The sequence below is a fragment of the Rhodococcus sp. MT28 genome, assembly GCF_058792695.1.
In genome coordinates this window covers 1-84,515 of the sequence record NZ_JBXAFD010000003.1, presented here as the reverse complement: position 1 = coordinate 84,515, position 84,515 = coordinate 1, and the positions used below count along the sequence as shown (strand labels likewise).

Annotated in this window: 80 protein-coding genes; 20 read left to right on the top strand and 60 right to left on the bottom strand. The window is 62.8% G+C overall.

All coding sequences use genetic code 11. The features are described from left to right. Window positions 1–44: 44 nt before the first annotated feature. A complete protein-coding gene (locus tag AC1Q6C_RS13120; RefSeq protein WP_007734891.1) occupies window positions 45–1,667 on the bottom strand; it encodes an AMP-binding protein in 1,623 nt (540 codons plus the stop codon). Window positions 1,668–1,845: 178 nt separating this feature from the next. Here AC1Q6C_RS13120 and AC1Q6C_RS13115 point away from each other — a divergent pair, with 178 nt between their 5' ends. Further along, the gene (locus tag AC1Q6C_RS13115) at window positions 1,846–2,655 is read left to right on the top strand and encodes a LuxR C-terminal-related transcriptional regulator (RefSeq protein ID WP_042450799.1); all 810 of its coding nucleotides are present in this window, start codon (window positions 1,846–1,848) and stop codon (window positions 2,653–2,655) included. A 4-nt stretch (window positions 2,656–2,659) separates the two neighbouring features. On the opposite strand, the gene AC1Q6C_RS13110 is transcribed toward AC1Q6C_RS13115, so the two are convergent. From AC1Q6C_RS13110 to dxr, 5 genes are all read right to left on the bottom strand, one after another. Further along, entirely contained in the window at window positions 2,660–4,474 is a 1,815-nt protein-coding gene (locus AC1Q6C_RS13110; protein WP_042450801.1) for a penicillin-binding transpeptidase domain-containing protein, read from the bottom strand. A 69-nt stretch (window positions 4,475–4,543) separates the two neighbouring features. Then, a complete protein-coding gene (locus AC1Q6C_RS13105) occupies window positions 4,544–5,380 on the bottom strand; it encodes a GNAT family N-acetyltransferase (protein ID WP_003942692.1) in 837 nt (278 codons plus the stop codon). A gap of 111 nt (window positions 5,381–5,491) precedes the next feature. Continuing rightward, the gene (ispG, locus tag AC1Q6C_RS13100) at window positions 5,492–6,649 is read right to left on the bottom strand and encodes a flavodoxin-dependent (E)-4-hydroxy-3-methylbut-2-enyl-diphosphate synthase (RefSeq protein ID WP_007734888.1); all 1,158 of its coding nucleotides are present in this window, start codon (window positions 6,647–6,649) and stop codon (window positions 5,492–5,494) included. An 87-nt stretch (window positions 6,650–6,736) separates the two neighbouring features. Then, window positions 6,737–7,954, bottom strand: a complete 1,218-nt coding sequence (locus tag AC1Q6C_RS13095; protein ID WP_007734886.1) for a M50 family metallopeptidase — start codon at window positions 7,952–7,954, stop codon at window positions 6,737–6,739. 7 nt (window positions 7,955–7,961) lie between these two features. Next, window positions 7,962–9,119 carry a 1-deoxy-D-xylulose-5-phosphate reductoisomerase gene (dxr, locus tag AC1Q6C_RS13090; RefSeq protein ID WP_054187754.1) on the bottom strand — a complete coding sequence of 386 codons (1,158 nt, stop codon included), beginning with the start codon at window positions 9,117–9,119 and terminating at the stop codon, window positions 7,962–7,964. Window positions 9,120–9,239: 120 nt separating this feature from the next. On the opposite strand from dxr, the gene AC1Q6C_RS13085 reads away from it, so the two are divergent. Then, window positions 9,240–9,509 carry a DUF2631 domain-containing protein gene (locus tag AC1Q6C_RS13085; RefSeq protein WP_003942762.1) on the top strand — a complete coding sequence of 90 codons (270 nt, stop codon included), beginning with the start codon at window positions 9,240–9,242 and terminating at the stop codon, window positions 9,507–9,509. Between the two features lie 78 nt (window positions 9,510–9,587). Here the strand turns inward: AC1Q6C_RS13085 and rlmN are convergent, their stop codons facing one another. Continuing rightward, window positions 9,588–10,697, bottom strand: coding sequence for a dual-specificity RNA methyltransferase RlmN (rlmN, locus tag AC1Q6C_RS13080; RefSeq protein ID WP_003942816.1), 1,110 nt, complete (start codon window positions 10,695–10,697; stop codon window positions 9,588–9,590). A 102-nt stretch (window positions 10,698–10,799) separates the two neighbouring features. Here rlmN and AC1Q6C_RS13075 point away from each other — a divergent pair, with 102 nt between their 5' ends. Both AC1Q6C_RS13075 and AC1Q6C_RS13070 read left to right on the top strand, forming a co-directional pair. Further along, a complete protein-coding gene (locus AC1Q6C_RS13075; protein ID WP_073512295.1) occupies window positions 10,800–11,210 on the top strand; it encodes a LapA family protein in 411 nt (136 codons plus the stop codon). Between the two features lie 95 nt (window positions 11,211–11,305). Then, complete coding sequence (locus AC1Q6C_RS13070) at window positions 11,306–12,148, top strand: HpcH/HpaI aldolase/citrate lyase family protein (RefSeq protein ID WP_030535660.1); 843 nt, start codon at window positions 11,306–11,308, stop codon at window positions 12,146–12,148. Window positions 12,149–12,227: 79 nt separating this feature from the next. On the opposite strand, the gene AC1Q6C_RS13065 is transcribed toward AC1Q6C_RS13070, so the two are convergent. The 6 genes from AC1Q6C_RS13065 to rpsB all read right to left on the bottom strand — a co-directional run bounded on the left by AC1Q6C_RS13065 (window position 12,228) and on the right by rpsB (window position 17,275). Beyond that, complete coding sequence (locus AC1Q6C_RS13065; protein WP_058038631.1) at window positions 12,228–12,956, bottom strand: class I SAM-dependent methyltransferase; 729 nt, start codon at window positions 12,954–12,956, stop codon at window positions 12,228–12,230. A 6-nt stretch (window positions 12,957–12,962) separates the two neighbouring features. After that, entirely contained in the window at window positions 12,963–13,859 is an 897-nt protein-coding gene (locus AC1Q6C_RS13060) for a phosphatidate cytidylyltransferase (RefSeq protein WP_003942673.1), read from the bottom strand. A 48-nt stretch (window positions 13,860–13,907) separates the two neighbouring features. After that, entirely contained in the window at window positions 13,908–14,465 is a 558-nt protein-coding gene (gene frr / locus AC1Q6C_RS13055) for a ribosome recycling factor (protein WP_003942777.1), read from the bottom strand. Between the two features lie 43 nt (window positions 14,466–14,508). Then, a complete protein-coding gene (gene pyrH, locus AC1Q6C_RS13050; protein WP_003942722.1) occupies window positions 14,509–15,237 on the bottom strand; it encodes a UMP kinase in 729 nt (242 codons plus the stop codon). Window positions 15,238–15,437: 200 nt separating this feature from the next. Beyond that, window positions 15,438–16,265, bottom strand: coding sequence for a translation elongation factor Ts (gene tsf, locus AC1Q6C_RS13045; RefSeq protein WP_007734877.1), 828 nt, complete (start codon window positions 16,263–16,265; stop codon window positions 15,438–15,440). Between the two features lie 152 nt (window positions 16,266–16,417). Next, entirely contained in the window at window positions 16,418–17,275 is an 858-nt protein-coding gene (rpsB, locus tag AC1Q6C_RS13040; protein WP_003942709.1) for a 30S ribosomal protein S2, read from the bottom strand. A 307-nt stretch (window positions 17,276–17,582) separates the two neighbouring features. Here rpsB and AC1Q6C_RS13035 point away from each other — a divergent pair, with 307 nt between their 5' ends. Continuing rightward, a complete protein-coding gene (locus tag AC1Q6C_RS13035; protein ID WP_047271297.1) occupies window positions 17,583–18,083 on the top strand; it encodes a M23 family metallopeptidase in 501 nt (166 codons plus the stop codon). Between the two features lie 25 nt (window positions 18,084–18,108). Here the strand turns inward: AC1Q6C_RS13035 and AC1Q6C_RS13030 are convergent, their stop codons facing one another. Together AC1Q6C_RS13030 and AC1Q6C_RS13025 are read right to left on the bottom strand one after the other, a co-directional pair. Further along, window positions 18,109–19,218, bottom strand: coding sequence for a MinD/ParA family ATP-binding protein (locus AC1Q6C_RS13030; protein WP_003942711.1), 1,110 nt, complete (start codon window positions 19,216–19,218; stop codon window positions 18,109–18,111). 123 nt (window positions 19,219–19,341) lie between these two features. Beyond that, on the bottom strand, window positions 19,342–20,268 hold the full coding sequence (locus AC1Q6C_RS13025) for a tyrosine recombinase XerC (RefSeq protein ID WP_003942767.1): 927 nt from the start codon (window positions 20,266–20,268) through the stop codon (window positions 19,342–19,344). Window positions 20,269–20,352: 84 nt separating this feature from the next. On the opposite strand from AC1Q6C_RS13025, the gene AC1Q6C_RS13020 reads away from it, so the two are divergent. Then, complete coding sequence (locus AC1Q6C_RS13020; RefSeq protein WP_492666708.1) at window positions 20,353–21,525, top strand: multidrug effflux MFS transporter; 1,173 nt, start codon at window positions 20,353–20,355, stop codon at window positions 21,523–21,525. Here AC1Q6C_RS13020 and AC1Q6C_RS13015 read toward each other — a convergent pair. The 5 genes from AC1Q6C_RS13015 to AC1Q6C_RS12995 form a co-directional block, all read right to left on the bottom strand. Then, entirely contained in the window at window positions 21,522–22,292 is a 771-nt protein-coding gene (locus AC1Q6C_RS13015) for a siderophore-interacting protein (protein WP_007734868.1), read from the bottom strand. The two genes, AC1Q6C_RS13020 and AC1Q6C_RS13015, sit on opposite strands and share 4 nt — an antisense overlap. Before the next feature lie 293 nt (window positions 22,293–22,585). Continuing rightward, entirely contained in the window at window positions 22,586–22,945 is a 360-nt protein-coding gene (locus AC1Q6C_RS13010; RefSeq protein ID WP_003942721.1) for a histone-like nucleoid-structuring protein Lsr2, read from the bottom strand. A gap of 460 nt (window positions 22,946–23,405) precedes the next feature. Next, window positions 23,406–24,533 (bottom strand): DNA-processing protein DprA, encoded by a 1,128-nt coding sequence (gene dprA / locus AC1Q6C_RS13005; RefSeq protein WP_007734867.1) that lies wholly within the window; start codon window positions 24,531–24,533, stop codon window positions 23,406–23,408. Continuing rightward, window positions 24,530–26,038, bottom strand: a complete 1,509-nt coding sequence (locus AC1Q6C_RS13000) for a YifB family Mg chelatase-like AAA ATPase (protein WP_007734866.1) — start codon at window positions 26,036–26,038, stop codon at window positions 24,530–24,532. The genes dprA and AC1Q6C_RS13000 overlap by 4 nt, the downstream gene beginning before the upstream one ends. After that, on the bottom strand, window positions 26,038–26,394 hold the full coding sequence (locus AC1Q6C_RS12995; RefSeq protein ID WP_039973464.1) for a YraN family protein: 357 nt from the start codon (window positions 26,392–26,394) through the stop codon (window positions 26,038–26,040). The genes AC1Q6C_RS13000 and AC1Q6C_RS12995 overlap by 1 nt, the downstream gene beginning before the upstream one ends. A 262-nt stretch (window positions 26,395–26,656) precedes the next feature. On the opposite strand from AC1Q6C_RS12995, the gene AC1Q6C_RS12990 reads away from it, so the two are divergent. After that, window positions 26,657–27,391 carry a hypothetical protein gene (locus AC1Q6C_RS12990; RefSeq protein ID WP_007734864.1) on the top strand — a complete coding sequence of 245 codons (735 nt, stop codon included), beginning with the start codon at window positions 26,657–26,659 and terminating at the stop codon, window positions 27,389–27,391. A gap of 114 nt (window positions 27,392–27,505) precedes the next feature. On the opposite strand, the gene AC1Q6C_RS12985 is transcribed toward AC1Q6C_RS12990, so the two are convergent. Further along, window positions 27,506–28,312 carry a helix-turn-helix transcriptional regulator gene (locus AC1Q6C_RS12985; RefSeq protein ID WP_007734863.1) on the bottom strand — a complete coding sequence of 269 codons (807 nt, stop codon included), beginning with the start codon at window positions 28,310–28,312 and terminating at the stop codon, window positions 27,506–27,508. A 144-nt stretch (window positions 28,313–28,456) separates the two neighbouring features. On the opposite strand from AC1Q6C_RS12985, the gene AC1Q6C_RS12980 reads away from it, so the two are divergent. From AC1Q6C_RS12980 to AC1Q6C_RS12970, 3 genes are all read left to right on the top strand, one after another. Continuing rightward, window positions 28,457–29,464, top strand: a complete 1,008-nt coding sequence (locus AC1Q6C_RS12980; RefSeq protein WP_030535438.1) for an iron-siderophore ABC transporter substrate-binding protein — start codon at window positions 28,457–28,459, stop codon at window positions 29,462–29,464. 81 nt (window positions 29,465–29,545) lie between these two features. After that, window positions 29,546–29,764: a hypothetical protein gene (locus tag AC1Q6C_RS12975; protein WP_492666648.1), complete on the top strand. Its 219-nt coding sequence runs from the start codon at window positions 29,546–29,548 to the stop codon at window positions 29,762–29,764. Window positions 29,765–29,861: 97 nt separating this feature from the next. Continuing rightward, complete coding sequence (locus tag AC1Q6C_RS12970) at window positions 29,862–31,043, top strand: RtcB family protein (protein WP_007734861.1); 1,182 nt, start codon at window positions 29,862–29,864, stop codon at window positions 31,041–31,043. 84 nt (window positions 31,044–31,127) lie between these two features. On the opposite strand, the gene AC1Q6C_RS12965 is transcribed toward AC1Q6C_RS12970, so the two are convergent. From AC1Q6C_RS12965 to AC1Q6C_RS12940, 6 genes are all read right to left on the bottom strand, one after another. Next, the gene (locus tag AC1Q6C_RS12965; protein WP_003942715.1) at window positions 31,128–31,433 is read right to left on the bottom strand and encodes a DUF2469 domain-containing protein; all 306 of its coding nucleotides are present in this window, start codon (window positions 31,431–31,433) and stop codon (window positions 31,128–31,130) included. Between the two features lie 37 nt (window positions 31,434–31,470). Then, on the bottom strand, window positions 31,471–32,151 hold the full coding sequence (locus tag AC1Q6C_RS12960) for a ribonuclease HII (protein ID WP_024487346.1): 681 nt from the start codon (window positions 32,149–32,151) through the stop codon (window positions 31,471–31,473). Between the two features lie 50 nt (window positions 32,152–32,201). Further along, window positions 32,202–33,005: a signal peptidase I gene (gene lepB / locus AC1Q6C_RS12955; RefSeq protein ID WP_003942787.1), complete on the bottom strand. Its 804-nt coding sequence runs from the start codon at window positions 33,003–33,005 to the stop codon at window positions 32,202–32,204. Between the two features lie 55 nt (window positions 33,006–33,060). Next, window positions 33,061–33,402 (bottom strand): 50S ribosomal protein L19, encoded by a 342-nt coding sequence (gene rplS, locus AC1Q6C_RS12950; RefSeq protein ID WP_003942791.1) that lies wholly within the window; start codon window positions 33,400–33,402, stop codon window positions 33,061–33,063. Between the two features lie 89 nt (window positions 33,403–33,491). Further along, window positions 33,492–34,379: a hypothetical protein gene (locus AC1Q6C_RS12945; RefSeq protein WP_003942742.1), complete on the bottom strand. Its 888-nt coding sequence runs from the start codon at window positions 34,377–34,379 to the stop codon at window positions 33,492–33,494. A gap of 104 nt (window positions 34,380–34,483) precedes the next feature. Then, a complete protein-coding gene (locus AC1Q6C_RS12940) occupies window positions 34,484–36,823 on the bottom strand; it encodes a Tex family protein (protein WP_007729297.1) in 2,340 nt (779 codons plus the stop codon). 75 nt (window positions 36,824–36,898) lie between these two features. Here AC1Q6C_RS12940 and AC1Q6C_RS12935 point away from each other — a divergent pair, with 75 nt between their 5' ends. Next, the gene (locus tag AC1Q6C_RS12935) at window positions 36,899–37,885 is read left to right on the top strand and encodes a serine hydrolase (protein ID WP_007729299.1); all 987 of its coding nucleotides are present in this window, start codon (window positions 36,899–36,901) and stop codon (window positions 37,883–37,885) included. A 26-nt stretch (window positions 37,886–37,911) separates the two neighbouring features. Here the strand turns inward: AC1Q6C_RS12935 and rffA are convergent, their stop codons facing one another. Both rffA and AC1Q6C_RS12925 read right to left on the bottom strand, forming a co-directional pair. Next, the gene (gene rffA, locus AC1Q6C_RS12930) at window positions 37,912–39,054 is read right to left on the bottom strand and encodes a dTDP-4-amino-4,6-dideoxygalactose transaminase (protein ID WP_003942806.1); all 1,143 of its coding nucleotides are present in this window, start codon (window positions 39,052–39,054) and stop codon (window positions 37,912–37,914) included. Then, window positions 39,044–40,030 carry a glycosyltransferase gene (locus AC1Q6C_RS12925; RefSeq protein ID WP_003942691.1) on the bottom strand — a complete coding sequence of 329 codons (987 nt, stop codon included), beginning with the start codon at window positions 40,028–40,030 and terminating at the stop codon, window positions 39,044–39,046. The genes rffA and AC1Q6C_RS12925 overlap by 11 nt, the downstream gene beginning before the upstream one ends. Before the next feature lie 172 nt (window positions 40,031–40,202). Here AC1Q6C_RS12925 and AC1Q6C_RS12920 point away from each other — a divergent pair, with 172 nt between their 5' ends. Continuing rightward, a complete protein-coding gene (locus AC1Q6C_RS12920) occupies window positions 40,203–42,401 on the top strand; it encodes a hypothetical protein (protein ID WP_007729300.1) in 2,199 nt (732 codons plus the stop codon). Continuing rightward, window positions 42,398–42,844, top strand: coding sequence for a GtrA family protein (locus AC1Q6C_RS12915; RefSeq protein ID WP_007729301.1), 447 nt, complete (start codon window positions 42,398–42,400; stop codon window positions 42,842–42,844). Before AC1Q6C_RS12920 ends, AC1Q6C_RS12915 begins: the two co-directional genes overlap by 4 nt. 4 nt (window positions 42,845–42,848) lie before the next feature. Here AC1Q6C_RS12915 and AC1Q6C_RS12910 read toward each other — a convergent pair whose 3' ends face one another. Continuing rightward, window positions 42,849–43,427: a TetR/AcrR family transcriptional regulator gene (locus AC1Q6C_RS12910; RefSeq protein WP_003942695.1), complete on the bottom strand. Its 579-nt coding sequence runs from the start codon at window positions 43,425–43,427 to the stop codon at window positions 42,849–42,851. 68 nt (window positions 43,428–43,495) lie between these two features. Here AC1Q6C_RS12910 and AC1Q6C_RS12905 point away from each other — a divergent pair, with 68 nt between their 5' ends. Then, window positions 43,496–44,071 carry a dihydrofolate reductase family protein gene (locus AC1Q6C_RS12905; protein WP_230359761.1) on the top strand — a complete coding sequence of 192 codons (576 nt, stop codon included), beginning with the start codon at window positions 43,496–43,498 and terminating at the stop codon, window positions 44,069–44,071. On the opposite strand, the gene trmD is transcribed toward AC1Q6C_RS12905, so the two are convergent. From trmD to AC1Q6C_RS12785, 24 genes are all read right to left on the bottom strand, one after another. Further along, window positions 44,068–44,772 carry a tRNA (guanosine(37)-N1)-methyltransferase TrmD gene (gene trmD, locus AC1Q6C_RS12900; protein ID WP_003942745.1) on the bottom strand — a complete coding sequence of 235 codons (705 nt, stop codon included), beginning with the start codon at window positions 44,770–44,772 and terminating at the stop codon, window positions 44,068–44,070. The two genes, AC1Q6C_RS12905 and trmD, sit on opposite strands and share 4 nt — an antisense overlap. A gap of 9 nt (window positions 44,773–44,781) precedes the next feature. Further along, on the bottom strand, window positions 44,782–45,354 hold the full coding sequence (rimM, locus tag AC1Q6C_RS12895; protein WP_007729303.1) for a ribosome maturation factor RimM: 573 nt from the start codon (window positions 45,352–45,354) through the stop codon (window positions 44,782–44,784). Window positions 45,355–45,368: 14 nt separating this feature from the next. Continuing rightward, entirely contained in the window at window positions 45,369–45,611 is a 243-nt protein-coding gene (locus AC1Q6C_RS12890; RefSeq protein ID WP_003939023.1) for an RNA-binding protein, read from the bottom strand. Beyond that, a complete protein-coding gene (gene rpsP / locus AC1Q6C_RS12885) occupies window positions 45,608–46,078 on the bottom strand; it encodes a 30S ribosomal protein S16 (protein WP_003942818.1) in 471 nt (156 codons plus the stop codon). The genes AC1Q6C_RS12890 and rpsP overlap by 4 nt, the downstream gene beginning before the upstream one ends. Before the next feature lie 209 nt (window positions 46,079–46,287). Then, the gene (locus tag AC1Q6C_RS12880; protein WP_007729305.1) at window positions 46,288–47,370 is read right to left on the bottom strand and encodes an amidohydrolase family protein; all 1,083 of its coding nucleotides are present in this window, start codon (window positions 47,368–47,370) and stop codon (window positions 46,288–46,290) included. 3 nt (window positions 47,371–47,373) lie between these two features. Then, window positions 47,374–48,951, bottom strand: coding sequence for a signal recognition particle protein (gene ffh, locus AC1Q6C_RS12875; protein ID WP_003942713.1), 1,578 nt, complete (start codon window positions 48,949–48,951; stop codon window positions 47,374–47,376). A 115-nt stretch (window positions 48,952–49,066) separates the two neighbouring features. After that, complete coding sequence (locus AC1Q6C_RS12870; protein ID WP_003942689.1) at window positions 49,067–51,574, bottom strand: [protein-PII] uridylyltransferase; 2,508 nt, start codon at window positions 51,572–51,574, stop codon at window positions 49,067–49,069. Then, complete coding sequence (locus AC1Q6C_RS12865) at window positions 51,564–51,902, bottom strand: P-II family nitrogen regulator (protein WP_003942772.1); 339 nt, start codon at window positions 51,900–51,902, stop codon at window positions 51,564–51,566. Before AC1Q6C_RS12865 ends, AC1Q6C_RS12870 begins: the two co-directional genes overlap by 11 nt. Before the next feature lie 56 nt (window positions 51,903–51,958). Continuing rightward, window positions 51,959–53,218 (bottom strand): ammonium transporter, encoded by a 1,260-nt coding sequence (locus tag AC1Q6C_RS12860; protein ID WP_042450902.1) that lies wholly within the window; start codon window positions 53,216–53,218, stop codon window positions 51,959–51,961. A gap of 247 nt (window positions 53,219–53,465) precedes the next feature. Next, window positions 53,466–54,893 (bottom strand): signal recognition particle-docking protein FtsY, encoded by a 1,428-nt coding sequence (gene ftsY, locus AC1Q6C_RS12855; RefSeq protein ID WP_230359760.1) that lies wholly within the window; start codon window positions 54,891–54,893, stop codon window positions 53,466–53,468. Window positions 54,894–54,935: 42 nt separating this feature from the next. Next, window positions 54,936–58,523 carry a chromosome segregation protein SMC gene (smc, locus tag AC1Q6C_RS12850; protein ID WP_230359759.1) on the bottom strand — a complete coding sequence of 1,196 codons (3,588 nt, stop codon included), beginning with the start codon at window positions 58,521–58,523 and terminating at the stop codon, window positions 54,936–54,938. Window positions 58,524–58,549: 26 nt separating this feature from the next. Beyond that, window positions 58,550–58,834, bottom strand: a complete 285-nt coding sequence (locus AC1Q6C_RS12845) for an acylphosphatase (RefSeq protein ID WP_037130369.1) — start codon at window positions 58,832–58,834, stop codon at window positions 58,550–58,552. Between the two features lie 5 nt (window positions 58,835–58,839). After that, window positions 58,840–59,763 (bottom strand): SMP-30/gluconolactonase/LRE family protein, encoded by a 924-nt coding sequence (locus AC1Q6C_RS12840; RefSeq protein ID WP_230359758.1) that lies wholly within the window; start codon window positions 59,761–59,763, stop codon window positions 58,840–58,842. Next, on the bottom strand, window positions 59,763–60,215 hold the full coding sequence (locus tag AC1Q6C_RS12835) for an OsmC family protein (RefSeq protein WP_003942740.1): 453 nt from the start codon (window positions 60,213–60,215) through the stop codon (window positions 59,763–59,765). The genes AC1Q6C_RS12840 and AC1Q6C_RS12835 overlap by 1 nt, the downstream gene beginning before the upstream one ends. 42 nt (window positions 60,216–60,257) lie before the next feature. Beyond that, entirely contained in the window at window positions 60,258–61,127 is an 870-nt protein-coding gene (gene mutM, locus AC1Q6C_RS12830) for a bifunctional DNA-formamidopyrimidine glycosylase/DNA-(apurinic or apyrimidinic site) lyase (RefSeq protein WP_003942752.1), read from the bottom strand. Window positions 61,128–61,135: 8 nt separating this feature from the next. Then, window positions 61,136–61,909: a ribonuclease III gene (gene rnc, locus AC1Q6C_RS12825; protein WP_003942759.1), complete on the bottom strand. Its 774-nt coding sequence runs from the start codon at window positions 61,907–61,909 to the stop codon at window positions 61,136–61,138. A gap of 19 nt (window positions 61,910–61,928) precedes the next feature. After that, window positions 61,929–62,111 (bottom strand): 50S ribosomal protein L32, encoded by a 183-nt coding sequence (gene rpmF, locus AC1Q6C_RS12820; protein ID WP_007729318.1) that lies wholly within the window; start codon window positions 62,109–62,111, stop codon window positions 61,929–61,931. A gap of 2 nt (window positions 62,112–62,113) precedes the next feature. Beyond that, entirely contained in the window at window positions 62,114–62,674 is a 561-nt protein-coding gene (locus AC1Q6C_RS12815; RefSeq protein WP_007729319.1) for a YceD family protein, read from the bottom strand. Between the two features lie 189 nt (window positions 62,675–62,863). After that, window positions 62,864–63,625, bottom strand: coding sequence for a DivIVA domain-containing protein (locus AC1Q6C_RS12810; protein ID WP_003942696.1), 762 nt, complete (start codon window positions 63,623–63,625; stop codon window positions 62,864–62,866). 131 nt (window positions 63,626–63,756) lie between these two features. Next, complete coding sequence (coaD, locus tag AC1Q6C_RS12805) at window positions 63,757–64,251, bottom strand: pantetheine-phosphate adenylyltransferase (RefSeq protein ID WP_070162241.1); 495 nt, start codon at window positions 64,249–64,251, stop codon at window positions 63,757–63,759. Further along, entirely contained in the window at window positions 64,248–64,814 is a 567-nt protein-coding gene (rsmD, locus tag AC1Q6C_RS12800; RefSeq protein WP_030535425.1) for a 16S rRNA (guanine(966)-N(2))-methyltransferase RsmD, read from the bottom strand. The genes coaD and rsmD overlap by 4 nt, the downstream gene beginning before the upstream one ends. Next, window positions 64,811–68,215, bottom strand: coding sequence for a pyruvate carboxylase (locus AC1Q6C_RS12795; protein ID WP_003942675.1), 3,405 nt, complete (start codon window positions 68,213–68,215; stop codon window positions 64,811–64,813). Before AC1Q6C_RS12795 ends, rsmD begins: the two co-directional genes overlap by 4 nt. Before the next feature lie 120 nt (window positions 68,216–68,335). Then, a complete protein-coding gene (gene recG, locus AC1Q6C_RS12790; RefSeq protein WP_003942757.1) occupies window positions 68,336–70,597 on the bottom strand; it encodes an ATP-dependent DNA helicase RecG in 2,262 nt (753 codons plus the stop codon). 73 nt (window positions 70,598–70,670) lie between these two features. Continuing rightward, entirely contained in the window at window positions 70,671–72,380 is a 1,710-nt protein-coding gene (locus AC1Q6C_RS12785) for a DAK2 domain-containing protein (protein ID WP_003942755.1), read from the bottom strand. Window positions 72,381–72,713: 333 nt separating this feature from the next. On the opposite strand from AC1Q6C_RS12785, the gene rpmB reads away from it, so the two are divergent. Together rpmB and AC1Q6C_RS12775 are read left to right on the top strand one after the other, a co-directional pair. Further along, window positions 72,714–72,905 carry a 50S ribosomal protein L28 gene (rpmB, locus tag AC1Q6C_RS12780; protein WP_003942669.1) on the top strand — a complete coding sequence of 64 codons (192 nt, stop codon included), beginning with the start codon at window positions 72,714–72,716 and terminating at the stop codon, window positions 72,903–72,905. A 131-nt stretch (window positions 72,906–73,036) separates the two neighbouring features. Beyond that, on the top strand, window positions 73,037–73,831 hold the full coding sequence (locus AC1Q6C_RS12775) for an enoyl-CoA hydratase-related protein (RefSeq protein ID WP_019747947.1): 795 nt from the start codon (window positions 73,037–73,039) through the stop codon (window positions 73,829–73,831). Between the two features lie 66 nt (window positions 73,832–73,897). Here AC1Q6C_RS12775 and AC1Q6C_RS12770 read toward each other — a convergent pair whose 3' ends face one another. The 3 genes from AC1Q6C_RS12770 to AC1Q6C_RS12760 are packed head-to-tail and all read right to left on the bottom strand — an operon-like array spanning window position 73,898 to window position 76,131. Next, entirely contained in the window at window positions 73,898–74,569 is a 672-nt protein-coding gene (locus AC1Q6C_RS12770) for a uracil-DNA glycosylase (protein ID WP_042450832.1), read from the bottom strand. After that, complete coding sequence (locus AC1Q6C_RS12765; protein WP_003942761.1) at window positions 74,569–75,090, bottom strand: gamma carbonic anhydrase family protein; 522 nt, start codon at window positions 75,088–75,090, stop codon at window positions 74,569–74,571. The genes AC1Q6C_RS12770 and AC1Q6C_RS12765 overlap by 1 nt, the downstream gene beginning before the upstream one ends. A gap of 9 nt (window positions 75,091–75,099) precedes the next feature. Beyond that, entirely contained in the window at window positions 75,100–76,131 is a 1,032-nt protein-coding gene (locus AC1Q6C_RS12760; protein ID WP_080726669.1) for a thiamine-phosphate kinase, read from the bottom strand. Between the two features lie 77 nt (window positions 76,132–76,208). On the opposite strand from AC1Q6C_RS12760, the gene AC1Q6C_RS12755 reads away from it, so the two are divergent. After that, window positions 76,209–76,901 (top strand): DUF3515 domain-containing protein, encoded by a 693-nt coding sequence (locus tag AC1Q6C_RS12755; RefSeq protein WP_230359756.1) that lies wholly within the window; start codon window positions 76,209–76,211, stop codon window positions 76,899–76,901. On the opposite strand, the gene AC1Q6C_RS12750 is transcribed toward AC1Q6C_RS12755, so the two are convergent. The 3 genes from AC1Q6C_RS12750 to AC1Q6C_RS12740 all read right to left on the bottom strand — a co-directional run bounded on the left by AC1Q6C_RS12750 (window position 76,902) and on the right by AC1Q6C_RS12740 (window position 80,226). After that, the gene (locus tag AC1Q6C_RS12750; RefSeq protein WP_039973089.1) at window positions 76,902–78,008 is read right to left on the bottom strand and encodes a D-alanine--D-alanine ligase family protein; all 1,107 of its coding nucleotides are present in this window, start codon (window positions 78,006–78,008) and stop codon (window positions 76,902–76,904) included. Window positions 78,009–78,079: 71 nt separating this feature from the next. Beyond that, entirely contained in the window at window positions 78,080–79,231 is a 1,152-nt protein-coding gene (locus AC1Q6C_RS12745; RefSeq protein WP_050656648.1) for a cystathionine gamma-lyase, read from the bottom strand. Beyond that, complete coding sequence (locus AC1Q6C_RS12740; protein WP_116056874.1) at window positions 79,228–80,226, bottom strand: NAD(P)H-dependent glycerol-3-phosphate dehydrogenase; 999 nt, start codon at window positions 80,224–80,226, stop codon at window positions 79,228–79,230. Before AC1Q6C_RS12740 ends, AC1Q6C_RS12745 begins: the two co-directional genes overlap by 4 nt. A 126-nt stretch (window positions 80,227–80,352) precedes the next feature. Here AC1Q6C_RS12740 and cofC point away from each other — a divergent pair, with 126 nt between their 5' ends. From cofC to AC1Q6C_RS12725, 3 genes are read left to right on the top strand one after another with little or no spacing between them, the layout of a single operon-like run. Next, window positions 80,353–81,102 carry a 2-phospho-L-lactate guanylyltransferase gene (gene cofC, locus AC1Q6C_RS12735; RefSeq protein WP_080552786.1) on the top strand — a complete coding sequence of 250 codons (750 nt, stop codon included), beginning with the start codon at window positions 80,353–80,355 and terminating at the stop codon, window positions 81,100–81,102. A gap of 51 nt (window positions 81,103–81,153) precedes the next feature. Then, window positions 81,154–83,397: an RNA degradosome polyphosphate kinase gene (locus AC1Q6C_RS12730; protein WP_003942685.1), complete on the top strand. Its 2,244-nt coding sequence runs from the start codon at window positions 81,154–81,156 to the stop codon at window positions 83,395–83,397. A gap of 17 nt (window positions 83,398–83,414) precedes the next feature. Further along, a complete protein-coding gene (locus tag AC1Q6C_RS12725) occupies window positions 83,415–84,341 on the top strand; it encodes a bifunctional NUDIX hydrolase/histidine phosphatase family protein (RefSeq protein WP_230359755.1) in 927 nt (308 codons plus the stop codon). Window positions 84,342–84,515 lie beyond the last annotated feature (174 nt).

The following is an 84,515-nucleotide window of genomic DNA, read 5'->3' as shown; positions in this document are numbered from 1 at the left end:
GCTTTTATCAACCGCGGGGGGGGAAGAAAGGCCCACAGCAGGGTTTATCCCTTCCTCAAGATGTACCGCTGAACCTTGCCACTCGGGGTCTTGGGCAGGTTCGGAACAAAGTGCACTGTGCGCGGGTATGCGTGCGCTGCAAACTTCTTCTTCACCAGGGTTTGCAGTTCCTTCTCGAGTTCGTCGTCGCCGTCGACGCCTTCGCGAAGTACGACGAACGCTTCGAGGACCTCACCGCGCAACTCGTCGGGCATGCCCACCACGGCGGCCTCGATGACGTGCTCGTGCATGACCAGCACGCTCTCGACGTCGAAGGGACCGATGCGGTAGCCCGCCATGATGATGACGTCGTCGTCGCGCGAGGAGAAGAAGAAGAATCCGTCCTCGTCCGTCATTCCCGCATCACCGGTGATGTACCAGCGGCCGTCTTCGCTGAATCGCTGCTTCGTCTTCTCCGGCGCATCGACGTACCCGGTGAACCACATCAACGGGCTGTTGTGAGTATCGATCGCCACGCGGCCCTGAGTGCGGGCCGGTGCAATGTCATCCGAATTGTCTTCCAGCACAGCGGCAGACCAACCCGGCAACGGACGGCCCATGGATCCGGGACGGACATCGTCGCGAAGTCCGTCGGCCCAGGCGTTGACGATGAACATGCCGTGCTCGGTCTGGCCGTAGTGATCACGGACCTCGACGCCCAACGAGTTCTTCGACCACGCAACAACATCCGGAGTCAAGGGCTCACCGGCCGAGGAAGCGCGGCGCAGCGAGATGCCTTCCGGAACGGGAGCCTTGTCGGCACGCAGACTGCGGTAGACGGTCGGAGCGGCGGCAAAATTGGTGACACCGAACTTCTCGATGATCTGCCACGTCAGCGGCGCGGAGAATCCGGCGTGCAGCAGAAGGCTTCGCGTGCCGGCGGCAAGCGGGCCGAGCAACGCGTAGTACAGCCCGTACGCCCAGCCCGGATCTGCGGCGTTCCAGAACACGTCGTCCTCTCGGACGTCGAGGCCGAACTCCTGGTATGCGTGGAACGAGGCGAGCGCGCGCACCGGAACCGGCACGCCCTTGGGTGTTCCCGTGGTGCCACTGGTGAACAACTGCACCATCGGTGCGTTACCGCCGACTGCCTGAGCAGCGCCCTTCGGGTCTTCGGCATCCTGAGCTGCGACAAGTGCGTCGAAGTCCAACTCGTCACCGGCCGCGCCGCCCGCGACGATGACCTGCCACGCTGCGTCGGCGGGGATGTCCTCTCCCGGCGCGAGCTTCTCGAGCTGATTGGCGTCGGAAATGACCACCTTCGCGCCGCTGGCGGTCAAGCGGAAAGCGATGGCCGGCGAAGCGAACGCCGTGAACAAGGGCACGTGGACTGCTCCTAGGCGCCAGATTCCGAGGAGCGCGACCACCAGGTCCGCAGACTTACCCATCAAGGTCGCGACGTTGTCACCCGGCTCGACTCCGAGGTCGGCCAGAGCTGCCGCGAAACGCGCCGACTGCTCACGTAGATGACCGTAAGTGAGGTCCACCGAGCTAAGGTCTGCCTCGACGACGGTGAATGCAACGCCATCCGCGGGATGCCGATCGCAGAGCAATTCTGCGGCGCTGGCATGCGGGGTGTCGTACTGGTCCAGCAGCTCGCGCACCCGTGCGGTGGGATCGGTGCTCATCAACTTGCTCCTTATCGATCGTCGTATGGTTGGCCCGACCGGTTACGTTGGCGGCTCGTCATACGTACTGTTCACCCCCTATGATCTAGCTCACAAGAGAACTTCACTACCCCCAGAAAGGGGTACCTGCGTGAACCGACATGCTTCGTCACTTCTGCGCCCCCGCGACGGGGACGCAATGCGAGGTGAACTCCGAACAATCGCAGCTCAGGGCGTTGTTCCCGTGCTGTTCGGAGGCGAGGTCCAGGACGGAACCCTGCACCTGAGCGAATTCGTCGGCACCCGCACCAACAACCTCAAGGGCTTGGCCATCCCGCCGCGCTCGGGCATGGGCGGACGCGTCGTAGCCCAGGGTTCACCGATCACCGTCAACGATTACGGCAATTCGCAGTCCATCACTCATCACTTCGACCGTCCTGTTCTCAGCGAGGGCCTGCATTCGATCATCGCCGTTCCGGTCATGGTTTCGGGAAAATCGCGCGCTGTGCTCTACGCCGCGATCCGCGATTCCGCTCCCTTGGGTGACCGAACAGCAGACGTCATGGTCGGCGCATCCCGGCGTCTCGGGATGGAGTTCGCCATCCGCGACGAAGTCGATCGTCGCCTGCAACTACTGCAGGCCGCCGCCGCGACTACCGCCGACGGTATGTCTTCGGAAGAGATCCGCGGAGTCCACGCCGAACTACGCAGTGTCGCCCAGACCGTCACCGACACCGACTTGCAGACCAAACTCCGCGGACTCTCCCAGCGTTTGGCCAACCTGCTGCGTCCTACCGCCGACGCCGAATCCGACGTCACGCTCACCCCGCGTGAAGTGGACGTTCTCTCTCAGGTCGCACTCGGCTGCACCAACATCGAAGCCGGCCAACGGCTTTCCCTTCGCCCGGAAACAGTCAAGAGCTATCTGCGAAGCGCGATGGGAAAGCTGGACGCGAGCTCACGCCACGAAGCCGTGGTGACCGCCCGGAGGTTGGGACTGCTCCCCTGACGGGTCAGTAGCCTTCAGGCAGGGCGGTGAGCATGTCGCGGGTGACTGCGACGGCGTTGTCCGAACTTCCGCCCCGCACAACCAGAGTCGCGAATGCCAGGTTCCCGCGATAGCCGACGAACCACGCGTGCGATCCCCCTTCGACCTCGGCTTCACCGGTCTTGCCGTACACCTCACCCTGATCTTCGACGCGTTCTGCAGTACCGCTGGTGACCACGAGTCGCATCATGCCGCGCAGGCCGTCGACCATGGCGGGCGAGATCGCCGGGCGCTCACCGTCGATGGTGGTTTCGCGCCCTGAAATCAGTTGCGGCACCGGAGTCGAACCGTTCGCGACCGTCGCCGCTGCCATCGCCATTCCGAACGGACTGACCACGACCTTTCCCTGACCGAACCCGTCTTCGGTCCGCTGCACCAGGTCCGACGCCGGCGGCACCGAACCGGAATCGATGGGCAATCCCACCACGTTGTAGTCCTGGCCGATGCCGAACTGCGCTGCGGCAGTGGTCAACGTGTCTGGTTGCATCTCGCTGGCCAGCTTGGCGAAGGACGTGTTGCACGAACGCGCGAAGGCCGTTGCCATCGGCACCGTGCCGAGTGAGAACTCGTTGTAGTTGGGGACGCTGCGCTCACCGATCTCGATCCGGCCCGGGCATGGCACCATCGTGTCGGGGGTCGCCTGACCGGTCGAAATTGCGGCGCCTGCCGTGATGATCTTGAACGTCGAACCGGGCGGGTACTGACCCATCGTCGCGACCGGTCCGTCGCGGTCTGCTGCCTTGTTCTGTGCGACAGCCAGGATCGCCCCACTCGACGGTTCGATGACCACCATCATCGCCTGATCCTTGTTCACGTTCACGGCACGCTGAGCAGCGATCTGAATGTTGCGATCCAAACTGATACTGAACGACGGAACAGGTTGCGGCGCAGTCTCGGTCAGCACATCGGTGTCGACGCCGTTCTGGTTGACCGTGACGACACTCCAGCCGGCTTTGCCGTCGACCTCGTCGATGATCGTCTTCTTGATCTGCCCGAGAAGGTCGGGCGCGAACTCCGGGTCCGTCGAGACGAGATCCGATTCGTCCGAGACAGATACTCCCGAAATGGCTCCCAGTTGCGCCGATACCTGGTCGTAGTCGTCACTGCGCAGGCGGGTCACCAGATAGTCGCCCTTGACGGCCGTCGAAGATTCGGCGATCGATTGACCCGTCAGCGAAGAATCGAAGCGACCGAGAACACTTGCGAGATTGTTTGCGGAACCGATGATGTCGTTGCTCTTGGAGCGATCGAACTTCACTCGGTAGACGATTCCCGGCACCAGGACGTCGGTCCCCGAATGCTCGTTGACCCGCGCTCGCGGCGCCGCGGTTGCCCGCAACGACATCGTCTGCTTGTCACCGAGACGCGGATGAACGTCCGTCGAACTCCACCGCACGGACCAGTCGCCGTCCTTGCGTCCCATCTGCAGCTCGCCGTCGTACGTCCACACGCGGTCCTTCGGAAGGTGCCACTCGTAGGTGTAGCCGACCGTCGCAGTGTCACCGTTCATCTTCACCGACGTGGTCTCGGCAGTCATCGACTCGGCCTGGAGCGCATCCCAGGTGTCACTCAATACAGGACCCGCGGAGTCAGGCCGGTCCGTCAGTTTTGCTGCCTCGTCGATATCCCTGTCACCGAACGCACTCAGGAACTGCTGCGCGACGGGCTCGGGGCCGGCGGGTTTCGGAGTACACGAACTGATCCCCACCGCCAAGAAAATCACGGTGCAGGAGGCCAACAGTTGGGCCGAGCGACTACGAGAGAAATGCCGAGTGTTCATCGAGCCCCATAGTAGGGCGACAAATGCTCCACCCAGCGTAGGCGCGACCATTGCACGCAGCTTGTACGGTCAGTCGAGCAGCACCGTCGAGAAGGTCGCGACCTGTCGGAACCCCACCCGCGAATAGGTCGACCGCGCAATCGTATTGAAGCTGTTGACGTACAGGCTCGCAATGCGACCGGTCGCCATGATCGACTCCGCTACAGCCGCTGTACCGGTCACGCCGAAGCCCTGCCCACGAAATTCCGGGTTGACCCACACACCCTGGATCTGGCCACAGCGAGCAGACATCGAACCGACCTCCGCCTTGAAAACGACCTGGCCGTCCTCGATGTGCGCCCACGCTCGACCAGCGGCGATCAGGCTAGCGACACGGTGCCGGTATCCGCGCCCACCGTCGTTGGCACGCGGGTCGACTCCGACCTCTTCGATGAACATCGCGATCGCGGCAGGCAGATAGATCTCGAGTTCGTCCGAGCGAACCTGCCGGACCAGCGGATCCGACGGACACGCCAACGGCTCGGAAACCGCGAGCAACGGCTGTTCGGGGCGCACCTCCCGCGCAGTTCCCCAGTCGAGCTCGAGCATCTCCCACAGCGGCAACGCCAATTCGGCGCGGCCGACCACCGACGAGCACATGCGCGGAATCCGACAGGCACGGTCGGCGAATGCCCGAATGTCATCCGGATCGCCTCGAAGCGGAACCAGATTCGCCCCGGCAAAGCACAGTGAGGACAACGGCCCACCTCGACTCCACAGCTCGCCGTGAATCATTCGTGGGTCGACGCCGCATTCTTCGACGCGCGCGGCAATCATGCAGGCCGCCACCGGATCGGCGTCGAGTACCCGTCGGACGTCTTCGAGATCTCGACTTCCGACCTGCTTGGCTCCGAGGAGTTTGAGCATCCGTCAACCCCCTCGACTCGACTGCGCGTCCACGAATATCACTACCCGATCATGATGCACTCAGATTGCCACGAACCTGACACCGACGGGGAAGATTCATCCGGCAATCACTCAACTCACGGTGACGACCGGCGCACCCTCCGAAGCGTCACCCTCCATGCTTTCGGCAATTTTCATCGCCTCTTCGATCAACGTCTCGACGATCTGCGCCTCGGGCACCGTCTTGATGACCTTGCCCTTGACGAATATCTGGCCCTTGCCGTTGCCGGACGCCACACCGAGGTCGGCCTCACGCGCTTCACCCGGTCCGTTCACGACGCAACCCATGACTGCCACGCGCAGCGGGATCTCCATGCCTTCGAGGCCGGCGGAGACCTCGTCGGCGAGTGTGTAGACATCGACCTGTGCACGGCCGCACGAGGGGCAAGAGACGATCTCGAGCTTGCGGGGACGCAGGTTCAGAGACTGCAGAATCTGGTTACCGACCTTGATTTCCTCGGCCGGCGGGGCCGAGAGCGAAACCCGGATGGTGTCGCCGATACCCTCCGCGAGCAGCGCACCGAAGGCGACCGCGGACTTGATCGTGCCCTGAAACGCCGGCCCTGCCTCCGTGACGCCGAGGTGCAACGGATAATCGCATTTGGCGGCGAGTTGGCGGTAAGCCTCGACCATGATCACCGGATCGTTGTGCTTGACGGAGATCTTGATGTCACCGAAGCCGTGCTCTTCGAACAACCCGGCCTCCCACAGCGCGGACTCGACCAACGCTTCGGGCGTCGCCTTGCCGTACTTCTCCATCAACCGAGGATCAAGCGATCCCGCGTTGACACCGATACGAATCGGAATGCCTGCATCACCGGCAGCCTTGGCTACCTCTTTGACACGGCCGTCGAATTCCTTGATGTTGCCCGGATTGACGCGCACCGCAGCGCATCCCGCATCGATTGCCGCGAAGATGTAGCGCGGCTGGAAGTGGATGTCGGCGATAACCGGGATCTGGCTCTTCTTCGCAATGATCGACAACGCGTCCGCGTCTTCCTGACGCGGGCAGGCGACACGGACGATGTCGCAACCGGACGCGGTCAGTTCCGCGATCTGCTGGAGCGTTGCATTGACGTCGTGCGTCTTCGTGGTGCACATGGACTGCACCGAGATGGGGAAATCGCTGCCCACACCTACCGTGCCGACCTGCAGCTGCCGTGTCTTGCGTCGAGGAGCAAGGATCGCTGCGGGTGCCGAGGGCATTCCCAGTCCGATAGGGATGGTCACGTCTGTGCCTTCTTTCATAGCTTCACTGCAAGTTTAGCCGGGCGATCGCCGCACTACCGCGCGGCAACCGTCACCCTTCTCACACGGTCAGAAGATCTTGATCGGATTAACGATGTCAGCCGTGAGTGTCAGCAACATGAACGCGCCACCGATCACGATGAATACGTAAGTAATCGGAAGGAGTCGCGTGTAGTCGACCGGGCCGCCGGGAATCAAGCCTCGGCGGGCGCGGAACCAATCACGGATCTTCTCGTAGAAGACCACCGCGATGTGACCGCCGTCGAGCGGCAACAGCGGCAGGATGTTGAAAACACCGAGGAAGAAGTTGATCGATGCGAGCAGTCCGACGAACGTCGCCCACTGTGCACGGTCCGCCGCTTCACCGCCGATAACGCTGGCACCAACCACGCTGATCGGTGTGTCCTGGGCGCGTTCGCCGCCCGTGATCGACTCCCACAGAGCCCCCACCTTCGACGGAATGTCAGCCAACGCCTTTACCGAGTCGACCATGATCTGGCCGGTGAAGTCGAAGGCCGCCGGAACAGCAGTGAGCGCGTTGTACTCGATCAGATTGCTGACACCCTCAATTCCGACAGCGCCTACCTTTGCCAGTTCCGGCGTTGTGCTGCCGTCTTTGGCTACGTAACGCTCAACCGGCGATACGTCGACCGGAACTTGAACAGTCTCGTCGCCGCGCTCGACTGTGAGCGTGACTGTCCCGGACTTGTCGCGGATCGCCGCGGAAACCTTGGCGAAAGTGTCCGTCGGTTGACCGTCCACCGCGACGATCCGATCGCCGGCAGCAATTCCGGCTGCCTCCGCCGGGCCGGTACCGGTGCAATCCGCGAGTTTCCACCCCTGATCCTGTCCGAGCTGCGTCGGAGCAACACACGTCACGCCCTTGACAACAGGCGGTGCCGGCTCCGTACTGGTTCGACCCCAACCGAGGAGCAATGCGTAGATCAGGAGGAACCCGAGAATGAAGTTCATCGCGATACCGCCGGACATGACGACGACGCGCTTCCACGCCGCCTTCTTGTACATCGCGTGCGGCTCTTCTTCAGGCGTCATCTCGTCGAGGGCCGTCATGCCCGCGATGTCGCAGAATCCGCCCAGCGGCAGCGCCTTGAGGCCGTACTCGGTCTCACCTCGACGGAACGAGAAGATCTTCGGTCCGAAGCCGATGTAGTAGCGGCGAACCTTCATTCCCAAAGCCTTGGCCGTCCACATGTGACCGGCTTCGTGCAGGGCGATGGACACGCCGATGCCGAGGGCAAACAGCACTACGCCCAGTGCAAAAACCATGAAAGCTCTAGCCCTCCTGCTTCACGAGCTGACGCGCTCGTGTGCGTGCCCAGCCGTCTGCGGCCAGAACGTCGTCCACGGTAACCGGTTCTGCGGACCATTGACCTGCATCGTCGAGAACAGCAGCCACCGTGCGGACGATCGCCGGGAAGGAAATGACACCGTCGAGGAATGCCTGAGCCGCCACTTCGTTGGCCGCGTTGTAGATCGCGGTGAAGCAACCTCCGGATTTGCCTGCGCTTCGCGCCAGATCGACGGCGGGGAACACCGACGAATCGAGCGGCTCGAATTCCCAGGTGGAGGCGGTGGTGAAGTCGCATGCCGACGCCGCACCTTCGATGCGGTCCGGCCAGCCGAGAGCGAGAGCAATCGGGAGCTTCATGTCCGGTGGACTCGCCTGTGCCAGCGTCGATCCGTCGAAGAAGGTCACCATGGAATGCACGATCGACTGCGGATGCACGGTGACGTCGATGCGGTCGTAGTCGATCCCGAACAGCAGGTTCGTCTCGATCAACTCGAGGCCCTTGTTGACCAGAGTTGCCGAGTTGAGGGTGTTCATGGGGCCCATCGACCAGGTGGGGTGCGCTTTTGCCTGAGCCGGATTCACACTTTCGAGATCCTCGGCGCTCCAGCCACGGAACGGCCCACCCGAAGCGGTGAGAACCAACCGGGCCACCTCGTCGCCTGTTCCACCACGTAGGCACTGGGCAAGCGCCGAATGCTCCGAGTCGACCGGCACGATCTGACCCGGGGCGGCGGCTTTCGTCACCAGCGCTCCGCCGGCGACAAGCGATTCCTTGTTCGCCAGCGCCAGGCGCGCTCCCGAGTTCAAAGCCGCCAGTGTCGGTTCGAGTCCCAAAGAACCGACGAGCGCATTGAGGACAACATCGGCACCGCTGTCCCGAACCAGTTCCGTCACGGCGCTCGGTCCCGAACGGGCGGTTACCGATTCCAGCGCCGATGCCGCTGCAGGATCGGCGACGGCGACGTCCGTGACGCCGGTTGCACGAATCTGTTCGGCCAACAACTCGACGTTGTTGCCGCCCGCTGCAAGACCGACTACTTCGAAACGGTCGGGGTTGGCAGCGATGACCTCCAGCGCTTGGGTACCGATCGAACCGGTACTGCCGAGGAGGAGGACGCGGGTACGTGTGGTTTCCTGCACTCGCCCATTGTTCCTGATAACACCTGAGAACAACCTTATCGACGCCCAACTACGTACGACAGGCAGTCGTATGTCACCATATTGGGCAGTAGTGCAACCGAATGAGCAGGAGGATCGACCGTGGCCGATACCCAGTTGGACGTCAAGTCCAGCGCCCCCGTCGTGGTCTCGCACGTCGATGAGGCCGAGGTTCCCTCTGCCGCATGGGGGTGGAGTGGTGAAGGACTCAAGTTTTTCCGTTTCCTCGGATGGTTCTTCGCAATATTCCTGCTTCTGATGATGATCGGAAACCATCACGGCAAGGTCGAGGATCTGTGGCTCATCGGCACCGCCGGATTGATGATCTTCATTCTGGTCCGCGACATCGTCATCCGTCGCCGCCCGCGCTAGAAACCTGACAAAGAGAAGGCCTCCACCAACGAAAGTTCGTGGAGGCCTTCTCTTTACGTGTTTCAGGCCTGGAACGCTTCAGTTCTCGGCTGCCAGCTGGCCACAGGCTGCGGCGATTTCCTGACCGCGCGTATCGCGCACCGTGCACGAGACGCCCTGGGCGATGACCCGACGCACGAACTCACGCTCGACGTCCTTGGGGCTCGCGTCCCACTCGCTGCCCGGAGTGGGGTTGAGCGGAATCAGGTTGACGTGCACCAACCCGCCGAGTGCTTTCTTCAGCTTCTTGCCCAGCATGTCCGCGCGCCACGGCTGATCGTTGACGTTCTTGATCATCGCGTACTCGATGGACACACGGCGACCGGTCTTGTCTGCGTAGTACCGGGCAGCCTGAAGTACCTCCGACACTGACCAGCGATTGTTGACCGGGACAAGAGTGTCGCGCAGTTCGTCGTCCGGTGTGTGCAGCGATACCGCCAGCGTGACGCTCAGGCCTTCGTCAGCGAGCTTGCGGATAGCGGGAGCTAGGCCGACGGTCGAGACCGTGACGGACCGCTGAGACAGGCCGAGGCCGTCGGGTGCAGGCGAGGTGATCCGTCGTACCGCTGCCACCACGCGCTTGTAGTTCGCCAAAGGCTCGCCCATACCCATGAACACGACGTTCGAGAGGCGTCCGGGGCCGCCGGCAACTTCACCGTCGCGCATGGCAGCCGCTGCCTCGCGAACCTGATCGACGATCTCGGCGGTCGAGAGGTTGCGGTCGAGGCCGCCCTGACCCGTCGCACAGAACGGGCAGGCCATTCCGCAGCCTGCCTGACTCGAGATGCAAAGTGTTGCCCGGTCGGGATAGCGCATCAAGACGCTTTCGAGCAGCGTTCCGTCATGTGCCTTCCACAGGGTCTTGCGAGTGTCGCCCGAATCGCACGCGAGGTGCTTGATCGGGGTCAACAAGGTCGGGAACAGCGACTCCCCAACCTTCTCGCGCACCGATGCGGGGAGATCGGTCATCTTCTCCGGATCGGCTTCCAGCCGCGCGTAGTACTGACGCGCCAGCTGATCGGCCCGGAAAGCCGGAAGGCCGAGCTCCTTCACCGCTTCTTTGCGCTCGGCGGAATCGAGATCGGCGAGGTGCCGTGGAGGCATTCCGCGCTTGGGTGCAGTGAAAACGAGGGGAAGAGAGGCAGCCATAGTTACACCATTGTCCCATTGTTTTGGGGTGCTACACCACTGCCACCCGATTGTGGCCGGATTACCCGTGCAACTTCGCGCAGGTTGAGTGATGATCATGTCATGTCAACCACACCAGAGGATCCGTCGAATTCCCCCGTGTACGGCCCAGCCGACGGTTTCGGCCCCGATCCGGAACTTCCGAAGGTGGACGAGAACAAGGCAGTGGAAAAACACGATCCGGAACCGACACCGACGCCTGAACCGGTGCCGACCGGAACGTCGGTCACCGACCGAACCAGGGCTGCGACGACCTGGGTTGGCCTGGTCATAGGCGCAATTGTGCTGATCTTACTGCTGGTGTTCATCCTGCAGAACCTCGAGAGCGTCTCCGTCAAGATCCTCGCCTGGCAGATCGACTTTCCGCTCGGAATCACGATCCTGCTTTCCGCCATCGCGGGCGCGTTGATCATGGCGTTGGCAGGTGGCGTTCGCATCATTCAGATCCGGCGCGCAGCGAAGCGGCAGATGTGACTGAAATCTAGTTACGCAATTGGGTCGATCGATGGGCCAGCAGGCATCATTGATGTCGTGGAAATCACCGGAAAGGCCCTGATGTGACTACTCACATGGAGAGACCTGTGACCTCGCGAATTGCCCCGCAGCAGGCAAGATCCTGGCTCCTCGTCCCCGCGTCCAAACCGGACACCTTCGACGCCGCACTCGCGAGTGCGGCCGACGCCGTCATTCTCGACCTCGAGGATGCCGTCACCGCACCCAACAAACCAGCTGCCCGCCGCGATGTCGCCGCATTCCTGAGCGAACACAATCACGCCTGGGTTCGGATCAACGACGCCACGACACCGTTCTGGGAAGAGGATCTGGCCGTACTCGCGGGCCTCCCCGGACTCGAGGGTGTCATGCTCGCAAAGACCGAAAGCGGTCAGCAGGCCGACGCCACGGCCGAGCGACTTCCCGACGGCACCAAGATTCTTGCTCTCGTCGAATCCGCGGTGGGACTCGAGGCTGCGCCCGAGATCGCACGCACTGACGGCATCTTCCGTCTCGCATTCGGCAGCGGCGACTTCCGGCGCGACACTGGGATGGACGACTCCCCCACGTCGATGTCGTACCCGCGTTCGCGGCTCACCATCGCCAGCCGCGCGGCACGCATCGCTCCGCCGATCGACGGTCCCACGCTCGGCCCCGATCTGGATCTGCTCGCCCGAGACTGTGCGATCACCTTGTCACTCGGCATGGCCGGCAAACTCTGCATGACCACCGCGCAGACTGCCCCCGTCAACGCGGGACTGAGTCCCTCCGTGGCCGACGCGATCTGGGCTCAGAATGTCATCGACGATCTCGGCGAAGATGGCTCACGCGTGCGCGACGGCAGCGACTTGCCCAAGCTCGCCAAGGCGAAGAAGATTCACAAGCTCGCCACCCTGTTCCACATCCCCACCGATCACTGATTTTTTTACTACTGAATCGGTGCAGAAAACGTCAGGCGCTCAAGTCGGAGCGCCTGACGTTCGTCTTTTGAGCCCGCCTTCACGCAAGTTCGAGTGATCGTGGTTTGGACCGAACATGGATCCGGTATCGCACCGTGAAGCCCAATCCCGTTACTTGCGAGAACGCACGCTCGGCAGTCTTCTCGGTGAACTCGATTCCGAGTACCCGCCGCATATCGTCTCGATTCTCGAACTCCCACCGGGTCTCGACGCGCGTGAGCGAGAATCCTTGAGCCTCGAAGAACGCTTCGACCGCCGCGGGATCGTATTTGGGCAGATCCGCCCTCATCCACTCCCCGTACGGGCCGGCGCTCACATCGAGATCCACGATCAGCAGGGCTCCCCCGGGCCTCAGGATGCGCATTGCTTCACGAATTCCCGGGCCGCAGCCTTTTCCGAAGAAGTACGCCGTACGGGCATGGACGAGATCGACTGAAGCATCCACCAGACCCGTGGACTCTGCTGAACCCTGGACTACGTCGATCGACGCCGAATCGCGGGTTCGTTCCCGCGCGGCCTTCACCAGCGGTGCGTGCGGCTCCACTCCGACAACACGACGGGCAGTACGAGCGAACTCCGGTAGATGGAACCCCGCCCCACAGCCGACATCGACGACATCGCGTCCAGTCCAGTCGACCCGGGCTCGCATCGCCGCCCAGAGGGAACCGTCGACGTCCTGCGCGCGGTTCTCGATTTCGTACACGTCCGGCCAATGCCAGATGTTCGGACTGGGAATGGGCTTGGATCGGCCGGAGAAGAAATCACGCACGAGAAATCAGACGAGTGCGTACAGAATCAGCCAGGTGACAAATGCCGACGGCAGGAGTGAATCCAGGCGGTCCATGATTCCGCCGTGGCCGGGAAGCAAGGTTCCCATGTCCTTGATGCCGAGTTCACGCTTGATCTGCGATTCGATCAGGTCGCCGACCGTCGCGACTACCACCAGGACGACACCGAGCAGGACGCCGATCATCGAATTCGCGTCGAGTATCAACGTCACCGAAAGCAAACTGCCGATGACGCAGAAAATGAGGGAGCCGACGAATCCCTCCCAGGACTTCTTCGGGCTCACAGCGGGCACCATCGGATGCTTCCCGAACAGCACTCCAGCCGCGTAGCCGCCGATGTCGGAGCACACGACACCGATCATCAGGACGAAGACGCGACCGGGGCCGTCGTCTTCGAGCACCATCAACGCACCGAATGACGCCAACAGCGGGATCCACGCCAGAACGAACACCGTGATGGAGGTGTCTCTCAGGAAGTTCTTCGGGGTCGCCTTGAGGCCGTGGTCGAACAACCGCCACACCATGCATACCAGGACGGTCGCGGTGAATCCGCTGAGCACCCCGACCGGTCCCCACGGCCAGCCGAGCCAGATCGTGGCTTGCCCGCCGACGAGAAGCGGAATTCGCGGCACCTCGATGTCGGCTTCACGAAGCCGCGTGGTGACCTCCCACGTCGCGATGAACATCGCGATCGCAACGACGGCGATCCATCCGGGGGGCAGGAAGATCAAAGTGCCGATGACCAAGGCGCCGAGGCCAGCTCCGACGCCGATGGCGGCAGGTAGGTTCCTGCCCGCCTTCGACTTCGGCGGTTGCGCGCCCTCAGCGCCGCCCGTAGGCCCGTCCGTGACGGGACCACCGGCGGTTCCCTCTTGTGCGTGCACCCAAACTCCCTGATCTACTCCCGACGACAAACACTGCAAATGAGGAGGCTATACCTCCATCAACTCTGCTTCCTTGTGCTTGACGAGTTCCTCGACCGTGTGCACGTACTTCGCCGTGGTCTTGTCGAGTTCTTTCTCTGCGCGACCGACCTCGTCCTCGCCGGCTTCACCGTCCTTCTGGATCCGGCCGAGTTCGTCCATCGCCTTGCGGCGGATGTTGCGCAGCGTGACCTTCGAATCCTCGCCCTTGGACTTGGCCTGCTTCACCAGTTCACGTCGACGCTCTTCCGTGAGCTGCGGAACCGAAATGCGGATGATGCTGCCGTCGTTGGACGGGTTCACACCGAGATCCGAGTTGCGGATCGCCGTCTCGATCGCGTTGAGCTGCGAAGCCTCGTACGGCTTGACGATGACCATGCGGGCCTCGGGGACGTTGATGCTCGCGAGCTGCGTGATCGGCGTGATCGAACCGTAGTAGTCGATCACGATGCGCGAGAACATACCGGGGTTCGCGCGTCCGGTGCGAACCGAGCCGAGATCGTCCTTGGCTACCGTGACAGCCTTTTCCATCTTCTCTTCTGCCTCGAAGAGCGCTTCATCGATCACGGCTGTTCCTCCATGTTGTTCTGCATCATTTTTTGGGTGTCACTCACGACTTGATCAGGGTGCCGATCTTCTCACCGGACACCGCGCGAGCGATGTTTCCTTCGGTGAGGAGGTTGAACACCATCATCGGCATCGAGTTGTCCATGCACAGGCTGAATGCCGTCGCGTCCGCGACCTTGAGCTCACGTTCGATGACCTCACGGTGCGTGATCTGTTCGTACATCGTCGCGTCCGGGTCGAGACGCGGGTCGGCCGAGTAGACGCCGTCGACAGCCTTGGCCATCAGCACTACCTCGGCACCGATCTCCAGCGCGCGCTGCGCAGCAGTGGTGTCGGTGGAGAAGTAGGGCATACCCATCCCGGCACCGAAGATGACTACGCGCCCCTTCTCGAGGTGCCTGCGTGCGCGAAGGGGGAGGTACGGCTCGGCGACCTGGCCCATGGTGATGGCCGTCTGCACGCGAGAATCGACGCCCGCCTTCTCCAGGAAATCCTGCAGAGCGAGGCAGTTCATGACGGTGCCTAGCATGCCCATGTAGTCGGAGCGCGCGCGATCGAGGCCACGCTGCTGCAGTTCCGCCCCGCGGAAGAAGTTTCCGCCGCCGATGACCACTGCAACCTGTACGCCCGATCGAACGACCTCTGCGATCTGCTCAGCCACCTTGGTGACCACGTCGGGATCGAGACCGACTTTGCCGCCTCCGAACATTTCGCCGCCGAGTTTGAGCAGGACCCGCTTGAATCCTGGACGTTCGTTGGCTGGTTCGGACATTGTTCTCCTCAGTTCGATACAAGACCTTGTAGGTCCTTCATTCTTCTTCTGCCGCCGAATCGGACACCGCGGCATAGGAAAGCCCCCGGGACTCGTCCCGAGGCACTCTCATCCTGCCTCATCGGAGGCCCCAGGTACACGTAGACCCCGCCGGTAGAGCAAATGCTCTTCAGGCGGGGTCCATGTGTGCGGGCTCCGAATTAAGCGGAGGCGCCGACCTCGAAACGCACGAAGCGCTTGATGGTCACGCCTGCCTCGTCGAGGATCGCCTTGACGGTCTTCTTGGAGTCCGTGACCGAAGACTGCTCGGTCAGAACGACGTCCTTGAAGTAACCGTTGACGCGGCCTTCGATGATCTTCGGCAGTGCCTGCTCGGGCTTGCCTTCTGCGCGGGCGGTCTCTTCGGCGATGTGACGCTCGGAAGCGACGATCTCCTCGGGAACCTCGTCACGCGTGACGTACTTCGCCTTGAGTGCTGCGACCTGCATTGCAGCGCCGCGAGCGGCCTCAGCAGCAGCATCGCCTTCACCGGTGTACTCGACGAGAACGCCGACAGCGGGCGGCAAGTCGGAGCTGCGCTTGTGCAGGTAAACGGCAACGGGGCCGTCGAAGGAAGCGACGCGGCTCAGTTCGAGCTTCTCACCGATCTTCGCGGACTGCTCCGCAATGACGGTGTCGATGGTCTTGCCGTCGAGCTCGAGCGCCTTGAGAGCGTCGAGGTCAGCAGGCTTACCAGCAGCAGCGACGGTCACGATCTCGTCGGCCAGCTTGATGAACTCGTCGTTCTTGGCGACGAAGTCGGTCTCGCAGTTGATCTCGATCATGACGCCGTCCTTGGCGACGACGAGACCCTCAGCGGTGGTGCGCTCTGCGCGCTTTCCGACATCCTTCGCGCCCTTGATGCGCAGCTGCTCGACGGCCTTGTCGAAATCGCCGTCTGCATCTGCGAGTGCGTTCTTACATGCCATCATTCCGGAGCCGGTGAGCTCACGGAGCCGCTTGACGTCAGCGGCGGTGTAGTTCGCCATGATTAGCGAGCCTCCTCATGTGTCTGTTTCGGACCTAGGACTAACGGTGAAGCACGGCCTAACGGTGAAGCACGGCCTGACGGTGGTGCTCGGGCCTAACGGTGAAACGGCCCTGACCAAAAGAACTCTTGGTCAGGGCCGGTTTCAACGAATCAGGCCTCGGTGGCCGGTGCCTCTGCGGCGGGGGCTGCCTCAGCCTCTGCAGCCGGAGCTGCCTCAGCCTCTGCGGCCGGAGCTGCCTGCGAGAGCAGTTCCTGCTCCCACTCGGCGAGGGGCTCGCCTGCGCCGGCTTCGGGCTTCGCGTCCTTGTCGGCGCTCAGTCCTGCACGTGCCTGCACACCTTCGGCAACCGCGGAAGCGACAACCTTGGTCAGCAGTGCTGCGGAACGGATGGCGTCGTCGTTGCCCGGGATCGGGTAGTCGACGAGGTCGGGGTCGCAGTTGGTGTCCAGGATCGCGATGACCGGGATGTTCAGCTTGCGAGCCTCGGCAACTGCCAGGTGCTCCTTGTTGGTGTCGACGATCCACACCGCGGAAGGAACCTTGGCCATGTCGCGGATACCACCAAGGGTGCGATCCAGCTTGGTCATCTCACGCGTGAGCATGAGGATTTCCTTCTTGGTGCGACCTTCGAATCCACCGGTCTGCTCCATTGCCTCGAGCTCCTTGAGGCGAAGCAGACGCTTGTGAACGGTGGTGAAGTTGGTGAGCATGCCGCCGAGCCAACGCTGGTTGACGTAGGGCATTCCGACGCGAGTCGCTTCGGAAGCGATGGACTCCTGCGCCTGCTTCTTGGTACCGACGAAGAGAACGGTGCCGCCGTGGGCAACGGTCTCCTTGACGAACTCGTACGCCTTGTCGATGTACGTCAGCGTCTGCTGGAGGTCGATGATGTAGATGCCGTTGCGGTCGGTCAAGATGAATCGCTTCATCTTCGGGTTCCAGCGACGGGTCTGATGTCCGAAGTGGGTTCCACTATCGAGCATCTGCTTCATGGTTACGACAGCCATGGCTGTGTACCTCAAACTTTCAATCCGGTTGATGCAGGCGATCGGGTGATCCCTGCCCTGGCACCCGCACGGCCGTCGGACCTGTTTCGTGAGAACCAGGACCAGCCGAGGCCGGAAAACGTGCGCGGGCGCGCGAAGTCGGACTGTGCGAGCACAGACCGCTCGACAAGTGTACGTCCTCGTCCCCCGATGCCATAACCACCCCGGAAGCAACAGACCGAACCGGCGGTTGTGGATCGGCGGTTACCTTGTGGATTACCCGTCTGATCTGCATTGAAGCGTGCGCTACTCCACGCAAGATCAAGGAATGACGATGTTGCGCGGAGCTCGACGAGGCGTGGCCTTCGCCGTGATCTCCTGCTGTGTCGCCGTAGGCACGGCGTCAGCAGACACGCGATTCGACTGGCCGCTCGCTCCTCGGCCGCACGTGGAACGCGCTTTCGACAAACCGGCCGAGAACTGGCTGCCGGGTCATCGCGGGGTCGATCTCGGCGGCAGCGCCGGCCAATCCGTCCTCGCGGCCGGTGACGGCATCGTGGTGTTCGCGGGAGTGGTCGCCGGAAAGCCGACGGTGTCGATCGATCATTCCGGCGGCCTACGCACGACCTACGAACCCGTCACCGCAGTCGTTCGCACAGGTGAACGCGTCGCAGCCAGGTCAGTGATCGGAACCCTCGAAACCGGGCACGAAGGGTGCGCTGTCGAAGCATGTTTGCACTGGGGCTTGCGCAGAGGACGCGAGTATCTCGATCCACTCGGACTGGTTCGGTCGCAACCGCTCAGGCTCAAGCCATTGAAAGGAGGCTGATCGGTCGCAGAAATCGGTCGCAGAATCAGTGCCACTCGGAAACGGCGTGCCGACCCACAGCGTCCGCGAAGTCGTCGGCCACCATCGCTGCCAGTTCCATGAACGCTCGTCTGGTGGCCGGTCGCATCAATTCGAGGTCCATCACCGACCCCTCCGCGAGATGCTCGTCGAAAGGAATGACCTCGACGGCGCGGCATCGACGCATGAAATAGTCCACCAACGCGTCCATGTCGATGACGCTCGACCCTGGTCTGGCGGCGCTGATGACGACGACGGTCCGCTCGACCAGATGGCCGTATCCGTGCAACTGAAGCCAGTCGAGCGTTGCCGCTGCACTGCGCGCTCCGTCGATTGCCGGCGAACTGACCAGAACCAACGAATTGGCAAGATCGAGAACGCCGTTCATCGCCGAGTGCATGATCCCGGTACCGCAATCAGTGAGGATGATGTTGTAGTAGACCTGCAAGATGTCGATGACCTGGCGATAGTCGGCCTCGCTGAATGCCTCCGAAATCGCCGGATCCTGCTCACTCGCCAGCACCTCGAGACGACTCGACGACTGGGATGTGTGCACTCGAACGTCCGAATAGCTCTTTATGTCCGGTCTAGCAGCAATCAGATCGCGCACTGTCGAATTGGTCTGCAGCGGAACACGTTGTGCCAAGGTCCCGAAATCGGGATTGGCGTCAACCGCCACGACGCAGTCACCACGCAGCGAAGCAAACGTCGCACCGAGTCCGACCGTGACCGTCGTCTTGCCCACTCCCCCTTTGAGCGAGAGCAGAGCGACTCGGTAGTCGTTGCGGATCGGCTGCTCGATTCGGGCGGCCAGTGCACGGTTGCGCTGTTCGTTGGTCGAATCCCCCAGATTGACCACACCTCCGGTCGCACGATGCAATCCCCTACGCCAGCCGCCACGCGGCGTCCGTTTCGGGCGTTTCAGTAAAGCTTCGGCAACCAGATCCTGGTTTGTCACCTGCTGTTGGCTCGACGGTGGCGGTGGCGTGGACCAGACCTCTTGCAGTCGCGCCACAGGCTCCGGCGTCGGCGCCGGCTCGGGAGCCGGTTGCGGCGATTCGGACAGCCAGGCTGGTTGGCCGCTGTTCGGCAGGTGCTTCACATCTTGGCGGTTCACGAATCCCCCGGATATCGCATGTAATCGAGTGTCTCGACACGACGATCGAACTTTGCCGATTGTTCACTCTTCTGAGCTGCGACGCTACCAAATACCAGCCGAGAACTCGCGTCGCTCCACAAATCAGGCGCGCGGATGGGCCTGATCGTGGACGGATCGAAGCCGTTCGACCGACACGTGCGTGTACAGCTGAGTGGTCGCCAAACTCGCATGACCGAGGAGTTCTTGGACCACACGAAGGTCCGCACCACCCTCCAGCAAATGTGTCGCAGCCGAGTGCCGAAGCCCGTGCGGACCCATGTCGGGAGCCCCTGGAATTGCAGCCATGGTTTCGTGGACCACCGAACGCGCCTGACGCTGATCGAGCCGGCCGCCTCGAACTCCGAGGAGCAACGCTCGCCCGGATCGATCCGAACACAGCGCGGGTCGTCCGTGCTCCAGCCAGCCGTTCAGTGCCGATTCTGCGGGCAGGCCGTATGGCACCGACCGCTCCTTGTTCCCCTTGCCGAGAACACGAAGCAATCGTCGATCGGCATCGACCGACTCGACGTCCAGTCCACACAACTCGCCGACGCGAATTCCGGTGGAGTACAACAATTCCACGATGAGTCGGTCTCGCAGGGCGAGCGGCTCTTGTTGCTGCGCACCGCTTTCCGCCGCATCCATTGCGTCGAGGGCCTGGCTCTGACGCAGCACCGTCGGCAGCGTCCGGCGAGCTGGTGGAGCCGCCAGACGTGTGCCCGGGTCGACGGAAATGCGTCCGGTCTGCGCGAGCCACGCAGTGAACCCACGCGCCGAAGAAGCCCGTCGAGCTACCGTCGTACGGGCTGTTCCTACGGCATTCTGGGCGGCCAACCACGAACGCATGACACTTAGGTCGAGGCGGTCGAGATCTGCATTCTCCGAACCCGCGGAGAAATGGGTCAGCAATGCCCGCGCGTCACCGACGTAGGCGCGGATCGTGTGTTCCGACCGGCCTCGGCTCAGTCGGAGGTGCTCGGCATACGCATCGAGGTGAACGCTCAAGCTCGCCGGCAATGCGTCAGTCATGAACACACGCTCGCTCGCCGCGATTGAAACTGCAAGCTCCCTCGCCGATAGGGTTGATCGGTGAATCGAGCAATTCCTCTGAAGATGTTGTGCGTACTGGCACTGATTTCCGCAATCGCTCCACTGTCCATCGACATGTACCTGCCCGGCCTACCGTTGATGGCGGATGCACTCGACACTACTGCGGCCAGCGTTCAGCTCACGCTGACCACCTTCATGGCAGGCCTCGGAATCGGCCAGCTGATCATCGGTCCGATCTCCGACGGACTTGGCAGGCGACGAATACTGCTGGCCGCGACAATCATCACGGCACTGAGCGGCGCGGCATGCGCGGTGGCGCCGAACATCGAGTTTCTCATCGGTGCACGACTCGTCCAGGGCTTGAGTGGAGGCGCTGCCATCGTTCTTGCCCGCGCTTGTATTGCCGACCGAGCGCGCGGCGACGACGCAGCGAAGCTCTTCAGCATCATGATGATCATCGGCGGTATCGCTCCCGTCGTCGCGCCACTGATCGGCGGCGCACTTCTCGGCCCCGTCGGGTGGCGCGGGATCTTCTGGGTCCTGGCGGTCGCGGGCGCTGTAATGGTGGCTGGTGTCGTTTTGCTCGTTCCCGAGACACTTCCGCCCGAGCAACGCCACGGCGGCGGATTGAAGGCCCTGATCTCGAATCTGCGATACGTGGTCCGCAATCGGCACTACCTCGGATATGCGCTCGCATTCGTCTTCGGATTCGGCGCCTTGTTCGCGTACATCTCCGCGTCACCGTTCGTCGTTCAGAACGTTCTCGGGCTGAGTCCGTCACAATTCTCGATCGCGTTCGCAGTGAACGCCACCGGAATGGTCACGGCAGCGATGATCACCACTCGCCTGCTCGGTCGCGTCGGAGCACGCACGCTGCTGCGTTTCGGGGTGTGCCTACTCCTCATGGGCGGCGCCGTATTGTTCTGCACCAGCGTGGTTTTCAGTTCCACGAATACCTGGTTGATCTTGGTCCCACTGTTCGTGGCAATTTCGAGCATCGGGTTCATCATGGGCAATGCGACCGCTCTCGCCCAAGGAGAGGTCACCAACGCGGCCGGGACCGGTTCAGCGCTGATGGGAGCGGGCCAGTTCGGCTTGGCGGCGCTGGTTTCGCCGTTGGTGGGAATTGCGGGAGAAGACACGGCAGTTCCGATGGCAATCGCAATTCCCACCTTCGGAGTTCTCGCGGCCGTTGCGCTCGTGTTGCTGACTCGCGGCACGGCCGCCGCGAGTTAGTTTTCGGCCGCAGCGAGTTCGGACTTCCAGACCCGGAAGCCCTCTTCGGTGCGACCACGACGCCAATAGCCGGAAATAGAAGCAGCCGACGCTGGGACATTTCGTTCCTTGCGAATGTACGGCCGGAGGTTGTGCATGACGGCTTGCGCTTCACCGTGAATGAACACGTGCGGTTCGCCCGGCAACCACTCGAGCGCCTTGACCGCGGCGACAACCGGAGCGTTGTCGCCCGCCAATTCTTCGCCGACCGCGTCGGACGATGCCCCGCGATGCAGCCAGGTCACGGCAATACCTTCTGGGGCATCGAGCGCGATTTCGTCTTCCGGTCCCCCGACCTCGACGACGGCGTAGCCGACCGCATTCGGCGCCAATCGCGCTATCGACGCGGAAATAGCGGGTATTGCGGTCTCGTCTCCGACGAAGAGATACCAATCAGCGGTTGGTGACGGCGAAAACGCGCCACCGGGTCCCCGCAGAGTAATCTCAGCGCCCGGCTGAACTGACGCGGCCCACGGACCTGCGACACCCATGTCGCCGTGGACGACAAAATCGATTGCAATCTCTTTGGCATCAAGATCGTACGAACGAATCGTGTAGGTGCGCAGTGTCGGCTGATCAGGAGTGCCGAATTCGATCTTTACATAGGAATCGCTGTATTCGCTGGGAGTGAACGACTCGAAGCCTGGTCCCCCGAGAAACACTCGTACCATATGGGGGGTCAATTGTTCGGTCCGCAGAACCGTCAATGCAGTTGTCGGCTTGGCCACAGAAAGATCCTTCCGAAAGTTAGTGTTACCTAACTAATGTACACGACAATTGCAGCACGAGGGCGAAATACCTCGCCGGCGACTCCACATAGCGCTCTGTCGACCTTTGTGCAGAGCGAAAGAAACCGACCAATCTGCTGGGTAAATTCGGTGCTGTTTAGACGAATTATCTGATCAGCTTCACACGGACGACCTGTCGGACAAAGCTGTCCGAGAACTCGGCAAAGCAACAGTAAAATACACCTCTGGCTCCCGGCGAGTTCGCCGAGAGCCAGAGGTGTATTTAATTCAATCTAGTGTGCAGCGTCGAAAGCGTCGATGATTTCCGCTTTGATACGCCCACGCGGAGCAACTTCGTAACCGTTCTTACCTGCCCAGTCACGGATGGCCTGGAGCGTCTCCTTGGAGCGTCCGGAACCTGATGTGGCCTGCGGAGATGCAGCCTGAGCCTTCTTGCCGCGCTTCCCGCTCACCTTCGCAGCAGCCTCCACGAACGGCTTCACCGCAGCGTCGAACTTCTCTGCATTGGTGGCGCGCAGATCGATCACGTAATCCGTTCCCTGGTAAGAGAACTCAATTCGATCACCGAATCCATCGTCAATCGGCTTACCATCAAGGTCGTCGATGAGTTGCCGAATCAGCTTCTCAGCCATTGCACTCCTCTTTCAATGATCGATTCAATTCTCCTTCACAATACACAGATAGAGCGTTGATGAACAAAAGAAGTTCGAAAGCCTTCACCGTTTCCGAACAGACTCAATGGTCCGAATTAGCAGCGGGTTAGCGGCATTGCCTCGACCGAACACGACCCTGAAAATTCTGCACATTCATCCCTCGGATGCCGGGTGTCAATCAATGCCCGCCGTCATCGTGATCCAGACTAATCGGACTTCCACGCACATTGACCTGAGGCTTTCCTGAGACCCGTCGAACTTGCAGGTCGGGTCGGCGAAAGCATCGAGAATTACATTGCACACAGTCGAGCAAATTCGTGAAAGATAGCCCTGACGTGCCATTTTCGATGCGCTGCGGGTATTGACGATTCACGGTCTTCACAAACGATTAGTGAGCATCGCCACGCATGGTCTGACGGGCGCAGAAGTAGTTCACGTACTACCGCGTCCGAAACCAACCACTGGAATCAGAACTTGCAAATCCCTCCAGTTCGAGCAGAGGAAGAGTGGCACGAACCTGAGCTATGAGCAATCCCGATTCCTCGGACAACTCACGCGTACTGCGAGACCCCGTTCCCGGCAATGCTTCGTATACCAATCGAGAATTGCCTCGCAATGCGTCGATGTCACGCGTCGCGGCCGCATCCTCCGCGGAATCCCCGACACCAAATGGGCCTGACGCTTCGACTACATCCACGGCATTGGAAACGAGTTGCGCTTCACCTTCGCGGATCATCCGGTGACATCCGGTCGACGATGCCGAGGTAACCGGTCCGGGCACCGCCATCACGGGACGGCCTAACTTCCGAGCCCAATTGGCGGTATTGCGTGCACCACTGCGCCAACCCGCCTCGACCACCACTACTCCGTCCGACAACGCAGCTACCAGTCGATTCCTTGCCAGAAACCGGAACTTTGCAGGTGTTGTGCCCGGTGGATATTCACTTATCACTGCACCCGAACTCGCTATCTGTTTGAGTAGTCGCGCATGCCCTGACGGATACGCTCGATCCACGCCACAGGCCAAGACAGCCAGTGTGGTTCCACCTACGCCCAATGCAGCGCGGTGCGCGGCCCCGTCGATACCGAAGGCCGCCCCGGAAATCACGGTCCATCCGTCGACAGCCAGGTCACCGGCAATCTCTGCCGTCACGTGTTCGCCGTACGCAGTAGATGCTCGCGTGCCGACAATCCCAACCGACCTCTCGGTCAGATCAACCAAATCCCCGGACCCCAACACCCACAACACAAATGGCGCCGTCTCACCCCCGGAGGCATCGAGTCCGTCGAAGGAAAGCATTCGCCACGCCGGCCAATCGGCGCAGTTCGGTGTTACGAGCCTGCCACCCATCGCCTCCATCAGGTCGAGGTCTCGTTGGGCTGTGTCGATGTGAGCGCGGGCTCGTGTCTTCTCCTCGATCGCGGGTGGCAGATCGCCGTTGCGGACCGCCCTCGCAGTTTCTTCGACCCCGAGCTCGTCGATCAACATGGACATATACGCGCTTGGGCCCTGCACGACGCGGGACAGATATGCCCAAGCGAGTAGTCGCGGATCGTGCGCAGTCATTGGAATCCCCTGTCTCGGAAGTCGAGTGCGGTGACAACTTGGTCTGGTCCGGGCATCGCCTCACCTGCCAGATCGGCGACACTCCAGGCAACCCGCAACGCTCGGTCCGCCCCACGAGCAGTGATGACACCTTTACGCAGCGCCCGTTCCACCGGCGCCAGCGCTGCACGCGAGAGTCTGAACTTCTGTCTCAACGCCGGCCCTGGCACCTCCGCGTTGGTCCGCCACCCGTACTCACTCCACCGCTGGGCTGCAGTGTCTCGAGCTGCCGCCACGCGCGCACGAACATCGCTGGTGCTTTCCCCCACTTCGTCGATCAGCGCTCCGGTTGCTACCGCCTGCATCCGGACCCTGATGTCGACTCGGTCCAACAACGGGCCAGACAATTTCCCCAGGTAACGGCGACGCGCCGCGGGTGCGCAGACGCAGTCCGCGTCTCGCGGCGGCGCGCATGGGCACGGATTCGCGGCCAGGATCAGCTGGAACCGCGCCGGGTACCGAGCAACTCCGTCCCGCCGGGCGATTCGCACTTCCCCGTCTTCGAGTGGTGTGCGTAGCGCTTCGAGCACCTTCACCCCGATCTCGGCACATTCGTCGAGAAACAGCACGCCGCGATGGGCGCGGCTGACCGCACCAGGACGAGCCATCCCACTACCACCACCCACCAGCGAACTGACCGACGAACTGTGATGCGGCGCAATGAAAGGCGGCATATCGATCAACGGCCGATCCTCCGGCAACACCCCCGCCACCGAATGAATCGCCGTCACCTCCAACGACTCCCCCTCCGTCAACGGCGGAAGAATCCCCGGAAGCCTCTGCGCCAACATCGTTTTCCCGATCCCCGGCGGACCCGTCAACATCAAATGATGCGCACCCGCCGCAGCAACCTCGATCGCCCACCGAGCATCCGTCTGCCCGACAACCTCACTCAAATCCCGCACCGCCACCACACCAGCACGCTCGAAAACATCAGGAACAGCAAGCGCCAACTCCCCACGCAACCACCCGATCACCGCGGACAGATCGTCAGCGCCCAGCACCTCGATCCCCTTCACCAAGCCCGCCTCAGCCAACGCCCGAGCCGGAACCACCACAGTCCCCCACCCCGCCCGCTTCGCCGCAAGCACCGCAGGCAACACACCACGCACCGTCCGCAAACGACCGTCGAGCGCCAACTCCCCCAAAAACACAGTCTCCCGCAACAACTTCCGCGGCAACTTCTTCGCCGCATCGAGAACTGACAACGACAAAGCCAAATCGTAAACACTGCCCACCTTCGGCAACGTCGCCGGCGACAACGCCAAAATCACCTTGCTGTCCGGCCACTCCTCACCAGAATTGGTCACCGCCGCTCGAATCCGATCACGCGACTCGTGCAACGCCGTATCAGGCAGCCCCACCAAATGCACCGCAGGCAACCCGCGCCCGATATCCGCCTCGATCTCCACTATCTGCCCGTCCACACCACTGACCGCAACAGAATGCGCCCGCCCCAACGCCATCAGAACGCATCCACAAAATGCTCGACCGAAGGCACGCCGTCCCGGCCGATCAACACCGCCACCACATCGAAACGGACCCTCGACCACGACCGGCCCGAATCAGTGAGCCAGTGCATCGCCAACACCCGAATCCGACGCTGCTTCGCGAACGTCACCGACTCCGCCGGACTCCCGTACCCGGCACCCGAGCGAGTCTTCACCTCCACGAACACAATTCGATCACCGGACGTCGCAACAACATCCAACTCGCCGTACCGACAACGCCAATTGCGTTCGACAATCTCCAAACCCGCATCAATCAGGAACTCGACAGCCACATCCTCGCCCCGAGCCCCCAACGCCATATTCCTCGCCATCGCAGCCCCCACCACTCACACCCCGCGCCCGCCCATACGAAACGCGTCCCAACCACCACCCTCAACCCACCACCACAAAACCAAGCCATCCGAAAACAACCTGTTCACAACTCGGAACCTGTGGAATTCGGCAGCGCGACACACCAACGGCGACCCGAAACCTGACAATTTTCTGAAATCAGCCACATCTTGGACGAAAGTCCAGTAGAACTAGTTACAGTTTTGCTCAAACCGTCACGCACCCCGCTGAATGGAGTTCTACATGGCCCGCCGCTCACTTCGCCACGCAGTAGCAACCACTACATCCCTCGTTCTCATCGCCGCCGGCGTCACTGTTGGACTTGGAGCCTCGGTGGCGCAAGCAGCACCGGCATGCGCGCTCAACCAGTCGGTCACCGACAGTTGGGCCGGTTCCCTCGGGACGCCGTACACCGTCAGCAAGGAGGTTGTCGGCGACGGCAAGGTCGCCCCGGGACAGACGGTCACCTACCTGACAAAGGTTTCCGGTTCGGGAGCACTCGTCAATCAGATCCGCGATTTCCACCCGGCAGGATTCCAGCTGGTCAAGGCTCGCCTGAACGTCAAATGGCTTATCGGCGACCAGAAGTGGGACGACGTCACCAAGACCGTCGTCGTCGGCAACAACTCCGTGGTGGCAAAGGGCGGCGGATGGACCACTGCTGGTGGCGGCATCATCGCATTGGAGACCACCTACAAGGTTCCCGATAACGCAGTTGTCGGCTCTCAGCTCGACAGCGGCGCCGGCACCAACATTGTGCTGGCGGCGGGCGACTGGAACATCAATCCGATGGGCGTGTGCGTCACCATCCGGCAGCCGAACCCCGTCGAGGCGGGCGCCGGAAGCCTCGAGGACATGGGCTTCGGCTCACTCAACTCCGGATCGGGCCAGGTATTCGGTTCCCTCACCGATCCGCAGGGGTCGATGACCAATGTCATCAGCGGTGTCCTGGGCAATGTGCTCGGCAACATGAGCTGACTCAGTTCGAATTAGAAATGGGCCGAGCCACCAGCACATGCTGGTAGCTCGGCCCATTTCTACGTTGCCGAACAAAGCTTTGCCGTCAACCGAGTTCAAGAAATCATCAGCAAATCACCGCGTCAGCTTTCCGCCGTACCGGGCCGGCGTCGTACCGAAGGTTTCCCGAAATGCGGCGATGAACCCGCTACTGGTTCGGTAACCCACCTGCGGGGCAACGTCGTTGACACCCTCACCCCGCGCGAGCATCTCGAGCGACGCATACATTCGGGCGCGAGTCCTCCACTGTCCGAAGGTAATCCCGGTATCGGCGACAAAGGCACGCATCAAAGTCTTGGAACTGACCCCGAGTTCACCCGCCCACTCCCCTAATGTTCGCGAGTCTGCCGGATCGGCAAGGATGCGGGCAGAAACCGAACTCGCCGCAGCATTGCGAGGAACCGCGAGGACGTCGTGCCGTTCGGGCGCGGCAGCAAGAATGTCGTAGAGCAACTCCTGACTCATCAACCGCCGAGCATCGTCGATGGTCCGATCTGCGAGATGGCGCAGCAATTGAGCGGACAGAGCATCGACTTCGAGAACCAGTGGCTGAGTCCACCTGGGCCCGCCAGGGCGTAGATCCGGACGCGCATAGGCCGCGATCATGCATCCCGCCGACAGAAGCGTCATGTCGTGGAGAACGGTGCCCGGCAACCAGACCAAGTGCTCGCTGTGCAGGTGCCACACGTTGCCCCCGGCAGCAATCTGCATCGTCCCTTCACTCATCCAGGCGATCTGATGCTCCGGGTGGCGGTGAGCCCCGTACGCGGTCACGCCCTCGACGACGTTGGTGTAGACCTGAAAATCTTTGAATGTCCGTCCGCGACTATCGGGCAGCGCTAGCAAGGACTTTGGGCGAGTCGAGTACTCGATAGTGGACATTTTGCGTCTTTCTGGGCGTATCCGAGTCCATCCTGAAGGATGGACCGACGATCCTGCAAAGGTTAGCCTCACTTTATTGCTGACGCGACCAGCTCAGCACTTCACGCGGACCTCAGATCACTTCGCCCACCACTTCGAAGGAGCATGCACGTGCCCTCACATAGCACCCGAATCCTCGCCGCCTTATTCACGACGGCCGCGATCATCGGGTTCTCGACCGCCTGTGGAACCTCGCAAGGCGTCGACACCGCATCAGCGACCCAGAGCAACGACGCATTCCCCGTGACGATCGAGCACGCACAGGGTTCGACGACAATCGATGCCGAACCGCAGCGGGTAGTGACACTCGGATACACCGATCACGAACCACTGCTCGCCTTGGGAGTCGAACCCGTAGGCATGGCCGAATGGTGGGGGTCCGGCATGGATGAAAGCTGGCCGTGGACGAAGAATTACTGGAAGGGGAAAACTCCGACCTACATCAACAGCGGCGGAGACTTCAACTTCGAGCAAATCGCCTCCCTCGCACCAGATCTGATCCTCGCGCTGTACGCCGACATCGACACGGAAACCTACAAGAAGCTGACCTCGATTGCGCCGACTGTCGCGCAGAGCAAGGACTACGACGCGTACACAACGCCGTGGACCGACATGACGCTCACCGCCGGGCGCGCCCTCGGCAAAGGACCACAAGCTCAGCAACTGATCACAGATACCGAAAACGCGTTTGCCGCCGCCCGCGCTGCACACCCGGAGTTTGCCGGGCAAACCGCAACGATCGTCAACCTCGACACTCCCGAGGGCTACGTGTTCTCGTCGCACGACCCACGCGGCATTTTCCTCTCGTCACTCGGGTTCACCCTCCCCGCGACCGTCGACGCATTCGTCGGCGACCAGTTCGGCGACTGGATGCCGAACGAGCGATACGACATCCTCGAACCCGTTGATCGTTTGATCGTGATGGCCGACCCGGAGGGAGAGAAGGCCCTCGCCGGCAACACGCTCTACCAGCGACTACCCGCCGTGAAGAGCGGAAATGCGATGGTCGTGCGGTACACCGCAGATCCACCCGTCGGCGCGGCGATGTCCGGCAATACCGTCCTGAGCATTCCGTATGCCATCGACCAACTGACAGCCACGTTGTCGAAGTAAACTACAGGGCGGGTATCGAAAATATGTTCGAAGAGTGTTAGCCTCGGGGTCAGGAAGCACTCACGGACATCGAGGATCACCATGGACGAGGTACCGGACACCGCGTTAGAACTGGCTCGACTGGTCGACGAGCTGACGGTTCTCGACCAGCGACGCGTCGACATCGGCGAGAGTTTGGTTCATCTCGAGTACCTCTACTCCCAGATGGGCGCACGGCAACAAGCAGATGCTGCCCGAAAAGCCTTCCAGGAGAAGTACGTCGGACGAATCTACGAACTCGCAGACGGCCTGCGAACCTGAAAAGGGGTTGCACACAACCACTGACCGAGCGCATGGTCATTCCTGCACGACACACCGGACCGATCGGTTCGGCTGTGAACTATGTGGGAGAAATCTGATGGAGAAGATCACCAAGAGGCTGTGGAACTGGGCATCGATACTCGACGAGAACACTCGCGAGCAAGCGCTGCGTACGTCCCAGATGCCTTTTGTCCGTCCACATCTGGCGCTTATGCCGGATGCGCACCTCGGTGCGGGAGCGACGGTGGGTTCGGTCATTCCGACGGAAGGCGCAATCATGCCCGCCGCCGTCGGAGTCGATATCGGCTGCGGAATGATCGCGGTCAAAACCCAGTTCAGCGCACGCGACCTTCAAGGCCGCGACCTGACCGTACTTCGCCACAGCATCGAACGCTCCGTCCCGCTCTCGGCAGGTGTCTACAACAAGACGCTGAGCGACACGGCGAAAATCCGCATCGCAGAACTCGAGGCGATGGCGGGCGATCGCCTGTCCTTCTACGACAAGTTCAAGAACGACTGGAGGTTTCAGCTCGGAACGCTGGGCTCTGGTAACCACTTCATCGAGGTGACGCTCGACGAGAGCGACGGCGTCTGGCTGTTCCTGCACTCGGGAAGCCGCGGTATCGGAAACAAGCTCGCGCAGCATCACATCAAGATCGCCAAGGACTTGTGCGAGCGGTGGTACATCAACCTTCCCGATCCGGATCTTGCCTACCTGGTCGAGAAGACGCCCGAATTCGACTCGTACATCACCGATCTCAACTGGGCTCAGCACTTCGCTCTGCTCAACCGCGAAGAGATGATGGACCGCGTCGTGAAGGACTTCGCGCACTTCATGGGAGACGGCAAACCCGCGATCATCGACGAAGTCGAGCGGATCAACTGCCACCACAACTTCACCCAGAAGGAGTTCCACATGGGCAGGGGTGTGTGGCTGAGCCGTAAGGGTGCGATCAAGGCAGACGAGGGCACGCCCGGGCTCATCCCCGGTTCGATGGGGACGGCGAGTTACGTCGTCGTCGGGAAGGGAAACGTACCGTCGTTCAAGTCCAGCCCCCACGGCGCGGGTCGGGTGTACGGACGTAACCAGGCACGCAAGACCTTCACCATCGAAGATCTCGACAAGGCAATGGTCGGCATCGAATACAAGCGTTCCGCGGCGTTCCTCGACGAGATCCCGGGTGCGTACAAGGACATCGACGTCGTGATGGACGACGCGAAGGACTTGGTCGAGATTCGACACACGCTGCGTCAGATTGTGAACGTCAAGGGCAACTGACCCCGCACAACTCCGCGAAATACGAAGTGGCCCGCCGATATCGGCGGGCCACTTCGTTGTCGAGATCAGTCCGGCAAGCGCAGATCAGTCAGGAAGGCGCAGATCCGGCTTGTCCAGCTCTTCGATGTTGACGTCCTTGAAGGTCACGACGCGTACGTATTTCACGAATCGCGCCGGGCGGTACATGTCCCACACCCAGGCGTCGGACATCCGCAGCTCGAAGTAGATCTCCCCGTCTGAATTGTGGGGCAGCAACTCGACCGTGTTGGCCAGGTAGAAACGTCGTTCGGTCTCCACGACGTAGGAGAACTGTCCGACGATGTCCCGGTATTCACGGTAGAGCGACAGCTCCATCTCGGTTTCGTACTTCTCGAGATCCTCGGCACTCATCGGTTTAGCCAGTCCTCCCAGTTCGTCTGAACGTCCATCATCCCGTACGGCCCGCGCGTTGTTCCAACCGGACTCCCGCAGCCACCACGTTGGCATAGGTCATGCGGTGCTCAGGGCACGGCCCCAGCTCGTCGAGTGCGTCCATGTGCAGTGGCGTGCTGTATCCCTTGTGAATCGCGAAGCCGTATCCCGGATGAGTGTCGTCCATCTCGGTCATCACACGATCTCGGGTCACCTTCGCGAGAACGCTCGCCGCGGCGATGCATGCAGCGGCGCCGTCACCGCCGATGACCGGTAGCGACGGAGCCGTCAGACCCGGAACCCGGAATCCGTCGGTGAGAACGTAGCCCGGTTCGAGGTCGAGGCCCGCAACTGCTCGTCGCATCCCCTCGATGTTGGCGACGTGGATGCCGATCTGATCGACTTCCGCAGCGGGAACAGAGATGACACTCCACGCCAACGCCAAGCGCTTGATCGCCGGGAAAAGCTCCTCGCGCGCACGTTCGGTCAGCTTCTTCGAATCGTCGAGCCGCGCGAGGGCTGCTTGCGGTTTCGGCGCCAGGACACACGCTGCAATGACAAGTGGACCAGCGCACGCTCCGCGCCCGGCCTCGTCGACGCCGGCCACCGGTCCGAGTCCGGTTCGCGCCAACGCAGACTCCATCGTCCGCAGACCTGCCGATCTGCGAATGACAACGCGAGGGGGCCAACTACTCACTGTCTCTGCCTACTCGGAACTACGCGAATCCATGTGTGCGGTCCGACAACTCAGTTGCCCTGAATATCAGGCGCATCGATGCCGCCCATTCGCGACGGGGGAAGAACGATGAAACGAGCTTGACCGATGATGTTGTCGATCGGGACGGTTCCCTGGAACTCGTCGTCGACGTGGTAGCGCGAGTCGGCGGAATTGCTGCGGTTGTCACCCATGACCCACACGTGGCCCTCGGGAACGGTGATCGGTCCGAAGCAGCGGCCCGACTTCAATTCGGTGTCACACGTTTGCGTTCCCGGAGTGAACGGGAAATCCATCTTGATGTACGGCTCGTCGAGCGGCTTGCCATCGACCAGGACTCGGCCCTGATCGTCACAGCATTCGACGGTCTGGCCGCCGGTAGCGATCACTCGCTTGACCAAGTCGTTCTCGTCCGGCGGAACGAGGCCGACCCACGAACCGACCTCTTGAATACCGCGGACGACAACGTTGTCGGACCGATTGGACACATATTTCGTGTTCCACGAATCGGGTCCCTTGAAGACGACGACGTCGCCGGGTTCCGGATCGCCGAAGCGGTATCCGATCTTCTCCACCACGATGCGGTCACCGGTACATCCCGCACAGCCGTGCAGTGTCGGTTCCATCGACTCGGATGGGATGAGAAAAACTCTGAAGACAAATGCCTGAAGGACGATGCTGAGTACCAGCGCTACGCCGATCAGAACAGGGAGTTCTCGCAGAAACGATCGCTGTTTCTTCTGCGGCCGATGTGAGGTCGGTTCCGCGGAACCGCTTGATCCCTCGTGATTCTCGGGTCCGGACGACAATGCCTGCTCCTTCGAAGAATCTGCCACAGAAACCAGATTAGCCCGACACCGCGCGTACGCGGTGCCGGGCTCATCGGAAAGATCAGCGCTTTTCCTTGATCTTCGCCTTCTTGCCACGAAGCTCACGGAGGTAGTACAGCTTGGCGCGACGGACGTCACCGCGGGTCAGAACCTCGATGGAGGCCAGCGTGGGGCTGTGAACCGGGAAGGTGCGCTCGACGCCGACGCCGAAGGAGACCTTACGGACGGTGAAGGTCTCGCGAACGCCGCCGCCCTGGCGACGAATAACGACGCCCTTGAAGACCTGCACGCGCTCCTTGGAGCCTTCGATAACCTTGACGTTCACGTTGAGCGTGTCGCCGGGACGGAACTCGGGGATGTCGTCGCGGAGCGACTTTTTGTCCAGGAAGTCCAGGGTGTTCATATGTCATCCTTGTATTTCGCAGGAGCAGAGGAACCGAGCGGCACGCGTTTCGGTCTCCCGAAACGGCGCTCGTCTGGTTCGTGCCCAGATCAAGTGCTGCTGCCTGGTCCAGGCAACCCGTCCATTGTGCCAGACGCGGATACCAGCGGGGAAATCGGTGGCGGCGGAGCTGCGTGGATGGTGTGGTCCAGTTCCTGCTCGGCCGCGGTCATCGCATGTTCGACGCTCGGCGATCCGGCTATCAGATCCTGGACGTAGATCTTGGCCCGGATGACGGGCCGACGCCATTTCCGTTCGCGTTCGAGCGCGCGGTTCATCCGTTTCGGCTTGCGCGTGTACCGCCAGCGAGCCCACGGTGCACCCGGCCGGCTCAGGCGGACCGCTCCGATTACCAGCAACGGGAAAACGAACAGGCCGACGAGCCCCGTCCAGATCTTCCCTTTGAGAATCACGATGGCTGCCAAGGCGAAGTTGATCAACGCGACGAAAACGAAGACCAATTTGATCCACGGATCGCGTTCTTCACGGAATCCGGCGACGTCGAGAAGTTCGAGCGGGCGGAAACCCAGCAGCACCAGACCGGTCACGGCGATCGCGACGAAGACCGCATCCACCGAGGTCCGACCTTGTTCGGACCAGTACACATCCTTCAGATAGAAGATCAGTGCGAACTCGTCGAGCACCAACGCCGCACCCATACCGAAGATCGCCGCCAGGACGGCACCGGTGGTCTGCGAACCATCGACGTAGACCGCGATCAACGCACCACCGGAGATCATCATGGCGATCACACCGAACACGACGTGATGCACATGCTGGCCTCCGGGCGCGATGTTGCCCGGCCACCATTTCACTTGCGCGCGAATCATACGGACGCTGAGGCGGATGAAAAGGAAGGCGGACAGGAACCCGAGCAGGAAGAACAGCAACGGCAATCGGCCATGGGCGATGATCTCGCGCTCGAGCCACTCCCGCATCACTGTCCTCCCTTCACCGAATTCATGATCCGACCCTGATCGGATTCATACCGCCAACCGACTCGATTGTGACGATACGGACTTCGAAAACCCGGCGGACGGATTTACTTGCCGAAGCCCGCCTTGCGCAGAGCGTCGGCCATCGACCCGGCAGCAGGCGCGCGGTTGTCCGGTCGCTGCTCGCGTCCGCCCTGGCGTCCGCCATTTCCTCGTTGCTGACCCTGCCCCTGACGCTGGCCCTGCGGCTGGCCCTGACGCTGGGGTTGCCCACCTCGCTGGCCTTCGGACTTGCGGGGCGCTCCCACCTCGTCGTCGAGACGAAGCGTCAGCCCGATGCGTTGGCGTGCCTCGTCCACTTCGAGGACCTTCACCTTGACGACGTCACCTGACTTGACGACCTCGCGTGGGTCCTTGACGAAGTTGTGTGACATCGCCGAGACGTGAACCAGACCGTCCTGATGAACTCCGATGTCGACGAAGGCACCGAAGGCTGCGACGTTGGTGACCACGCCTTCGAGGGTCATGCCGGGCTTGAGATGCGCGACCTTCTCGATACCTGCGGCAAAGGTTGCGGTCTTGAATTCGGGTCGTGGATCTCGTCCCGGCTTCTCCAACTCGGAGATGATGTCGGTGACGGTCGGTAGACCGAATCGCTCGTCGACGTAGTCGGACGCCTTGACCGATCGAAGTGCCTGCGAGTTTCCGATCACGGTGCGCACGTCCCCGCCTGCACTCGCGACGATCTTGCGAACCACCGGATATGCCTCCGGGTGGACGCTCGACGCGTCGAGAGGGTCGTCGCCGTCGGTGATCCGCAGGAAGCCTGCGCACTGCTCGAATGCCTTGGGTCCCAGGCGGGAGACATCCTTGAGACCCTTGCGGGATTTGAACGGACCGTTCTGGTCCCGATGCGCGACGATGCTCTCTGCAAGGGATCCTGCAATTCCGGACACCCGAGCAAGCAGCGGCACGGACGCGGTGTTGACGTCGACGCCGACCGAGTTGACGGCATCCTCGACGACGGCGTCGAGGGAACGCGAGAGCAGCGATTCGGTGATGTCGTGCTGGTACTGACCGACGCCGATGGACTTGGGATCGATCTTGACCAACTCCGCCAACGGATCCTGCAAGCGACGCGCAATGGACACCGCACCGCGAATCGAGACGTCGAGGTCGGGAAGTTCCTGCGACGCGTAGGCCGAAGCCGAGTACACCGATGCGCCTGCCTCGGAGACGACGATCTTGGTCAGGTTGGGCGCGCCGGTCTTCTTGATCAGTTCGGTAGCGAGCGTGTCGGTCTCGCGTGAGGCCGTGCCGTTGCCGATGGCGATCAGTTCGACGCCGTGTTCGGCGACCAGTCCGGCAAGCGTCGCGAGAGCCGCGTCCCACTTGTTCTGCGGCTGGTGCGGGTAAATCGTCTCGTAGGCAACAACTTTGCCGGTTCCGTCGACGACGGCAACCTTCGTTCCGGTGCGGAATCCGGGGTCGAGTCCCATGGTGGGTCGGGCGCCGGCGGGAGCTGCGAGGAGTAGATCCTTGAGGTTGGTGGCGAAGACGTCGACGGCGTCCTTTTCGGCCGACTGCCGCAGACGCATCCGAGTGTCGATACCGAGCGTGACGGCGAACTTCGTCTTCCACGCCCACTTGACGGTGTCGAGAAGCCACCCGTCGGCGGCCCGACCACGGTCGGCGATCTCGAACCGCGACGCGATGCGGCCTTCGTAGACCGTGCGCTCCCCCGGCGCGAGTTCTTCGGTGTCTGCCGCCATGTTGAGCGACAGCACTTCTTCCTTCTCGCCGCGCAGGACGGCGAGGATGCGGTGCGAGGGCAATTTGGAGAACGGTTCCGAGAACTCGAAGTAGTCAGCAAACTTCGAGCCATCGGTTTCCTTGCCCTTGCGGACCGAGGAGACGACCTGGCCGCGATTCCACATCAGCTCACGCAATTCACCGACCAGATCGGCGTCCTCGGCGAAGCGCTCGACGAGGATCGACCGGGCACCGTCGAGCTGCTCGTCCGAATACTTCGCGGGATCGGTGGTGGGATCTCCGATGAGAGCATCGGCGACGGGCTCGTGGCCGGCCTCGCGGGCGATCTGCGCCTTGGTGCGCCGCTTCGGCTTGAAGGGGAGGTAGATGTCCTCCAGCCGCGCTTTCGTCTCGGCCAGCATGATCTGACCGCGCAGTTGATCGTCGAGTTTGCCCTGAGAGTCGATCTCCGTGAGCACGGCGTCACGACGGTCGTCGAGCTCGCGGAGATACCGCAGCCGCTCGTCCAGGAGTCGCAGCTGGGCGTCGTCGAGCGTGCCGGTGACTTCCTTGCGGTACCGGGCGATGAAGGGCACCGTGGCTCCGCCGTCGAGAAGGTCGACTGCTGCTGCAACCTGGCCTTCGCGGACGTCGAGTTCCTCGGCAATGCGCTGGTTCACGGTCTTGAGAATCACGAGATCCGACCCTACCGCTATCCTGAGACAAGAAGATCGGCAACAGTGCCGTGTCAGGGCTACCGGGGGAAACAAATGAGTACGCGGTACGTCCGGATTGCCGCAATGGTGGCCGCAGTTACTTTTGCGGCTTCGTGCAGCGGTGGACAGAACCCGGATGATCCGATGCAGACCCCCGCCTTTCCCGACACCAATGTTCCGGTAGCCGAGACCCTCGACGGCCGTCTGGGACAGGCTCAGGTAGCTGCGCTCGGGCGTGGTGCGGACGTCTCCATCGCCATCCTCGACCGCTCCTCGGACAAGTACCTCGACGTCGCCGGTGACCAGCAGATCGAAACAGCCTCGGTGGCAAAACTTTTCATCGCCGAGGATCTACTTCATCAGGATGCGCGCGGTGAGCGACCCATCACGGACGACGATCGCACCCTCATGGCGGCGATGCTCGAATCCTCCGACGACACCGCAGCCAACCTCCTGTGGGACGAGGTCGGCGGCCAAGAGGTGATCACCCGCGTCGCCGAGCGTTATGCACTGACCGCGACGACGCCGCCCTGGGACGGAATGTGGTGGAACACCGAGACCACGACACGTGACCTGGTCACCTTCTACAGCGGTGTCCTCGACGACTCCGATCAACTCGGACCTGAACGGGTCGAGCAGTTCGTCGAGTACCTGCGGCAATCCACTCCCGAAGGAACCGACGGTTACGACCAGAGATTCGGCCTGCCCGAGGCCTTGTTCGGCGAGCCCGTCATAGGAGTCAAACAGGGCTGGATGTGCTGTGTCGAGGACAAGTGGATCCATCTGTCCACCGGCATCGTCGGTGACGACAACCGATACATCATCGCAATCGGTTCGCGAGAAGACGTCCAGTACACGGATGAGGACAGCTTCTATCCCGACACCTCGTTCACCGATGCCGTCGACGACGAAAGTGCATTGCACGCTCGCGACACGGTCACCGGCGTCACGCAGATTCTCTTCCCGAGCGGAAGCATCGACGACTGGGCAGCGGCATCCACGACCGCGGATTCGGCGATGCCCGAAGCTTCCGGGCCCTGAGTCGATCCACGCGGTCGTGTTCGTCCTCAAGCCTGCTTGTACTCGAGCACCGAACCGATGACCCGGTCCTGTTGTTCGAACGTGAGCATGGGCCACAGCGGCAGTCGAAGGATCGACGCGGAGAACTCGGCACTACGCACGCACGGCTGCGGTGTTCGTCCGTAGCGCACACCGGCCGCACTCGTATCGAGCGGAACGTAGTGGAACGGCGCCACGATTCCGTCACCGGCAAGGTGCCGAATCAAGCCGTCACGGCTCTCTTCGGTCGGCATCTTGAGATAGAACAGGTGCGCAGTGTGCTCGCGATCATCGGGCACCGCCATGGGCACGACACCGTTCGCGGCCGCCCACTCGCCCAGACTCACGCTGTAGGCATCCCAGACGCGATGCCTGGCCGCCTGAATCGCGTCGAACTCGGAGAGTTGTGCGTCGAGGACGGCGGCATTGAGTTCACTGGGCAGATAACTCGACCCGATGTCCTGCCACGAATACTTGTCGACCTGGCCGCGCAGGAAACGCGCACGGTCGGTCCCCTTCTCACGGATGATTTCGGCGCGAGTCATCAACTGATCGTCAGAGAGCAACAGCGCGCCGCCCTCACCGCAGTGAACGTTCTTGGTGTCGTGAAAACTCTGCGTTCCGATTGTTCCGATGGTGCCGAGCGAGCGCCCGCGCCACTTTCCGCCGAGTCCGTGAGCGTTGTCTTCGATCAACGCAACGCCGTGGAGTTCCGCGAGGTCGAGGAGAGGTTCCATGTCCGCGGCGACTCCGCCGTAATGCATGACCAGTACAGCTTTGGTGCGTTCGGTGATCGCCGCCGCGACGCACGCCGGGTCGATGTTGCCGGTACTCGGATCGATGTCGACGAAAACAACAGTGGCCCCGCGCAACGCGACGGCGGTTGCCGCCGAACTGAACGCGAAGCTCGGAACTATTACCTCGTCGCCCGGGCCCAATTCGAGCAGCAGCGCACCCAATTCGAGTGCATGCGTGCACGAGGTGGTCAGCAGAGCATGCGTGGATCCGGTGATCGCCTTGAGCGCTGCAGTCGCGGACTTGGTGAAACGTCCGTCACCGTGAATGTGGTCGGACTCCAGAACCGTTGCCAGATTCGACAATTCGTTCGATGCCCGATAGGGGCGGGAGAAGATGATGCGATCAGTGCTCACGACTACGCCGATCGATCGAGGTTCCGGGCCGCGGGGAGTCGACAGTCAGATACAGCGGCTTTCCGACAAGGACGTGCAGTGCCACACCGAGATATTCGGCAATGAGTCCGAGCGAGAACAGGATCGCACCCGAACAGACCAACAGCGCCATGATGATCGACGCCCATCCTTCGGGATCGTTGTTGTCGCCGGTCATGGCCCCGATGAAGATCACCGCGGCCATGATCACACCGGCCGACGCCAGGGTGACTCCGAGCAGGCTGACCAGCCGCAGACCGCGTGTTCCGCTACACAACACCATCTTCCAGAACAACGAGAACAAACGGCGGTAGTTGTACCCGGATTCTTCGCGGCCTTCGGCTCGAAGTGTCACCGGCGCCGTGGCCGTGTTACCGACAACCCACGTCAGCGCAACGTCCAGATACACGCCGTTGGCCGCGACGCCGGCCAACTGTCGGCCGATGTCACCGCGGATCAGGCGGTAACTTTCGAATCTCGTCGAATCAGGGAACGCGAATACCGTCGCCAAGACGATCTTTGCGCCGCGCGAGGTCAGGTTCCGCAAGAATCCGTGCGGGCGTGTGTTCGTGGGTTTGGAATACACGAGATCGGATCGCTCCGTCAGCGCGGTGTCGAGGAAAGCCCCGATGTGCACCGGGTCGTGCTGGCCGTCCTCGTCCATCGTCACGATCCACTGTCCAGTTGCAGCGGCCATGCCGGCGATGGTCGCCGCGTCCTGGCCGTAGTTGCGGCTGAGCCACACGACACGCACCTGCTCGAAACGGCGCTCCAATTCGAGTAACACGACGTCGGAGCGGTCCGGGCCGTTGTCGTGAACCAGCACGATCTCGTCGACGGAGAACTGCGCACCACCGGGCGTCGCACTCGGTGTGCCCAGGCCGTCCAACTCCTCGACGAGCGCCGTGATCGTCTTTTCGCCCTGATAAACGGGCACTACGACGGAAATCGAGTGCACTCGCTTCCACTCCCTTCAGGGGGCTCGACTGGCGCCGAGAGACAGGCACGATCGGGCCCACACCGTCGCGAACTTTAACACGCAGAGATGTCTTGACTTCGGATGCCGGCGGCGCGTGACGCGCTCGCGTCTCCGTACGCCCCACCTGCCCTGTTAAGGTCTGGAACTCGTGGTGGAAACTCGCACTCTCGCCCGGGCAGACGTGTACAAGTGGGGCGCCGTCACGGCGATCGGTGTCATCGCCGGTTATCTGGCCGTGGTGCTCGCGAATGCTCGTCACTTCTACACCGACGACACCGAGTCCCAATACGCGCCGCTGTGGGTCATGCTCGGCCGCAGTCTGCGAGAAGGACACCTCCCGGTGCTCGTCCCCGAGAACTGGATGGCGGGCAACTACGCGATCGAGGAAGCAGGCCTTCTCAATCCACCGCAACTCCTGATCGACCTGATCGCACCGTCCTTCGACAACCTGGCGTTGTACGCGACGATCGTGAAGTTGATCTTCGCGATCATCCTTGCACTCGGCGTCTATCGGATCTGCCTCGAGTACGGCTCGAAGCCCACGTGGGCTGCCGTCGCCGGCGTCTCGATTCCGTTCACCGGTTTCCTGCTGTTCTTCGACTCGGCCAGTTGGATGACTGCCTTCACCGGCACTGCCTGGATGGTTCAGGCGTGGGCGTCGGCAATCCGCTACGCCCGAGGTAAGAGCGGTCCGATCCCGACCTTCGTGTTCTTGTATCTCGCGATGTCGGTCCAATATGTTTTCCCCGCAGTCGAATCCGGCTTGATGATCGGCGCGGTCGCAATCGGCGAAGTTGTCTATCAGCGGCGTTGGCTGCCGTCACTGCGGCTTCTGGCGGTGTCCGCGTGTGCCGCTCTGGCCGGTCTCGCGACGTATCTGCCGAGCCTGCTCACCGCGGACGTCACCTGGCGCGGTGCATCCGAAGTCAAGAACGACGCATTCCTCGCCGTCCCGTGGTCGGAATCGCTGAACGCGAGCCTGCCGAGCACGATGCCCGCGTTCACCTCGTGGTGGGGATACATCCAGACCATGCCCATGGTCTACATCGCCTGGTTCCTCATACCCGCCCTGGCATTCATCGACTGGGGCAAGGCACGCGCCGCGGCACGCGAATTGACCGCCGTCGGGATCTTCACGGTCGCCGTCCTCATGTGGACTGCCGGGCCGAGCACGATCGGCCCACTGCGGTGGCCCGCTCGCGTGCTTCCGATGGTGGCCATCGGACTCCTGCTTCTGGTGTGCATCCTGCTCGGGCGTTACGCCACGACCGACAAGTTGCGCGGGCGCTGCGTTGCAGCGGGAATCCTCGTGGGCCTGCTTCTGATTCGGTCAGCCTCGGCAGCTCCCGGGCTCGCGAAATGGCATGTGATCTCAGCCCTGCTCGTTGCCGCACTCGGCGCCGCGATGGTCTGGCTCGGCCGTACCAAAGGCACTGCTTTCGCATGCCTCGTAGCGATCGTCGCGGTCTCCCCCATCGCCTACGCCCAGGTTCGGGCCGCGCAACCAACCCCGATGAGCTGGAACCTGCCCGAATCCCGCTCGGAGATGAAAGAGGCCTTCCCCGACTTCGACGGCACGACACTGCAACTGGGCGACCGTGCACTCATCGCCCCCGGGGACAAAACCCTCGACGGAGCGTACGGTTCCCTGGCTTTCGGCAACTACCCCAAAGACCTCGAACTGACCTACACCAGCGGCTACACCCCCAACGGGCACTTCTACTTCGGTGATCTGCTCTGCATGCGCTGGGACATGAGCGTCTGCCCCGACGCCTTTCGGCGCGCATTCACCGTCGAACCCACCACCGGCCGCACCATCGTCGACCTGATGAACGTGGACCGGGTCGTACTTCAGAACGCTCTCTACCCCGATGCACGCAAGAACCCGGCTCCCGACGGATGGGAATGGGTCGACTACCCCGGACACGAGAACTACATCTCGGTACTCGAACGCGTCGACGGCCCCGTCTCGACACGCAACGGACGCATCGCCGACGCCCACGGCGTCGAGGCTACGTCGATCGCGGAATCGAACATGTCGAGCACCCTTCGTGTCAGTTCGGAGACCGGCGGCAAGGTTGTGTTCGCACGGCTCGGCTGGCCCGGATATCGGGCAAGCATCGACGGTCAGCCTGTCCCGATCGACGTCGTCGCGAAGTCCTTTGTCACCGTGGACATTCCCGCCGGTACGAAAGACGCGGAACTTGTCCTGACGTGGCGTCCCCCGGGATGGAAGGTCGGCGGCGCTTCGATGGTCGCCGGAGTCCTCGGACTCGGCGTGCTCGAGTGGATGTATCTGCGGAACCGACGCAAGGACGGGATCAACACCGTGAAAACCGAGTCTTCATGACCGAAGACATCGCATCACCCGAGAACCCCGGCCCACTGCTTCGGGTAGTCAAGCATCAGCCCATCGCATTTGCCATTGTCGGAGTGGCTAATACGGCGATCGGATACGCGCTCTTCGTGGTCTGGTCACTGATCCTCGACAACAAGGATCTGTATCAAGTGGCTGTGATCGGCGCGTACTCCATCAGCGTCCTCATCGCTTTCGTTCTGCATCGGACTCTCGTTTTCCGCGTCCGCGGACATGTGGCACGCGACCTGGGAGCGTTCATCGTCGTCAATTCCGGTGGCCTGGTGCTGAATCTGATTCTCGGAACAATCGCGGTGTCGATTCTGCATGCCCCGCCGCTTCCCGCCCAGGCGGTTGTCATGCTGATCGTCGCCGGTGTGAGCTTCTTCGGTCATCGATACTTCTCGTTCCGCCGCAAACCTGCCGAACGACACTGACCTTCTACGATTCGCGGGGTAACGCTCGATCCACCGCCGCCTCGACGATCGTCCGAATATCTTCCTCTCCGAACAGGTTCGGCAATGTAAGTCGATCCAGTGCGAGCCAGTTCAGCGACAAATAGAGCAGGCGAACGGTCATCGCATCACCCGGCACGCCCGACGCCAGATGATTGGCTACGTTCAGATCGAAGTCTTCTCGGATGCGGACGGTCAGCACCGCACGCAGGTCCGGTCGACGCGTCGCCTCCAGTCGCAACTCCATGAGCGCGAGGAAACCCGTTCCGAACGAGGTGACGCGCTCGACCACGTCGAGCATGAGCGTCACCAGGCGCTCACGATCGGTGCCGTTGACGGGATCGATCATCCCTTCGAGGTCCTCCGGAATCAGTCGCTCGTAGATCCGGCCACCCGCTTGAGTGAGCAGGTCGTCGCGATTGGAGAAGTAGTTCGACGCTGTCCCGTTCGGCACTGCTGCCTGGGCGTCGACGGCTCGAAACGTCAAGCCTCGAGCACCCTCTCGGGCCAACACCTCGATTGCCGCGTCGATCAGGGCAAGCCGACGTTCCGGGTTCTTTCGCACTTGACATCACTCCTGACACAACCCTAAATTAAATCACTACAAACATAGTACTACGAACGGAGCGCGTTATGCGAAAGCTTGTGTACTACGTGGGAGCCTCCCTCGACGGATACATCGCGGGGCCTGGTGGCGAATTCGACTTCCTCCCGGTCTCCGAACAGATCACGGCCTGGATATGCGATCGATATCCTGAAACCGTGCCAACGCATGTGCGGCCCGCTCTCGGAATCGAGGACGCGCCCAACAGGACCTTCGACACGGTCGTCATGGGCCGCGGCTCCTACGAGCCCGGGCTGGCCGCCGGATTGAAAAGCCCCTTCGCGCACCTGCGTCAGTTCGTCGTCTCCACAACCATCCCTGACGCCGAGGATCCCCCCGTCACCATCGTTCGCGCCGATCCGCTTGGGGTAGTCAGATCTCTCAAAGAGGAAGAAGGACAAGATATCTGGCTGTGTGGCGGCGGAACTCTCGCCGGCGAACTACTACCGGAGATCGACGAGTTGATCATCAAGAGGTATCCGGTAGTCGCCGGCGCAGGCATACCGATGATCAGAAGTAACTTCGAGCCGGCACTGTTCACACCGACTGCAACCGAATCGCTCGACGACGGCGCAAGCATCACCTGGTTGAAGCGAAATACCTAAGGAAGAAGATCCGGTCGACGCTCGGCCGTGCGCTGCAGCGACTGCTCATGGCGCCACGCTTTGATCTTCGCGTGATCACCGGAGAGAAGCACCGGCGGAACTTCGAGGTCGCGCCACACAGCCGGGCGAGTGTAGCTAGGCCCTTCGAGAAGGCCGTCGGAAAACGAATCCTCTTGGTGTGAAAGCTGATTGCCGAGAACGCCGGGCATCAGTCGCACGACAGCCTCGACCATCACCAGCACGGCTGCTTCGCCGCCGATCAGGACATAATCGCCGATGCTGACTTCTTCGACTCTGACCCGCTTGGCGGCGTCGTCGAAAACCCGTTGATCGATACCTTCGTATCGGCCGCAGGCGAAGACGAGGTGCTTGGCGTTGGACCAGCGGTGCGCGGTCTCCTGGGTGAACGGGACGCCGGCGGGAGTGGGCACCACCAGAATGGTCTCGGCATCATCCGGGCCGGAAGAATCGGAGCGCCCGATCACGTCGTCCAGTGCCGGGCCCCAGACGGTGGGTTTCATGACCATGCCGGGTCCGCCGCCGTACGGGGAATCGTCGACGGCTTTGTGTACGTCATGGGTCCACGACCGAAGATCGTGGACGTCGACCGAGATCAAGCCACGTTCGATTGCCTTGCCCAGCAAGGCAGCACGAAGCGGTTCGAGATACTCGGGAAAGATGGTGACTACATCGAGACGCATGACAAGCGATCAGTCGCTGTCGGCGTTCGAATTGTCGCTGTTCGACTTGTCGCCGAAGTCCGGGTCGAGCAGTCCCTCGGGAGGCTCGATCACCACGACACCGTCGGCGATCGACACCGAGGTGACGATGGCGGCGACAAACGGGATCAGCAATTCGCCGGATGCCTCACCGGTACGGCGAATCGAAAGCAATTCGCCTGCGGCGGAATGCAATACCTCGATGACCGAACCGACCTCGGCACCGTCCGTGAGGACGACCTTCAGTCCTTCGAGTTCGTGATCGTAGAACTCGTCCGGATCATCCGAAGGCTTGAGTTCGGAACTGTCGATGACAAACAGTGTGCCGCGCAACGCATCTGCGTCGCCACGGTCACTGACGCCTTCGAGGCGCAGCAGAAGCCGCCCGGAATGATCCCGGGCGGCTTCCACTGTGTACGACTTCAGTGTGGACTCGCGCGGCTTGCGCCCACGCAGCACGGAACCTACGGCAAAACGATCCTCGGGCTCGTCTGTACGAACCTCGACTACCAATTCACCTTTGATGCCATGCGACTTCGCGACACGACCGACTACGAGTTCCACCTGTTTACTGCCGTCTACTGATCGGTGTCGACGACATCAACACGGATACCGCGGCCACCGATGCCGGAGACCAAGGTCCGCAGAGCGGTCGCAGTGCGACCACCCCGACCGATGACCTTGCCGAGATCGTCTGGGTGCACGTGCACCTCGACGGTCCGTCCCCGACGTCCGGTGATCAGCTCGACGCGCACATCGTCGGGATTGGCGACGATGCCACGCACGAGATGCTCTACCGCATCAGCGACGACGGCACTCACTTGTCAGCAGCCTCGGCGTCTGCAGCGGGAGCCTCGGCGTCAGCCGCGGTGTCTTCTGCCTTGGCCTCGTCAGCCTTTGCAGCCTTCTTCTTCTTGGGGGTGATTGCTTCTGCAACCGGCTCGTTCTCGGCCTGCGCGAGCGCAGCCTGGAAGAGCTCGAGCTTGGTAGGCTTGGCTTCCTTGACGCGCAGGGTGCCTTCGGTGCCCGGCAGGCCCTTGAACTTCTGCCAGTCACCGGTGATCTTGAGGAGTGCCTCGACGGGCTCGGTGGGCTGTGCGCCCACGGACAGCCAGTACTGAGCGCGCTCGGAATCGATGTCGATCAGCGAGGGCTCTTCCTTGGGGTGGTACTTGCCGATGGTCTCGATCGCACGGCCGTCACGACGGGTGCGCGAGTCGGCGATGACAACGCGGTACTGAGCGTTGCGGATCTTGCCGAGGCGGGTGAGCTTGATTTTGACAGCCACAGCTGCAGTTCTCCTTCAGCGCGCACAACAGTGCTGCGCATGTCACGTGCAATTCAGCGACCCACACGATTTGTGAGCCCGGTTTTGCCTCTATCCTGTGACCGTCGCAGCGGTACGTAACCGGTTGCGACGAACAATGGTCCATTGTGCCAGATGGGTGGGCTCGTTCGGAAACCACCCTGTGCGCGCTTCGAGAGTGCGTGGACTCCCTAACCACTCACGTGGGTTCCGCGGAGGATCACACGCATCGGCTTCGCGAGCACATCGGGGTTTCCGCGCGGATCTTCGGAATAAACCACCAGGTCGGCGGGCGCTCCTTCTTCGATCCCCTGCGCACCCAGCCAACTCCGCGCGTCCCAGCAGGCTGCGCCCAGCGCCTGATGCGCCGTCAAACCGGCAACTTCGAGTTCGGCGATCTCTTCGGCGATCCGCCCGTGCCTGATCGATCCGCCGGCATCCGTTCCGGCATAGATCGGAATCCCGGCCTCGTGAGCGGCACCGATCGTCCGATGTCGACGAGCGTGCAGATCCCGCATGTGCGCCGCGTAGATCGGATACCGCGTGGCGGAGTCCGCGATCTCGGGGAAAGTTGCGATGTTGATCAGCGTCGGAACCAAGGCCGTGCCGTGAGCGACCATCAACTCGATGGTCGCGTCCGTCAATCCGGTGCCGTGCTCGATGCAGTCGATGCCGGCGTTGATCAGGCCGGGCAGAGCATCCTCGGCAAAGACGTGAGCGGTGACCCTTGCGCCTTCGGCATGGGCGGCAGCGATGGCCTCGACCAGAATCTCGTCGCTCCACAACGGGGCGAGGTCGCCGATGGAACGATCGATCCAGTCCCCGACGAGCTTGACCCAACCGTCACCGGCGCGTGCCTGCCGCACCACCTCGGCCGGCAACTGAGATTCGTCGTCCAGGTCGACCGGCAGGCCCGGGATGTACCGCTTCGGTGCTGCGATGTGCTGACCTGCGCGAATGATCCGCGGCAGATCGAGGCGCTCGTCGATGAACCTGGTGTCGACCGGCGATCCGGCGTCACGAAGCAACAGCACGCCCGCGTCACGTTCGGTCTTCGCCTGCCCCAGCAAGCCGTCGACGGTTTCGCCGCCGCCACCGCCGTAGCGGATACCGACGTGACAGTGCGCATCCACGAGACCCGGTGTGATCCAACCCGATTCGACGATCGTCTCCGCACCGGACACCGGCTCGAAGGAAATCAGCCCGTCGACGATCCACAATTCGATCGGCTCGGCATCGGGCAGACCGATACCCCGCAGATGAAGCGCAGCCACCGACTACTTCTTGGGCAGCTTGAGCTGGGAGAGATCGATGCCTTCCAGTCCGGGCGGCAACTGATCGAGACCCTTGGGCATGTTCGACAGGTCGGGCATACCGGCCGGCATTCCGCCGGGCATACCCGGGAATCCGCCCATGCCGGGGAATCCTCCGCGCATCTTGGGCTGCGTCGGGCCCTTGCCGCCCTTCTTGCCCTTCTTGCCCTTCTTGCTGCGAACCTGCTTACGCGCGCCGGGCATACCCATACGGCCGGCCATGGCAGCCATCATCTTGCGGGCTTCGAAGAAACGGTCCACCAACTGGTTGACGTCGGAAACCTTGACGCCCGAACCGTTCGCGATGCGCAGTCTGCGTGAGGCGTTGATGATCTTCGGATCGTCGCGCTCGGCCGGCGTCATACCGCGGATGATGGCCTGAATGCGATCGAGTTGCTTCTCGTCGACGTTGGCCAGCGCGTCCTTCATGCCGCCGGCACCCGGCAACATACCGAGGAGGTTGCCGATCGGGCCCATCTTGCGGACGGCCATCATCTGATCGAGGAAGTCTTCGAGGGTGAGCTGACCGGAACCGATCTTCGCTGCGGTCGCTTCGGCCTGATCGGCGTCGAAAACCTGCTCGGCCTGCTCGATGAGGCTCAGGACATCGCCCATGCCGAGGATCCGGCTGGCCATGCGATCGGGATGGAAGACGTCGAAGTCTTCGAGCTTCTCGCCGGTGGAGGCGAAGAGGATCGGCTGGCCGGTGACCTCGCGGACGCTCAGCGCGGCGCCACCGCGGGCGTCGCCGTCGAGCTTGGTGAGGACGACACCGGTGATGCCGACTCCCTCACGGAACGCGTCGGCCGTGCTGACCGCGTCCTGACCGATCATGGCGTCGAGGACGAAGATGGTCTCGTCCGGGTTGACGGCGTCACGGATACCGGCGGCCTGCGCCATCAGCTCCGAGTCGATACCGAGGCGACCGGCGGTGTCGACGATCACGACGTCGTAATGCTTGTTGCGTGCTTCTTCGACGCCGGCGCGGGCGACCTCGACGGGGTCGGCTGCGGAAACGCCCAGTGCGTTCTCGCCGCCGCCGATGGAGGTGCCGGGGTGCGGCGCGAAGACTGCGGCGCCTGCACGCTCACCGACGATCTGAAGCTGAGTGACGGCGCCGGGACGCTGAAGGTCACAGGCGACGAGGAGGGGCGTGTGCCCCTGATCCTTGAGCCACTTGGCCAACTTTCCGGCCAGCGTGGTCTTACCGGAACCCTGCAGACCGGCCAACATGATGACCGTCGGCGGCGTCTTGGCGAACTGCAGTCGACGGGTTTCACCGCCGAGAACCTCGACCAGTTCTTCGTTGACGATCTTGACGACCTGCTGAGCCGGGTTCAGTGCACCCGAGACCTCGGCGCCCTTGGCGCGTTCCTTGATCTTGGCGATGAAGCTGCGCACTACGGGAAGCGCGACGTCGGCCTCGAGCAGGGCAAGGCGGATCTCGCGGGCCGTAGCGTCGATGTCGGCGCCGGACAGACGACCCTTGCCACGCAGATCCTTGAGAGATCCGGTCAATCTGTCGGAAAGGGATTCGAACACCGAGTGCGCTCCTGAAGGTCGTGCGAGTTAGCCGTGGATATTCTCGGGCACCAGCCTAGCCGCTACGCCCGCACCGATCCCAGCCGATGCGGGCGTAACTGCCGAAACCGGTCCGTCAATCCTCTTTCTTCTTGGGTTGTGGCACCGGAACCACCGCCAGCACCGCCTCCTCGACGCGCTCTCGCGCCGCGCGGGTATCGGCCTCACCGAAGTCGAGGCAGAACGCGTCGACCACCGAGGAACCCAAGGTGGCGACCTTCGCCCACCGGATGTCGGCTCCACTGTGTTCGAGTGCTGCGGCCAGTCGGCAGAGCAGGCCGACGCGGTCCTCGGTACGCAATTCGAGGATCGCCTGACCGTCACCGGGCGCGTCGAACCAGATGACCCGCGGTGGCGCCTGCGCATAGAGCACCGGAACCGCGGAATCCTTGTTGGTCTGGATCGGGTCGTCCCACTGCTCTGCCCGTGCCTCCTCGTCCTTCGCGTCGAGAAGTTCGAGCAAATTCAGTTCACCGGCCGAAGCCCGGATCAATTCCTGCCGGAGCAGCACCGCCTGCGGGGGTGTGCCGAACCTCGGCGTCACGACAAACGAGTTGACCGCCGAACCTGCATGCGACCCCAGCGATGCGGAATGCACCCGCAACGACTGCAGCGCCAGAACTCCGGCAGCCCGAGACAGCAGCCCGGGAGCGTCGGGCGCGATGACGGTCACGACGTAGGTGTGCGCATTCTCGGCCGGAACGAGCGAGACGTGAACCCCGCCCTCCTCGGCGATGGCCAATTGCTCGGGAGCGAGTGGATCGGGTTGCGGGAGCTCCTCCCCTGCCATCAGCAAACGACAACGACGCACCAGCTCGCCGATCAACGACGACTTCCAGTCGCCCCAGACACCAGGCCCGGTGGCCAGCGAATCCGCTTCCGCCAACGAATGCAGGAGATCGAGAAGGGTCCCGTCTCCCTCGAGTGCGTCGACCACTCGCTGCACCGTTGCCGGATCGTCGAGGTCGCGACGGGTGGCGGTTTCCGGCAACAGCAAGTGGTAGCGCACCATCGCCGTCAACGTCGCGACGTCGGAAGGCCAGAGTCCCAAGCGATTTCCGATCGCGGTGGCCAATTCGGCACCGACGACGCTGTGGTCTCCCCCTCGCCCCTTCCCGATGTCGTGGATCAACGCACCGAGCATGAGCAGATCCGGCCGAGCGACGCGAGTGGTGAATCCGCTTGCATACGCGGCGGTTTCGACCAGGTGCCGATCCACCGTCCACGTATGGACGGCGTCGCGCGGCGGAAGATCGCGAATGGTCCCCCACTCCGGCAGGAGTCGACCCCAGAGCCCGGTCCGGTCCATCGCCTCGATCACCGGAACCGCACGCGATCCCGAACCCAGCACGACCAAGAGATCGTTGACTGCATTTTTCGGCCACGGCTCACGCAGTTCCGGGGCGTTGTCGGCCAGGCGATTGAGCGTCGACGCGGAGATGGGCATGCCGTTGGTGGCCGCCGCTGCCGCGACCCGCATCACCAGACCCGGATCCTTCTTCGGTCTCGCATCGCGCGCCAGAACAACTTCGCCGGCATGCTCGACGACGCCCTCGTCCAGTGGCCGCCGCACCGGCGCGCGACGCAGCCGCGACAAACCACGCCGGGGCAAGGAGTTTCCGGCGGTACGGATACCGACGTCGACCGAATAGCTGATGGTGCGCGCCGATTCGCTGAGAAGGCGGGCCAGATCGAATCGATCACCGATCCGTAGCGCCGCACCGATCTCGTCGGCGTCCTGTGCTCGCAGTTGGTCGCGGGCGCGACCGGCAACGCGGTGAAGTTCGGTGCGCACGTCGAGCAACCGCCTGTGCGCAAGTGCCAGACCGCCGCCGGGCGAGTTGGGTCCCAGCCCCGGCATCCCGTCGGTCAATTGCGCGATGGACAGGGCGTTGAGCAGTTGGACGTCACGCAGCCCGCCACGACCGCTCTTGAGATCCGGTTCGGCGCGATGGGCGATCTCGCCGCTGCGCTCCCACCTCGTACGGGTCTGGGTGATCAATTCGTCGAATCGGCTGCGGATGTCCATGCGCCACTGTCGTCGGACACCACTGATCAACAAGTTGCTCAGCTCCACGTCGCCGGCAATGTGGCGTGCTTCGAGCATTCCGAGTGCTGCCGTCATGTCGGTGGCCGCAACCTGAAGCGCCTGCGGAAGCGTCCGCACGCTGTGGTCGAGTTTGATGTGCGCGTCCCACAGCGGGTACCACAGGCTGTCCGCGACCTGGGCCACGACTGCTGGGTCCATGTCGTCATGCAGCAGAATCAGATCGAGATCGGAATACGGCAGCAGTTCGCGTCGGCCGAGACCACCCACGGCGACGATGGCAAACCCACAATCCGGTTTGATGCCCAGTTCGGTCCCCTTGGTGGTCAACCAGAATTCGTGCAGATCGACCAGTGCATGTCGCAGCGCGGGGGCGTCGAGCCTCCTGTTCTTGACGCCTCCGGTGAGTAGGGCCTTGCGTGCGCGGGCCAGGTCCGCAGCTTCGTCGGATCCCCCTGACGAGACCGGCCCTGGCCCCGTCGCTTTCGCGACGGAACCAGGGCCGAAGTTCTCGGACCCTTTCGGGTCAGAGTGCATCGCCACCGCGTTCCCCGGTGCGAACCCGGATGACCGACTCGACTGGCGAGACCCACACCTTGCCGTCACCGATCTTGCCGGTTCGAGCGGCCTCGACGATCACCTCGACCACCTTGTCAACGGCCGCGTCGTCGACGACGACCTCGACCCGGACCTTGGGTACGAAGTCCACGGAGTACTCCGCGCCTCGGTACACCTCGGTGTGGCCCTTCTGTCGGCCGTAGCCCTGAACTTCGCTGACTGTCATACCCAGCACTCCGGCCTGCTCGAGTCCGGTCTTGACGTCCTCGAGCGTGAACGGCTTGACGATTGCTGTGATCAGCTTCATGTGCTCATCCCTTTCCAAACTCTGAAGTGCCTGAATTCACTTTAATCACGTGCTGATCACGCGAGGTCGTATGCGGTCTCTGCGTGTTCGGTCTCATCGATGCCGCGTGCCTCGTCCTCGGCCGAGATTCGCCAGCCCAGGGGCTTGAGTGCGAAGCCGATGATCGTCGTCAGAACGCCGGTGAAGACGAGTGCTGCGAGTGCGATCACGATCTGAACCACCAGTTGCTTGTAGTCGCCGCCGTAGAAGAGGCCGGTTGCGGTGCCGAAGAATCCGATACCGATCGTGCCCCACAGGCCGGAGACAAGGTGAACACCGACGACGTCGAGCGAGTCGTCGAAGCCGAAGCGGAACTTCAGGCCGACTGCGAGAGCGGACAGGATGCCGGCTACTGCGCCGAGGAAGATGGAACCGACCGGGTTGAGCGCACCGGCAGCAGGGGTGATGGCGACCAGACCGGCGACCGCACCGGAAGCTGCGCCGAGGCTGGTGGCGTGGCCGTCACGAATACGCTCGGTAGCGAGCCAGGCCAGGACTGCGGCACACGTCGCGGTGGTCGTGTTGACCCAGGCGAGACCGGCGTTACCGTCGGCGGCGAATGCCGAGCCGGCGTTGAAGCCGAACCAACCGAACCAGAGGAGTGCGGCGCCGAGCATCACGAAGGGCAGGTTGTGCGGACGGAAGGCGGTCTTGCCGAAGCCGAGACGCTTGCCGACGATGAGTGCGAGGACCAGACCGGCCATACCCGCGTTGATGTGAACGACTGTGCCACCGGCGAAGTCGATCGGAGCGACGTTGGCGACGGTGACTCCGTCGTCGTTGACCGTGGTGCCGAAGAGCTTTGCCGCGATGCCGTCCTCGGAACCCGAGAGGAGTCCGCCACCCCACACCATGTGTGCGAGCGGGAAGTAGACGACGGTGACCCAGATACCCGAGAACAGGAGCCAGGTGCCGAACTTGACCCGCTCGGCCAGGGCACCACTGATGAGGGCGGTGGTGATGATCGCGAATGTCACCTGGAACGCGATGTCGATGACGTTGGGGTAGCCCCAGGCGCCGGCGATGAAGTTGCCGTCAGCATCGGTGATGCTGTTCTTGAGGCCGAAGAACTCGAACGGGTTGGCAAAAATGCCCCCGATGTTCTCGGTGCCGTAGGACATCGACCATCCCCACAGAACGTAGATGACGCCGATGACGGCCATGGCCCCGAAGGACATCATCATCATGTTCAGGACGGACTTGGACCGAGACATCCCGCCGTAGAAGAAAGCGAGGCCGGGTGTCATCAGCAAGACCAGAGATGCAGCCATCAGCATCCATGCGGCGTTACCGGAGTTCGCCAACAAATCGTCGGTACTCACTTACTACCTCCTAGTCGCACGTGCCGGGCAGCACGTCGTTAAGGAGAAGAGTGCTGGGCTGGTGTTTCGTCCATGGCGCTGTCGCGTTTCGCAGACGTGAACCAATTGCCCAACTTTGTTGCAAACAGGTTTCGCCAGGGAGTTCTACCGTCCCTGTGCGCCTTTTCGGTGGTTCGCGCTACCGAAAAGGCGCACGGGGGCGTCAGCCCAGGAGGGCGTCGACGAACGCACCCGGCTCGAACGGCGCCAGGTCGTCGGCACCTTCACCGAGGCCGACCAACTTCACCGGCACACCCAGTTCATGCTGAACCTGGAAGACGATTCCGCCCTTGGCGGTTCCGTCCAGCTTGGTCAGTACGACGCCGGTGATGTCCACGACCTCCGCGAACACTCGAGCCTGCGCCAATCCGTTCTGGCCGACCGTCGCATCGAGAACCAGCAGAACGTCGTCGACCGAGGCCTTCTTCTCGATAACCCGCTTGACCTTGCCGAGCTCGTCCATCAGACCGGTCTTGGTGTGCAGACGGCCGGCGGTGTCGATCAGGACCACGTCGACGCCGTCCGCGATGCCCCGTGAGACCGCGTCGAAGGCAATCGCAGCGGGATCGCCACCCTCCTTGCCACGAACAACTTCAGCGCCGACACGCTCGGCCCACGTCTGGAGCTGATCGGCGGCGGCGGCGCGGAACGTGTCCGCGGCACCGAGCACGACGCGACGACCGTCGGCGACGAGCACGCGAGCCAACTTGCCGGTGGTCGTTGTCTTGCCGGTCCCGTTGACGCCGACGACGAGCAGAACAGCCGGGTGATCATCATGCGGCAACGCGCGGATGGAGCGGTCCAGTTCGGGACGCAGTTCGGCGATCAACACCTCGCGCAGAAGGGCGCGGGCGGCAGCCTCGGTCCGGACGCTGCGGGCCGCCATCTGCTCACGAAGCTTCGTGACGACCTTTTCCGTGGTCGCGGAGCCGAGGTCTGCGATGAGGAGGGTGTCCTCGACTTCTTCCCACGAGTCCTCGTCCAGATCGCCGCCACCGAGCAGACCCAGCAAGCTCTTGCCGACTGCTGACTGCGAGCGGGAAAGGCGCCCGCGCAGTCGGTCCAACCGACCCTCGGTCGGGTCGATCTCGTCCAGCACGCGCGGTGCAGGCTCGACTGGCGCGGGAACGACGACAGGTTCGGGAACGACAGGTTCTTCGACAACAGGTTCTGCTACCGCTGGTTCTTCTACGACCGGCTTTTCGATTACCGGCTCTTCGACAACCGGTTCCTCGACAACAGCGGGTTCTTCGACAACCGGCTCCTCGACAACGGCCTGCTTCTCCGCAACCGGTTCTTCGACGATCGGTTTTTCGACGACAGGTTCTTCGACGACGGGCGGCTTCTCGGCGACCGGCGGTGTCGGAACCACCGGAGGTGGCGCCGTTGCCGTCGACCCCTGACTGAAGTTGAACCCGCCACCGGCCTTGTAGCCGCCTGACTTGTCCTTCTCGGGGGCGCCGAGCTCCGGCTTCGTCTCGGGCGCCTTCAGCGATACCTGCCCCTTGCGGTAGCGCAGGAATCCGGCAACGAGAACGACGAGTAGTACGGCCGCTACAGCCGCGATGATGATCCAAGCCTGGGTAGTCACCGGCCCATTGTTTCAGGCTCCGACCCGGAAAGTGAGCAGGGCTTACGTCGAGGCCATGTCTTGACCGCGAAGTCGCTGCGAAATCACGGTGGTGATGCCGTCGCCGCGCATGCTGACGCCGTACAACGCATCGGCGATTTCCATCGTCGGTTTCTGGTGAGTGATCACGATCAACTGCGACTTCTCCCGCAATTGTTCGAAGAGTCCGATCAGCCGCCGCAGGTTGGTGTCGTCCAACGCCGCCTCGACTTCGTCCATCACGTAGAACGGGGACGGGCGTGCCCGGAAGATCGCGACCAGCATGGCCACCGCGGTCAACGACTTCTCGCCGCCCGACAGCAACGACAACCGTTTGACCTTCTTACCGGGCGGACGCGCCTCGACTTCGATGCCGGTGGTGAGCATGTCCGAGGGATCGGTGAGGACCAGCCGCCCTTCTCCCCCGGGAAACAATTTCTCGAACACTCCCACGAACTCACGCTCGACGTCGGCATAGGCCTCGGTGAACACCTGCAGAATTCGTGCGTCGACGTCTGCGACCACAGCAAGAAGGTCCTTGCGTGCGGTCTTGACGTCCTCGAGCTGAGTGGAGAGGAAGGTGTACCGCTCCTCGAGAGCTGCGAATTCTTCGAGCGCCAGCGGATTGACCTTGCCGAGGGTGGCGAGGTCCTTCTCGGCCCGCTTGGCGCGCCGTTCCTGAGTCGCGCGGTCGTACGGAAGCGGAGCGGGGGCGGTGACCTGCTCCCCACGCTCCTTGGCCTGCTCGTACTCCTCGATTTCGAGAGCGGTCGGCGGCAGTTCGACCTCGGGCCCGTACTCGGCGATCAGATCGTCGAGGCCGATACCGTACTGATCGAGGATCGACTCCTCGAGTTGTTCGATGCGCAGCGCTGCCTGTGCCTTCGCTACCTCGTCGCGGTGGACGGCGTCGGTGAGCGAAGCGAGTTGTCCAGTCAGTGCTCGGACTATCTCGCGGACCTGATCCAGCTTGGCCGTGCACTCGGTGCGGGCCCGAGCCAACTCGTCGCGGTGAGCAAGAGCCGCGGCGACGACGGTCTCGAGTTCGGCCGCCACGCGCTGTCCCGACTCGGCGACGGCAGCTGCAACTTCCGCAGCGTGCGCTCTGGCGCGCAGAGCCCGCTCGGCGCGAATCCGCGCTTCTCGTTCCGCGGCGGCCGCACGCCGAAGCGAATCGGCCTTTCCGCGTACGGATTCCGCACGCTCTTCGGCGGTGCGGACGGCAAGGCGAGCATCCATTTCGACGATGCGCACTTCGGCGAGCGCTGCTGCGGCCATTTCACGATCGGCAGCGGTCGATTCCGCGCCGTGTCCCGGCGCACTGCCGTCGGTTTCGGCGACGCGCAGACGTTCCTCCAGATCCGCGAGCTTTGTCAGCGACTCCCCGCGGCCCTCCTCGGCACGCACTCGCTGGGCGGTCAACCGCTCGGATTCCGCGTGGGCGACTCGTGCTGCCTGCCCCAATCTGCCCAACTGCTCGTAGATGGCGGACATGGCGGCGTCCGACTCGTTGAGCGCTGCCAAAGTTTGCTCCGCGGTCTCGCGTCGAGCGGCCTGTTCGGCCAGAGCGCCGGACAGCGCAGCGTCGAGTTCCTCGGATCGGCTCTCCGTTGCCGCCAGTTCCGCTGCTGACGCGTCGATCGCCGCCTGCACCTCGAGCGTGCTCGGTTGCCGATCCGAGCCACCGATCATCCACCCCGAACCGTGCAGATCGCCAGAACGCGTCACTGCGCGAATTCCCTTGTGGTCAGCAACAACTCGAATCGCGTCATCGAGAGTCTCGACCAGGACGACGCCATCGAGGATGGCGGTCAATCCGGCACGCAACTCGTTAGGGCAGTCGATGACGTCGACGGCCGGACGACTACCCGGCGCGATCTCGGCCTCGCGCTTGATCGCCGGTTCACCGCTCACGATCAGTGATGCACGTCCACCGTCCTGATCGGCCAGTGCTGTGACAGCGGAGCGAGCAGAGTCCAGCGACTGCGCCACGACGGCGTCCGCCGCCGGCCCCATCGCGGCAGCGATCGCGGCCTCGTAGCCGGGTTCGACGTGAATCAATCCGACCAGCGAGGTGATGCCGTCGTCGCCGCGGTGTTCGAGCAGCCAGCCGCCACCGTCCTTGCGCTGCAAACCCATCGACAGTGCCTCGATGCGCGCCCGGAGCGAAGCGATTCGTTGCCCGCTCGTTTTTTCTTCCTCACGAAGCTCTTCGACGCGCGCGTCGATCATCTCGAGAGCCTCGATGGCGCGTTCGTGATTGGTATCGAGGCCGACTTCACCGGCGTCGAGGTCCCCGATGCTTTCTTGCACCGTGTCGAACTCGGCCTGTGCGGCATCGCCACGCAGACGAGCCTCGTCGATCGCCTCGGTCAGCCGAGACACTTCCGCGTCGACGGATTCGACGCGGGTACGCAGAGTGTCGACCTGACCGGAGAGTCGAGCAAGACCTTCACGGCGGTCGGCGACGGCACGAACTTCCGCCATGTGCGCCCGTTCCGCTTCTGCTGCAGCATCTTCGGTGGCTGCGAGCTGGTCCCGAGCAGCTTCCGACGCCGCTCGCGCGATTTCGACGCCTTCGAGGAGTTCGGCCTCCTCGGCAGCAAGACGTTCGGCGCGCGCCTCCATCTCGTCCGGGTCCTGGCCGCGGTTGCCGACGGGTTCGGAGTCGAGATGACGCGCACGCTCGCGGGCGATGCGCACAGTGGCGTTCACGCGTTCGGCAAGCGCGGAAAGCTGGAACCAACTCTGTGCAGCCGCTTCCGATCCCGGAGTCAGACGAGCGAGAGCTTGCTCCTGGCGCCCGAGTTCGAGGTTGGCCTCGTCGAGCGCAGCCGCCACCTGGTTGTGCTGTTCACGGGCCGCTTTCTCGTCCTGCGCCTGGTCGTTCAACTGGTTTCGACGGGTCACCAGATCGTCAGCGGCCAGACGCATCTTTGCATCACGCAGGTCAGCCTGGACCGTCTGTGCTCGCCGAGCAACCTCGGCTTGGCGTCCCAGCGGTTTGAGTTGCCGACGCAGTTCCGCGGTGAGGTCACTGAGGCGAGCGAGATTGGCCTGCATGGAATCGAGTTTGCGCACCGCTTTTTCCTTGCGGCGGCGATGTTTGAGGACTCCCGCGGCTTCTTCGATGAAGGCGCGTCGATCTTCGGGACGGGATTCGAGGATCGCGGCGAGCCGTCCCTGCCCGACGATGACATGCATTTCGCGGCCGATGCCGGAGTCGCTGAGCAGTTCCTGGACGTCCATCAGACGGCAGGACGAGCCGTTGATCTCGTACTCCCCCGCGCCGTCGCGGAACATGCGGCGCGTGATCGACACCTCGGAGTACTCGATCGGGAGCGCCCCGTCGGCGTTGTCGATGGTCAAGGTCACCTCGGCGCGGCCCAGCGGCGCGCGGCCGGAGGTGCCGGCAAAGATGACATCTTCCATCTTGCCGCCGCGCAGGGCCTTGGCGCCCTGCTCGCCCATCACCCAGGTCAACGCATCGACGACGTTGGATTTACCCGAGCCGTTCGGGCCGACCACACAGGTAATTCCCGGCTCGAACCGAAGAGTCGTTGCCGACGCAAAGGATTTGAATCCCTTGAGTGTCAGACTCTTGAGGTGCATGGGGGGAAACTTTACCGCCAAACCGGTCAGCGTTCGACGAACCCTGTCAGGTCGCCCCTTGCGGTGTCCCAGCTGTCGACCACGAGATCCACCGAGCCTGGGGTAGTACCCGAGCGCAGCAGCTCCACCAATCGCTCGAGCTGCGTGCGTTCGCCCTCCGCCACGACGAGCACTCGACCGTCACGCTGATTGGACGCATATCCGATCAATCCGAGTTCGAGTGCGCGGGCCCTGGTCCACCACCGGAACCCGACGCCTTGAACGTATCCGTGAACCCACGCCGTCAACCGCACAGGCGCTGCTTCAGCCATGACGCTCAGCCCGCCACACGTTCGAGACGGTGAACGTCACCCAGGAATCCGGTGGTGTAGAGCGCGTTGGGATCCCAGCCCGGTCCGGCGCCGAACTTGACCGCAGATGTGAACGGCAGACCCGAGGCGATCTCACACGAAGATCCCGAATCCGGATCGACGCGAACAACTTTGCCGCCTGCATTGAATGCGACGTACAACGCGCCGTCCGGTCCGACGGTCAGATCGTCCGCCATGTTTGCCGGACCGAACCCGGGGAGCGTGATCGTTCGCACCGGCCCGCCCAGATCGTTTGCGTCGAGGATGTGGACGGCGGTGACCATGTCGAAGGTCGTGCTCACGTAGATCGTCGAACCGGAGCGTGCGAGGCCGTCGACGGTGCCGAGGTCTTCACGAACGATCGAACTGCTTCCGTCACTGTTGACCACCGTGAGCCCCGGCCTGGCGAGTGTGCGGGCAGTGAGGAAACGGTTATCGTCCAGCTGCACAAGCCCGTTCGGCATCACCAGACCGTCGGCGATCGTTGTCACCGACCCGTCTGCGACGTCGACCTTGCGGAGGCTGCCGTCGGCGATTCCGAACAGTCCCGAGACAGTCGAGTTGCCCGTGGTGAAGTACACGGATCCCTCACGCGCGACCAGACCGCCAGGTCCGGTGACGTCACCGACCAAAGTTGTCCGTGTTCCGTCCGGCGCCACTTTCAGCAGTGCACCCGGCCCGATCAGAGCCGACTGCGACAACACCATCGATCCGCTGCCGTCGAATTCGAGATTCTCGAGCATTCCGGCACCATTCGTCACGACGCTCGACGTCCATGTGCCGCAACCACCGTCCGAGCCGTCGGCCGGGACCGAGGCCTGCGCCGGAGCACTCAGCGCCACAACGGAACCCAGTGCGATCGCAGCGACAACGCTGCCGGCGCGGAACATCAGGCTTCCGTGTCGAACGACAGAGTGACCTTGGTTCCGGCCTTGAGCGTGCGCCCGACCGTGCATACCTTGTCCACGGAACGCTCGACGAGAGTGATGAGGCGCTGCTGTGCCTCGGCATCCAACTCGCTGAGATCGAGCTCGAGGACCTCGTCGAGCTGCGGGTAGACTTCGTTTTCACGATCGGCGGCTCCGGACACTCGGACCGTCGCGTCGTAGTTGTCACCGAGCCGGCGCGAGATCGGGAAGTCGGAGCTCATCCCCGTGCATGCGGCCAGTGCAATTTTGAGAAGTTCGCCGGGCGTGAAGACTCCTGGCACCGATTCGGAGCCGATGAGGACCTCTGCGCCGCGCGAACTCTTGCCGGTGTAGAGGCGGGTTCCGGTTCGTTCGACCCAAAGCTCCGTGTGAGCCGGGGCGGTTGCAGTGGTGTCGGGAGTCTGTTCAGCCATGACGCAATCTTGCCACTCCGCCGAACCGAAGGGGCGGGAGACCTAGGCGATTCGCCGTGCCCTCGGGGTCGGCTGGCACCGCGGGCAACTGAACGACGATCGATTCATGAACTTCTCACGCTTGATCGGCGCGCCGCATCGCGGGCACGGGAGGTTTTCCTGCCCGTACGCCGACAGCGACCGGTCGAAGTAGCCCGATTCCCCGTTGACGTTCACGTACAGCGCGTCGAAGGACGTACCGCCCTGATCGAGCGCTTCACCCATCACCGAGTGTGCCGCGGTCAACAGTTCTCGAAGTTTGGGCCTGGTAAGCGTTTCGGCGATTCGGTTGCCGTGAATCTTGGCGCGCCACAATGATTCGTCGGCGTAGATGTTTCCGATTCCGGAGACCACCGTCTGGTCGAGAATCGCGCGCTTGATCTCGGTGTGCTTGCCCCGCAGGACTTTCACGACGGATTCGAGATCGAACGCCGCATCCATGGGATCGCGGGCGATGTGCGCCACCGACTCGGGCAGCATCGTTCCGTCGACCTCGACGAGGGGTGAAATCGACCAGCCACCGAAGGTCCGCTGATCGACGAATCGAAGATCGGCCCCGGAATCGAGGGCCAACCGAATGCGTAGGTGCTTTTCCCAGTCGACTGTCGGGGGTTGGACCAGCATCTGTCCGCTCATCCCGAGATGAACCACCAGTCCGACACCGGCAGGCTCGAGAACCAGCCACAGGTACTTGCCGCGACGCTCTGCCGAAGCGATGGTCTGCCCGGTGAGTTGGCCGATCAAGTCCTCGGAACCGAGAATGTGGCGCCTGATCGCGCGGGGATGGAGTACCTCGACGGCCTCGATCGCCGCACCTACAGCATGAGACTGTAGGCCGCGGCGAACGACTTCGACTTCGGGAAGCTCAGGCAAGAGTGAACTCAGCCGGCAAGATCAGGCGTGTCGTCAGCAGCGACTGCGGTAGCAGCGGCATTCTCCGACATCGTCTTCCATGCCGAACTTGCTGCCTTCTGCTCGGCTTCCTTCTTGGAACGACCGACACCGACACCCAAGGGTTTGCCACTGATGAGAACGGTGGCCGTGAATTCCTTGTCGTGATCGGGTCCTGTGGCGGTGATCTCGTAAACGGGAACTCCGGCACCGTGTTCTGCGGTCAGTTCCTGCAGACTCGTCTTCCAATCCAGACCCGCGCCCAGAAGCGGTGCGCGAGTGAGTAGATCGTCGAACAGATCGAGGACGACGCGTCGCGCAGTCTCGATGCCGTGCTGCAGGTGGATGGCGCCGAGAATCGACTCCATACCGTCGGCGAGAATGGACGGCTTGTCACGGCCGCCCGTCATTTCCTCGCCCTTACCCAGCAGCAGGTGTGCTCCGAGTCCACCTTCACCCAGAGTCCTGGCAACCTCGGCGAGTGCATGCATGTTGACCACGCTGGCACGGATCTTCGCCAGATCACCTTCGGATTTGTCCGGGTGGGACAGGTAGAGATTTTCGGTCACCGTGACGCCGAGAACGGAATCCCCGAGGAACTCGAGGCGCTCGTTCGTGGGCAGTCCGCCGTTCTCGTACGCGTACGAGCGGTGCGTGAGAGCCAGGGTCAGAAGACCGGGCTCTATATCTACGCCGACAGCGGCGAGGAGCTTGTCGTGATTGCCCTCGCCGCCGGCGGCTGAAACTGTATTTTCGCTCGTCATAGTCTTTCTCCGGGGAGAACTAGACAGCAGCGGTTACCTGGCGGCCCTTGTAAGTACCGCATGACGGGCATGCGATGTGGGGAAGGGTCTGCTCGCCACAGCCACGGTTGGGGCAGGTAACGAGGGTGGGCACAGTGGTCTTCCACTGGCTACGACGCGACCGCGTGTTGGATCGCGACATTTTGCGCTTGGGGACAGCCACTTCTACTTCTCCTCGGCTTCGGTGATCACAAGATTTTCGCTGGTGTTTGATTCCACGCCAAATTTGGCCGCGAGACCAGCCCAGCGAGGATCAAGTATGTCATGCCCATGCCCAGATTCCGCAATCGCCAGGCGAATGCCACATTCTGAGCACAATCCCAGGCAATCGTCACTGCACAGAGGCTGGAGCGGAAGCGCCAGCCCGACTGCATCGACGATGACCGGTTCGAGGTCGATTTCGTCGTCTTCGACCGCGTAGACCTCTCCCTCTTCCGTCGTCTCCTCGGTGGTGCTGTCCGGGTAAGCGAACAACTCCGTGAGATAGATGTCCACGGTGTCGGTGAAAGGTTCAAGGCACCGCGAGCATTCACCCTTGGTGGGTGCGTGCACGTTTCCGGTGACGAGAACGCCTTCGGACACTGCTTCGAGACGAAGATCGAGATCTATGTCCGCGCCCGCTTCGATCGCGATCAGATCGAGACCGATACGGTTCGGGGACTGAATTGTTCTCTCGACGGTACGCATCGACCCTGGACGACGACCGAGCTTGACCGTGTCCAGCAAAAATCCCGCATCACTTGACTGATGCGACGAACTACGACGATGCGTTGACAAAGAGAACTCACCTAACTGTTGAAACTGGTACGGGCAACCACTCCACAATACGGCAGCTACAAGGCAAATCCCAATTCGATCCACGAAAAAGTGGGCCGCCCCATATCGGACGACCCACCCTCGACTGACTTGTCTGCTCTATCGGCGCCGCTCGGAACGACGATCGTCGTCCTGGTAATCGGGAACTCCCGAACCCGTTCGAAGCTGTTGACGACCACGCCCGACCGACCGAACGGTCCCGGTGAGGAACTCTTCGAACTCGGCCAACTTGGTGTCCACGTACAGGTCACACTCCGAACGCATCCTGTCGGACTCGGCATGAGCGGCGTCGATCACTCGCGCGGATTCCGCGTGAGCGGACTGGACAACCTCGGTCTGCGACACCAGACGAGCCTGCTCCGCCGTTCCCTCCGCCACCGAATGTTCGTACGAGGCCTGGCCGGACTCGATCATCCGATCGGCCTCGGCACGCGCCCGTCCGGTGACGGCCTCGTACTCACGACGGCCGTCGGTGACGGTCCGTTCCGCTTCTGCTTCGGCGTCCTCGACCAACTGATCGGCGTGCGCACGCGCTTCGGCAACCATGCGATCGGCCTGAGCCTTGGCATCGGACAGAATCCGGTCGGCGTCGTCGCGTGCGTTCTCCACAGTCGAGGTTGCCTCGGCATTGGCGCTGCTGACCGTCTTCTCGGCGTTTGCTCGCGCGTCACCGACCAATTTGTCGCGATGATCGAGGACGTCCTGAGCGTCGTCCAGCTCGCTCGGAATTGCGTCCCGGACGTCGTCGAGTAGCTCGAGTACGTCACCGCGAGGCACAACACACCCTGCGGTCATGGGAACACCGCGCGCCTCTTCGACAATTGCGACCAGTTCGTCCAGTGCCTCGAATACGCGGTACACAAGCAACCCCAATCTCTACCGGCCGAAATCGGCCCACATCGTCACCGGTCCACTCGGACCTGTGCCCGTTCCTGTCCAAGTTTGCCGGAAGAACGGCCAACGGGGTGTCGTCGTGGTCGGTGTGTCGGGTATCAGCTGTTTTCGGTTGCTCGCTCGGCGATACGTGCGAGTAGCCGAGAATGCACTTTGGCCGGCAACATGTCGGAGACGTCGCCGCCAAAAGTCGCGACTTCCTTCACCAGAGAACTCGACAGGTAGCTGTACGTCGGATTCGTGGCGACGAACAGTGTGTCGACGCCCGTGAGCTTCTGATTCATCTGAGCCATCTGCAGCTCGTAATCGAAGTCGTTCGCGCCGCGCAGACCCTTGACGATCGCGCTGAGGCCTTCTTGTTTCGCGTAGTCGACCAACAATCCGTGCCACGACGTGACGCGAACATTGGGCAGGTGACTCGTCGCGTCTTCGAGCATCTCGATCCGCTCGTCGATCGTGAACATGCCACGCTTGCTCTTGTTGATCAGCACGGTGACCACGACCTCGTCGAATTGCGCAGCAACTCTTCCGATTACGTCGAGGTGACCGTTGGTCACAGGGTCGAAGGATCCGGGGCAGACGGCGCCAGTCATGAGTCCAGACCGTAGCAGGTGGCCAGCTCGATGCGGGCTTCACCGTAGTTCTTGGCCTTGATCGGCTCGTAGCCCTGAGGCCACACGGTCTCCGGCGAGCGCGACGATCGTTCGAGTACCACGATCGTGCCCTCCCCCACCCATTTGTTGGCCTGCAGATCGGTGAGCATGGACACGACGGCCTCGTCGGTCACCGCATACGGTGGGTCCGCGATCACGATGTCGTATTCACGCGCGCTCGGACCCGAGACCACGGCCGCAACCGGAGCGGCGCGAACCGTCGCCCCAGGCAACGCGACAGTGCCGATGTTCGCCTTGATGACGGCAGCAGCCTTGGCATCCGATTCCACGAGAACAACGTGCTCGGCTCCCCGCGAGAGCGCCTCGAGGCCGAGAGCACCCGAACCCGCAAAGAGGTCGAGAACCGCGCACCCTTCGAGATCGATGCGCGCTTCGAGAGCACTGAACAGCGCCTCACGAACCCGATCCGACGTCGGACGGGTGCCGCTCGGCGGGACTCGCAGGCGTCGACCGCCCGCGAGTCCCGAGATGATGCGTGTCACTCTGCGGCGCTCTCCCCCGTCGAGACGACTACCAGCAGGTCTCCGCCCTCGACCTGTTGGACGGCGCTGATCGCGATCCGAGAGACGACGCCGGCGCGCGGCGAGGTGATCGCCGCTTCCATCTTCATTGCTTCGATCGTGGCCACGGTGTCGCCGGCCTCGATCTTCTGGCCTTCCTTCACCGCGAGCGTCACGACGCCCGCGAACGGTGCAGCCACGTGGCCCGGGTTGTTCTTGTCGGCCTTCTCCGCCACCGGTACGTCACTGGCAATGGAGCGATCGCGGATCGAGACCGGGCGCAATTGACCGTTCAGGATGCACATGACAGTGCGGTAGCCGCGCTCGTCGGGCTCGGAGATCGCTTCGAGACCGATGATCAGCTCAACGCCGGGAGCCAACTCGACGCGGTGTTCGTCGCCGCGCCGCAAACCGTAGAAGAACTGGTTCGCCGAAAGCCGCGACGTGTCACCGTACTTCTCGCGGTGTTCGAGGAATTCCTTTGTCGGGCCGGGGAACAGCAGACGATTTAGCGTCGCCTGACGGTCCTTCGACGAGCCCTCGAGCAGCACCTCGTCCTCAGCGGACAACGTCGCTTCGGGCTTGGCCTGGCCACGTCCTTCGAGTGCCTTGCTGCGGAACGGTTCCGGCCAACCACCGGGAGGCGTACCGAGTTCACCGCGCAGGAAGCCCACCACGGAGTCGGGAATGTCGAACTTCGCCGGATCTGCGGCAAACTCCTCCGAAGGCACGCCGGCGCCGACAAGGTGGAGGGCGAGGTCGCCGACGACCTTCGACGACGGCGTCACCTTCACGAGATGCCCGAGCATGCGGTCCGCGTCGGCGTACTTGGCTTCGACCTCTTCGAACCGGTCGCCGAGACCGAGAGCAACGGCCTGGGTCCGGAGATTGGAGAGCTGGCCTCCCGGAATCTCGTGCGTGTACACGCGACCCGTCGGCGCCGGCAATCCGGATTCGAACGGCGCGTACACCTTTCGCAGCGCCTCCCAGTACGGCTCGAGGTCGCACACGTTCTGCAGGTTCAGTCCGGTGTCGAACTCGGAGTGCGCGGCAGCGGCGACGATGGCCGAGAGCGCAGGCTGGCTGGTGGTTCCGGCCAGTGCCGCGGAAGCACCGTCGACTGCGTCGGCGCCCGCCTGCCAAGCGGCGAAGTACGTCGCCAGCTGTCCACCGGGAGTGTCGTGCGTGTGAACGTGAACCGGCAGATCGAAGTTGCTGCGTAGCGCGGTCACCAGCTTGGTAGCTGCCGGAGCGCGCAGCAGGCCTGCCATGTCCTTGATCGCGAGCACGTGAGCGCCGGCATCGACGATCTCTTCGGCCAACTTCAGGTAGTAGTCGAGCGTGTACAGAGTTTCGTTCGGATCCGACAGATCACCGGTGTAGCTCAGCGCCACCTCCGCGAGGGCCGTTCCGGTCTCACGCACCGCGTCGATGGCAGGCCGCATCTGGTCGACGTTGTTGAGCGCGTCGAAGATTCGGAAGATGTCGATACCGGTGTCGGTGGCTTCCTGAACGAATGCGCGCGTGACCTTTTCGGGATACGGCGTGTAGCCCACCGTGTTTCGGCCGCGAAGAAGCATCTGAAGGCAGATGTTCGGGATCGCCTCGCGGAGTGCGGCGAGCCGGTACCACGGATCCTCGTGCAGGAAGCGAAGTCCCACATCATAGGTCGCGCCGCCCCAGGCTTCGATCGAGAGCAGTTCCGGCGTCAACCGCGCAACGTGCCCGGCTACTCCGAGCAGTCCGCTGGTCCGAACTCGCGTGGCCAACAACGACTGGTGCGCGTCACGGAAGGTGGTGTCGGTGACGCCGACGGCCTTCTGCTCACGCAGTGCCTTCGCGAAACCTTCGGGTCCGAGTTCGAGCAGGCGCTGACGGCTACCGGCAGGAGGAGGCGTCGAAAGATCGATCTTGGGCAGCTTGTCCTGCGGGTACACCGCCGAGGGCCGCTCCCCGTGCGGCTTGTTGACAGTCACATCCGCGAGGTAGGTCAGGATCTTCGTGCCGCGGTCTGCCGAAGAACGCAGAGTCAGCAGCTGAGGACGTTCCTCGATGAAGGAGGTTGTCACGCGTCCCGCCCGGAAGTCCGGGTCGTCGAGAACCGCCTGCAGGAACGGAATGTTGGTCGAGACACCACGAATGCGGAACTCGGTGACCGCGCGGCGAGCTCTCGCCACAGCGGCTTCGAGGTCGCGACCGCGACAAGTGAGTTTGACCAGCATGGAATCGAAGTACGCTCCGACCTCGGCGCCGAGTGTGGCGCCACCGTCCAAGCGGATACCGGCTCCGCCCGGGGTGCGGTACGCGGTGATACGGCCGGTGTCCGGGCGGAATCCGTTTGCCGGATCCTCGGTCGTGATGCGGCACTGCAGCGCCGCGCCGCGAAGCTTGATCGTCTCCTGTGACAGACCAAGTTCTGCAAGCGTCGAACCGGACGCGATCTTGAGCTGCGACTGGACCAGGTCCACGTCCGTCACTTCTTCGGTGACAGTGTGCTCGACCTGAATTCGCGGGTTCATCTCGATGAAGACGTGGTTGCCGCGCTTGTCGAGAAGGAACTCGACGGTGCCCGCGCACGTGTATCCGATCTCCTTCGCGAAGGCGACGGCGTCGGCACAGATCTTGGCACGCAACTCTTCCGAGAGATTGGGCGCCGGAGCGAGCTCGATCACCTTCTGGTGGCGACGTTGCAGCGAGCAGTCACGCTCGAAGAGGTGGATGACGTTGCCCTGCTCGTCGGCGAGGATCTGCACTTCGATGTGCCGGGGGTCGATGACGGCCTGCTCGAGGAAGACCGTCGAATCGCCGAAGGCCGATTCCGCTTCGCGCGCTGCGGCTTCGATCGATTCCTTGAGCTGTGAGCGCTCCGCAACACGGCGCATTCCGCGCCCACCGCCGCCTGCGACAGCCTTGACGAAGAGCGGGAAGGTCATGTCCTCGGCGGCTGCGAGCAACTCGTCGATGTCCGCTGACGGCTCCGAAGACGCGAGCACCGGGAGACCGGCGGCCTTTGCCGCTGCGATGGCCCGAGCCTTGTTTCCGGTCAACTCGAGGATCTCGGCGGACGGGCCGACGAACTTGATGCCTGCCTCGGCACACGCCGCCGACAAGTCCGGGTTCTCGGAGAGGAAGCCGTAACCGGGGTAGATGGCGTCGGCTCCGGCGCTCTTGGCGGCGGCGACGATTTCCTCGACCGAGAGATACGCGCGAACGGGGTGACCCTTCTCCCCGATCTGGTAGCTCTCGTCTGCCTTGAGACGGTGGATCGAATTCCGATCCTCGTACGGGAACACCGCGACGGTTCCGGCACCTAGTTCGTAGGCGGCGCGGAAGGCGCGGATCGCAATTTCGCCGCGGTTCGCGACGAGCACTTTGGAGAACATTCGAGAAAACTACCCCGATTTCATCTTGCGTCTACATGCGGAGTCTCATATTTCGGACTGAATCGAGAAACCAACCCGGCGGTCCTCGTGCTATTCGATTTCAGCTTGTCGTCATACCCTTCACGACTTCTCGAGGTACTCGATCCGGTCGGAGTCCAGGGCAGCGGTCACCATGGAAGCGAGGGCGGGATGACCGTCGAGCGACGGATCGGAGTCGACGATTCCCTGAGCGAACTCCCTGGCGGACTCGAGGATGTCTCCATGGGCCATGAGGGAAAGCAGCCGCAGATTCGAGGTTGTGCCCGACTGCGCCGCACCGAGGATGTCTCCTTCACGTCTGGTCGCGAGGTCGAGTTGAGCCAGTTCGAACCCGTCGTTGGTCGCTGCCACCGCCGAGAGCCGCTCGTACGCCGGTCCCCCGGGATTGCTTCCGGTGACGAGGATGCACAGTCCCTGATGTTTCCCTCGACCGACGCGGCCACGCAACTGATGGAGCTGACTGACGCCGAACCGCTCGGCGTCGACGATCACCATCACCGTCGCGTTCGGAACGTCGACACCGACTTCGACAACGGTCGTACAGACGAGGACGTCGATGTCACCGACGTTGAACGCGCTCATCACCACGTCCTTTTCGTCGGAAGGCAGTCGACCGTGCAGCAACCCGACTCGCAGATCGGCCAGCGGACCACTCGACAGCTCTTCGAAGACGTCGACCGCCGACTTGGTCTCGGGCTGCTTCTCCTCGGTGAACTGATCTTCGCCTGCACCCTGCTCGCCGTCACCGATCCGCGAGCACACGACATACGCCTGACGGCCGTCGGCGACGTCCTCACGGATTCGTTCCCATGCGCGATCGACCCACTGCGGCTTCTGCTTCGCGGGCACGACACTGCTCTTGATCGGGGTTCGCCCACGTGGAAGCTCTCGCAGGGTCGAGACCTCGAGGTCGCCGAGCACGGTCATGGCGATGGTTCGCGGAATCGGCGTTGCCGTCATCACCAGCAGATGCGGACTCAGTCCTTCACGGGCACGTGATCGCAACTGATCACGTTGCTCGACGCCGAAGCGGTGTTGCTCGTCAACGACAACCATGCCGAGGTTGAAGAACTCGACGTTGTCCTGAATGAGCGCATGGGTACCGATGACGATCCCGGCGTCGCCGGTCACGGCTTCGAGCAGCGCTGCGCGCTTCGCAGCGACTGGCAGCGAGCCGGTAAGAAGGGCAATACGGGTGGAATGTTCGGCAGAACCGAGTTCACCACCTGCAGCCAGCGAGCCCATCATCTTGCGCAGTGATCGCGCGTGCTGATTTGCCAGGACCTCGGTGGGTGCGAGCAACGCGCACTGATAACCCGCATCGACGACCTGCAGCATCGCGCGCAGAGCCACGATCGTCTTGCCTGACCCGACCTCGCCCTGAAGAAGGCGGCTCATCGGGTGTGGGCGGGCAAGGTCGGTGGAGATCTCCTCCGCGACTGCTTGCTGTCCCTCCGTCAGAGTGAACGGGAGCATCTCCTCGAACTGGTCCGCGATCCCGCCGGCGACCGGAGCGCAGGCCGGAGCCACACGCTCGGAATTGTCGTGACGACGCATCGCGAGGACCAACTGCAGAGACAGCGCCTCGTCGAAACGCAGACGATCCTGTGCTCGTTCGATGTCTTCCTTGGTATCTGGCAGGTGAACGGTGCGCAGCGCCTCGTCCAAACCGATGAATCCGTGCTCGGCCCGAGTCTCGGCGGGCAACGGCTCCTCGATCGGATCGAGTTGGTCGAGCACTTGCCGCACGCACCGCATGATGGTCCAGCTCTCGACCTCGCGGGTCGCCGGGTACAGCGGGATCAACGCGCGGTCGAAGACGGACAGATCGAGTTCGGCGCCGGGATCCTGATTTGCGCGAGCCAGGCCCGCAAGGTCACCGGCTCCCTTGATGGATGCAAGCGGAACTACCGAATCCTCTTCGCCGACACGAGGTTCCGGGAGAATCAGGTAGCTCGGATGAGTGAGAGACCACTTGCCGCGGAAGTACTTCACCGTCCCGGAGAACATCGCCCGAACGCCGGGCTTGATGACGTGCCGCACCTTCTGCGGGTTGAAGAACGTGACGTCGACGGTCTGCGAATCAGTCGCCAGCGATACTCGCAACATCTGCCCCGGACGGTTCTTCATCTTCACGACGGCGGCCGACGCCACCCGCGCGATGATGGTGATGTGCTCACCCTCGGGCGGCTCCTTCTCGGCGAGTTCCTTGCCTGCCGACGCGTACCGGTGTGGGTAGTGACGCAGCAGGTCCTCGACGGTGCGGATCTCGAATGCCTCGTCGAGCGCGTCCGCGGTCTTCTTTCCCAGCAGCCGATCGAGTGGGTCGGCGAGCGTCGCCATCAGTTCCTCCAGCACAGTGTCGCGGTAAGCACATGTGTTCGTATATCAGCAGTCACCGACAGACCAGGTTCGATCACTCCACACCCAACTGGAACAGGTCACCCGGCTGATCACCCTGATAGACGAGCACGTCGACGCCCGGGTGGTGCGCGACGACGTGCGCCTCGAGCTGCCCGGCCAGGTCGTCCGGCGCGTCTGCGCCCATGAGTAGGGTCACGAGTTCGCCGCCGGATCCGAGCGCGAGGTCGACCAGTCGCGCACTCGACTCCGCGACGTCGGGACCGATGAGCACCACCTCGTGCCCCATCAGACCGATCGCGTCACCCGGATCACATGTCCCGACGTAGGTCAGCGAACGCTCGACCGCGATCCGCAACGATCCCCAGCGCGTGGCGGCCGCCGCCTCGGACATCGTGAAGCCGTCGTCGGCGACGTTGCGCTGAGGGTCGTGAACGGCAAGTGCTGCCAGGCCCTGGACCATCGACGACGTCGACAGCAGCAGAACCTGGTGAAGCGGATCGCGTGCAGCGGCACTGACTGCGACGAGTTCCTGAGCGGTCAAAGCTCCGTTCGGAAGCACCAGAACTTCGCTGCGTTCCATCTGACGAATGCGGCCGAGCAGTTGTGCGCGTGTCACCGGCGCATCGTCGCACCGAAGAACCGTCGCACCCTCACTCTCGAACAACGCCGCCGCGCTGTCACCGGCAACGACGGCCAGTACGCCGCGCGCGCCGGCCCCGGGGAATCGCCTCTCCGCCCGTGCCACCAACTGGTCGCGTTCGTCGACGAGAAAACTGCTGATGCGAATACCGTGCACCTTCCCGGCCTCGAGGCCGGCTTCCACGGCTGCACCGGCATCGCAGCAATGCACGTGCACCGACCAGCCGCCGAAACCGTCGCTGACGATGACCGTCGAATCTCCGAGGACGGACAGCCGCGTGCGCAGCGCCGTCATGCGATCGTCGTCGGAGTCGTCGACGAGGTACATGACCTCGAAATCCTGTTCCGAGTGATCACCACATTCGATCGGGCTCTTGTGAGCCCAATCGTGATCGAATGCGCTGACGTCGACAACTGCGCTCGACCTCGGGTCCGGCGTCCCCAGATCTTCGCGAACCTGCGGCTTCCCGGTCAGCACCTCGACAAAAGCGTCGAGGATCAGAACCAGACCGAATCCCCCGGCATCGACCACCCCGGCGGACGCGAGAACGTCCAGTTGCTCCGGCGTCTTGTTCAGTGCGACCGCAGCGGCGTCGGCAGCGGCGGCAACCACGGATGCAAGATCCTCGCCGCTCGGTGTCCTGGTGTCGACGCACTCCTGCGCTGCTTCTCCCGATGCGCGCAATACCGTGACGATGGTGCCTTCCACCAGATCGGAGACAGCCCGAGAGGCCAGCGTCGTCGCCGTGGTCAGCGAGTTCGCGAAGCTACGGCCGTCGATGTGCTCACCTTGAACGCTCTCGGCGATGCCCCGGATCACCTGGGAGAGGATCACTCCGGAATTACCGCGAGCACCGGACACGGCGCCCCGAGCCAGAGCGTTGGCGACGCGGCCCGCACTGCGGACGTCGTCCTCGATCGTCTCGGCGGAATCGAGTGCAGCCCGCATCGTGAACAGCAGATTGGTGCCGGTATCCGAATCAGGGATGGGAAAGACGTTGAGGCTGTTGATCTCACCGCGACGTTTCTGGAGGCTGTCGACCGCCCGGCGGGCCCAGCGCCGCAGCAGATGTCCGTCCGCGACGGATTCCGCTTCCTCGGCGACGCGTTGCACTTCCCCCACTGACGGTTCCCCTCGACGATGGAAAGACTGACGATGAAAAAGAGATCGGTGATCGGTGCAGTCGAGGGTAGTCCGACGCTTCTGCGCAACCGTCATTACCGGGCGGTTTGGCCATTCGGGCCGGAAGCGGTTACTCTTACACGGTTGCCTCGAACGGGCTACACGAAATAATGCTGCACTTTGTTTGTTGCTGATTGACTGTTTTCACGTTCGACTGCACAGTGAGCGGTCAAGGATCGGTTCGAAGTCGAGTATATTCGGATTGTAATTCTGGCTGCCCTACCGTGTAGGGTAACCACTTCAATATTCATTTCTAACAAGGAGTTCGCGACTATGGCTGCCGTCTGCGACGTATGCGCCAAGGGGCCCGGCTTCGGTAAGTCGGTCTCGCACTCGCACCGGCGTACCAATCGTCGCTGGAACCCGAACATTCAGTCTGTTCGTACCGAGGTTGCCCCGGGTAACACCCGTAAGGTCAACGTGTGCACCTCCTGCCTGAAGGCAGGCAAGGTCGCTCGGGGCTGATTGCCCGAGCACAAACTATTGCAGGCTCTGCCCCCGTCACTTCGGTGACGGGGGCAGAGCTGTATCTATGTGGCTGTATCTATGTGTCCCCGTGTTTCGTATGGCTGTCGGACACCCGTAATGTGCGTTGAGTGACTTCCATCGATGACCTGAGCAAAGTGACCCTCGACGAGGGCGTACTCCGCATCACCATTTCCACCGCCGCCAACGGCACCTCCCTCGACGACGAAGGACTGGTTCAGGGCGCGCAGGCGCTCGAGACAGTCGGAAACGACATCGGGAGCATCCTTCTGGTCGGCGAAGGCGCAAACTTCTGTGCCGGCGGCAACGTCCGTGCGTTCGCCGCAGCCCCTGACCGCGGCGAGTACGTGGCCGAGGTTGCCCGCGTCTTCCACGTGTTCGTTCGCGCGCTCGACGCTGCGACCGCTCCAGTGGTGGCCGGGGTCCACGGATGGGCTGCCGGCGCCGGAATGAGCCTGGTCTGCCTCGCCGACGTCGCAATCGGCGGCACCGGCACCAAGCTTCGCCCCGCGTACCCCTCCATCGGTTTCACCCCGGACGGCGGAATGTCGTGGACGCTTCCACGCATCGTCGGCGTGGCACGCGCTCGCGAGATTCTTCTCAACGATTCGGTGATCGGTGGCGACGAAGCCGTCCGCCTGGGGATCCTCACCCGACTCGTCGGTGACGACGAGGTCCAAGAAGAGGCAGCTCGCCTCGCCCGCGCTCTGGCCAACGGACCGAGTACGTCGTACTCGGGAATCAAAGCACTGCTGCGTTCGTCGCGGACGAACTCGCTCGCCGAGCAACTCGACGCCGAAGCCGCGTCCATCGCCCTCGCGGCGAACAGCCCGATCGGGCGCGAGGGTGTCGACGCATTCGTCGACAAGCGTCGCCCCGATTTCACTTCCGCAAAGCAGGCCTAGTCGAACTGCCGTGCCGAACGTCGCGACTCGACGTTCGGCAGGCCGGTTCGTGCAGACACCGTTCGATCAGCCCAGATTCCAGTCGACCGGATCGGCTCCGAGTCCGGTCAAGAGTTCGTTCGCACGACTGAAGGGGCGCGAACCGAAGAAGCCACGCGAGGCCGAAAGCGGTGACGGGTGCGCGGATTCGATGATCGGTGTGTCGCCGAGCATCGGCGCGAGAGTGGCCGCGTCACGACCCCACAAGATCGCCACCATCGGCGACGACCGCGCGACCAGAGCGCGGATAGCCTGCTCGGTCACCGGCTCCCAGCCCTTCTTACGATGAGAAGCGGCTTGACCCGGCTGCACGGTGAGAACGCGATTGAGAAGCAGCACACCTTGTTTCGACCACGGCGTCAGATCGCCGTTCGGCGGTATCGGCAACCCGAGATCCTGGTGATACTCCTTGTAGATGTTGCCGAGACTTCGCGGAACCGGCCGCACGTCCGGTGCAACCGAAAAGCTCAACCCGACAGCGTGACCGGGCGTCGGATAAGGGTCCTGACCGACGATGAGCACTCGAACGTCCTCGAAAGGGTTCGTGAACGCACGCAAGACGTTCTCCCCCGCCGGTAGGTACTCCCGTCCCGCAGCGATCTCTTCGCGCAAGAACTTACCCATCGCGGTGATCTGCTCCGACACCGGTTCGAGTGCTCGCGCCCACCCTGGGTCGACGATCTCTGCAAGCGGCGCCATCAGTCGAGCCTGCGCAACGCGTCGCGGTAGTACGCCGCATTGGCTGCGTACATCTTGACGTTGCCGTCGAGGTGACCGAGCGGAACCTCGTATCCCGCACGGACCTTGGCGGGGACACCGAGTGCCATGCTGCGCGGCGGAACCTGCATCTTGTTGGCCACCACCGCACCAGCGGCGACGATCGACCCCGTCCCGATCACCGTTCCGTTGAGAACAACTGACCCCGACGCGATCAGGCAATGGTCCTCGATGGTCGATCCCTCGATGTGCGCGTTGTGGCCCACGACGCAACCGGAACCGATGACAGTCGCATCGACGGCGGTGCAATGGATGACGGTTCCGTCCTGGATGTTCGATCCGATTCCCACCGAAATGGTTCCGTAGTCACCACGCAATACCGCTTGCGGCCAGATCGAGGTACCCGCTGCGAGAGTCACGGCGCCGATCACCACCGCGTCCGGGTGGACGTATGCGTCCGGATGAATGTCCGGAACTCTGTCTCCAAGTGCGTATACAGCCATGAAAGCAACCTATACCGCGGTGGTACCGGTGGTCGAAAAGCTGTGCCAGCCCCCGCCGCTCTCGCGAAGCGAACCGTCGACGCTCACGCCCGAACCGGCGGCAACCTCACCGATCACGATCCAACCCGACGGAATCTCGACCTCAGGCCCGAAAGTTGCTGCAAATCCGTGATCTTCACCACCGGAGAGGATCCAGTCCAGCGGATCGACGTCGAGCGCCTCGGCCGCCGATGCGACATCCGGTGAGGTCGGAACCGCAGCCGAGAAGATGTCGAACCGCACGTGCGAGGCCTCTGCGAGATGTCGAAGGTCCGCGATCAATCCGTCGGACACGTCCGTCATGGAATGTGCTGATTCTGCGGCGTCCCATGCCGATTGATACGGCGGATTCGGAACGCGATGGGAGGCAAGCAAATCTGGAAAGTTTGCGGGCTTGTCGAGCAGTACGGCTTCGTCGAGCAGTAGTGCCAACCCTGCTGCCGAGCAACCGAACAACCCGGCGACCGCGATCTTGTCACCGATCTTTGCTCCCGAACGCAGAACTGCCGCACGGCCACCGAGATCGCCGAGCACGGTCACCGACACCACGATCACCGGTGACTGGACCAGGTCACCGCCGACCACACCGGCGCCCAGATCGGTTGCCGCGTCCCAGATTCCCGCGGAGATTGCGTCGACCACGTCGACGGGTGTCGAAGGCGGGCACCCCAGAGACACCGTGAAGGCCGTCGGCCGCGCTCCCATCGAGACCACATCAGCAGCGTTCTGTGCCACTGCCTTCCGGCCGATGTCGCGTGGTGAAGACCAATCCATTCGGAAATGTCGACCTTCGACCAACATGTCGGACGAGACAACCACACGGCCGTCTCCGGAAGTCACGATGGCGGCATCGTCACCCGGCCCCAATTCAGTGGTGACCGGTTGGATTCGGCCGAGAAGAGATCGCGCGATCACGTCGAACTCCCCCACCTGCTCGACAGTGGGCTCCGACCCGAACTCCGATGATGCAGTGAACTCCGATGATGCGATGAGTCTCTCCAATGCCGACGCAATTCGCTCGTAAGCGGCCTGCGGTACCTTCTAGCTGTGGTCGTGAATGCTTCTGCAAGCTCACGCGTGTGTCGGCAATCCTACCGATTCACCGACATGCTCTCAGAAGTGACAAGACCGTTGATCGACTGGACCAGGACCCGAGCGAAGAACTGAGCATGGCAGAAAACACCTCCACCGCAGACAACGCCGACATCGACCCCGACGGCGACGACGATCCGTCAGAGCGCCGCAGTCCGGCGCTGATCGCCACCGCCATCGCACTCCCGGTAGCCCTGATCGTCGGAGTAGTGATCGCGGCCGTCGTCGCGGGAAACAACCCTGAACTCTCGCCGGTTGCATTGGGACCCGTACCGGCACCGGCAGCGGAGTCGCCGGCCTGCGTTTCCCTTCTCGGCGCGCTCCCCGACAAGATCGACGACTTCACGAAAGCCGAATTGGTGGAACCTGCTCCGGCCGGTGCGGCAGCGTGGCAGCGCAGCGAAGGAGAGCCGATCGTCTTGCGTTGCGGACTCGACCGTCCGTCCGAGTTCGACCAGGCTGCAGCACTACAGGTCGTGAACGGTGTCCAGTGGTTCCAGGTCTCGGGAACCGACATCGGTTTGGCGGCGAGCACTTGGTTTGCCGTAGACCGCGGTGAATACATCGGTATCACGATCCCCGACGGGACCGGTCCGACGCCGATTCAGGAAATCTCCGACACCATCACGGCGACCCTCGAACAGAAGCCTCTCGACCCGGCGCCGGTCGCGGTTCCCTGATCAGCGAAGGCCGGTGCCGCGAGCGATGGCGGTGTCGACCAGAGTCGAAATCAAAGTGCGGTAATCGATTCCGGTGGCGTTCCACATCTTCGGGTACATCGAGATGGAAGTGAACCCGGGCATCGTGTTGATCTCGTTGATCACCGGGCCGTCAGCCGTGACGAAGAAATCGACCCGCGAGAGTCCCTGGCAATCGAGTGCCTTGAACGCGCGGACAGCAAGCTCCCTAATCTGGTCGCTCACCGACTCGTCGAGTTTCGCGGGGATGTCGAATTCACAGACGTCGTCGAGGTACTTGGTGTCGAAGTCGTAGAACGCGTCCGAATCGGCGTCGGAATCCGGCATCCGGATCTCGGCGACCACACTCGCCTTGACGTCGCCGTTCGGGAATTCGAGGACGCCGCATTCCACCTCGCGGCCGATGATCGCGCCTTCGACGATCACCTTGGGGTCATGCAGGCGTGCATGAGCGATCGCCCCGTCCAGACCGTCCCAATTGCTCACCCGAGTGATGCCGATGGACGAGCCTCCACGAGCGGGCTTGACGAAAACCGGAAGGCCCAATTCCGCCTTCTGCTCTTCGGTCAGCGTTGCGGTTCCCGGCCGAAGCACGACCTGCACTCCAACGGGAAGTCCTTCAGCAGCAAGAAGCTTCTTCGTGAACTCTTTGTCCATGCCGGCGGCGCTGGCCAGAACTCCGGGTCCGACGTACGGAACCCCGGCAAGTTCGAGCAGACCCTGAATCGTGCCGTCTTCGCCGTAAGCCCCATGAAGAACGGGGAACACGACGTCGACCGACGCGAGCACAGCACCGGCGTCGGAGCCGTCGAAGGAGATGACCTCGCCCTCGCGGGTGGGGTCCGCGCTGAGGACCACCGACGTTCCGTCTTTGTCGACCGACGGCAGCGCGCGCCCGCTGATCGCGAGGGAACTGGGGTCGCTCGAACCGAGCACCCAGGAACCGTCGACGGTGATGCCGATCGGTACGACGTCGTACCGATCGGGGTCGAGGTTGCTCAGGACGCTTCCGGCGGAAACACAGGACACTGAATGCTCATTGCTCCGGCCACCGAAGATCACGGCCACGCGGGTACGGCTGCTGTTCACGCGTCAAACCGTACCGCCGAATCGACTGCGGCACGCGATCGGGCCGGACCGATTTCGTCGACCCGGCCCGTTTACGCGTCGAGTGCGCGCTCGATGTCGGCCAGGAGATCGGCGGTGTCCTCGATGCCACAAGCGATTCGGACAAACCCCGCACTGACCGGATCGCCCCAGCGCGCACGGCGATCCGCCGTCGTGTGGATCCCGCCGAAGCTGGTAGCAGCCGTGACGAGAGCGCTCGCTTCGACGAACGAGTGGAAGGCCTGAGCCGAATCCAACTCGACGCTCACCAATCCGCCGAATCGATTCATCTGACCGGATGCCGTTGCATAGGACGGGTCACCGCGAAGGCCGGGGTAACGAACGGACCGGACTGCTTTGTGATTTACCAACATCTCGGCAAGCGCCAGCGCGTTGTCGCACTGACGCCCGAATCGCAGGCCTGCCGTGCCGAGGCTCCGGTGCGCAAGCCACGTCTCGAAGGGGCCGAGCACCGTTCCCGAGAGAAGTCGCTCACGCTCGATTCGCCGACTCACTGCCGCATCGGAGGTGGCGACGTAACCCATCAGGAGGTCACTGTGCCCGCTGAGAGCCTTGGTACCGCTGGCCACCACGACGTCGGCACCCAATTCGAGCGGGCGCTGACCCAGCGGTGTCGCGGTCGTGTTGTCGACGATCAGCAGCGCACCCGAACGGTGGCACGCGTCGGCGAGCACGCGAAGGTCGACCACGTCCAGCACCGGGTTGGACGGCGTCTCGGCGACGACGACCACGCGGCCCGGTGACGCGTCGAGCAGATCTACGAAGCTCGCGTCGCCCATCTGCAGAGTCGAAACCTCGCGAACGGTGATTCCCAACGGCGCGAGGCGCTCGTTCGCGTACAACCGCACTTGGTAGTACCCGTCCGAGGGCACGACGACGGTATCCCCCGCGACGAGGACGCTGCGCAAGGTAGCGGTGATCGCGGACATCCCCGATCCCATGACGAGGGCGTGGTCCGCTCTCTCGAGCGCCGCGAGCGCGGATTCGAGTCCGCGCCAACCCGGGTTCGACGCACGTGCATAGGTATCGGACTCGGAACCTTCGTCCGCCGAAAGTTGGTACGGCGCAGCGAATATCGGGCCCAGTTGCATGGGCTGACCCGCGGCGTGTTCGCGCGCGACGGCGCTCACGCTGCGCGTCGAATCCCCGTAATCCTCGAAGCGACCCACACCGATTTCACTCATTCCGGCTTCGTCCGGCGTCCGAGCAACTGACCGATCGCATCGCTGACGGCCATGCCTTCGTGGCACACCCGGTGGACCGCGTCGGTCAACGGCATCTCCACGTCGTATCCGGCAGCGAGTGCGCGTACCGACGTGCACGACTTCACGCCCTCGGCGACCTGACCGTTGGTTGCCTTCTGTGCCGACTCCATCGACCCGCCTCGTCCGAGCCGCTCTCCGAACGTCCGGTTTCGCGACAACTCGGACGTGCAGGTCGCTACCAGGTCACCGACACCCGCCAAGCCTGCAAGAGTCGACGCCTTGGCGCCGAGCGCAACGCCGAGACGAATCGTCTCGGCGAGCCCACGGGTGATGATGCTGGCGACCGTGTTGTCGCCGAATCCACTGCCGGCGGCCATGCCGCAGGCCAGCGCGATCACGTTCTTACACGCACCACCGATCTCGCATCCGATGACGTCGGAGTTGGTGTACGGCCTGAAATAGCCGGTAGCACAAGCATCCTGGAGAGCGAGGGCACGCGAGGAATCCGAACAGGCGATCACCGTCGCCGCGGGCTGCCCGCCGGCGATCTCGTGTGCAAGATTCGGGCCCGAGAGCACCGCGACGCGCCCCGGTTCCACGCCGGTCACCGACACGATGACCTGGCTCATCCGCATGAGCGTCCCGGTCTCGATTCCCTTGGCCAGACTCAGCAGAGTCGCATCGGGCCCGATCGAGCCTTTCCACTGCTCCAGGTTTGTTCGTAGCGACTGCGAGGGAACCGCCAGCACGATGAAGTCAGCACCTGCCATCGCCTCCTCGTGGTGGTGGGTCGCGCGAATCGACGAAGGCAAAGCAATGCCTGGCAGATAGTCGCTGTTCTCGTGCGTGGTGTCGATGCGCTTCGCGACCTCTTCACGCCTGGCCCACATCGTCACGTCGGTTCCGGCCTCGGCCATCACCTTCGCCAACGCCGTTCCCCACGAACCTGCGCCCAATACAGCTGCCTTACTCACACGCTCACCCCGTCTACCCGGCGAAGCGGGTCGCCGCCAGAAAAATCGTCTGCACAGAGTATCGCCTGTGGTGCACTGCGGTGGGCAGCCGCGGACACCGAGCGTGATGACTGGCAAGATCGAGGGATGGACAGCGCGGAACCCCCGTACCCACACGCCGTGGAGACACCGCATGCGCGCACGGAGATCGAACGCCCCATGCATGCGATAGTGGCCGTCAAGTCCTTGAGATCGGCCAAGTCCCGCCTCGCGGGCGAACTCGACTCGGACGCGCGTGCAGACCTCGTGTTGGCCATGCTTCACGACACCCTCGCCACAGTTGCAGCCGTCTCGGCCATCGACAGCGTCACAGTGGTCACCCCGGACCCCACCGTTGCCGCCCTTGCATATTCCGTCGGCGTGACGGTCTACGCCGATCCAGCTCCCGACGGCGCCCGAACCAACGGCGCAACACCGCGCACGGAGGAAACCCTCAACGCGGCGTTGAGTGCAGCGGCCGCCGATATCCGAGCCAAGCGCGGAGTGGTCGACCTCGTTGTGCTGCAAGCCGACTTGCCCGCCATGCAACCGAGCGAACTGACGGAGGCCGTGGCCGCGGCCCGAAGCGGCGGACGTTCAGTCGTCGTCGATCACCACGGCACCGGCACTTCCGCATTGTTTGCGTGCGGCGAAAGCGCGCTCGACCCTCGGTTCGGGCCGGAATCCGCACTTGGACATGCCAATTCAGGTGCTCGTCCACTCAACGGCCAATGGCCGGGACTGCGCACCGACGTCGACACCCATGCCGATCTCGGCACTGTGCGAGCACTGGGAGTAGGCCCCGCGACATCGGCTTCGTTGACCAGACTCAAGGCCACGCCGTCGAACAGTCGATGAATTTTCTTTCATCGATTGTCGGACCGCGCGATTGTGGGGGATGATCGACGAGTGAGCAATGGCGAAGCACTCGAAAACCGTATTTCCGAAGACCAGTCGGACGGAGACCACAGCTCCGGCCGGCACGAGAACGGCGCGGCCACCTCGCCGCGATCTCAGGCCGTCGCGGTCGCCACCAACATCCCGGGCGCTCCCCCTGCAGCTACCAAGGCAGAGCTACCCGAATTGCTCGTCGGACTTCCCGAGGATCGTTACCTCAACCGCGAACTCAGCTGGCTCGATTTCAATGCCCGTGTTCTCGCATTGGCCGCCGACGAGTCACTGCCGTTGCTCGAACGCGCAAAGTTCCTCGCCATCTTCGCTTCCAATCTCGACGAATTTTTCATGGTCCGGGTCGCCGGACTCAAGCGCCGCGACGAGACGGGACTGTCGGTCAGGTCCGCCGACGGCCTCTCCCCACGCGAACAATTGGCGCTCATCGCGCGTCGCACCCAGGAACTCGCCGACAAGCACGCACACGTGTTTCTCGACTCGGTCCGCCCTGCCCTGGCGGCAGAAGGCATTTCAATCGTTCGATGGGCCGACCTCAGTGCCGACGATCACGGCCGGCTCTCGGCGCATTTCCACGAGCAGGTCTTCCCGGTACTGACGCCGTTGGCAGTCGATCACGCCCACCCGTTCCCCTACATCAGCGGACTGAGCCTCAACCTCGCCGTGACAGTGAAGGACTCCGTCACCCGCGGCGAACACTTCGCTCGCGTCAAGGTTCCCGACAACGTCGGCCGGTTCGTGCGAGTCAAGAGCACGACATCTTCGTCCACCATCGATTCTTTCCTCCCGATGGAAGAACTGATTTCGGCTCATCTGGACGTGCTGTTCCCCGGAATGGAAATCGTCGAACATCACGCTTTCCGAATCACACGCAACGCCGATTTCGAGGTCGAAGAAGATCGGGACGAGGATCTGCTGCAGGCACTCGAACGTGAATTGGCGCGTCGTCGTTTCGGTTCACCCGTTCGCCTCGAAGTTGCCGACGACATGACCGAGCACATGCTCGAACTGCTTCTGCGTGAACTCGACGTCGATCCGGCCGACGTGATCGAGGTTTCCGGTCTCCTCGACTTGTCCTGCCTCTGGCAGGTTTACGCCGTCGACCGCCCCGCTCTCAAAGACGCTCCGTTCGTCCCGGCGACGCATCCGGCGTTCGGTGAACGCGAGACTCCGAAGAGCGTGTTCTCGACCCTGCGCGAAGGCGACGTGCTCGTCCACCACCCATACGACTCGTTTTCCACAAGCGTTCAACGCTTCATCGAACAGGCCGCCGCCGACCCGCAGGTGCTCGCGATCAAGCAGACCCTGTACCGCACTTCCGGCGACTCCCCCATCGTCAATGCACTGATCGACGCCGCCGAAGCGGGCAAGCAGGTTGTCGCGCTGGTGGAGATCAAGGCCCGCTTCGACGAGCAGGCCAACATCAAGTGGGCACGCAAACTCGAGCAGGCCGGCGTTCACGTCGTCTACGGTCTCGTCGGTCTCAAGACTCACTGCAAGACGTGCCTCGTCGTCAGACGAGAGGGCTCGACCATTCGTCGTTACTGCCACATCGGCACGGGCAACTACAACCCGAAGACCGCGCGCATGTACGAGGACGTCGGATTGCTCACCGCAGCACCGGAGATCGGTGCAGACCTCACCGACCTCTTCAACTCGCTGACCGGATACTCCCGAAAGACGAGCTACCGCAACCTTCTCGTAGCGCCGTACGGGGTTCGCCGCGGGATCATCGAGCGGATCGACAACGAGATCGCTCACAAGCTCGCAGGCCGCGATGCCGGTATCCGCTTGAAGGCCAACGCATTGGTCGACGAGCAGGTCATCGACGCGTTGTACCGCGCATCCAAGGCCGGTATCCCCGTCGAGATCGTGGTCCGCGGAATCTGCGCGCTCAAGCCGGGCGTTCCCGGCCTCAGCGAAAACATCGAAGTACGTTCCATTCTCGGACGCTTCCTCGAACACTCGCGAATGTTCCATTTCCGCTCGGCCGACGAATTCTGGATCGGCAGCGCAGACATGATGCACCGCAACCTCGATCGCCGCGTCGAGGTCATGGTGCAGGTCAAGGACCCGAAACTGTCGAAGCAACTCGGTGACATCTTCGACTCCGCGCTCGATCCCCGAACTCGCTGCTGGGTACTGCATCCGGACGGGAGTTGGGTCGCTGCCCCCGAACGCGGTGAGGACGTACGTGAGCATCAACAGTCGTTGATGCGCAGCCGCACCGCCAGCGGGTCTTGACGGGCTCGGATCACACAATGAACGACAAGCCGGTCAAAGCCAACATCTTTGCCGCAGGCGCGGTTCTGTGGCGGAAGGCTCCTCAGGATCCTTCCGCCATCGAGATCGCCGTCGTACATCGACCGAAGTACGACGACTGGTCATTCCCCAAAGGAAAGCTCGATCCCGGCGAGACCTTCTTGACCGCAGCAGTTCGGGAGGTCCGCGAAGAGACCTCGATCACCGGACGTTTCGGAAGGCACCTCGGTGGCGTGACGTACCCGATCCCGGGACATCGCAAACTCAAACGGGTCGAATACTGGTCGGCCGAAGCAGTGGACGGAGATTTCGGGCCGAATAGCGAAGTGGATGTTCTCTATTGGCTTCCGGTCACCGAGGTCGCCGATCATCTTTCCTACCCGATGGATCGAATGATTCTTCGCCGCTTCGTTTCCCTTCGGCCTGACACGAAAACGGTATTACTCGTCCGCCACGCAAAAGCTGGAAGCCGTAAGCGATACAAGGGCGACGACAATCTGCGTCCACTCGACGCCAAGGGCAAAGAGCAATCCGCCGCCTTGGTCGAACAGCTGAAAATCTTCGGAGCCGATTCGGTTTTCGCGGCTGACCGTACGCGCTGCATCGACACTGTGATGCCATTGGCGGAGGCATTGGGTGTAGAGATTTCGACGGAACCTCTTCTGACCGAAGAAGGTTACGAGGCCGATCCCGACGCCGCCAGGGCGCGTGCGCTGCAGATCGCCGCGCTGGAGGGCACTCCCGCAATCTGCAGCCAAGGAGGCGTCATCCCCGATTTAATGCGCTGGTGGGCTGATACGGCCGGTGTAACACTGCCCTCGGCGCGCAACCGTAAGGCGAGCACTTGGGTGCTCTCGTTCCTCGACGGCCGTCTGGTAGCCGCGGATCACCTCGACAGCCCGCTCCCCAAAGTCGCCAACTCCTGAGGGATTTGGACCAACCGACACCCAGCTCGATTCGGTAGTTTTGCAAAGCACTGAAACGCAGGAGAATTCACACTTCTCCCAGACAGCAAAAAAGAGGTGGAGCCGCGGATCTTGTCCGCGGCTGTACCTCTTTTTCTTCCTTCCTCGGGTTTTTCCCCCCAACGCTAATGATTT

Coding starts and splice junctions, on each gene's coding strand:
- AC1Q6C_RS13120 (WP_007734891.1), bottom strand. CDS start 1,667: ATGAGCACCGATCCCACCGCACGGGTGCGCGAGCTGCTGGACCAGTAC.
- AC1Q6C_RS12905 (WP_230359761.1), top strand. CDS start 43,496: ATGCGAAAGCTTGTGTACTACGTGGGAGCCTCCCTCGACGGATACATC.
- AC1Q6C_RS12765 (WP_003942761.1), bottom strand. CDS start 75,090: ATGGCTGTATACGCACTTGGAGACAGAGTTCCGGACATTCATCCGGAC.
- AC1Q6C_RS13020 (WP_492666708.1), top strand. CDS start 20,353: ATGTTGTGCGTACTGGCACTGATTTCCGCAATCGCTCCACTGTCCATC.
- AC1Q6C_RS12915 (WP_007729301.1), top strand. CDS start 42,398: ATGACCGAAGACATCGCATCACCCGAGAACCCCGGCCCACTGCTTCGG.
- AC1Q6C_RS13095 (WP_007734886.1), bottom strand. CDS start 7,954: ATGGTTTTTGCACTGGGCGTAGTGCTGTTTGCCCTCGGCATCGGCGTG.
- rpmB (WP_003942669.1), top strand. CDS start 72,714: ATGGCTGCCGTCTGCGACGTATGCGCCAAGGGGCCCGGCTTCGGTAAG.
- AC1Q6C_RS12835 (WP_003942740.1), bottom strand. CDS start 60,215: ATGGCTGAACAGACTCCCGACACCACTGCAACCGCCCCGGCTCACACG.
- AC1Q6C_RS12870 (WP_003942689.1), bottom strand. CDS start 51,574: ATGCACTCTGACCCGAAAGGGTCCGAGAACTTCGGCCCTGGTTCCGTC.
- AC1Q6C_RS12845 (WP_037130369.1), bottom strand. CDS start 58,834: ATGGCTGAAGCAGCGCCTGTGCGGTTGACGGCGTGGGTTCACGGATAC.
- coaD (WP_070162241.1), bottom strand. CDS start 64,251: ATGACTGGCGCCGTCTGCCCCGGATCCTTCGACCCTGTGACCAACGGT.
- AC1Q6C_RS13105 (WP_003942692.1), bottom strand. CDS start 5,380: ATGCTCAAACTCCTCGGAGCCAAGCAGGTCGGAAGTCGAGATCTCGAA.
- AC1Q6C_RS12965 (WP_003942715.1), bottom strand. CDS start 31,433: ATGAGTGCCGAGGATCTCGAGAAGTACGAAACCGAGATGGAGCTGTCG.
- rpsB (WP_003942709.1), bottom strand. CDS start 17,275: ATGGCTGTCGTAACCATGAAGCAGATGCTCGATAGTGGAACCCACTTC.
- AC1Q6C_RS13000 (WP_007734866.1), bottom strand. CDS start 26,038: ATGGCGTTGGGGCGGGCGCATTCTGTTGCGGTCAGTGGTGTGGACGGG.
- tsf (WP_007734877.1), bottom strand. CDS start 16,265: ATGGCGAACTACACCGCCGCTGACGTCAAGCGGCTCCGTGAGCTCACC.
- AC1Q6C_RS12840 (WP_230359758.1), bottom strand. CDS start 59,763: ATGTTCCGCGCCGGCAGCGTTGTCGCTGCGATCGCACTGGGTTCCGTT.
- rnc (WP_003942759.1), bottom strand. CDS start 61,909: ATGACGAGCGAAAATACAGTTTCAGCCGCCGGCGGCGAGGGCAATCAC.
- AC1Q6C_RS12975 (WP_492666648.1), top strand. CDS start 29,546: ATGGACGAGGTACCGGACACCGCGTTAGAACTGGCTCGACTGGTCGAC.
- AC1Q6C_RS12935 (WP_007729299.1), top strand. CDS start 36,899: ATGAGTACGCGGTACGTCCGGATTGCCGCAATGGTGGCCGCAGTTACT.
- AC1Q6C_RS13075 (WP_073512295.1), top strand. CDS start 10,800: ATGTCAACCACACCAGAGGATCCGTCGAATTCCCCCGTGTACGGCCCA.
- AC1Q6C_RS12995 (WP_039973464.1), bottom strand. CDS start 26,394: ATGGCGAGGAATATGGCGTTGGGGGCTCGGGGCGAGGATGTGGCTGTC.
- AC1Q6C_RS12980 (WP_030535438.1), top strand. CDS start 28,457: ATGCACGTGCCCTCACATAGCACCCGAATCCTCGCCGCCTTATTCACG.
- AC1Q6C_RS12945 (WP_003942742.1), bottom strand. CDS start 34,379: ATGCGGGAGTGGCTCGAGCGCGAGATCATCGCCCATGGCCGATTGCCG.
- AC1Q6C_RS12970 (WP_007734861.1), top strand. CDS start 29,862: ATGGAGAAGATCACCAAGAGGCTGTGGAACTGGGCATCGATACTCGAC.
- trmD (WP_003942745.1), bottom strand. CDS start 44,772: ATGCGTCTCGATGTAGTCACCATCTTTCCCGAGTATCTCGAACCGCTT.
- AC1Q6C_RS12725 (WP_230359755.1), top strand. CDS start 83,415: ATGAACGACAAGCCGGTCAAAGCCAACATCTTTGCCGCAGGCGCGGTT.
- rlmN (WP_003942816.1), bottom strand. CDS start 10,697: ATGGCTGCCTCTCTTCCCCTCGTTTTCACTGCACCCAAGCGCGGAATG.
- AC1Q6C_RS12865 (WP_003942772.1), bottom strand. CDS start 51,902: ATGAAGCTGATCACAGCAATCGTCAAGCCGTTCACGCTCGAGGACGTC.
- cofC (WP_080552786.1), top strand. CDS start 80,353: ATGGACAGCGCGGAACCCCCGTACCCACACGCCGTGGAGACACCGCAT.
- AC1Q6C_RS12795 (WP_003942675.1), bottom strand. CDS start 68,215: ATGTTCTCCAAAGTGCTCGTCGCGAACCGCGGCGAAATTGCGATCCGC.
- AC1Q6C_RS13110 (WP_042450801.1), bottom strand. CDS start 4,474: ATGAACACTCGGCATTTCTCTCGTAGTCGCTCGGCCCAACTGTTGGCC.
- recG (WP_003942757.1), bottom strand. CDS start 70,597: ATGGCGACGCTCGCCGACCCACTCGATCGGCTGCTGGGAAAGAAGACC.
- AC1Q6C_RS13070 (WP_030535660.1), top strand. CDS start 11,306: ATGGAGAGACCTGTGACCTCGCGAATTGCCCCGCAGCAGGCAAGATCC.
- AC1Q6C_RS13115 (WP_042450799.1), top strand. CDS start 1,846: ATGCGAGGTGAACTCCGAACAATCGCAGCTCAGGGCGTTGTTCCCGTG.
- rplS (WP_003942791.1), bottom strand. CDS start 33,402: ATGAACACCCTGGACTTCCTGGACAAAAAGTCGCTCCGCGACGACATC.
- AC1Q6C_RS12990 (WP_007734864.1), top strand. CDS start 26,657: ATGGCCCGCCGCTCACTTCGCCACGCAGTAGCAACCACTACATCCCTC.
- AC1Q6C_RS12860 (WP_042450902.1), bottom strand. CDS start 53,218: ATGCTGATGGCTGCATCTCTGGTCTTGCTGATGACACCCGGCCTCGCT.
- AC1Q6C_RS13010 (WP_003942721.1), bottom strand. CDS start 22,945: ATGGCTGAGAAGCTGATTCGGCAACTCATCGACGACCTTGATGGTAAG.
- dprA (WP_007734867.1), bottom strand. CDS start 24,533: ATGACTGCGCACGATCCGCGACTACTCGCTTGGGCATATCTGTCCCGC.
- AC1Q6C_RS12770 (WP_042450832.1), bottom strand. CDS start 74,569: ATGGCGCCGCTTGCAGAGATCGTCGACCCAGGGTGGGCGCGAGCACTC.
- AC1Q6C_RS12745 (WP_050656648.1), bottom strand. CDS start 79,231: ATGAGTGAAATCGGTGTGGGTCGCTTCGAGGATTACGGGGATTCGACG.
- smc (WP_230359759.1), bottom strand. CDS start 58,523: ATGCACCTCAAGAGTCTGACACTCAAGGGATTCAAATCCTTTGCGTCG.
- AC1Q6C_RS13035 (WP_047271297.1), top strand. CDS start 17,583: ATGACGATGTTGCGCGGAGCTCGACGAGGCGTGGCCTTCGCCGTGATC.
- AC1Q6C_RS13025 (WP_003942767.1), bottom strand. CDS start 20,268: ATGACTGACGCATTGCCGGCGAGCTTGAGCGTTCACCTCGATGCGTAT.
- AC1Q6C_RS12985 (WP_007734863.1), bottom strand. CDS start 28,312: ATGTCCACTATCGAGTACTCGACTCGCCCAAAGTCCTTGCTAGCGCTG.
- pyrH (WP_003942722.1), bottom strand. CDS start 15,237: ATGTCCGAACCAGCCAACGAACGTCCAGGATTCAAGCGGGTCCTGCTC.